This is a genomic window from Caulobacter sp. ALps2 (assembly GCF_058681635.1).
Genome location: NZ_CM178743.1, coordinates 2632505 through 2746505, shown reverse-complemented (window position 1 = coordinate 2746505; position 114001 = coordinate 2632505). Strand labels below are relative to the sequence as shown.

The following is a 114001-nucleotide window of genomic DNA, read 5'->3' as shown; positions in this document are numbered from 1 at the left end:
CCACCGGATCGGCGTAGCCCGGCAGCCGGGCCTGGATGGCGGCGGCGCGCAGCGGCTTGTCCTGCGGGCCGCGCAGGTCGAAATACTGGGTCTTGCCCGGCGCGGCTTCCAGCTGGTCGATCTGCACCGACGACAGCATCAGGTCGCTGTCGAACAGCGAGCGGGAGCGCACGACGGGCGTCATCGCCCCGTCTGGCGACTTGTCCAGGATGACCCAGTAGCGGCCGGAATAGACCCGCGTGGCCCGGATGTCGGTCAGGAACGGCGCGCGCAGCTGGCCGCTCTCGACGGTCGAGCCGGCGTAAAGATCGTCGGTCAGCACCGCCAGCGATTGGTCGAACCGGCGGATCGCCGCGTCACGGAACTGGGCGGTCAGGAAGATCCCCGCCACCAGCACGACCAGCAGCGTCCAGCCGCCGGCGATCAGCACCAGCCGTCGGACCAGTGATCGGCGGCGAAGGTCCAGCATCGGGTTAGGCGGTCGCCTCGCCCTCGAGCGGGGTCAGGCGATAGCCCAGGCCGCGGACGGTCTCGATGCGGTCGGCGCCCAGCTTCTTGCGCAGGCGGCCGATGAACACCTCGATGGTGTTGCTGTCGCGGTCGAAGTCCTGGTCGTACAGGTGCTCGACCAGCTCGGTGCGGCCGATCACCCGGCCCTGGTGCATCATCATGTAGTGCAGCAGGCGGTATTCCAGCGAGGTCAGGCGCAGCGGCTCGCCATTGACGCTGGCGCGGGCGGCGCGCGGGTCCAGGCGCAGCGCGCCGCACGACAGCGACGGCGCGGCATGGCCGGCCGAGCGGCGCAGCAGGGCGCGCAGGCGGGCCAGCAGCTCCTCGGTGTGGAACGGCTTGGCCAGATAGTCGTCGGCCCCGGCGTCGAACCCGGCGACCTTGTCGCTCCAGGCGCCGCGCGCGGTCAGGATCAGCACCGGCGTGGCGACATTGCCCCGGCGCCAGCGCTCCAGCACCGAGACGCCGTCCACCTTGGGCAGGCCAAGGTCCAGGATCACCGCGTCATAAGGCTCGTTCTCACCCAGATACTGGGCTTCCTCGCCATCGGGAGCGTGGTCGACGGCATAGCCGGCGTCACCCAGGGTCAGCTTCAGCTGACGCGACAGATCAGGATCGTCCTCGACGAGCAGGATACGCATGGAGACTCCTAAACCGTGTTTAGCCGCCGCTGATGATCTGGCCGGTCTCGGCGTCGACGATGAAGTCGATGCGGCGGCCGTCGGCGGCGGCCCAGCGGACCCGGTAGTTGCGGCCTTCAAGGCCAGCGTCCAGCACTCGGCCGGGCACGCGCGCGGCGATCATCTGGATCACGCGACCCAAAGGCACCAGGCGACCCGACTGCACGCCGCCACGCGCCTGGTCCGACTGCGCGCGCCAGTCGGCGCCCAGCGAGTCGGGACCACGGTCGTGACGCTGCGCCGACGCCGCGCCCGGAAGGGCGGCGACCAGCGCGGCGGCGACGAGAAGGACGCGGATCGTTTTCATGCTTTCGGGTCTAACGGACCTCGGCTGAATGGAGACTGAACGCAGGGGTTATGAACGGGCCGCGACGTTCTGTCACGGATAGACACGCTCGGAACGAACCGACCGGTCCAGTTCCGTCGGCAGCGGTCACAGCGCGATCAGACTCTTCCGCAGAGTCAGCTTCACCGTCCGGCCCAGCGGGTCGAGATAGTCGGGCTGGTAGGCCTGGGGCGTGGCGCCTCTGGCGTCCCTGACGACGGGGCGGCTGTAGAAGAGGTTGTCGGCGGCCAGGGTGACCCGAGCACCGGCCAGCCAGCTGGAGGCGGGGCCGGCCTTCACGTCGCGCGGGACCTCGTAGAAGGCCGACAGGTTCACCGTGGTCTGATCGTCGAAACGCAGGGCGCCCGTGGTGGGGCCCGCGTCGATGACGCTGCCGCCGCGCCAGGCCCCGTTGACGTTGACGCCCACACCCTGGCGGAAGGCGTTGACGCGGAAGTTCAGCTCCTCGCGCGGCTGACCCCGGCGGCTGGTGCTGGCGCCGTTCAACAGGTCCAGCGGCGCCAGGCCCTGGCGCAGGGTGGTCTCGTCGCGCAGGCGCAGGGTGTAATTCACCGACAGCTGCACCTGACCGACCTTCTTGGGATCTGGCTTGGTCCCCTTGGGCGCGCCCTTCTTGGGGCGACCGATGAAGCGGGTCAGGTTGAGGCCGCCGCGCAGCTCCTCGCGGTCGATGGCGTCGAAGTTCAGCGGCCGGCTATCGATGGCCGTCAGCACGCCATCGGCGTTGCGGGTGAACCGCTCGGGGAAGGCCGCTTCCAGCGCCGGGGTGATGACCGGGAAGTTCGAGATCGGATCCTCGATATGGGTGCGGACATAGTTGGCGTTGACCGTCAGGCGGGTGGGACCGCCGTCGCGTCCGACCGGCCGCAGGTTGACCCCGGCCCGCAGCGTGCGGCGGCGATCGTTCTCCAGGCTCTTGTTCCCGCCCTCTGTCCGGCTGACCGTCACGCTCTGGCCGTTGCTGAAGTCGAACACCGTCACGCTGGGGGTCTGCACCACGGGGTCGACGATCTGGTTGGCGTTGGGCGCCGACTGCTCCTCGCTCAGGCTGAGATTGACGCTGACCAACTTGTCCGGCGACCAGTTCAGACCCGCGCCCATCGCCAGACGGTCCTTGAAGGTCTCGACATTGTAGCCGGCGTTGACGCTGGCGGTCAGCTCGCCCAGCACCGGCAGCACATCATGCGAACGGCTGGCCAGGGGCACATCGATGTCGCCGTGCACCGACAGGGTGCGGCGGTCGTAGTTGCTGCGTATCGGCGCGCCGTTGCGCAGGGCGTCGGAGGTCTGCTCGACCCGCTCGCCGCCGACCTTGACGGTCGAGGAGACGCGGCCAGCCGGCATCTCGGCGACGTCGCCGTTCAGGACCAGCTCGGCCTTGGCGGCGCGGGATTTCGACTTGGCGACGTCGCGGGCGTTGATCTTCAGCAGGGCGCGGGAGACCGGACCAAACGGATTGACCTCGGGATCACGGGCCGCGATCGCCGCCTTCCACGGGGCGCTGTCGACGCCCCGGCCCGTCGTCGTCTCGCTGTCATTGCGATCGTAGTTACTGGTCAGCGACCAGCGCCAGTCACCGACATAACCGTTGGCGGCCATGGCCAGCTGGCCCTTGAAATTGTCCTGCGTCCGCAGCTGCGACCACGGGGCGTCCAGGTAACGATAGACCGTGACGTCGCTCGCGAACGGCGAGAAGGGACCGCCGGCCGGCAGCCGCACCGAGGTGGCGGGCAGCCCCAGGAAGCTGGTGCGTTGGGCGTCCTCCAGGACGAGGCTGACCGTGACGCTGACCTTGCGGGCGAGATCTCGGGTGATCGCGGCCTTGAAGTTCCCCAGCCCGAGCGACGGCAAAAGACTACGGTTGGCCGTGACGCCTGACAGCTCCGGATCACCGGCGCCGGCCGCGAAGCTCGCCAGCGAGACGACGCCGTCCCAGGCCGCGTCGGGCGCGCGGGCCACCGTCACGGCTCCCCCGGCCAGGGCCGACAGCGCCGGGTCGATCTCGCGCCCGAACGTGGTCGCCGCCACATTGCCGACCAGGCCGTAGGGCGAGGTCGCGGACGGGGCGCGATAGATGTCGCGCTCGGCCTCGAACAGGGTCGACTCCTGGCGCCAGTCCAGGCCGACCGTGGTGCGCTCGTCGCCGGCCAGACGGAACAGATCCCCGTCGAAGCGCTCCACGGTACGACCGGGAGCCGTCGTGGCGACCTCCTCGACCTCGACGGCGGCCGAGCGGAAGCGCTTGCGGAGGACGAAGTTCACGACCTTCTGGTTGGGCCGGTAGCCGTAGGCGATGGCGGAAGCCGGCGGCAGCACGTCCATGCGCTCGATCGCCTGGCTGGGCAGGCCGCTGATCTCCTGGAACCCCGAGATGCGCCGGCCATTCGCCAGATAGATCGGCGGCGGACTGTCCGGATCGCCCGTGCTGATCTCGGCCGCCAGCAGGTTCACGAGATCCTGCACCGTGCTAGCGCCCGTGGCCTGGATCTCGGAGGCGTCGAGGGTCAGTTCGGGCTGGGCCGGCCCCTCGGCCTTGCCCCGCGTCGCCCGGACCACCAGGCTGTCGAGCAGCCCCGTCTGCTCGCTTTCGGGCGGCGCGGGGGAAACCGGTGTCTCTTGAAGCGGCGCGGCGACCTGCAGAAGCGCCAGTATGCTGACCACAATCATGGAAGCCGACCCGACGCCGTTATCTGAAGCCTATAATTCCCCTAAAACGGGTAGGGCTTGGAGGCAAGACTTGGAAGCGCCCGAGCCCCTACTTCCGCTTGGGCGTGTACGGTTTCTGGTCGCGCCAGGCCTGGGCGAACTTTTCCAGGTCCTCATCGACGGCCTCGGGCAGGGTGACCATCAGCTTGGCCAGGAGGTCGCCGCGCTTGCCCTTGGCGTCGGGCATGCCACGGCCCTTCAGACGCAGGGTCTGGCCGCTGTTGCTGCCCTTGGGCACGTTCAGCATGACATTGCCGTCGGGCGTCGGGGCCTCGACCTTGCCGCCCAGCACCGCGTCCGGGATCGAGACGGCCAAGTCCATGACCAGCGCGTCGCCTTCGCGGCGATAGATCGGGTGCGGCTTGATGGCCAGCTCGATCAGGGCGTCGCCCTGGCCGCCACGACCGGGACCGCCCTGCCCCTTCAGGCGCAGGGTCTGGCCTTCCTGGGCGCCGGCCGGGATGCTGACGTCGATCGTGCGGCCGTCCGAGAAGGCCACGCGCTTCTTGCCGCCCTTGATCGCCTCTTCCAGGTCGATGTCCAGGCGGGCCTTGATGTCGGCGCCCTTGGTCGAGAAGCCCGCGCCGCCGGCGCCGCCGCCGAACGGACCGCGTCCGCCGCCGCCCTGGTTGAACATGCCGCCGAACAGATCGGAGAGATCGATCTCCGGGCCCTCTTCACGGTGGAAGCCGCCGCGACCGAAGCCGCCGGCGTTGAACGGGCCGTTGCCAGGCTGGCCGCCGAAGCCGCGCGAGGTCTCGCGACCGTCGGCGTCGATCTGGCCCAGGTCGAACTTCTTGCGCTTCTCGGCGTCGCCGACGATGTCGAAGGCGGCGCTGACCTGCTTGAATTTCTCCTCGGCCTTCTTGTCCCCCGGATTGGCGTCCGGATGGTGCTGCTTGGCCAGCTTGCGGAACGCCTTGCGGATCTCGTCCGCGGTCGCGGTGCGGGAAACGCCGAGTTCCAGATACGGGTCGCGGGCCAAGGAGTGTCCTTCAAAGAAGCGGGCAAGTGGGTACCGCCTTCCATCTAGAACGTCCTGAGCGCCGCGCAAGAGCCTATGTGGCTCATTTACAACAGACCTGATGTCGCAACGTCGCCCCAACCGTACAGAGCGCCGCCCTGAACGACCTCGATCCGAGCCGCGGCCGAGGGCGTATCGGCCGCGCGCATCGCGGCTGTGTAGGTGAAGGTCGGCGTCTCGACCACCGCCTCCCGCAACACCATCGCGCCGTCCAGCACACGGATGCGATAGCGCTCCGAACCTTCGCCCAGGGGGACCTCGCCCTCCCAGACATCGCCGCCGACCCGGGCGCGGCGGATCCAGGTCAGGCGCAGGTCGCCGGCGGTCAGGCGCTGGCGCAGATGGGCCGGCGCCAGTGGGCGCAGGGCGCGGCCGGTCCAGACAGCGGAGACCTCGGTCATGGCCGACCCCGCCGGGGGTCCGCCGGCCGGCGCGGCGCGGACCATCAGCGGCGTCCCACGCTCGAAGGCGGCCACCTCCATCGGCGCCACGGCTTCGTCCAGCAGCACCACGGGCGCGCCCGCCGGGATCACGACTTCGGTCGCCGCGCCATCACGCTGGCCGCGCAGCAGGCCCGACAGCGTCCAGGTATCGGGCGCGACCAGCTCGGCGGTCTGGAAGGCGATGACCTCCCAGTCGCCGGACGCCGCTCGGACCGCCAGGGCGTTGTCGCCGGCCAGCACGGCGGCCAGGAGCGCGGAGGAGAGGGCCTTGCCCTCCATCCGCACGGTCAGACGGCCGCGGTCCAGGCGATGCGGCGAGGCCGGCCGCAGATCGGTCAGGGTCTGGCCCAGGGTCGCGGGCTCGGCCAGGCGAGCGCGGACCTTCAAGGTCTCGACGCCGGCGCCGGCGTGGACGTCCAGCGGCCGCCATGGCTCGCAGGCGGCGGCGACCAGGGGCCGGGCGTCGTCCGACAGCGCGCCATCGGAAGCCAGGTCCAGCACGTGCAGCACCGGCGGGGCGGCCGGATCGCGGGGCGGGGCCGGGGTCCAGTCGACGCCGCCCGGCACGCCGACGCCCTTCAGCACCGGAACCAGGGTGGCGCGCGGCCGCTCGTCGAGGTCAAGGCGTTGCACCCGCCAGGTTTCACCCTCGACGGACAGGCGGTCGCCGGCCTCCAGGCGCAGGGCGGCCGAGGGCGACAGGCGCACGATGCGAGCCCGGCGGGCGGCTTCATCGGCGGCCAGCATGCGTTGGGCCACGGCCTGGGCCTCGGCGGCCGCCAGCACGATCGGGGCGTCGGCGTCTCGGGTCCCCTGCCCCGCCTCGCGCCGCACGACCAGCGCCCCGACCTGGTAGTCGCGGGCCGCATCGATGAAGCGCAGGCGCAGGGCCCCGGCGGCGGGGTCGAGCACGCGGCTGTGGGTCTCTGACGGGCCGTCGTCGGGCAGGGCCAGGTCGTCGACGTCGAGCGTAGCGATCGCACGGCCCGCGCGGGCCAGCATCTTCACGTGGTCGCCGCGCTCGACCGGATCCAGGGCGAAAGCCTCGGTCAGGGGCGCCAGGGCGTCGCGCAGGCGCATCGGCCGGTCGACGACATAACCGCCCACCGCCCCGCCCGCCTCGCCGGGATCGATGGTGACCCCGACCCGCGCGCCCAGGGCCTGGATCAGTTCCGGCAGCGGCGCGACGCCGGCCCGGCCGGTCAGCCAGTGACCCAGCACCCAGTTGCCGCCGTCGCTCCAGACGTCCGACCGGGCCGGGAAGTCCGGGAACGGCCGCGCGTCCCAGCACCAGGCGCTGGCGGCCTCGATCATCGACCCGCCATAGACCGGCGAGGCCGGATTGGCGGCCGGTTCCTCCAGCCAGGCCAGCACGGCTTCCAGATAGCGCCGCTGGCCGAAATCGTCGCGCTCGCCGGTCGAATAGGGCGGCAGGAAACTCTCGGAACTCTTGGGGTCGATGAAGAGATTCGGCGAATTGGCGCCCTTGTCGACGGCCGGGCAGCCGAACTCGGTCAGGCGGATGGGCTTGGACTTCGGGATCCAGGCCGTGGGGGTCGTCGAACGGACACCACCCGGCCGGTCGTGGTGCGGGTTGCTCCACCAGGCCTTCAGGTCCTTGGCCCGCCAGATCCACGGCTCGCCATAAGCGCCGTCGGTGATCGGGCCGCGGGTCTGGGCGTCGCGGGCGGCCTGGCTGGCGTAAAACCAGTCGAACGCCTCGCCGCCCGAGAGGCCGGCGCGCAGATAGTCCGGATCGTGCGGACCGCCAAAGCCGGCGACGGCGTCCAGGTGGGTCTCGCCCTCGCGCCAGTCGGTGACCGGCGGGTACCAGTCGACACCGACGAAATCGATGTTCGGATCGGCCCACAGCGGGTCCAGGTGGAAGACGGCGTGGCCGCCGCCGGGCTGGTGGCCGAAATATTCGCTCCAGTCGGCCGCGTAGCCCAGCTTGGTCGTCGGACCGATCACCGCGCGCGCCTCGGCGGCCAGGCTCTTCAGCTTGGCGACCGCCGGATAGGTCCCGCCCGCGCCGCGCGCCGTGGTCACGCCGCGCAGCTCCGAGCCGATGACGAAGCCGTCCACGCCGCCGGCCTGGACCGCCAGGCTGGCCTGGTGCAGCACCATGCGGCGCAGGCCCCAGGTCCCGTCGAAGAAGGCGTTCACCTGGGCCGTCGCGGACGCCGTACCGTCGGTCCCGGCCTCGCAGGTGATCCGGCCGCGCCACGGGTAGCTCGGCGTGTCCATCAGGATGAACGGGTACAGCGTCACCTTCAGCCCGCGCCGCTTCAGCTCGGCGATGGCCTGCAGCACCACCGCGTCGGCCGGCGTGCCGCCATAGGCCGGGGCGCCGTCCTTCAGCGAGATCAGGTGGGCGCCCGCGCGGTCGACGCCCGCGACGCTCCAGGTGATCGGCAGGGTGTCCTTGGTCGCGCCCTCGACACCCGGCTTGATCTGGCACTGGCCGCAACGCGGGTCGGTCCCGAACCAGCTGACCACCAGGGTGACGTGGTCGACGTTCGGCAGCTGGGCTTGAAGCTGATCCAGCGCCACGACGATGTCGGGCCGGCCCTCGGCGTTGTGCACGCTCTCCGAGGCCGTGCGGGTCAGGCCCTCGCGGCGCAGGACCGCTTCGGTGGCGTAGACGAACTCGCCCGCGCCGGGGATCAGGCACACGCCCTTCAGGCGTTCTTCCAGGCCCAGGGTCCCGGGCGCGCGCGGGCGGCGGAAGACCTCGAACGACAGCTGCGGCGGGCGGGCGCCGTAAGGCTCGAGCGGCAGATCCTCGAACACCACATAGGCCACGCCGCGATAGGCCGGGGCCGCGCCCTCGATCGCCGTGATCAGCGGGTCGGGCGCTTGGTCTTCGGTCCCGCGATGCACGCGCATGGTCACGGCGGTCATGTCCATGGCCTTGCCGTCGGCCCAGACCCGGCCGACGCCATCGATGGGACCTTCCGCCACCGCCACCGCGAATGACAGGCTGTAGGCGTAGCTGGCCGTCTTCTGGCCCTTGGAGCCGCCGACCCGCCCTTCGATGCGCTTCTCGCGAAAGCGCGCGGCCCAGATCACCTGGCCGCCGACGCGGGCGCGACCGAACACGCAAGGCAGGGCCGCCCCCTCGGCGGCGCCGGTCAGGCGCAGCTCGGGAATGCGCGGACCGACCTGGCGCGCCGGGGTCAGGGCGCTGATCGCCGCCTGGTCGACCAGGCCGCCCAGCACCGCGCCGGCCACGCCCCCGATCGGCCCGCCGATCGCCGCGCCAACGCTGGAGAGGATCATCTGGGCCATGCGGGCTCCTGGTTCGGGGGAAAGCGGAAGGCGGCGACCAGGCGCTCGCGCCACCAGCGCCCCAGCACGCTCTCGACGCACGCCCGGCCCCAATAGGCGTGGATCATGCGCTCGGGGCCGGACTGGATCGCGCAGTGCTTGGCGACCGCGCCAGGGGCCATGCGGAAGACGAGGACGTCGCCGGGTTGGGGGTCTTGGACGGGGATCAGCCAGCGGGACAAGGCTTCGAGCAGCAGCTCGCGCCCGCCGGTCTCGGCCCAGTCGGGGCGGTAGGGCGGCGGCGGTTCGGGCTCGGCGCCGTGCAGGGCGCGGTACACGCCGCGGATCAGACCCAGGCAGTCGCAGCCGGCATGCAGGGTGGAGGCCTGGTGGCGGTAGGGGGTGCCGAGCCAGAGGCGGGTGCGCCTAATAATCTCCTCCCCCGCTGGGGGAGGTGGCCCGGAGGGCCGGAGGGGGCAGCTCGGGGTAGACCGGCGATGCCCCCTCGGTCGCTCCGCGACAGCTCCCCCAGCGGGGGAGCGGAGATCGGAGGCGCTCAAGGCGCTCACCGCCTTCCCCCGTCGTTCCGCTCGCCCTCGACCGGGTACAGCGTCAGGAAATCCTCCCCCGGCGCCGTCGGGAAACCCCGGAAGTTCACCCCATTCCCGAACGTCCCCACACACGTCGCCCAGCGCTTGTCGCACACCGCGCCGGGGGCCGCCGCGATCCCGCACCGGGCGTCGCCAAGCCGCGCGTCGCACAGCCGCGTGAACGTCCGCCCCGCCACCCGCTCCAGCTCGGCCAACGGCCCGGCGAGCGTCGCCGTGAACGCTTCCCCCTCCCGCGACACCGCCGCGATCGTCGCCGTCCACAGCCGCACCAGCCGGCTCGGCGCGCTCCAGTCGACGCGCAGCGCCGCGACCCTGGCGCCGTCATAGAGCCCGGCCGCCAGATCCGCTTCGGTGACACCGTCGTCGTCCAGCACGCCCAAGGCCGCGCCCTGCCCTGGCGCATAACCAGCGGCGGTCTCGGTCGCGCCGGGGCTCCAGCCGCCGCCGGCGCGGCACATCACGCCGTCGACCACCAGGTCGCGGTCGTGGTCGGTGAAGCCCAGCTTCACACCATCCACCCGCGTGACGATCCAGGCCTGGCACAGCCGGCCAACGTCCAGGCCTTCGGGAAGCGCGCGCATCAGACCCGCACCTCGACCAGCGCGCAGGCGCTCACCCGCGCGGCGGCGAAACCCTCCAGGGTCACGTCCAGCCGGTCCAGATCGAAGCGCACCGGCGTATCGAACTCGAACCCCGCCGTCACCGCCGCCCCGATGGCCGGCGCGGCGTTCAGGGTCACAAGGCCCGTGGTCGTATCCACGCTGAACGGCGCGACGACACCCGCCACGGCGACCTTCACGGTGCCGACCACCGGCTTGGCGATGATCCGGGTCGACTTCACCAGCTGGAACGTCTTCCGCGTCCCGTCGCCGGTCCCGATCGCCTGGTCGCCCATCGCCGGCAGCGCCGAAGGGACACACGACTTGAAGTCCGTCGGATCGCGGAAGCGGAACCCCGCCAACCGCCCGCCCCGCGCCTCGAAGAACGCCATCAGCTCGGCCACCTCGTCCAGCGGCCGGGCGCTGGTGGCGATCAGGTAGCGGCGACGGCCGAACGACCACGGACTGGTGCGCCGCTCGAAGCCGGACGCCAGGGCGACGATGTCGGTGCGCCGCTCGATCCCGCCCGTGCAGCCGAACGCCAGGCGCGCGGGCAGGCGCGCCTCATGGAACTCGCTCATCGCGATCCCTCATTCTCGGAAAAGGTTTGCAGAAAAATCGGCCGCAAGCGCAGCCGTTCGGGCCAAACGCCATTAAGACTGCGTCATGACCCGCTTTTCACTTCATCAGCGGGTCGTCGGGCTCTACCTATTGAGCCTGAGATTGGAGATCGAAATGGATTGGAAGACCCTGTTCCTCTCGCCGGAAGGCCGCATCGGCCGCCAGGCGTTCTGGATCGGCTGGCTCTGCCTGCTGGGGGCCAGCGCCGTGCTGAACGTCATTCCGGTCATCGGTCACCTGCTGATGCTGGTGGTGATCTATTCCAGCGTCTGCATCCACACCAAGCGCCTGCACGACATGGGTCAGACCGGCTGGTGGCAGGTGCTGCCGTGGGTTCTGGGCCCGGTCCTGGTGTTCGGCGCCATCGCCTCGGTCGGCTTCTCGGCCATCGCCACGGCCTTCGACGGCGGCGAGCCTAGCATGGCCTTGCTGGCCAGCATCGGCGGCCTGTTGATGTCGTTCTTCATCGCCTTCGCCGTCTGGCTGGCCTTCACCCTGTGGGTCGGCTGCAGCACCGGCGCGACCGGTGACAACAAGTACGGCGCGCCGCCGACCGACGCGCACGCCGTGGCGTTGTAAGAAAAGCTCCCTTCCCCCTTGATGGGGGAAGGGTCGGGGATGGGGGTGGCTGCCGAGCCGGCCGCGCCGCACGGCATCGATCGCCCGATCACCCCCACCCTACCCTCCCCCATCAAGGGGGAGGGATTATAGGTTTCGGGCGCCCAGACTCACTGCTCTCGCCAAGGCCTGGGCCAGTTGGGCGTCGGAGCGGACCAGGCCGCTGACCTCCCCGCCCTGGACATTGACCGTCACCGAGACCCCTCCCCCACCGGCCGGCTCGATGCTTCCGGCGGAGGTCGGGCGAAACACCTCTGGCCCGCGCTCGCCGACCAGATAGGCGCCGCCGGGCAGCACCGGGCCGCCGTCGGCCCTCGCCCCTGAGAAATTGGCGCCGGAGAAGCTCTTCGAGAGCGCCTCGGTCAGGCCGCCCTTCAGCGCCGTTCCCGCCGCGCCCAGCACCGCCCGCGCCAGTTCGCCCAGCGACACCTGACCGTCGGCCGCCGCCCTCGCGAGGGAGCGGGCCAGGGACGCGCCGGCCCGCGTGAAGGCGTCGTCGATCGAGCGCGCCGCCCGTTCGGCGGGGGCCTTCAGGGTCTCGAGCGCCGCCGCGGCCTGGGCGGCTTTCGCGGGAATGGCGGACAAACCATCATCTTCGAAGCTCATCGGATCTCCTCGTCGGGATAGCGGGCGATCAGGGCGGAGAGGTCATTGCGGGAGATCACCGGCGTCGGCGGGGCCTCGGTCAGCGCCCGCCACTCCGTCAGCGACAGCCGCCAGAAGGCCTCGGGCGCGACGCCCAACGACACCGCCAGCCGCAGCGGCGCGGCCCAGTTCACGCGCAAGCCGCTAGAGCGGCGGCAAGCGCGCTGGCGGCTTCCGGCACCGTGGCGCGGTCGGCGACCTCTGGCGCTTCGCCGCCGCCGTCCAGCAGGGCCGCCAGCACGACGGAGAGATCCCTGGCCGACAGCGTGGCGATACGGTCCGGCAACTGAGACCAGTCCGACAGCCCCAGCGCCGCCTCGATCCGCGCCAGGGCGCCCAGGGTCAGGCACAGGCGACGCGGCGCGCCGGCGATGGTGACGACCACCTCCCCGCGCGCGGGATTGGGCGACAGCATCAGATCGCCGTGAACGTCACGACGCCGGCCGAGGCCAGGCTGAGCGCGAACGCCGCCTCGCCATCGTGCTCGCCGGCATAGTCCAGGGCCGCGACCAGGAACGCCCCCTCCAGCTGGCCGAAGTCGGGTATCACCAGCCGCCAGACGCGGGCCGACTGGTCGAAGAAGCTCGTCCGCACCTGGGCGTCGGAAGCGGCGTCGCGGAAAATCCCCGAGCCCGACACGGCCACCGACTTGACGCCGGCCCCGGCCAGCAGCTCGCGCCAGCGGCCGGTGCTGTCGCTGTCGGTGGCGTCGATGGTCTTGGCGTTCAGGCTGATGGTCCGGGCGCGCAGGCCCGCGACGGTGTGGAAGGTCGGGGTGGCGGCCCCGTCGCTGATCTTCAGCAGCATGTCCTTGCCGGCTTGGGCGGCCATGGGAAGCTCCTCGGTCTAGGGGTTTTCGGTCACCGCCCGCACGCGGACGACGCCCAGGGTGGTCTCGCGGTCGGCGCCGGCGAAGACGTCGGCATAAGGGACGCGCAGGTTCACCAGCCGGCGGCCGGTGAGCGTCGGACGGGCGTCGTGCAGCGCCGCCCGCACGGCCGCCACCAGGGCGCGAGCCTCTTCGGGTCCGCCGAAACGGCTGGCGCAGGTGACGGTCAGCAGGTGCTCGATGGCGTCGTTCTCGCCGACCGGTCGGGCTTCGCTCCGCGTGACGACGACGCAGGGATAGGTCGGCAGGCGCGGGGCGGTCCCGTGGATCCGCTGGGCCGCGATGGCGGTGACGGCGGGCGCGGCCTTCAGGGTCGCGACCAGGGCGTCGATCAGGGGCTTGTCGCTCACAGCCGGGCCTTTCGATAGGGCGTCAGCCACGGCTCGACGAGGGCCAGCGAGGGCTCGCCCGCATCACGGTGTTCGTAGGCGTGGGCGACGAGGGTGAGGACGGCCAGCCGCAGCGGCGCGGGGCTGGTGGGGCTCAGGGTGACGGACGCGGCGCTGGCGATACGGGCCTCGGCGGCGTCGATCAGGATCGTGAGGACGGCGTCCTCCGAGGCGTCCGGCACGCGCAGGAACGCCCTGGCCTCGGCCAGGGTGAGGGATTGGGGCATCTTGGGGGTTTCCTGGAGAAAGGGCGGCGCTGCCCCCTCAGTCGCTTCGCGACAGCTCCCCAGGAGGGGAGCAGATTCACTGACGCGTCTCCTCCCCCTCTGGGGGAGGTGGCCCAGAGGGCCGGAGGGGGCGGCGCCGCGTTGGCCGACCTAGCTCGCCGCGAACTTCAGCAGCTTCACGGCGTCGAAGTTCTGCACCCCGCCGCCGACGCGCTTGGTGGTGTAGAACAGCACGTGCGGCTTGGCCGAGTACGGGTCGCGCAGCACCCGCACGCCGGCGCGGTCGACGATCAGGTAACCCTTCTCGAAATCGCCGAAGGCCACCGCCAGGCTATTGGCGGCCACGTCCGGCATGGCCTCGATCTCGGTGACCGGGAAACCCAGCAAGGACGCCGACTGGCCCGGCTGCAGGGCCGCGTTCCAGATGTAGTTGCCCTGCGCGTCCTTGAACTTGCGCACGGCGCTGACCGTGCGGCGGTTCATCACGAAGCGGCCGTTCTGGCGGTACTGGGTCTTGGCCGCGTAGATCAGGTCGATCAGCTTGTCGGTCGGGTTCGACGCCGCCCAGCCGCCCGCCACGCCGGTGGCCAGGTAGCCGACCTGGCCCCACGCGTAGCTGGCGTCCGGCGCGGCGGTGTAGCTCAGCAGGCCCTTGGGCTTGTTGACGCCGTCACCGGTCACGAAGGCCGTGGTCTCCTGGGCCGCGAAGGCGTCCTGCACTTCCTCGGCCAACCACTCGTCGATGCTGACATAGGCGTCGTCCAGCAGGGCCTGGGTCGCGGCCGGGCTGGCGTAGAGTTCACCGGCCGGGAAGTCGATGACGTCCAGCGTGGGCGCCGTGGTCTCGGGCCGCGCGGCGGTCTCGGCCACCCAGGCGGCGGCCAGGCCCGTCGGCGACACCGGCTTGCGGAAGCTGCCCGAGCCAATGGTGCGGACCTGGCAGATCTCGCGCATCGGCGAGGTGGCCGCCAGGCGACGCAGGATCAGCCGCTCCAGCTCCGGCGGGGCGACATAGCCGCCGGCGGTGGCCACGCTTTCGGACAGGCCCTTGGCTTCCAGAAGCGCGGCGGGCGTCTCGCCGGTCTTCACATAACGATCGAAGGCGGCCTTGCGCTCGTCGACATGCGCCAGCGGCGCATCAGCCGAAAGAGACGGCCTGCGCAGGTCGGCCATGATGCGATCAAGGCGGTCCTGCGCGCGGCTCATGGCCTCGTCGATACGGCCGACCTTCTCTTCCAGCAGCACGTCGGCCCGCTTGGTCTCGATGGCCGACAGCCGCTGGTCGTTGGCGGCCTTGAAGCTCTCGAACGCCGACAAGACGTCAGCCAGCGCCGCGCGGGCCTCGGGCGAGGCCGCGTGTTTGGTTTCCTTCATGGGGATCTCCAAAGAAGCCCCTCCCCCTCGATGGGGGAGGGGTTGGGGTGGGGGTGAACCGCCGGTTCAGCCCGATGAGACGGATGGAGGTGCGCGCGGAAGCGCCGCATCACCCCCATCCCTGCCCTTCCCCCATCGAGGGGGAAGGGTTCAAACCGTTGTCAGCCGCGCCAAGTTCAGGCGGGCTTGGAGCAGCATCGGGAAGGTCACGATCGACACCTCCCACAGCTCGACGCGGGACAAGACGCGCAGGCGGCCCTGGGTGCGGGCCTTGACCTGGCGAAAGCCGATGGAGAGGCCGTCCAGCGCGCCGGCCTCGACGAGCGCGGCGACCAGGCGACCCCGGGGCGTGGCGCGCAGGATGCGGCCGCGCACGAACAGGCCCTTGGCGTCCTCGGCGACCTCGTCCCAGACACCGACCGGCTCGGTCTCGTCGTGCTGGTGCAGCATGACGACCGGCGCGCCCTGCGCCAGGGTCTCGGCGAAGGCGCCGGCGGCGGTGACGTCGTCATTGAGGTCGCGGGTCCAGAACAGCGACGCGTAGCCTTCGATCTTCAGCGCGTCGGTCATCGGCCCCGCTCCAGCTTGGCCTCGATGCGGTCCAGCGACTGACGGGTCGCGGTCGCCTGTTCCTCCAGCCGGGCCAGGCGCTCGGCGACCGGGGCCTGGGCGTCCAGGCGGCGCTGCATGTCGTCGATCCGGGCCGAGGCGCGCCCGGCCCACATCAGGGCGGCGGCGGCCTGCAGAAAGACGGTGACGCACAGGCCCAGCGACACCTGGCGGTCGAACCGCCAGCGGGTGGCCGAGGCGCTCAATGCTCCAGCCCCGCCAGGCGCCTGCGCTCGGCGTCGGTGAGGAAGGAGGCGGCCTGGAGCCGGCTCCACAGGGCGTCGCGTTCGGTCGACAGGGCCGGCACGGCGTCCAGGTCGGGGGCGATCCGCGCGCCGGGGAACTTCGCGCCCAGCCAGCCGGTCAGGGCCCGCGCCGCCCGCTCGGCCAACGGCGCGACGGCGCCGCGCCAGAAGGCGGCGTTGGCCTCGCGATAGTTGGCGTAGGTGTTGTCGCCGGGGATGCCCAGCAGCTGCGGCGGCACCCCGAACGCCAGGGCGATCTCGCGGGCGGCGGCGTGCTTGCCTTCGGTGAAGTCCATCTCGGCCGGGGTCAGCGACATGGCCCGCCAGTCCAGGCCGCCTTCCAGCAGCAGCGGCCGGCCGGCGTTGGCGGTCCCGGAATGGGCGGCGGAGAGCTCGGTCTTCAGGCGGTCGAACTGCTCGTCGGTCAGGCGGTCGCCGGCGTCCTTAGACGAATAGACCAGCGCCCCCGACGGCCGGGCCGAGTTGTCCAGCAGGGCCTTGTTCCAGGCGCTGGAGGCGTTGTGCACGTCGATCGCGAAGGCGGCGGCCTCCAGCGGCGAGAAGCCGTAGTGGTCGTTGGTCGGGTTGAACAGCTTCAGGTGCAGCACCGGCAGCCAGCCGTCGGCGTCGCGGGCGATCCGGACGGCGCGGCCGGCGGCCTGGTAGTCATAGGCCAGCGGCCAGCCGCGCGGGCCGGGGACGAGGGTCATGCGGTCGGGGCGCAGGGCGTAGAGTTCGGTGGGCGTTTGGTCTCCCGCCGCCTCGAGGTAGGCGTTGCCGGCGACTTGGAGGCTTCCGAAGAACTGCTCCATCAGGTCGGGGCCGCCCTGTTCGGGATTGGGGCGGTCGAGGAGCTTCCTGAGCGGATGATCGTCGGCGCGGCGACCGTCGACGAAGACGGCGAGCGGCGTGGACGCCGCGGCCTCGGCGATCAGGCGCACGCAGCGATAGGCGACGGGGTTCTTGGCGAAGCCCTCCGAAGCGAGGGCGCCGTAGTCGCGAGGCGTCCACTGAGGCCGGCCGCCGGTGGTGAGGGCGATCAGGCGCGCCGCGCGGGAGTCTTTTCGCTCTTGGGGGCCATTGGGCGGGCGGGGTTTGAAGAGGGGCATGGAGGTGGGCTCCGATTTCGGAGTTGAGAACAAATAGAGAACATGTAGAGTAATAGCGAAGGTCCAAAACCTCTCTCCTCCCCCCTTTTGGGGGAGGTGGCCCAGAGGGCCGGAGGGGGCCGCGCCGGAGCGCTCTATGAAGGCTCGACTAGAGCGGCGGTTGACCGCCCAAAGGCTTCGTCGGGAACTGACCCTGCCAGAAATCCTGCTGTGGCAGAGATTGAAAGGCCGTCGGCTTGGCGGACTTCATTTCCGCAGACAGCATCCGATTGGCCCTTACATTCTCGACTTCTATTGCGAGGCCTTGAAGTTGGCCGTCGAGGTCGACGGCGAGATGCATGTTTTCGACGATCGTCCCGAGCGTGACGCGCGACGAGATGCCTGGTTGGCGGAACGCGGCGTGAAGACCTTGCGCCTCGTGGCGCGTGAGCTGCTAGCTGCTCCCGACGACGCGGCTCGGGGTATTCTGGAGCTTGCCCGCGCAACCCCCTCCGGCCCTCCGGGCCACCTCCCCCAGCGGGGGAGGAGACGCGCCAGTGAATCTGCTCCCCCGATGGGGGAGCTGTCGCGTAGCGACTGAGGGGGCAGCGCCGACTTCTACAAGGCGCGCAGCCTCGGCGTCCGGCCAATACCCAGCATCAACTCGCTCACCGCCCAGACCAGCGCATCCGCCCTGTCCGGACTGTGTTCCAGATCCCCCGAGCCCAGCGCCATCAACTCCTCCTCCAGCGCCACGAAGGCCCCGCAGTGGAGCACCCGGCCCTGCTCGTACAAGGCCGCCACCGGCTCGGCCCGCGCGCGTTTGCCGATGCTGGCCTTGACCAGTTTCACGCGGCACGGCGGGTCGGCTTGCGCCAGCACCGAGCGGACCATGTCGCCGCCCTGGTTGGCCTCGGCCACGAGGGCGTCGGCGTTGAATTTACGAGCGGCGCTGACCGCCCTCTTGGCCCAGCCGGCGGGGGACAGACCGCGCGCGGTGTCATCGGCGAGCACGAAGGCGCGGTCGTCGCGCCGTCCGACCACCACGATCCCGCAGGCGTCGCCGCCGGCGGTCGCGGGCGGGTCGACGGCCACGACGACGCGGTCCAGCCGCGCCGGCCGCGCCGCTCGGCACCGCCCCAGGTCTTCCGAGCGGAACAGGCCGCCGTCGGTCTCGACGATGACGCCGTCCAGCTCCTGGGCGGCCAGCCGGGTGCCGCCATAGAGGGTCTCCAGCGTCCGCAGGAACGCCGGCGCCAGATTGCCGGCGTTGGCGCTGGTCCCGGCGCGGGTCATCGCCACGCCAGGCTCGGCGATGAGAGTCTTCAGCGCCCGGATCGGCCGGGGCGTCGAGGTCACCACCAGGCGCGGATCCTCGCCCAGCCGCAGCCCGAAACGCAGCATGGCCAGGGTCTCGGCGGGTTTGGGCCAGGCGCAGAACTCATCGGCCCAGGCGGCGTGGAACTGCGGACCGCGCAGGCTGTCGGGGTCCTCGGCCGAGAAGGCGTAAGCCGTCGCGCCATTGGGCCAGACCAGCCGCCGGCGGGAGGCTTCCCATCGGGGGCGGAACAACGGCCCTCCCATGGTCTTCAGTCCGGACGGTCCCTCGATCATCACCTCGCGCACGTCGTGCAGGGTGGGACCGACTAGGGCCAGGGTCGGATGGACCAGGGCCTGCAGCGTAACCCAGCGCGCCCCGGCGAAAGTCTTGCCCGCGCCACGCCCGCCCAGCATCAGCCAGGTCGTCCAGGCCTTATGGTCAGGGCTCTGCTGGTGCCCCAAGGGCCGGGCCATCATCGCGCTGAACACCCGCTGGCGCGCCAGCTTCTCCGCCTCCGTCCAGCGCCTCGCGTCGCTTGCGTTCGATGAGATCGGCCACGTGAGCGAAGCGCTCGGCCAGAGCGGCGTGAAGCTCTTCTGGGTCGTCGGGTATACCGTCATGCATGGGGGCCTCGTCGTCATCGGTCGCCGCGCTGGCGACCGGCTTGGCTTTCGGCTCTGGGACCATGGTCTCCACCGCCTTCACGGTGCGGGCGACGGTCATGTAAGCCTTCGTGATTTTCTCGACCTCGGCGACTTCGGCCAGGTCGGTGGTGTGTTTCAGGCGTTCGATCTGGATGTCGACCAGACCCTTGAGCGTGTGCTGGTGCGTCTCGCCCCAGCCCTGCGCCTCTTCGCTTCTTCCGGCCATGACACAAAGATACGGGACAAGCGGGCGCGGATGATTGGGAACCGCGTAAAAGTGACAAGTCGTTGATTTCGCCAGATTCTATCTCGCGAATTCAGAGCATTCAGGCGCCTCAATCCCCGTACTTTGAGCGCTCCGGCGTCGGGGTCAGCGCCGGTACAGCCACGTCCCCGGCAACCCCATCCGCACGCTGGCCTCCCACGGCGGCGCGCCGGGGATCGGCGTCCGGTCCGCCAGCCTCGCCGCCGCGCGGATCACCGGCAGCTCCAGCGGTCTCGGCGACCACTCCGGCCCAAGCCCCAGCACCCCCCTCACCGGCGGCGGCACAAGCCCCACCGCCGCCCGGATCAGCGGATGCTGCAGCCGACTGAACGGCCCGGCCACCTTCACGGCCCTCATCAGCGCGAGAAACTCCAGCACGATCTCCGAGCGCTCCAGCCTGGGCGACATGGTCGCCAACAGCGCCTCCCAGGCCGCCTCGGACCTCGGCGCCCCTAACGCCCCGTACAGGCGCGCGGCGGGGGCGGCCTCGGCATGGAAGCGGTCGCGATCCGCCGCCGACAGCGGCTCGACCAGGCTGTGATAGGCGCCCATGAAACCAAAGCTGGCCGTGGCCTGAGCCCAGTCCAGCAGCTCGACATCCGAGGCCTGGTAGGCCTGCCCGCCCGGCGTCGTCCCGCCCACCCGCGCGTGCTGGCGGCCCACTCCCGCGATCATCGCCTCGGCGACCGACCGCGCGCCGTACACCGTGACCATGGCGGCCAGGCCGGTGCGCTTCAGCCGGGTCAAGGGATCGGTCTTGAACGAGGAGTGCTCCCACACGCCCGTCCGCACGCGCGGCTCGGCCAGCTCGAGGATCACCGCCGTCACCCCGCCGACGAACAAGGCGACCGGGTTCTTGAACACCCGCCACGACACCGAGTCCGGCGCCGCCAGGGCCGCCTCGCCCGGCGGGGCGATAAAATCCACGCGCGGACCGCCCGGAAGCGTCGTGAACTCCTGGACGGCGCGGGTCAGGATTTGCATGAAGACGACCTTCCTGTGGACGATACGCAGCCTACAACGCACCGATCCGGCAATCGCATTGGACTTGTCATGGTACCGCGCCCATATGGCCGACGAGACCTGAACTTAAGGACGACGAACGTGCATCTGACGGGCGAGCTTCTGATCGGCGGCGAGAGCCGCAAGGGCGGCAATGGCGAAATCCGGGGCGTGAACCCCGCGACGGGCGAGATCCTGGAGCCCGCGTTCGGCGGCGCGACCAAGGCCGATGTCGAGGCCGCCGCCGCCCTGGCGCATGAGGCCTTCGCCAGCTATCGCGCCCTGTCCTACGAGACCCGCGCTACCTTCCTGGAAGCCATCGCCGAGCACATCGAGGCGATCGGCGATGATTTGATCGTCCGGGTCATGGCCGAGACCGGCCTGCCCCGTCCGCGCCTGGAGGGCGAACGCGCTCGCACCACCGGCCAGCTGCGCCTGTTCGCCAGCGTGCTGCGCGACGGCGGCTTCCTGGAGACCCGCATCGACCCGGCGATGCCGGACCGCAAGCCCCTGCCGCGTCCGGACCTGCGCCTGCGCAACGTGCCGCTGGGCCCCGTGGCGGTGTTTGGCGCCAGCAACTTCCCGCTGGCCTTCTCGGTGGCCGGCGGCGACACCGCCTCGGCCCTGGCGGCCGGCTGCCCGGTCATCGTCAAGGCGCATCCCGCGCACCCTGGCGCGTCGGAACTGGTCGGCCGCGCCATCCAGGCGGCCGTGGCCTCGGTCGGTCTGCATCCGGGCGTGTTCGCGATGATCCACGACAGCGGCTACGAGGTCAGCCAGGCGCTGGTCGCCGATCCGCGCGTCAAGGCCGCCGGCTTCACCGGCTCGCGCCGTGGCGGCCTGGCCCTGCTGGCCATCGCCCAGGGCCGCCCCGAGCCGATCCCGTTCTATGCCGAGATGAGCAGCATCAATCCGGTGATCCTGCTGCCGGGCGCCCTGAACGCCCGCGCCGACAAGATCGCTCCGGACTTCGTGGCCGCCCTGACCCTGGGCGCGGGCCAGTTCTGCACCAATCCCGGCCTGATCCTGGCCATCGACGGTCCCGAGCTGGACGCCTTCGTCGCGGCCGCCGCCACGGCGGTCGAGGCCGCCCCGGCCGCCGTCATGCTGACGCCGGGCATCTGCAAGGCCTTCGCGCACGGCGTCGCGGCCCTGTCCGAAGCCAAGGAGGTCACCACCGTGGCGCGCGGCCTGCCGGGTCCGGACGGCAGCCACACCGGCCGCGCGGGCCTGTTCAGCGTCGCGGCCCAGGACTTCCTGGCCAATCCGCACCTGCATGAGGAAGTGTTCGGCGCCGCCTCGGTCGTGGTGCGCTGCGCCGATGAGGCCGAGTTGGCCAAGGTGATCGACGCCCTGGAAGGCCAGCTGACCATCGCCATCCACCTGGAAGAGGCCGACCACGCCCTGACCGCCGCCCTGCTGCCGGCCCTGGAACTGAAGGCCGGCCGCATCCTGGTCAACGGCTTCGGCACCGGCGTGGAAGTGGCCTCGGCCATGGTCCACGGCGGGCCGTTCCCTTCCACCTCGGACGGCCGCTCGACCTCGGTCGGGACGCTGGCCATCGCGCGGTTCCTGCGCCCGGTCAGCTATCAGAACCTGCCGGAAGCGCTGCTGCCGGCCGAGCTGAAGACCGACAACCCGCTGGGCATCGCCCGCCGGGTCGATGGCAAGGTGAAGCTGGCTTAAGGCGACGATATCCTTCCGCCCCCTCCGGGGGCGGACGACCGCGCGGCGCGCGGTCAGGTGGGGGCAAGCGAGGCGACCGATCTCAGAACTTGCCCCCTCCGCGCCTGCGGCGCTCCTCCCCCGGAGGGGGAAGAAGGCGGGTTTTCGCCCAAATACTTAAGCAATCACTTGACTATTTGCCCACATCTCGATACTTAACCCCATGCCTAACCAACAGCCGTCGCTCGATCTCATGTTCCAGGCCCTCGCGGATCCCGCGCGGCGGAGCATGGTCGAGCGGCTCTCCCGGGGTCCCGCCTCGGTGAGCGAACTGGCCGCGCCGCTGACCATGTCGCTTCCGGCGGTCATGCAGCACCTGGCCATGCTGGAGGCGGGCGGGATCGTGGCGTCGGAGAAGATCGGCCGGGTGCGCACCTGCCGGATGAACCCCGACGTCCTCGGTCTCGCCGAACAATGGATCAACCAGAGGCGCACCCAGTGGGAGCGACGCCTCGACCGCCTCGGAGATTTTCTGGCGGCCGAAGACGAGGACACCCCCAAATGACCGAACGCCCAAAGGCCGACCGAAACGCCATCCACGCCACCTTCACCGTCGAGCGGGTCTATGCCGCCTCGCCCGCCCGGGCGTTCGCCGCCTTCGCCGATCCGGAAAAGAAGAAGAAGTGGTTCAAGGGTCCCGACGAATGGGGCGTCCCCGACCAGAAGTACGACTTCCGCGTCGGCGGCGAGGAGCACAGCATCGGCGGCCCGCCGGGAGAGCCGCCGCATCGGTTCTACAACCGCTATCTGGAGATCATCCCGAACGAGCGGATCGTCTACACCTACTGGATGCACCATGGGGAACCGCTGGCCTCGGCGTCGGTGGCGACGCTGGAGTTCCGGGCCGAGGGCGACAAGACCCGCGTGGTGGTGACCGAGGTGGGGGTGTTCCTGGATGGCTACTACTCGGCCGAGGGGCGCGAGCACGGCATCCGCTGGCAGCTGGACGCGATCGCGCCGATCGTGGAGGGGGCGGACTGAAATCTCTCCTCCCCCGCTGGGGGAGGTGGCCCAGAGGGCCGGAGGGGGCAGCTCGGCCTAGGCCGGTGAAGCCCCCTTCAGTCGCTCCGCGACAGCTCCCCCAGAGGGGGAGCAGATCATGAAGCCGGCTTCTTCGTCTCAGTGCGACGCGGCCGGCGGCGGCTTGGCGATCTTGGCGACATCCGCCTCCGTCACCGGCTTGGCATAGGCATTGCCGAAGTGGGTCCGCACATAGGTCACCACCTCGGCCATCTGGGCGTTGGAAAGCGTGCCAGAGAACCCCGGCATCCCGCCCTTGCCGCCGGCCACCACCATGATCGGATAGGCCGCGCCGGCCAGCTTCGGATTGCTCGCCAGAGCGGGAATGGTCCCCGCCCCGGTCGCGCCTTTCGCGTCCGCCATGTGGCAGGCCTGACAGACCGCGCCATAGACTTGCTCGCCCGTCACGGGCTTCACCGCCCGCACGATGCCGCCGCCGGTGTCGCCGCCCCCTGAAGAGTTTGGGATCGGCGTCTGGGCCATGGCGGGAAAGGCCGCCAGGGCGGCGGCCATCAGAACGATCTTCTTCATGACCTCAAGCCTCCAGGGCGCGCTTGTGCAGACGGGTGATGGCGTCGATGGACGAGAGCAGCGCCCCCTCCATCCAGCAGCCGATATAGCTGGCGTGCTCGCCGGCCAGGACGATGCGGCGGTCCATGGCCACCAGGGTCTGGTAGTGCTCCTTGCGGGTCTCTTCGTTCCAGCGGGCGCAGCAGCCCAGGGTCCACGGCACCCGACTCCAGGCCACCGAGGCGCCGCTGGCGAACTCCTTGCGATAGCTTTCCGGATGGATCACCGAGCCCTGTTGCAGGGCGACCTCGATCCGCTGCTCGGGCGTCATGCCGGCCAGGCGATAAGCCCCCATCTCGCGGGCGAAGGCCCCCAGCAGCACCGCCGGCCCGTTCCCGAACATGTTGTTGTTCGGATACGAGATCAGCGCGATCTCCTGGTCGGTGAAGCTGTGGCCGCCATAGATGAAGTCGTCCTCCTCCCAGAAGCGACGCTTCATCTCCAGGCCGATCTTGACCTGGCCGGAGTACGGGACAGCCTTGATGGCGGCCATCATCTCGTCGGTGACCTGTAGGTCCATCTGGCCCAGGATGCCCAGCGGGATGGTGCAGACGCAGTAGTCGGCCTTGGCGTCGGCGGTCTTGCCGGTGACGGTGTCGGTCCAGCTGACCACCACGCCCTTGTCGTCCTGGGCGATCTTGCCGACCTTGGCGTTGTAGGTCACCAGGCCCTCGACCTGCTTGGCGAAGGCCTTGCCGATCATGTCCATGCCGCCCACCGGCTGGAACATGGTGGTCTGCATCTCGTGGTTCATGAAGAAGCCCATCGAGGTCCAGACCTGCGGGTCCAGCACGTCGTGCAGGCCGTGCAGGTCCCTGGATGGGATCGGCGCGCCGTCCACCCCGCCGCCGCCCGGCCGCTCGAAGCCCCGGTGCGAGGAGGCCCGCAGGGACGCCGAGTACTTGTAGTCCTTGTCCAGCATGCCCCAGCCCTTCAGGGCCTCCAGCAGCTTGTCGCGGTCTTCCTGGGTGACCGTGTCGTCCAGGGCCTTGGCGTTGACCGACTTGGCCAGCAGCTCGGCGATATTGCCCTCGAAGTCGGCGGCGGCGGTGTTGAAGCGCACCGGCTTGCCGCCGAAGGCCTGGGACGAGTGGACCCAGCCCGAATGGTTGAACTGGATGAACGGCTCCAGGGCCACGCCGAACTGCTTGCAATAGTGCAGCAGGGTGCGGTGGTGATGGGGGATCCGCCAGGGACCGGGGTTCAGGTAGTTGCCCTGCGAGAAGGCCACCTTCTGGGTCGCGCCGCCCAGCTCGGTATAGGTGTCGCCGCCCCGCAGCGACCAGTTGCGGCCGCCGGCGCGGTTCTGGAACTCCAGGATCTGAACCGCGTAGCCGGCCTTGCGCAGTTCGAACGCCGCCAGCATGCCGGCCAGGCCCGCGCCCAGCACGATCACCTTGGCCCCCGGCCGCGCGCCCTGCAGGCTAGGCGGGCCGTGGAACTGCGTCTCGGCCGCGTGGCCCAGCGTGGTCATCGCCTGATACAGCGCCGCCGTGCCGCCGACCTTGGCGATGGCGGAAAGCAGCTGACGCCTGGTCGGCGCCCCTGAACGCGAGTCCATTAGAAAGCCCATCCCCTACTGAACCGCCCGAGACTCGAGAGAGAGTCCGACGGTGCGGTGTTAAGGGCTAACAGCAGGGCGGGCGGGGGCGAGGGCTTAGGCCACGGCGCCGCGAAGGTGGTCTCGAACGCCTCGAATTATCGGCGCCGCGACGGTCGGGATGCGCGCGAAGTGTGCAGCGGGCCCTACCGCACCACCCGCAGCGCCGGCCGCTCGGCGCTGGCCTGGGTCAGGGGCACGGTGAAGTGGAAGCTGGACCCCAGTCCCAGCGCGCTGTGCACGCCGATCGTGCCGCCCATCAGCTCGACCAGTTCGCGGCAGATCGACAGGCCCAGGCCCGCCCCGTCGTGAGCGCGGGTCAGCGAACTGTCGACCTGGGAGAAGGTCTTGAAGAGCTCGGTCTGGTGTTCCAGCGCCACGCCCATGCCGGTGTCCTCGACCTCGAAGCGCAGGCCGCCCTTGGTGGCCGGACGGACGCGGACGGTGACCCCGCCCTCGTCCGTGAACTTGACCGCGTTGGCCACCAGGTTGCCCAGCACCTGGCGCAGCCGCATCGGGTCGCCCGTCCAGCGGCCGCGCAGGTCCGGGGCGATGTCGACGGAGAGCGCCAGCCCCTTGGCCGCCGCCGCGCCCGAGAAGGCCGCGCACGAGGCCTCGATCAGGGGCGCCAGGTCGAAGATCTCGGCCCTCAGACGCACGGCGCCGGTCTCCAGGCGGGCGATGTCGAGAATGTCGTTCAACAGGGCCAGCAGCGCCTGGCCCGACTCGGTCAGGATCCGCAGGCGCTTGGCCTGGGGCTCGCTCAGGGTGTCGGCGGCCATCACCTGGGCCATGCCAAGCACGCCGTTCAGCGGGGTGCGGACCTCGTGGCTCATATTGGCCAGGAAGCGGGTCTTGGCCTGGTTGGCGGCCTCGGCCTGCTCCTTGGCGGCGATCAGGGCCAGGCGGCCGGACTCCAGCGTGCGCAGGGCCTCGGCCACGCGATGCAGCAGCACGGCGCCGGCGCCGGCCAGGACCAGGAAGCCGACCAGCAGCCAAGGCGCGACGCTCATCAACAGGTGCAGGCCGGGATTGGCGGCGTCCCAGGCCAGGGCCCCAACCGGCTCGCCGTTGATGTCCTTGAGCAGGACGCGCGGCGTCCGGGCGTTGGGCGGATAGCCGTAGGCCAGAGCGTCCAGCCCCAGGTCGTCGGCCAGGCGCTTGACGAAGGGGGCGTCCAGGCGGCGCGCGCTGATCACCACGGCCGGCGGGCCGTCATAGCTTTTGGCGCCCGCCAGGGTTTCCGGCGTGACCGAGGCGAAGGCGACCAGATAGGTGGTGTCGTCCACGCGCATGAGGCCCGTGCGCGTCACCTCGGCGGCCGAGCTGACCCGTCCGGCCTGGCGCGCGGCGCGGGCGTCGGCCGAGATCTCGGCCGCGATCGGGACCGACTTGGCCGGAAAGGCGCCCAGCGTCGAGGACGTGGTCCGCACACCGCCCACGGAAGCGTAGAGCACTTGGCCCGAGCGCATGACGAAGGTCAGGTCGTGGGAAAACTGGTCGCGATAGTAGGTGGCGAAGTTCGAGTCGGCCCACGCGTCGTCGACCTTATGGCCGATGGCGGCATAGGCCGCGTCCCAGACCGTGGCCGAGGTCACCTCGCGCTCCATCCGCTCCAGGGACCGGGCCATGGTGCGCTGGGTGATCTCGATCTCGTCGACCGCTTCCATGCGGTCCAGTTGGCGGGCCGCCAGGACCATCAGCGCCAGGCCGCCCAGGATCGAGACGATCACGAGCACCGCCGCCGCGCCGACGATCCCGTGGATCAGTCGCATCGGCCGCGCGTCCGTGTCGGTGGAGGGAGGGGAAAGCCACGCCATAGCCATGGCAAGATGACGGCGCGAACGGCGCGGCGGAAGGCGACCTGTAGCCGCGGCTCACGGCTAACGAGGTCTTACCCCGTCCAGCACCAGGGCGGTCAGGGCCGCGCGAGTCTCGTCCATGAAACTTTTGTCCGCCAAGGACTTACCGGCCAGGGCCCGCACCTGGACGGCGAAATCGGCATAGTGCTGGGTCAGGGCCCAGATCGAGAAGATCAGGTGCGACGGATCGACCCGTCCCAGCTTGCCGGCGTCGATCCAGGCCTGAATCACCGCGACCTTGGCGTCGAACACCGCCTTCAGCGGGCCGGCCAGCACGGGCTTGAGCAGCGGCGCGCCGCGCAGCATTTCCAGGGCGAACAGGCGCGAGACCTCGGGGTGGTCGCGGCTGAGCACCAGCTTGGCGCCGATCAGGGCGGCGATGGCGTCGGCGGGGTCGTCGGCCTCGGTGAAGCGGGCCAGCGGCGCCAGCCACAGCGACAGTCCCTGCTCCAGCACCGCCACGTACAGGGCCTCCTTGGACGGGTGGTAATAGAGCAGATTGGCCTTCGAGATCCCCGCCGCCTGGGCGATGGCCTCGACGCTGGCCCCGTCCAGGCCCTGGCGCGCGAACACGGCCAGGGCGGCTTTCAGGATCGCGGCCTTGCGGGCTTCACCCGCTTGCGCCCGGCGGCCTTTCGGGAAGTTATCCACAGGCCTGTCGTCGCCTACCGTTTGAGCGGCCCTGACCAGCACACGGGCGCCGGACGCCGGTTTCGGCGCGGCCCGGCGCGGCGGCTTGACGATCTTCGCTCCAGGGCCGGTCATCACATCTCGAACTTGGACCATTTGGTCAAACATGGACCGAATGGTTCGGATTGCAACGTTCTTCCGGATGGTATTCCATGCCCCCTGGAATTCACAAGGAGCCGCGTCGATGAGCTCTCGGATCACCCCGCTCTCCCCGGACGCCGTGATGCTGCCCGCGCGGCCCGAGCCGATCCCGGTGGACCCGAAGACCACCGCCGTGATCGTCATCGACATGCAGAACGCCTACGCCTCCAAGGGCGGCTATCTGGACCTGGCCGGCTTCGACATCTCGGGGGCCGAGAAGGTTATCCAGGAGATCAAGACCGTGCTGCCCGTGGCCCGCGCGGCTGGCATGCAGGTGATCTATTTCCAGAACGGCTGGGACGACCAGTATGTCGAGGCCGGCGGTCCCGGTTCGCCCAACTGGTGGAAGTCCAACGCCCTGAAGACCATGCGCGCCAAGCCCGAACTGCAAGGCAAGCTGTTGGCGCGCGGCCAATGGGACTACGAGCTGGTCGACGACCTCAAGCCCGAGCCGGGCGACATCCAGCTACACAAAACCCGCTATTCCGGCTTCTTCAACAGCCAGCTGGACAGCGTGCTGCGGGCGCGCGGGATCCGCCATCTGGTGTTCGTCGGCATCGCCACCAATGTCTGCGTGGAGTCGACGCTGAGGGACGGCTTCTTCCTCGAATATTTCGGGACCGTGCTGGAGGACGCCACCCACCAGGCGGGTCCCGACTACGTCCAGAAGGCGGCCCTGTTCAACATCGAGACCTTCTTCGGCTGGGTCTCGACGACGGCGGATTTCAAGGGGGCGTTCGGGCAGCTGGCGCCGCGAACTCAGGGAGAAAAGTAGATGCCCAAGACCGTCATCACCCCGCCCGGCACGGGCACGCCCATCGCCCCGTTCTCGCCCGGCACGCTGGCCGACGGGATCGTCTACGTCTCAGGCACCCTGGCCTTCGACAAGGACAACAATGTCGCCTTCCCCGACGACGCCGAGGCCCAGACCCGCCAGGTGCTGGAGACCATCAAGTCGGTGATCGAGACCGCCGGCGGGACCATGGAAGACGTGACCATGAACCACATCTTCCTGACCGACTGGTCGCACTACGCGCCGATGAACAAGGTCTATGCGGAGTACTTCCCCGGCGACAAACCGGCCCGCTACTGCATCCAGTGCGGCCTGGTGAAGCCCGGCTTCGTGGTCGAGATCGCCTCCGTGGCGCATATCGGGAAGAAGTAATGACCTCGGGCGTCGTCGACGGCCTGTTCTACGAGCTGCACGGCGGTCCCGTCGCCGGCCGCGAGGTCGTGCTGCTGTCATCGGGCCTGGGGGGTTCGGGGGCGTTTTGGGCGCCGCAGATGGCGGCGCTGACCGAGCGCTGGCCGGTGGTGCTGTACGACCATCGGGGCACGGGACGAAGCACGCGGGAGCTGCCTTCGCCCTACAGCGTCCAAGACATGGCCGACGACATGGTCAAGGTCATGGACGCGCTGGGCCTGGCGAAGGCCCACGTCGTCGGCCACGCGGCCGGGGGCAACGCCGGCCTGGCCCTGGCCCTCTCCCACCCCGACCGCCTCGGCAAGCTGGTCGTCGTCAACGGCTGGTCGCGGCCCGATCCGCACATCCGCCGCTGCTTCGACACCCGCATCCATCTGCTGAACGACACGGGCCCGCGGGCCTATGTCCACGCCCAGCCGATCTTCCTCTATCCGGCCGACTGGATCTCGCGGAACCACACCCGCCTGCAGGCCGAGGAGGCCCACCACGTGGCCGGCTTCCCGCCGCGCGAGGTGATGCTGGCGCGGATCAACGCCCTGCTGGCCTTCGACATCGACGCACGGTTGGACGAGATCACCCACCGCGTGCTGATCAGCGCCAGCGCCGACGACATGCTGGTGCCGCCGCTCTGCTCGCGGCGTCTGGCCGGGCGGCTGCCCAACGCCGAGTTCCAGCAGTTCGCCTGGGGCGGCCATGGCTTCACCGTCACCGATCCCGAGACCTTCAACGAAGGCCTGGTGAAGTTCTTGGAGGGCGTCTGATTTCTCCTCCCCCGCTGGGGGAGGTGGCCCAGAGGGCCGGAGGGGGCAGCTCGGCCTAGGCCGCATTGGCCCCCTCAGTCGCTCCGCGACAGCTCCCCCGGAAGGGGAGCGGATTCCATTTTCAAAGGACCAACACCAATGCAGGTCGGCGTCTTCATCCCCATCGGCAACAACGGCTGGCTGATCTCGGAGAACTCTCCGCAGTACATGCCCAGCTTCGAGCTGAACAAAGAGATCACCCAGAAGGCCGAGAAGTACGGCTTCGACTTCGCGCTCTCGATGATCAAGCTGCGCGGGTTCGGGGGGAAAACGCAGTTCTGGGAGCACAATCTCGAGAGCTTCACCCTGATGTCGGGCCTGGCGGCCGTGACCAGCAAGATCAAGATCTTCGCCACCGTCGCCACCCTGACCATCCCGCCGGCCATCGTGGCCCGCATGGCCTCGACCATCGACTCGATCGCCCCGGGCCGCTTCGGCATCAACCTGGTCACCGGCTGGCAGAAGGCCGAGTACAGCCAGATGGGTCTATGGCCGGGCGAGGAGCACTATACCGACCGCTACAACTACCTGGCCGAATACACGACCGTGCTGAAGGACCTGCTGGAGACCGGCGTCTCGGACTTCAAGGGCAAGTACTTCACCATGGACGACTGCCGGGTCAGTCCGCGCCCGAAGGAGACCAAGCTGATCTGCGCCGGCTCGTCCGACGAGGGCCTGGCCTTCACGGCGCGATACGCGGACTACAGCTTCGCCCTGGGCAAGGGGACCAACACCCCGACGGCCTTCGCCAGCGTCAACAAGCGGCTGGAAGAGGCGGCCGAGAAGACCGGCCGCGACGTCCAGTCGTTCATCCTGTTCATGATCATCGCCGACGAGACCGACGAGAAGGCCATGGCCAAGTGGCAATCCTACCGCGAGGGCGCTGACCAGGAGGCGCTGGCCTGGCTGACCAACCAGGCGGCCCCCAACGCCAAGGCGGGGGCGACGACCAATACGACCCAGCTGGCCGCGCCGGAATCAGCGGTGAACCTGAACATGGGGACCTTGGTGGGGAGCTATGAGAGCATCGCCCGGATGATGGACGAGATCGCCGCGGTGCCGGGGACGGCGGGGGTGCTCTTGACGTTCGACGACTTCGTGAAGGGGGTCGAGGACTTCGGGGAGAAGATCCAGCCGTTGATGAAGAGCCGGCGGAAGTAGAACTCTCCTCCCCCTTTGGGGGAGGTGGCCCAGAGGGCCGGAGGGGGCAGCGCGGCTTAGGCCCAGCTGCCCCCTCAGTCGCTCCGCGACAGCTCCCCCAGAGGGGGAGCAGATTCTGCGCCGCCCCTTAATCGACCGCCAGCATCCCGATCAGCTGCAGCCGGAACACCAGCACGCTATCGGGCGGGATCTCACCCATGTCGCGGCCGCCGTAGGCCAGCTCCGACGGCACATACAGCGTCCACTCGTCGCCGACCTTCATCAGCGGCAGCGCCTGCAGCCAGCCCTCGATCAGGCCGTCGGCCGGCATGATCGCCGCCTTGCCGCGCGCGAAGCTGCTATCGAAGACCGTGCCGTCCAGCAGCTTGCCCTCGTAGTGGACCTTGATGATGTCGCCCAACTTCGGCGACGGGCCGGTCTTGGGGCCGCTGGTGGTGACCTTGTACTGCAGGCCCGACGGCAGGACGACGACGCCCGGCGCCTTGGCGTTCTTCTCCAGGAAGGCCTTGCCGGCGATCGCGCCCGGCGAGGGCGCGGCGTTCAGCTGCGGCGGCGCGGTCGGCGTGACCTGGGCGTGAGCCGCGCCGGCGGCGGCGAGAGCGGCCGTGGCGGCCAGGGTGGCGAGAAGGCGCATGGGGTCTCGTGACTCAAGAAAACGGTGAGGCGCACCGTAGCCGTCCTTGAGCTGAACTTCGCGGCGAAATTTCGCTCACACCAGCCCCCGCTTGGCCGCCTCCAGCGCCGCCTCCGCCCGCGAGCAGATATTGAGCTTGCGGTAGATCGCCTTCACGTACCCCGCCACGGTCAGCTCGGTGACCCCCATGACCTTGGCCGCCTCGCCCGAGCGCAGGCCCCGGCCAATAAGCCGCAGCACCTCGGTCTCGCGTGGGGTCAGGGCGGCCTCGGGCTCGATGGTCTCGACCAGCACCGGCCTGGCGCGGAAGTAGTCCAGCATCCGCCGCGCCACGGCGGGCGACAGCGGGGTCTCGCCCGCCTCCAGCCGCCGCAGATAACGCACCAGCTCATCGCGGCCCATGTCCTTGAGCAGGTAACCGCCCGCCCCCGCCGCGATGGCGTCGAACAGGTGGTGGTCGTCGGCATAGATGGTCACCACCACCGACCGCGTCGCCCCGCCCGAGCGCTCGTTCAGATCGCGCAGGAAGTCGACGCCGCGCCCGTCCGGCAGGGCCAGGTCGACCAGGGCCAGGTCCGGCGCGCCATCGCACAGGAACGACCGCGCCTCGGCCAGGTCCGCCGCCCCGCGCGCCACCACGCCGGGGAAGGCCTCCGAAAGGGCCGCCAGCAGGTGCTCGCGGGTCTCGGCCTGGTCTTCGAGGACCAATGCGGTGCCTGGGGCGGTTTGGGGCGGGTTCATGCGGTGGCGCTCGCGTCGAGTGGCGCGGACAGGCGGATCACCGTGCCCCTGGTCGTGTCCGGAATATCCACCACGCCGCCGATCTCGCCGAGACGGCGCTCAAGATTGGCCAGGCCGCCGCGGCGCCCGCCGGGTTCGCGTGGCAGGCCCACGCCGTCGTCGCTGATCGTCAGCTCCAGGCGCCCGCCGTCCTCGTGCACCGTGACCGCCACCGACGTCGCCCCGGCGTGGCGGATGGCGTTGGACACCACCTCGCGCACCGCCGAGGTCAGATTCTTGTAGACCCGGTAGGGCGCGGCGGCGTCGGGGGCGGCCAGCTCGACCGGCGGCCAGTCCAGGGCGATGCCCGCCGCCTCCAGCCGCTCGGCGGTCTCGTGGCGCAGGTCGGCCAGCACCGCTTCCAGCGGCAGGTCGTGACCCGACAGGCCCGAGACGATGGCCCGCAGATCCCCGATCGCGCCCCGCATCGCCTCGCGGGTCTGGCTAAGGTCCTGGCGGTGCAGGCCCGACAGCAGCCGCGCGCCGACGTCGTCATGCAGGTCGCGGGCGATGCGCAGCCGCTCCTCGACCACGCCGCGGGCATAGGCGTCGCGGCCTTCCTCGATCTGGCTCAAGAGCCCCACCAACTGGTCGGCCAGCTGGGCCTGAGCCGTGCCGAACAGGCCACGGCCCCGGAACGGAAACCGCAGGGTCAGCGCCCCGCCCCCCGCGGCGGCGGGCAGGCCCAGCGCGACGCCCTCCTCCAGGATCTCGGCCTTGACCCGCGAGGGCGAGCCCGCCGTGACTTCCAGGGGCTCATAGACTCGTCCCAGCAAGGCCTTCCAGGCGAAGATGCGCGCCTCGACGTCGTGGATCAGGGCCACCTGGGCCACGAAGGCGAACATCTCGTGGTCCTTCATGGTCCGGCGGCCGATCGTGCGCCGCCACAGCACGTCGCGGAACGGCAGGTAGGCGAAGGCGACGACCAGCAGCGAGACGCCCAGGGCCGTGCTGGGGGCCGCGCCCAGGGCGGTGATCAACAGGCCGTCCAGCGCCAGCATGGCCGCGCCGGCGCCGAGGTAGAACAGGATCCGGAACGCCCACTGGTCCAGCTCGAACAGCCTGTGGCGGCGCAGGCCCACGGCCATGCCGACATAGATGATCACGAAGAAACCCAGCGAATAGCGGGGATCCAGGAACGGGCTCATCCCGAAGGCGATGGGCACGGCGACATTGCCGATGAAGGCCCCCGCGCCGACGATCACCGACAGGCCCAGCCACCGGGTGGCGGCCATGGCGGCCGGGTCCTTGCGGCTGGCGAAGGCCTGGACGGCGATGGCGACGATGATCAGGGCCATCTCGATCGAGGTGATCGCCTGGCCCGTGCTCTCGACCGAGGGGTTGCCCGGCAGCAGCGGCGTCAGCGCCCAGGCCAGCACCCACAGCGGAACCAGCAGCATGACCGGCAGCCTGGTGACCCGCTTCGGATAGGCCAGGAAGAAGGCGATCATCGCCCCGCCAAAGGCCACCGCGCCCGTCATGTTCAACAGGCCCGCGACCCGGTCCAGGCTGGCGGCGCTGACCAGCTCGACGCTGGAATTGACCGCCCAGCCGAAGGTGAAGGCCAGCATGGACAGACCCGTCAGGCCAAACAGCTGGGTGGCCAGGTCGCGCGGCCGCAGCGCCCAGACCCAGCCGACGATCACGGCCGCGATCAGGCCGAACGCCAGGTTGGCCCAGAATTCGGGGTTCAGGCTGGTCAGCGGCCGGGCGCGGCCATCCAGGGCGACGGCGCGCTGGACGCCGTCCGGTCCCGCCAGGCGCAAGACCAGCGGCCGGGCTTCCAGGGCCTGGGCGAAGGCGCCCTCCAGGCGGTGCTGCGCGCTGGCGGCGGACTGGGTGGCGGGCGTGTCCAGGCCGCCGATCTCGGCCGCGCGCAAGGCCGGGGCCGTCGGATCGGCGCCAGCTTGTATCCCCAAGCCCGCCAACCGATCTCCCACCTTGGCCCCGGCCCGCGCCAGCGGTCCTTCGGGGACCAGGCGGGTAATGACCACGGCCCCGTCGGGCCGCGCCGTGAACTCTGCCCCCAGCCAGGCGGGACTCAGCGCCATCCACACGCCGGCCAAGGCGGTCGCCACGCACAGCAGGACCACGCCGAGCAACAGGGTAGTGGGTGACGATGTACGCATCAGGGACCGGAGCTTGGGGCAGGACAAGCACGGCCGCAACTCTCACGGAACGCCGTTACGGGGACACCCCCAGGATTGGGGGTTGCGCGGCCCTCAGGTGACGCCGCCGCTCCAGCAGAATTCGGCGGCCCCGACCTGGCACCACTGGTCGACGCCTTCGACCTCCTCGCCAGTCACGATGGCCTGACAGACCAGGCTGGTCCTGGGCGCCACCTTGCGGATCGGCGGCTGGCCGCGGTCGGGCGTCGGGCGGATCTGCAGCCAGACCGAGGTGGTGATCGGGCCGACCTTCACCGCGCCAGAACCGACGGCCGCCGGCGCGCTGCTGTTCTGCTGGAACACCCGCACCACGTCCTTGAGCAAATGGGTGTAGGAGCGGTTGCTGGCCGAAAGCCCCATCTGGGGATCCTGCCGGCGCGCCGGATCCAGCACCGAGTGGCCGACGACATGCCGCGCCGGGTCCAGGCCGTGATAGTCGCACAGCGCCGCCAGCACCCAGACATAACGGGCATAGGCCGCGTCGGCGTCGATGCCGCCGCCATAGCAGTACTCGACCCCGATCGCCGCATCGTTGGCGTCGTAGCCGAACATCCGGTTGTCGTTCGGGACGGAATACAGGACGTGCAGGGCCTGCTCGGCATTGGCGAAGGCCGGGATCGTCTCGATGATGCCCTTGTCGTCCACGAACAGGTGGGCCGAGCTGACGATCTTGGGGTTGGGATCATTGCGGTACCACTGGGCGTGGCCGGCGGCGGTGGCCCCCGGATTACCGCTGTCGTGAGCGACCAGGAACTTGACGCTGGGCGTCACCCGCCGGCCGGACCGGCGCTTCGAAATCGGGGCGTGAATCTCGGTGACCGGATAGAGCGCGGTGAAGGCCATGGATCACCCGTAGGTATGGGGTTCGGTGGTCGTGGCGGTCGTGGTGGTCCCGCCAGCCTCGGGCGAGGACTCTGGTGTCAGCTTGTCGCGTTCGCCGAAGAAGGTGTCGGCCCGTTTCGACAGCCACAGCGCCACGCGGTCAGAGAACATGCCCGCCAGCACGCCGACGGCGCAGAAGGTCATGAAGTTGGCCTTGCTCTCGTCGAAGGCGATGTTGCCGCCCAGCAGGGCCGTGCCGCCGCCGAGCACGATATAGACCCCGGTCGAGATCAGCCCGCCCAGGAAGATCCGTGACAGGATCTTTCCTCCGGCCGAAGCCGAGATCGAGTTGTTCGGATAGACGATCAGCACCAGCGTCACCAGCAAGGCGCCGAACAGGCCGGAGACAAAGGCCATCACGATTTGGAGGATCGCCGGCGGGATCTTGGCGACGAAGGGGCTCAGCGGGAAGGTATCCTTGAGCGCCGTGACATCGCTGAAGATCATCCCAAGCGGCTCGGCGGCCTTCAGAACATTTTGCAACTCCGAGAGATCCCGCCCCGTCGCCTCCAAGGTTTCAACCGCCGTTTGATGGCCAGAGGAAGCCTTCCTCTGTGTAACAAGCGATTCCTGATACGTATAATAGTTATCAGTTTGCCGAACGACCTCTTCAGCCAATACAGGATTTGTATCACCACACTGCTTTGCTCGCTGCCAACGCGCTTCCGAGCTGATCATCAATAGGATGGAATTCGTACCAGCCTTACTACAAACCTTCTGCGCCTTGTCGAACAGAGGCGTAAGTTTTGCTGAAAGAGCCTTCGACTTATCCCGAGCCTCATCATATTCTTTCTTCGCAACACGTACGTAGCGTCGCTGATCCGCGTATTTTTGTTTTATTGTATCAATCTTCTTTCCGGCCTCGACCGCCGCCTCCAGGCGCACACGTCCGGAACTGTAGTCAAACCGCTCCCGCGCCGGCGCGACCTCGGATTTCGCGGCTTCCGTCGCCGGATCCGCCTCCTCGATCTCGCTCTCATCGGCGCCCTCGTCCCGAGCCGGCTGTACAACCTGCGTCGGTGGGGGCGTGTTGTTGAACGCCTCCAGTCGCGTGATCACGCGCTGCTGAGCCGCCGCGGTCACCAAGACCAGAAGAAAGCCGTAGGTTACCGCCAAAGCGCCAAGGGCATGGCCTAAGAACGTCGCGAAAACGCGCGAGAACCTCCAGATGGCTCCGTAATCAATTTTTGGCATCGCCGCCTCCCCCCGAAGGACTTATGGCGACCTGCAGCTACGCCGCACTGATGCTCGCGAGCTCGCCCACGGCAAAGGCTAACACAGCCCTGGCAAGATAAAAGCGCGGACACACCCAAGGCGAGCACATAAATTCAAGCGCCCGTTATCTGGGCGCCTCCAGGTACCTAGCCGCGAAGTCCAGGAAGAACGGCCAGTTCGGCCCCGGCGTGTGGCCGCCCTCGTGCTGGCGGAAGGCCAGGTCGCCGTCGGCGATCAGGGTCAGGGGCTTGGGGAAGGCCGTCGCGCCCAGGTCCTTCTTGCCCAACAGGCGGTAGACCGGCCCCGCCGCCACGGTGGCCATGAACATTCCGCGCGGATCCGTCCAGGCGTCGGCCTCGTCGTTGCCGACGCTGATGAACAGCGGACGCGGCGCGACCAGGGCGATCAGCTCGTGGGCGTCGACCGGCAGGTCGTCGGCGGTCAGCGGGCCGGCGTATTTCAGGAAGTTGCCGGCCATCCAGTGATGCTCGCCCTCGGCGGCCAGGTTCTCGACCTGCTCGCCGCGCTTGCGGCGATGCAACTTGGCGCCGCCCTCGCCGGACGAGGCGATCAGGCCCACCGCCAGGCGCGGCTCGTAGGCCATGGCCACCAGCGCGCCCTTGCCGTAGCGCGACAGGCCCTCGATACCGACCCGCTTGGCGTCGATCGCCGGGTCGGTCTCGAAATAGTCGATAGCCCGGCTGACGCCCCAGCCCCAGGCGCGCAGGGCGCCCCAGTCGTCGGGCTTGCGCGGCTGGCCGCGGTTGGCCAGGCCGATGATGCCTTGGCTCAGCTTGCCCGGATCGTCGGCCTGGACGCTGGTCGGGTCGAGGATGGCGTAGCCCCAGCCGCGCGCCAGGACCAGATCCCGCCAATCTTGGTAAGAGGGGCCAGGACCGGGCGGCGGCGGGCGGTTGCGGGCCCACGGCGGACCGTCGGGGAAGCCCAGCTCCAGGATCAGCGGGACGCCGGTCTTGCCCTCTGGCGTCACGACCAACAGGTCGAGGCTGACATTGATCGACGGCGCGCGGCGGTTGTCGGCGACCCCGGCGAGCCGCTTCTCGACGACGGAGACGCCGGCCCGGACCGTCTTGGTTTCCTTGACGACCGTCCAGGTGATCTTCGGGGCGTTCCTCGGGATCCGCCCGTGCTCCTCGCGCTCGAACAGTTCGACCAGCTGGGGACGGCGGATCTTCCACCAGGCGTCGGCGTCGGGGACCGGGCGGCCGTCCGGGAAGGTCAGCGGGTCGGGCAGCAGGCTGAACGGCCCGGCCTTGGCCTCGTCGTAGTTCACGGCGTTGGGCGCGGCCTTGTTGTAGCCGTCGACGCCGGGGCGCGGGGGCTTGGTGATGCCCAGGCTTTTCAGCATCCGCGCGTGCTCGGCCTGGCCGGCGGCGACGTCGCGTTGCGGGAACTGGGCGAGCGCCAAAGACGGGGCGAGGGTAGCGGTCACAAAGCCCGCCAGCACGACCACTTTGAGCATTGATCTTACAAGTGCCATGACGTCATCTGACCTTTGCCATGCGAAACATTCTTACGATCTTGGGCGCCGCCCTGACCCTGGGCCTCACCGTTCCCACGCACGCCGAAGAGCCGCCTCGCATCGCCCGCCAGGACGGCGCGCACCGGCTGCTGGTCGGCGGCAAGCCGTTCCTGATCCTGGGCGGAGAGCTGGGCAATTCCTCGAGCTCGGACCTCAAGGACCTGTCCGGCCACTGGGCGGTGCTGAAGGCGGCGAACCTGAACACGGTGCTCGCGCCCGTGACCTGGGAACAGCTGGAGCCGGTCGAGGGCAAGTTCGACTTCACGGTGCTGGACGGCATGATCCAGCAGGCCCGCGCGAACGACATGCGGCTCGTCCTGCTGTGGTTCGGGGCGTGGAAGAACAGCATGTCGACCTACACGCCGGCCTGGGTGAAGCGTGATCCGGTCCGCTTCCCGCTGGCCCGTACGGCCCCCGGACCAGATGGGGGCAAGGCGGTCGAGATCCTCAGCGCCTCGTACCCGGCCACTCGTGACGCCGACGCCAAGGCCTATGCCGCGATGATGGCCCACCTGAAGGCGGTCGACGGCGACATAAACACCGGGAAGGGGCGGACCGTCCTGATGGTCCAGGTCGAGAACGAGATCGGCATGCTGCCTCAGGCCCGCGACCACAGCAAAGCGGCGGAGGACGACTTCAAGAAGCCCGTGCCGGCGGCGGTGCTGAAGGCGACGGGCGCCAAGAAGTCCGGAACCTGGGAAGAAGTGTTCGGCGCCTCGGCGGCGACCGACGAGCTGTGGCAGGCCTGGACCTTCGGGCGTTATGTCGAGGCGGTGACGGCGGCGGGCAAGAAGGCCTATCCGCTGCCGATGTACGTCAACGCCGCCCTGCCCCGGCCGGGCGCCGTACCCGGCGGCTATCCCAGCGCCGGGCCGCTGCCGCACCTGATCGACCTGTGGCGGGCGGCGGCGCCGTCGCTGGACATGCTGAGCCCCGACATCTACTTCGCCGACTTCACCAGGTGGATGCCGCCCTACGACCGGGCCGACCAGCCGTTGTTCATCCCCGAGGCCGACCAGGCCGGCAAGACGCCCGCCCCCGGCAACGCTTTCTGGGCGATCGGCGAGCACGACGCGATCGGCTTCTCGCCCTTCTCGATCGAGCACCTGCCGGCGGAAGGGGTGAAGACCCTGGGCGCGGCCTACAAGCTGCTGGACCAGCTGACGCCGCTGATCACGACGCATGACGGCGGCAAGACCATGCGCGGCTTCCGCGCGCCGGTGGCCTATGACGGGACCGTGGATCTGACGCCGCGCAAGGCCAGCTTCGGCGCTTGGGACTTCACGGTGACGGTGGTCGATCCGTGGACGCCGAAGGACGCCCAGGACTATGCCAGCCATGGCGGGTTGGTGATCCAGACGGGGCCGGACGAGTTCCTGGTGGCGGGTCGGGGGATCACGATCACCTTCGCCACCGAGGGCGCCAGCGTCGGGCTGGAGAGCGTGCGGGAGGTCAGCTTCGAAGGCGGCCAGTGGGTCGATGGGCGCTGGCTGAATGGGGACCAGACCCACCAGGGCCGGCATGTGCGGCTGCCGCCGACCGAGTTCGGCGCGCAGCGGGTGAAGCTCTATAAGTACCGATAGCCCCCTTCCCCCTTGATGGGGGAAGGGTTGGGGATGGGGGTGACCACGGCGCCTCAACATCCCCAAAGCCGCAGTATGGGCTGCCGCAGTAGACACCCCCATCCCTGCCCTTCCCCCATCAAGGGGGAAGGGTTCTTACTGCCCCGCGCCATGCGCGTAGACGCCCAGCATGGTCCCCACGAATCCGCCCGCCACCTTGGTGCTGAGCGTGGTCCCGTCGGCGTCGGCCTTCAGGGTCTCCCACTGACCCGGCGTCGTGCCGTAGGCGAAGTCCAGCGCCCCGCCGCGCGCGACGATCTTCAAATTCAGTCCTTGGCCATTAACGAGGGAAACCGGCTTTTCCGCCACAACGACGCCGTCGACCGGATCGCCCTTCCCGGCCCGCTTCTCGACCCGCACCAGCGTCTTGCCGCCGTCCCGCACCAGCCCCACGAACCAGTAGAAGTCGTCGTTCTGCACCGCCACCAGCCCGGCCTTGTCGCCGTCGGCCTTGGGCGTGAAGCGCACCGTCGTCGAGACCGTGGCGTTCATGTGCTGCTGGCGCCGCGCCCAGACGGACGGCTGGTCGTTGTCGCCGATCCTGGCCGCGCGGGCCTCGACGTTCAACAGCCCGCCCTTCACCGACCACCAGCGCGAGGTCGGGATGCGCATGGTCATCCAGCCTTTGGGCAGCTCTGGCCCGGCGAAGGTCTCGGCGACGCGGAACGGGCCCGAGGTCGGCCGGACCTTCAACGCCGGCAGCTTGGGCGCGGTCTTCACATACGGAATGGTCTGGCCGTTCGGCAGGATCACCGGCCAGCCATCCTTCCATTCCACCGGCAGCAGGAAGGTCTCGCGGCCGGTGTTGTAGGTGTCGTCGCCATAGGGCCGCACCGCCAGGAAGGTCGCCCACCACGAGCCGTCGGGCGCGTCGACGATGTCGGCATGGCCGGCCGAGGTGATCGGCAGCGGGCGGTCCTTGGGCAGGCCGCGCTGGGTCAGGATCGGATTGTCCTTATACGGAACATATGGGCCGGTCGCCGCCTTCGACCGCAGCACCACCTGGCTGTGCCCCTCGGCCGTGCCCCCCTCGGCGGCGACCAGATAGTACCAGCCGTCCTTCTTCAGGATGTGGGGCCCCTCGGGCCAGATCGGCTTGGTCGAGGGATCCACGCCCTTGTCCAGCAGCACCGAGCGCGGGCCGATCGTCTTCTGGGTCTTGGGGTCATACTCCTGGATCCAGATGGCCCGGTGGCCCTGGTATTCGGCCGGTCCCGGCGGATTGTCGTTGTTGACGATCCAGGCGCGGCCATCATCGTCGAAGAACAGCGAGGCGTCGATGCCGCCCACCTCCGGCAGCCACACCGGATCCGACCACGGCCCCTTGGGATCCTTGGCGGTGATCAGGAAGTTGCCGCCGCAGTCGACGCAGGTGTTGAGGATGTAGAACAGGCCGTCGTGATGGGTGATGGCCGGCGCGAACACCGCCCGCGACAGGCCCAGCCGCTTGAAGTCCAGCATGCCGGGACGGTCCAGCGCGTTGCCGATCTGCTCCCAGTGGACGAGGTCGGTCGAGTGGTGCACCGGCAGGCCCGGGAACCAGGCGAAGGTCGAGTTGACCAGGTAATAGTCCTTGCCGACGCGGGTCACCGACGGGTCGGGATAGAAGCCTTGCAGGATCGGGTTGCGGTATTGGTCGGGGGCGGCCTTGACCGCGTCCGACGGGTCGGAGCCGCTGTAGACGAAATTCGAGAACTGGGCGGTGTTGGGGGCGGCCCAAACCGCGGTGGGCGCGGCTCCCGAAAGCAGAGCCAGAGCCAAAGCACTCGTCGCGGCGCGCATCATCAACATCACTCCCCTACTCCGTCTTCCCGGCGAAAGCCGGGATCCAGGTTCAGCCCGAGCCTTGGCCAGCCGGACACTCACAACCCTATGATCTGGGCCCCGGCTTTCGCCGGGGAAACGGGATTCTAAATTGATCTAGAAGCCTACCGCGCCGGCGCCGCCCGGAACGCCGCCGCCACCGCTTCCCGCAACGGCTTGGGCTTGTAGTCGTCGTCATACAGCGTCGGCCGCTTGGGCTTCTTGTCTTCGCGCAGCCACTGGTTCTGCAGCCACGAATATTTGTCGACCATGCCCCAGGCCAGGACCTCCTTGGTCTGCCTGTAGCTGAGCATCTGGTCCAGGAACGCCTTGGCATAGGCCGCGACCTCGGCGTCGCGCGGGCCGAACGCGGCGGGCAGGCCCTTGTCGTGGACGTCGAACTCGGTGACCAGCAGGTCGTAGCCCATGCCGGTGACGTCGTTCAGGAAGGCCGTCCATTCCTTGGTCTGCGGCTTGCCGAAGCCGGTGAAGCTGTCGGCGTTCTCGGCCCCGATATGGCTCTGGATGCCCAGGGCGTCGACGGGAGTCCCGCGTTTCTTGAAGCCTTCCAGCAGCTTGAGCACACCATGTCGGTGCTGCTCGTTGCCAACTTCCTGGCTCATATAGTCATTGTAGACCAGGCGGGCCTTGGGCGCGGCCTGGCGGGCGACGTGGAAGGCCAGGTCCAGCACAGCTTCCTTGCCCATCGCGTCGGAGAGGAAGGTCGAGCGGATCGAGCCGTCCTTGGGGTCGACGGTCTCGTTGACCACGTCCCACGAGATCATCCGCGGATACCGGCCGCACAGGGCCTGGATGTGCTGGGTGACCATCTTGGCGGCGGCCTCGGCGGGACGCGACCCGAAGTCGTAGGTCTTGGTCCAGTCGGGGAACCACTGCGGGTGGTGCCACAGCAGGGTGTGGCCGCGCAGGGCCTGGCCGTTCCGCTCGGCGAACTCGGCGATGCGGTCGGCGCGCTCGAAGTCGAAGGCCTCGGGCCCGCGAGCCCGGATCACGTACCACTTCAGCTCGTTCTCGGGCACCAGCACGCCGCACTCGCGGGCCAGGATCTGGCGGTACTGGGGATCCTCGAACGAACTCGTGATCGAACCCTTGGGACCCGCGCCCACGGCGCTGCCGAACCAAACGCCCTTGGCCTTGGCCAGGTCGCGCAGCGGGGTCTCGTCGGCCCAGGCCGAACCGGCGAAGGCGGCGGCGGTTCCGGCCGCGCCCATGGCGAGAAGGTCTCGGCGAGAGAGGCTCATTCGTCAGGCTCCCAAGAAAAAGGCGCGCACCGTCTTGGAGGAACGATGCGCGCCAAAACAAAGACAGTTGGCAGGAGTAACCAAGCTCGTCCGGCCTGTTTTCGAAACGAGGATCGAAAGCCGGAAAAGCCCATCCATCCGTATCCGCCGGCCCGAAGGGGGAGCCCCTCAGGGCCGGCGTCCACGAACCCTAGAAGCTGGCGCGCATGACCAGCGTGTAGCGGCGGTCGGCCATGAACCACGAACGACCGGTCTTCAGCAGATCGCTGTTGAGGATCTGCGTGGTGCGGGTCGTCTCGTTGGTCAGGTTCACGCCCTGGATCCCGATCTTCATCTTCGGGGTGACGTTGTAGAAGATCGAGCCGTCCAGCTGGCCGGTCGCCTCGTTCATGATCGGGGCATAAGGCACGATCACGTCGCGGACCGTCAGCAGGAAGTCCGAACGCCAGTTATAGGCCAGGCGCGCCGAGATCTTGCTGGTCTCATAGACCACCGCGAAGTTGGCGTTGTGCTTGGACAGGCCCTGCAGCGGCAGCTTGCTGGTGTCGACCGTGGTGATGCGGCCGGCGGCCACGTCGGGGTCGGTCGCCGACAGCGTGCTTTGCGGCACGCCCGAGCTGTCGATGTAGCTGTAGTTGGCGTTGATCCCCAGCTTGTCGAACGGCTTGGGCAGGAAGTCGTAGAACTGCTGGTAGCCGACTTCGAAGCCCTTGACCGTCGACTTCTTGGTCGAGTTGCCAGGCGTCGTCACCAGCACGTCGAACGTGGCGCCGTTGTTGGTGAACGGCACGCGGGCGGTCGAGTTGAAGTTGACGTCCGTCAGCTCTTTCCAGAAGGCCGCGACCGTCAGCGAGCCAACCGGCGCGAAGTACCACTCGACCGAGGCGTCGATGTTCTTCGATTGGGTGGGCTTCAGGTACGGGTTGCCGACCGTCACGTTGCCCGAGGGCAGGCCGTTGGCGATGCCGTCGGCGTTCGTGTTCAGAGCCAGGCCGAAGTAGTTGCGGGTCAGGCCGATATCGGGCGGCGTGATCGTCTTCGACAGGCCGAAGCGATACTGCAGACCGTGCGGGGCCACGACCTTCACGTTCAGGCTGGGCAGCCAGTACTCGAACGAGGTCTTGACCGTGGACGGCGTCAGAGCGCCGTTCGACCAGGCCCGCGCGGCGGCGCGGACTTGCGGCGACAGACCGCAGAACGACGACGGCACGAAGGCCGGCTTCGGGCTGGGCAGGGCCTGCCACGCCGCCAACGCGTCGGAGCAAGCCGTGTCGGTCGCGAGGCTGTTGGCGAACGGATACGACAGGTAGCCGGAAGCCTGACGATTGGTCTTGGTATAGCGCAGACCGATGTTGCCGCTGACCCGGTACTCGCCGACGTCGCCCTTGAAGCGCGTCATCAGATAGGCCGACTGGGTTTTCTCGTTGACCGGATTGATTTCACCCGGACGGAACGGCGTGCCGGCGACGACGCCGCAGCGTTGCGCCAATGGCACCCAGTTCTGCGGGCACGACCGGCCGCTGGCGGCGTCGATGGCGTTGCGGTCACGCCACTCGTCGCCGACCGACAGCAGGAACTTCGAGAGGTCGGCGTAATTGTCGACCGTGTTGTTCGTATAGAACAGACGCGGCTGGCCGGCCGTCGGCGAGGCCATCTTGCCACGCAGGAAGTTGTCGAACGCGTAGGTCTCGACCTGCGAGGTGCTGTTGAAACCGCCGGCCGTGGTGGGGTTGCCGTTGATCGGATCGTCCATCCAGACCGGACCGCCGCTGCCCCAGATTTCCGAGACCACGCCCCAGTTGTAGGCCGAGAAACGGGTGGTCTGGTCGCGTTCCGACCAGCGCACGCCGGCCTTCACCGAGTCGAACCAGGTGTCGTCGTTGAACTTGTATTCGACGTCCAGCTTGACCGCGTCTTCGGTGCCTTCCGACTGCTCGATGTGGTCCATCGCCGAGCGCCAGAAGTTGTTGTACGGGTCGCTGAAGGTCGCGTGCGCGCCGCGCATGTACGACGGGCAGGTGTTGTTGAACGGCGCGCAGTTCGAGATCGTCGTGCCATTCGAGGGCGGCAGGAAGCTGATCTCCGGCAGGCTGTTGCCGTTCAGCTTGATCGAGGCGTTCTGGAAGGTCGAACCCCAGATGCCCATGCTGATGGCGTCGACCGTCGAGTCGACGTGCTGGGCGTCGAACAGGATCCCCCAGTGCTCGTTCGGGGTCCATTTGAAGTTGAAGCCGTAGTCCGACGTGATCGTCGTCTGCTTCTCGTCGCGACGGACGTTGTTCGACTGCAGGCCGTCGATCGGCGTGCGCGGATCAGCGCCGTTCTGGTCGGCGCGCCAGCCGGTGGTGCCGGTGATCACGCCGCTGGTGAAGACGCCTTCGTCATCGAAGGTGAACGTCGTGCCGGCCACGGGACGCGAGTCACCGTTGCTGGTGACGTTGTCGGTGGCGATTTCGATCGCGTGCTCGGTCCACTCGCTGACGGCCTTGGACCGCAGGTACTGGAACGAAGCGGCCATCGTGCCGTCGGTGCTCTTCCACTGGGCGGCGAAGGCGCGGCCTTCGCGCTTGCGGTCGGTGTCGGTCGAGCGGAACGCGGCGCCGCGCGGGAACCAGAGGCCCTTCGTGCCATTGCCGCAATCCGACACGGCTTGGCCAAGGTTCGTGCGGCAGCCGAAGTTCGACACCTGGATGGCGTTGCTGCGGCTGGCCAGGCGCGAGTTCACGTAGGAGACCAGCAGGCCGACTTCACCGATGCTGGTGTCCCAGCGGTTGCTGTACAGGCCGGTGATCGACGGGCGGTACTTCTTGATCATGTCGCCGTAGGTGACTTCACCCGACAGAGACAGCACCTCGCCCTTGGCGTCGAACGGCAGACGGGTGCGCAGGTTGACGGTGCCCGAGATGCCGCCTTCGATCAGGTCGGCCGAGGGGCTCTTGAACACGTCCACGCCGCCCATCAGTTCCGAGGGAACGTCGGCGAAGCTGAGGATACGGCCGTTGTTGGCCGTGAAGGTGTCGCGGCCGTTCAGTTCCGAACGCACGAAGTTCAGACCGCGGACGACCACGCCCGAGCCTTCGACCGAGAAGTGGTCGGGGTCGACGCCAGCGGCGAAACGGTTGATGGAGACGCCCGGGACGCGCGACAGCGCTTCGGTGACCGAGCGGTCCGGCAGGGCGCCGATGTCTTCGGCGGTGATCGAGTCGCCGATGATGTCGGACGACTGCTTCAGTTGCTGGCTGCTCTTCAGGCTCTGACGGATGCTGGTGACGACGACTTCGTCGACCGTGTCAGCATCCTTCTTGTCCTGCGCCAGGGCCGGCGCGCCGATCATCAGAGCGCCCAGCACCAGGACCGAGGCGCCGTATTTCAGATTGTTGGTGATTGAATCGCGTCCGCGCTGCGCGGACGGCCTGTTGGCCGTTCCCATTAGTCCACCTCCCCTTTTGTCATTTGGCAGCAAGGTAGCGCTACCATTCGGTCATGTTACCGTGACCATTGTTGTCAGATCACATGATAGACCACTGCTCGTCAAGCCGTTGTCACACTGGCCCGGTTCGAGTAGCCGTAAGGAATGGGAACGTTACCATTTGGGGTAGAGGCCTCGCGGTTTCCGCGGTCCTGCAGCCTCTTCTCCCGACTTGGTCACCTCCCCATTCGTGGTCTGGCCACGACGAACCGGATCTAGACGTCCAGCTTAAAACAAGGATGACAACGCAAGACAGCGTTGTCAATTTGAGACTCGTCCGCAGGTGATCTGACGACACCTGAACGGGGATAAGGTATCGGGGGAGACATTGGCATGACGGGCGAAAACGTCCGCGCGGGGGTCGCAACAGACCCCAAGATGGGTAGGGTTCACGCATGACCCCAGCTCCCATCCGCAAGATCGTCATCGTCGGCGGCGGCACGGCCGGCTGGATGACCGCCGCAGGCCTGGCCGCGATGCTCAAGGGCCTGCCCATCGAGATCGCCCTGGTCGAGTCGGCCGAGATCGGCACCGTCGGGGTCGGCGAGGCCACGGTCCCGCAGATCCGCAACTATAATGCGCGCCTGGGCCTCGACGAGGCCGACTTCATGAAGAAGACCCAGGCGACCTACAAGCTGGGCATCGAGTTCCGCGACTGGGGCAAGAAGGGCGAGCGGTACGTCCATCCGTTCGGGGCGTTCGGCCATCCGATCGGCGGCGTGCCGTTCCACCAGCACTGGCTGCGGGCCCACGCGCGGGGCGAGGCCGACGCCATCACCGCCTACAGCCTGCCGATCATGGCCGGCTTCGCCAGCAAGTTCGTGCCGCCCTCCCCCGACCCGCGCTCGCTGGGCTCGACCTTCAACTACGCCTACCAGTTCGATGCGGCGCTCTATGCGCTGTACCTGCGGGCCTATTCGGAAGCGCGCGGCGTCACCCGCACCGAGGGCAAGATCGCCAGCGTCCAGCAGCGTCCCGAGGACGGGTTCGTCACCGGCGTGACGCTGGAGAGCGGCCAGGCGATCGAGGGCGACCTGTTCATCGACTGCTCCGGCTTCCGGGGCCTGCTGATCGAGCAGACCCTGAAGGCCGGCTATGAAGACTGGACCCCGTGGCTGCCCTGCGACCGCGCCGCCGCCGTGCCGTGCGCCTCGGTCGAGCCCGCCACGCCCCTGACCCGCGCCACCTCCGACCAGGCCGGCTGGCGCTGGCGCATCCCGCTGCAGCACCGCGTGGGCAACGGCTATGTCTACTGCTCCAGCTACATCAGCGACGACGAGGCCGCTCGCGTGCTGCTCGAGAAGCTGGACGGCGAGGCCCAGGCCGATCCGCGCTTCCTGCGGTTCGTCACCGGCCGGCGCAAGAGGCAGTGGTTCAAGAACGTCGTGGCCATCGGCCTGTCGTCGGGTTTCCTGGAGCCGCTGGAAAGCACCAGCATCCACCTAATCCAGGTGGCGATCAGCACCCTGCTGGAGCTCTTTCCGCACCGGGGTTTCGATTCCGCCGACCAGGACGAGTACAACCGGGTCATGGACCTGGAGTTCGAGCGGATCCGCGATTTCCTGACCCTGCACTACCACGCCAACCAGAGGGACGATTCCGACTTCTGGCGCGACCGCGCCGCCGCGCCGATCCCCCACAGCCTGGCCGAAAAGATCGCCCTGTGGCGCGAGCGCGGCGTGGTGGCGGCCTACAAGGACGGCTTCTTCAAGGAGCCCTCGTGGCTGGCGGTCTATCTGGGTCAGAACATCACGCCCGATGGCTATGACCCGATGGTCGAGGCCATCCCCGCCGCCGAGTCGGCCCGTGTGTTGGCCGCGCTGAAGGCCGCCGTGGCCCGGACGGTCGAGGCGATGCCGCGGCATGAGGCCTATCTGCGCTCGGTGGCCGACGCGAGGATCTCCGCATGAGGATCCTGATCGTCGGAAGCGGTGTCGACGCCTGGATGACCGCCGCCGTGCTGGCGACGGCGGCCCGGGGGACGGCCGAGGTCTCGGTGGTTGAAACCGCTGCGCCGGCGGCAGGCCAACTGGTCGCCCTACCGGCGTTGCGTGGCCTGCACACAAGACTAGGCATCGAGGTCGGGACGCCGCTGCTGGGTCTGCACCACGGCGCGAGCGTCGAGCCGTTTGGCGACACGGGCGCCATGCTGGAAGGCTTGGCCTTCCATCACTACTGGCTGCGCGCGAAGGCCGATGGCGAGGGCGCGACGCTGGAGGCCTGGAGCCTGACCGCCCAGGCCGCCGCGCGGGGTCGTTTCGCGCCGAGGAGCGCCGATCCGCGCTCGCCGCTCTCGACCCTGGATCATGGCCTGCTGCTGGACGCCGTCGAGTATGCGGAGACATTGAAGGCCGTGGCCCTCAAGGCCGGCGCCAAACAGGTCGACGGCCGCCCCAATGCGGACCTCGTGGTCGACGCCTCGGGCGAGGCCGGCGATGGGATCGACTGGAGCGCCTGGCTGCCGACGGGCGCGCGGCTGACCGACGTCGAGGGCAGGGTCGCGACCTTCGCCCACGACGCGCCGCTGAAGGCCGGCCGGCGGGCCCAGGCCGTGACGGGAAACGTCGTGGCGGTCGGCGGGGCGCTGGCCTCGATCGGCGCGGCCGACGGCGGCGACCTGCACCTGCTGCAGACCACCGCCTCGCGCCTGGTCGCGCTGTTGCCGACCACCCCCGCGGCGGCGGCGGAGTTCAACCGCCTGACCGCCCTGGCCGTCGAACGGGCGCGGGACATGGCGATCCTGCGCTGGGGGGATCTTTCGAACCCGCCGGAAGAACTCGCCTGGAAGATCGCCCAGTTCGAAAGCCGGGGCCGGGTGGTGAGCTACGACGAGGAGACCTGGCCGGAGCAGGCTTGGGTGCATGCGATGCTGGCGCGGGGGATCACGCCGAAGCGCTGGGATCCGTTGGTGGAACGTGTTCCGCTAGGCCAGATGCGGGAGATGCTGGGGCGGATGCGAACCGTGATCGAACGGACTGCCGAGGGGATGCCGCGTGCGTGAACTGAATATGCTCCCCCAGCGGGGAAGCTGTCGCGGAGCGACCGAGGGGGCGTCGCCGGCCTATGCGGAGCTGCCCCCTCCGGCCCTCCGGGCCACCTCCCCCAACGGGGGAGGAGAAGCGCGATGACCAACCCCATCCGCAAGGTCCTGATCGTCGGCGGCGGCACCGCCGGCTGGATGACGGCGGCCGCGCTGTCCAAGGTGCTCGACACCAAGGGCGTCGAAATCACCCTCGTCGAGTCCGACGCCATCGCCACGGTCGGCGTGGGCGAGGCGACGATCCCGCCGATCACCACTTTCAACCAGATCCTCGGCATCGACGAAGCCGAGTTCATGCGGGCCACGAAGGGCAGCTTCAAGCTGGCCATCGAGTTCGTCGACTGGAAGCACAAGGGCCACCGCTACCAGCACCCGTTCGGCAATTTCGGCCTGGATATCGAGGCGCTGAAGTTCCACCAGTTCTGGCTGCGCGGCCTGCACGAGGGCTGGGCCCAGCCGATCGACGACTACAATCTGCCGGCCACGGCGGTGAACCTGGGCCGCTTCGCCCTGCCGTCCAAGGATCCGGGCCAGGTAATGTCGGCGCTGAAGTACGCCTTCCACTTCGACGCCGGCCTCTACGCCAAGTACCTGCGCGGCTATGCCGAGAAGCGCGGCGTCACCCGCGTCGAGGGCAAGGTCGGCAGCGTCGAGCAGCATGGCGAGACCGGCTTCGTCACCGGCGTCACCCTGGAGGACGGCCGGGTGCTGGAAGCGGACCTGTTCGTGGACTGCACCGGCTTCCGCGCGCTCTTGATCGAGCAGACCCTGAAGACCGGCTTCGAGGACTGGGGCCACTGGCTGGCCAATGACCGCGCCGTGGCCCTGCCCTGCGCGACCGGCGGCGACGGCCTCACCCCCTATACCCGCGCCACGGCCGACACGGCCGGCTGGCGCTGGCGCATCCCGCTGCAGCACCGCACCGGCAACGGCTACGTCTATTCCAGCCGGCATATCAGCGACGAGGACGCGCTGGCCCGCCTGCGCGCCACCTTGGACGGCGAGGCGCTGGCCGAACCGAATTTCATCCGGTTCCGCCCCGGCCGGCGCAAGCAGATCTGGAACAAGAACGTCGTGGCCATAGGCCTGTCGTCGGGTTTCCTGGAACCGCTGGAGAGCACCAGCATCCACCTAATCCAGGCCGGGATCACCAAGCTCTTGGCCCTCTTCCCCGACCGCGGCTTCGACCCGGTCGAGATCGCCGAGTACAACCGCCTGACCATCCAGCAGGTCGAGCTGATCCGCGATTTCATCATCCTGCACTTCCACGCCAATCAGCGCGACGAGCCGTACTGGAAGCAGCTGCGCGAGATGGAGATCCCGGCCGACCTCAAGCGCAAGATCGAGCTGTTCCGCGGCTCCGGACGCCTGTTCCAGTCGGACTACGACCTGTTCGCCGAGGCCAGCTGGATCGCCGTGCTGCTGGGCCAGGGCGTGACGCCGCGGCGCCACGACCCGCTGGTCGACCAGTATGACGAGGCCTTCGTCCGGGCGCAGATGGAGCGGCTGGCCGGCCTGATCCGCCGCACGGCCGAGTCCATGCCCACCCACGAAGCCTTCATCGCCCGCTACTGCGCCGCTCCGGAATTCGCGAAATGACCCAGAACCACCGCCTGCGCCGCGTCGTCATCGTCGGCGGCGGCACCGCCGGCTGGATGACCGCCGCCGCCCTGGGGCGCTTCCTGAAGGACGGCTACACGAAGGTCACCCTGGTCGAGTCCGAGGCCATCGGCACGGTGGGCGTCGGCGAGTCGACGATCCCCCAGATCAACATCTTCAACCGTATGCTGGGCCTGGACGAGAACGAGTTCGTCAGGAAGACCAAGGCGACGTTCAAGCTGGGCATCGACTTCGTCGACTGGAAGGAAATCGGCCACGGCTACCACCACCCGTTCGGCCCCTACGGCGTCGACATGGAGGGGGTGTCGTTCCACGCCTATTGGCTGAAGGCCCACGCCTTGGGCATCGCGCCGGACCTCGGCGACTACAGCCTGCAGACGGTGGCCTCGCGCCAGTCGAAGTTCATGCGCCCCAACGGCCAGGCCAACTCACCGCTGGGCCAGATCGCCTACGCCTTCCAGTTCGACGCCGGGCTCTACGCCAGGTTCCTGCGCGAGTACGCCGAGGCGCGCGGCGTCGCGCGCCAGGAGGGCAAGATCGCCTCGGTGCGGCAGGACGGTACGAGCGGCTTCGTCACCTCGGTCACCCTGGAGAGCGGCCAGGTCGTCGAGGGCGACCTGTTCATCGACTGCTCGGGCTTCCGCGCCTTGCTGATCGAGCAGACCCTGAAGGCCGGCTACGAGGACTGGTCGCATTGGCTGCTGAACGATCGCGCCGTGGCCATGCCGTGTACGCTGGGCGGCTCGCTGGCCCCGGTGACGCGGGCGACGGCCCGGCCGCACGGCTGGCAGTGGCGCATCCCGCTGCAGCACCGGCTGGGCAACGGCTACGCCTATTCCAGCGCCCATGTCAGCGACGACGAGGCCCTGGCCGATCTGCTGGGGAACCTCGACGGCGAACCCCTGGCCGATCCGAACTTCCTGCGTTTCACCGCCGGCCGCCGCAAGAAAAGCTGGGACAAGAACGTGGTCGCCATCGGCCTGTCGGCGGGCTTCATGGAGCCGCTGGAGAGCCAGTCGATCCACCTGATCCAGGTCGGCATCTCGCGCCTGATGGCCCACTTCCCCGACCGCCGGTTCTTCCAGGCCGACATCGACCGCTACAACCGCACCATGACCTTCGAGTACGAGAAGATCCGGGATTTTCTCATTCTTCACTTCAAGGCCACGACCCGAAACGACACACCGTACTGGGACTATCTGCGCGAGATGCCGATCCCGGACTATCTGGCCGACAAGATCGAACTTTTCCGGGGTTCAGGCCGGGTGTTCCGCGAGAACGAGGAGCTGTTCAATGACACCTCGTGGTTCGCGGTGTTCATCGGCCAGGGCGTCATGCCCGAGAGCTGGGACCCGATGGCCGATCCCATGGACGAGGGACTGTTCCGGGCGCGGATGGCCGAGATCAAGTCGGTGATCGCCAAGTCGGCGGAGGTGATGCCCGGGCATATGGCGTTCATCCGGGAGAACTGCGACGCGATGGCGGGCTGAAGGGCGCCCGCCGATGGATCGGCGCCATCCCGGAAACGCCGCGGGCGATATCCGGGATGACACGGTTGGCTAGATGCCCGGCGCGTAGGGGAACTGCATCGCCTCGTAGTCTTCCAGCGACTTCGGCGGCGCCTTCTCGCCCGCCGGCAGGGGACGCTTGGCGAAGCTGCCGAACCAGGCCACCGAGGCGTCCCGCCACCATTGGGCTTCGTCGCGCTGGATCTTGAGATAGTCGGTGACCTCGGCGTGGCGTTGCGGGTCGACGTACGGCGCCAGGCCCGCCCAGGTCGTCTCCATGCCGTCCACGTATTTCACGCCCCGGCCGTAGTGCTTCACCAGGCCATCCCACAGCGTGTCGCCCGACTTCAGGCGGTAATCCCAGGGCAGGTGGTGGAACCACAGCAGGTCCTTCTCGTCGACGCACTTCAGGTCGGCGAAACAGGCGCCCACCGCCGGCGCGTACTGGGCCGTGGCGTTGCTGCCGCTCGGCGTGCGGTCGAAGCCCAGGCCGTCCGGCCCGGCCTTGGCGTAGTAGACGCTGGTCCAATCGGCGCGTTCGCCGCCGGCCACCCAGGGGCCGGGACCGTAGTGATGGCTGCGGCCCATCTGGTGGTGCAGGCCCAACGGGGTCATGTAGTCCACCGCCGCCTCGCGCGAGCCCATCATCATGTCCACGACCGGCTTCACGAAGCGCGGGTCATTGCTGAAGGTCATCTTCGCCCAGTCGGTCGCGATGTCGCGCGTCGAGGCCTCCGGATCCCAGGCCAGGCGGCCGAAGACGTACCAGTTGGCCTGGTCGAACTGCGAGCCCGACCAATTGCGATCGCTGCCGATATTGGCCACGCCCGCCATCACCGTCAGCTCGCGGCCGTCCAGCTGGCCGTCGATCACCTTGGCGACCGTCGAGCCCTTGCCCTTGGCCATCGTGTCGGCGCGCAGGGTCTCCTCGTACATCGGGCCCAGGTAGACGAGGTGCGTGGAGAACCCGAGATATTCCTTGGTGATCTGGAACTCCATGCCGAGGTTCGACTTCGGCATGGCCCCGAACAGCGGGTGGAACGGCTCGCGCGGCTGGAAGTCGATCGCGCCGTTCTTGACCTGGATGACCACGTTGTCGCGGAACTGGCCGTCGAACGGCTTGAACTCGTTGTAGCCCTGCTTGGCGCGGTCGTCGGGCTGCTCGTGCGAATAGACGAAGGCGCGCCAGATCACGACGCCGCGGTTACCCACCGCGTCGGCCAGCATGTTGGCCCCGTCGACATGGGTGCGGCCATAGTCCTGCGGGCCGGGCTGGCCTTCGGAATTGGCCTTCACCAGGAAGCCGCCGAAGTCGGGAATGGCCTTGTAGATCTCGTCCGCTTTCGCCTTCCAGAAGGCGGCGACGGCCGGGTCCAGCGGGTCGGCGGTCTTGAGGCCGCCCAGCTCGACCGGGGCCGACCAGCGGGCCGACAGATAGACCCGGATGCCGTAGGGCCGGAACGTGTCGGCCAGGGCGGCGGCCTTGGCGATATAGGCCGGCGTCAGGCTGTCGGCCTTGGCGTTGACGTTGTTCAGCACCGTCCCGTTGATGCCGATCGAGGCGTTGGCGCGGGCGTAGTCGACCATGCGCGGATCGACATGGCCGGGCAGCCGCCACCAGTCGAAGATCGACTGGCCCGAATAACCGCGCTCGACCGTGCGGTTCAGGTTGTCCCAGTGGTTCAGCATGCGCAGCTTGATCTTGGGCGAGCTGGCGATGTCGAGGCTTTCGACGCTCTGGCGGGTCTGGAGCAGTTCCAGGTAACGGAACACGCCGTACAGCACGCCGATGTCCTTGGACGCGGCGATGACCGTGGTCGTCTTGCCGTTCACCGCCGTGGTGCGGATGCGGTAGCCCTCGTCGCCCAGGTCCTTCTGCGGCGAGACCGTCAGCTGGATGACCCCGTCGCGGGACCCGGCGGCGGCGCTGGCGGGCTTGCCGACCAGGCCGGTGAGGCCACGCTCCAACTCGGCGCGGGCGACCTTCAGCGTCGGGGTGTCGGAGACGGGCGCGATGGCGGCGGCCCGAGCGGCGTAGGACGCCTTCGCGCTGGCCTCGACCGGCTTGTAGCGCAGCCACAGGTCATAGCCGTCCTCGGCTCGCGCGGCGGGGGCCGCGATGAACAGCAACACGGCGGCGAGGGCCAACAGACGCATCTTCACTCCCTAACCCAACTCCGTTTCCCCGGCGAAAGCCGGGGCCCAGATCCAGCCTGAGCTTGAGCCATCCTGGCGCTTCACAGCCTTACGATCTGGGTCCCGGCTTTCGCCGGGAAGACGGATAATTATGCTTATGGTCCCCGATCTCAAAGGTCGGGTCACCCTTCTGTAGTGGTCAGACCACTGGGTTGACAAGCCTTATGGTAGCGGTAAACCGATAAGCAGGGAGGAAGATGGACGTCGCGCGCCCTCGGCTTTGGCGCGTCCTCGGTCTTTCGACCCGCCCGCAGGTTACAAGCCCAGAACCGCCAGCAAAGCGTCCCTAATGCCCAAGATCATCGCCGCCAAGACCATCGTCACGTGTCCGGGGCGTAACTTCGTCACCCTGAAGATCGTGACCGACGAGGGGGTGTACGGCATCGGCGACGCCACGCTGAACGGCCGCGAGCTGGCGGTCGAGGCCTATCTGACCCAGCACGTCATCCCCTGCCTGATCGGCCGCGACGCCCACCAGATCGAGGACATCTGGCAGTTCCTGTATCGCGGGGCCTATTGGCGCCGGGGTCCGGTGACCATGGCCGCCATCGCCGCGGTCGACATGGCGCTGTGGGACATCAAGGGCAAGATCGCCGGCCTGCCCGTGTATCAACTCCTGGGCGGCGCCTGCCGCACGGGGGTGATGGTCTACGGCCACGCCAACGGCGAGACGATCGAGGAGACGATCGAGAACGCCAAGCACTATGCCGGCCAGGGCTACAAGGCCATCCGTCTGCAGACGGGCGTCCCCGGGATGAAGGGCGCTTACGGCGTCTCCAAGGACCGTTTCTTCTACGAGCCGGCCGACAGCGACCTGCCCAAGGAGACCGTCTGGTCCACGGAGCGCTACCTGCGCAGCGCCCCGGCCCTGTTCGAGGCGGCCCGCGCGGCCCTGGGCGACGACCTGCACCTGCTGCACGACGTCCACCACCGCCTGACCCCGATCGAGGCCGCGCGCCTGGGCAAGGACCTGGAGCCCTACCGGCTGTTCTGGATGGAGGACGCCACCCCGGCCGAGAACCAGGCCAGCTTCCGCATCATCCGCCAGCACACCACGACGCCACTGGCCGTGGGCGAGATCTTCAACTCGGTCTGGGACTGCAAGCAGCTGATCGAGGAACAGCTGATCGACTATATCCGCGCCACCGTCGTGCACGCCGGCGGGATCACCCACCTGAAGAAACTGGCCAGCTTCGCCGACCTCTATCACGTGCGCACCGGCTGCCATGGGGCCACCGACCTGTCGCCGGTCTGCATGGGCGCGGCCCTGCATTTCGACCTGTCGATCCCCAATTTCGGCATCCAGGAATATATGCGCCACACGCCCGAGACCGACGCGGTGTTCCCGCATGCCTACGGCTTCAAGGACGGCATGCTGCACCCGGGCGAGGCGCCGGGCCTGGGCGTCGACATCGACGAGGACCTGGCCGCCAAATATCCCTACCAACGCGCCTATTTGCCGGTCGCCCGTCGCCTGGACGGCTCGATGCACGACTGGTGATCTGACCCTTCGTCAGGAAGCGCGAGAAAGTAGGACAAATCGGGCCGGTCTCCGTGATAGTGAATCACGGATTCCGACGACGGCCCCTGTGGGCCCCACGCGTCTCTTGAGCTCCCGCCGACCATGTCAGACAACGTCAAGCTCTACCGCAAGATCGCCGACACCGTGGCCGACGCCATCGAGTCGGGGCAGTACAAGCTGGGCGACCGCCTGCCGACCGAGCGCGAACTGGCCGAACAGTTCGGGGTCTCGCGTCCGACCCTGCGCGAGGCGATGATCGCCCTGGAAATGCTGGGCATGATCGAGGCCCGCCACGGCCTGGGCATCTATGTCACCGGCAATGTCCGCCCCGCCGCGCCCAGCGCCGACATCGACTTCGAGATCGGCGCCTTCGAGCTGATCGAGGCCCGCCGCCTGTTCGAGGGCGAGGCCGCCGCCCTGGCCGCCACCTCGATCAGCGACGAGCAGATCGCCGAGCTGGAAGGCCTGCTGCTGCGGATGCACCAGGAGGAGGAGATCCGGGGCGAGGACGCCGACCGCGACTTCCACATGATCATCGCCCGCGCCACCGGCAACGGCGCGATCATCGCCACGATCGAGAACCTCTGGGACTGGCGCAACCGCTCGCCCCTGGCGCGGAACATCCTGACCCGCGCGCGCGGCATGGGACTGGAGCCGCGGATCGTCGAGCACCGCCGGGTGGTGGACGCGCTGAAGGCCCGCGATCCGGCCGCGGCGCGGCAGGCGATGCGCGACCACCTGGAGCGGGTGATCGACCACCTGCTGCACGCGACCGAGACCGAGGCGGTCCAGCGGGCGCAGCAGGAGACCAAGGCGCGGCGCAGCGCCATCGCCAAGCGGGTGGCGATTTAAAGTTTCCCCCTCTCCCGCAAGGGGAGAGGGATGACAGCGGTTTAACTGGCGCGATGCTTTCGGCGCACTACGTTCGCCCAATGCACCCGCCCCTCCGGCACACCCTCGCCCCAGACGCCATCCCCCGCCACCTGCACGCCGCGCCCTACGCGGCCGTGGTGCTCGATGGCGGTTACGAGGAGGCCGGCGAACGCGGCCGCTATCGCGTCGAGGCCGGAGACGTTCTGGTCCACGCCGCCTTCAGCGCCCACTGGAATCCGGCGCCGGGTCGTCGCGCCGTCGTGCTGAACCTGCCGTTGGCCACCACGCCCACCTTCGCTATCGCCCACCTCGCCGATCCCGACACCCTGGTCCGCCTGGCCGAGCGCGATCCGCTCGCCGCCACGGCGCTCCTGACCGACACTTGGACCCCCGGCCGCGCGGCCCTGGACGACGCGCCGGACCTGATGGCCGCCGCCTTGTCCGACTTGCCCGACCTTGGCGTCGAGGCCTGGGCCCGCGAGCACGGCGTGACCCGCGAGACCGCCTTCCGCTGGTTCCGCCAGGCCTATGGCGTAGCGCCCTCGCGCTACCGGGTCGAGGCCCGGGCGCGGCGGGCCTGGGGCCTGATCACCGGGACGACCGACGCCCTGGCGGCCATCGCGACGGACGTCGGCTTCAGCGACCAGGCCCACATGACCCGGGACGTCAAAGCGCTGACCGGCCGCGCGCCGGGCGCGTGGCGAACCGCGGCCTGAAGACGGTGACGTGTACGGCGCAACGTGGCACAGCTTGCCCATGCGCCTGCCCCCGCTGAAGCCCGACTCCGACCAGATGCTGCACCTGGACGCCCTGCGGATCGTCGGAGCCGTGATGATCGTGGTGTTCCACTTCAACCGGTTCATCAATCTGGACGGCCGCTGGCAGCTGGCCGACGACACGATCAAGAGCTTCAGCCTGATCGTGGACCTGTTCTTCCTGATCTCCGGCTATGTGATGGCGGCGATCTATACCGGCCGGCTGACGACCTTCGCCAAGTACCGCGACTTCCTGCAGAAGCGCGTGGCGCGGCTGGGGCCACTGCACTGGGCGACGATGCTGGTGTTCGTCGTCATCGCCGCGCTCGGTTGGGCCGGCGTGCTGAACGAGCGCGATCCCTCGCGCTATGACGTGGGCTGCATCCCACGGAACGTGCTGTTCATCCACGCCTGGGGGACGTGCAAGGCCCAGACCTGGAACTTCGTCAGCTGGGCGATCAGCGCCGAGATGGGACTCTACATCGCCCTGCCCCTGCTCTTCTGGATCACCGCCAGGGGCGCGTGGGCCACCGCCGCCACGGCGATCGGCAGCCTCGCCCTGCTCCTCTGGATCTCACGCACCGGCGAGACCTTCTCGCAGTGGACCTACGACTTCGGCGTCGCGCGCGCCGTGCCGGGCTTCATGCTGGGCATGCTGGCCTTCCAGCTGCGCGACCAGCTCGGGAAGCTGCCGTACGCCCGCTTCGTGATGTGGGGCCTGCTGGCGGTGTTCGTCGTCGCCTCTGGGATGGGGGCCTCACGGACGAGCCTGCTGCTGGTGATCTACGCCCTCGGCCTGGCCGGCGTCGCGGCCGACGCGGCCGGCGTGCAAGGCGGGGTCAGCAGGGCCATGGCCCCGTGGGCGCAGCTGTCCTTCAGCCTCTACCTGCTGCACCCGATCGCGCTGAAGATCGCGCTGAACTGGGTGGGGTTCGGGATGTGGGGGCTGAACGGCGACGCCATGCGCCTGTGGTGCCTGGTGTGGATCATGGCCCTGTTCCCGATCGCGTATCTGTCGCTGATCGGCTTCGAGCGCCCGGCGCGGGATTGGGTGGCGAAGCTGGGCAAGCGCTAGCCCTTCAGACCGTCCACCCACGCCGGCAGCTCGCTGATGCTCCCCAGCTCGACATACCGCTCATGCCCCACCGGCGCCTCGGCGGCCTCGTGCGACCAGACCAGCGGGTACGGGATCAGGGCGCTCCAGCAGCCGGCCTCCAGCGCCGGCAGGATGTCCGAGCGCATCGAGTTGCCAGCCATCACCGCCTGCTCGGCCCCCGTGCCATAGCGGTCGAAGACCCGGCGGTAGGTGTCGGCGTCCTTCTCGGACACGATCTCGACGGCCACGAAGAAGTCGCCCAGCCCCGACGAGGCCAGCTTCTGTTCCTGGTGCAGCAGGTCGCCCTTGGTGATCAGGATCAGTCGGTAGCGGTCCGACAGGTCCGACAGCGCCTTCTCGACACCGGGCAGCGGCTCGATCGGCTCGGTCAGCATCTCGCGGCCCACGGCCAGGATCTCGCGGATCACGCGGGTGTCGACCGCGCCGTCGGTGACCTCCAGCGCCGTCTCGATCATCGACAGGGTGAAGCCCTTGGCCCCGTAGCCATAGACCCGCAGGTTCCGCTTCTCGACGGCCAGCAGCTGGCTCTCGATCTTCTCGGGATCGCCGTGGTCGGACAGCAGGTCCAGGAATCGCGCGTGCGAAAGACGGAACTTGCTCTCGCAGTGCCAGAGGGTGTCGTCGGCGTCGACGCCGACGGTGGTGATTGAAGTCATTGGTCTTTTTTGTCTTCTCGCCACGCCGCCCGAGCCACGGATCCAGGCGAGTCGCCTGAACTGGCCCTCGGGTCGAGCGCTTACAATTCATCGACATCGAAGATAGCAGGCCAGCCGTGCCGTCGCGAGAGCGGGGGCGCCCCCTCAGCGCGCCATCGCCTGGGATTGATCGACCGGCACGATCGGCAGCCAGACCCGACTGGGCGTGGCGCCGCCGCGCTCCAGCGTGATGGTCGCGACCTTGTAGTCGGCCTTCTCGGCGAAGAAGATGTTGGGGACATAGGTCTGTGGATTGCGATCATAGACCGGGAAAAGGCTGGACTGCACCTGCACCATGATCCGGTGCCCCGGCTGGAAGACGTGGTTCACGGTCGGCAGCCGGAACTTGTAGCGCTGCACCTGGCCCGCCGGGATCGGTGACGGCTTTTCGAAACTGTCGCGATAACGGCCTCGGAAGATGTCGAGGCTGATCGCCAGCTGGTAGCCGCCCATGGCGGGTTCGGTGGCGTTTTCCGGCGGGAAGACGTCGATGACCTTGACGACGAAGTCGCCGTCGGAGCCCGTGGTGCGGGCGAAGAGATCGGCGATCGGCGCGCCCGACACCCGCACCGCCTCGGTCAGCACCTCGGTCTGGTAGGTCATCACGTCGGGCCGTCCGTCCGAGGCCCGCTGGTCGCTCAGCAGCCAGTTGGCCCACGGCGCCTTGAACTCGTCCATGTCGATCGGGCGGGGCAGGAACGGCACGGGCTTGTTGGGATCGGACACATAGCTGTCCCCGCCTTTGGCGACGGGCGAGAAGCTCAAGGCGCCGCCGGCGCTCAGATGGATCGGGGTCAGGGTCGCGGCGCAGCCCGTCTCGCAGGCCAACGGCCAGTCGGCCAGCCTGTCCCAGCGGTCCTCGCCGGTGTTGTAGACGGCCGCCGCCGGCAGATTGGCCGGCGGGCCATCCTTCAGGTGCTGGTTGAACAGCGGCATCACCATCTTCCGGCGGTACTCGACGACCGTGTCGCCGTCCCACTTGAAGACGCCCGTCTCGCGCCCCGTCCGGTTCACCTGGCTGTGCCGCCAGGGACCCAGGACCAGATGGTTGTTGCCCATCTTGCCGGCCGCCTTCAGCAGCTCCCAGCTGATCACCGCGCCATAGATGTCCTCCTGGTCCCAGAGACCCTGCTCCCACAGGGTCGGGATGTCGGACGGATTGGCGGCGATCAACCGGTCCAACGCCATGCCCCGCCAGACCGCGTCATAGGTCGGGTGCTCGGACAGGCGCTTCCAGAACGGCAGCTGGTCGATGCCGGTCCGCCTGGCCCAGGCGCCGGCCGAGCCGGCGTCGCGGAAATTGTCGTAGTCGTCATAGCCGCCGTGCGGCGGGTTGCCCGCGATGGTCTTCGAGCCGGTCTGCTGGGTGATGTAGTCCATCATCACCTGGCGGAAGGCCCCATGGTGGAACCAGTCGTCGCCCATCCAGCCGTCGATCAGCGGACTCTCGGGCGCCGCCACCTTGAGGGCGGGATGCGGATGCAGAAGGGCCATCACCGTGGTCGTGCCCTCGTACGACGATCCGATCATGCCCACCCGGCCGTTGGACCGCGACAGGTTGGCCTTGTTCACCAACCACTCGATCGTGTCGTAGGCGTCGGTTCCATGATCGACATTGGTCGTGTTCAGAGGTCCGATCATCGGTCGGGTGACGACGTATTCGCCCTCCGAGCCGTACTTGCCGCGGACGTCCTGCCAGACCCGGATATAGCCGGCCTTGACGAAGTCCTCGTCCTCCAGGGCCATGGCCTGGACCATCGAGACGCTGGGCGTTCTCCGCGACCGCGCGGCGGCGTTGTAGGGCGTGCGTGTCAGGACGATCGGCGCGTTCGCCGCCCCCTTGGGGATCATGATGACGGTGTAGAGCTTCACGCCATCACGCATCGGGATCATCACCTCCCGACGCTCGAAGTCGGCGCCCGCCATCGGCGGCGTGAAGACCTTCACGACGTCGCCGCCCGGCTTGACCACCGGGTCGACCGACTGGGCCAGGGCCGGCGACAGGGTCAGGCAGAACGACAGCGCGACGAGCGAGGTCTTGATCATGATCGGCTTCCTTCAGGCGTGAGGATCGGAGCTCTCAGTCGCGGTCCAGCAATCCAGCCGCCAGGCAGTCGCCGATCGCCTCGCCGATGATCTCGACGCCCAGCTCGAGGTCTTCCGGCGAGATCGTCAGCGGCGGCGCCATGCGCATCACCCCGCCCATGCCGGGCAATTGAACGATGTTGACGCACAGCCCGAGCTCGAAGCACCGCCGCGAGACGGCCGCGCCGAAACGGGGCGCCGGCGCCTTGGTCACCCGATCCCTCACGAACTCGATCCCGGCCAGCAGGCCCCTGCCCCGCACGTCGCCAATGCACGCGTGGCGCTGTTGGAGGTCGAGCAGCGCGCGATTGAGCCTGACGCCCATCGCCCCGGCGTGCGCGGTCAGCTGGTCGCGGAGGATGATCTCGATGGCCTTCAACCCGATGCGCGCCGGAAAGGGATCGGACACGTGGGTCGTGTAGAAAAGAAAGCCGCGCTCGTGGCAGCGCTGCTCGATCTCGGCCGAAGTGACCGTCGCCGCCAACGGCAGGCCCGCGCCCAGGGTCTTGGACAGGGTGATGATATCGGGCGTGACGCCGTGATGCTCGCAGGCGAACATCGCGCCGGTGCGGCCAAGGCCCGTCTGGGCCTCGTCGACGATCAGCAGCATCTCGCGCTCGCGGCACTTCTCGTGCAGCCGTCGCAGATAGCCCGGCGGCGGTTCGATCAGGCCGCCCGAACTGAGGATCGGCTCGACGATCACCGCCGCCAGCGAGCCGACGCTCTGGCGGTCGATCAAGCCGAACGCGTAGTCCAGCATGTCGAGCTCGAACCCATCTCCCGCCCAGTCGGGACGCCGATAGACGTAGGGCGTCGGCAGGGCCATGACACCGGGCATGGATGGCCCATAGCCGCGCCGACTGGCCGAGAATGTGGTCGGGAAGGTCGCGCCGGTCATGCCGTGCCAGGCCAGGTCGAAGGCGACGATCTCGTGCTTGCCCGTGTAGAGCTTGGCCAGGCGCAGCGCGGCCTCGTTCGACTCCGCGCCGGTGCTGAGCAGGATCGACTTGGTCAATTGGGGGCCGAGCAGGTCGGCCAGAACCTCGGACAGCTTGACGACCGGCGACGACAGGAAACCCGAGAACAGGTGGACCGGCTCGTCGGCCGCCGCCTTCATGGCGGCGACGATCTCCGGATGGGCGTGGCCCAGGATGGCGCTCATCTGGCCCGAGGTGAAATCCAGCAGAGCCCTGCCGTTCTGATCATGGACGTATGATCCCGCCGCCCGCTCGATCAGGCACGGCAGGAAAGCGCCGCCATAACGGATGAGGTTGCCGGCCAGATCGTCCATCGTCAGCGCTGAAGCCGCAGACAAACTATTGCTACTTGCGGAACGCGGCTTATCGATGGTCTGCATGGCTCACCCGGCTACGGCGTCTGAGTTGATAAGGCCGAAGGCGGTCTTGTGGCGCAAATGACTAATCCGAAGCCTGAGGCTTAGAAATTCTGGTGCAACGCGATCTGCCGAACCTGGACTGGCTGCGGGTCTTCGCGGCGACGGCGGCGACCGAGAGCTTCGCCCTGGCCGCGACGCGCCTGGGGGTGACGCCGGGCGCGGTCAGCCAGCGGATCAAGGGGCTCGAGGCCTACCTCGGTGTCGACCTGTTCCAGCGCTATCCGCGGGGCGTGAAATTGACCGAAGCCGGCCGCCGGTACGCCCAACGGGTACGCCCGGCCTTGGAGCAGATCGCGGTCGCCACGCGGGAACTGACCACGCCCGGCAGCGCGCGCTCGGTGCGGGTCACGATCCTTCCGGCGTTGGCGCAGCTGTGGCTTGGGCCGCGCATGGAGGATTTCCACGCCCTGCACACCAATACCTCGGTCGAGATCTGGGCGGACGCCGCCGTGGTCGATCTGCGCACCTCGAACTTCGATCTCGCCATCCGCTACGGCAAGCCGCCGTTTCCGGGTTGCGAGCATCGGGCGCTGCTGTTCGACCAGCTGGTTCCGGTCGCGGCCCCGTCGCTGATCGAGACGTCGACTCTGGACGAGCACGGCCTGCCAGTGGGCGCCCCCCTGATCCTGGATACGTACTGGGAACACGACTTTGGCGATTGGCTAGGCCTTACCGGACGGACCAGGCCCGCCAGCATGATCACCCAGACCTTTTCACTGTATTCGATGGCCGTCGAAGCGACCCTGCAAGGGCGCGGCTTCATGATCGGGCACACCTCGCTGATCGACGGACTTCTGCGACGCGGCGACTTGCGTTTGCTCTCTGAAGAACGGGTCGCTTCCAGAAATCAGTTCTATGTGCTGACCAAGGCCGCCGTCCCGCTTTCGGAAGCGGCGGACACCTTTATGTCGTGGCTCGTGGCGCAAGCCGAACAAAGCGCTGGCGTCTAGGGTCGGCCAGCGCGGGCTCGCAACGCCTTGGCCACGATCGGCGCCAGGGCCTCGCCGATCCTCTTGGCCCCGCCGGCGTTGGGATGGACGCCATCCCGCTGCATCAGGGCTGGCGCGCCGCCGACCCCGGCCAGGATGTTGGCGTAGAGCGGTACGGAGAACTCGCGCGCCAGGCCGGGATAGATCGCGTTGAACTCGCGGGCGTAGGACGCTCCGATGGTGGGCGGCGCGCCGACGCCCACCAGCACCGCCCCGATGCCGCGCGCCTTCAGCTTCTGGAGGACGCCACGCAGGTTGGCCCGGGTCTGGGCCGGCTCGATCCCTTGCAGCAGGTCGTTGCCGCCCAGCGCCACCACGCACACCCGGGTGTCGGCAGCGACGCTGAAACCGACCCGCGCCAGCCCGCCGCCACTGGTGTCGCCCGAGACGCCCGCCGCCCGGACCACGGCCGAGACGCCAAGCTTGCCCAGCGCCGCCTGAAGTTGGGCCGGCATGGCGTCGCGCGCCGGCAGGCCCAGGCCGGCCGTGATCGAATCGCCCAAGACGGTGACGATCTGGGGCTTGGGCGCCGCGGCGATCTGGGTCAGCAGGCCCAGGCCCAGCAAAATTCGGCGACGACTGGGAAAACGCTGTGCGGTCTGGCTCATGCCTTCCTATGTAGTCAGGCTGCCGGCCGAACAAGGACCGGCCTCGCGGGAAACACCATGATCGACGACGCCTCGCCCCTGGTTCTAGACGCCGTCGCCCTGACCCTGCCCTCCTCCGCCGGACCCGTGAACATCCTGCGCGGCGTCGACCTGGTCGTGAACGCCGGCGAGCGGGTGGCCGTGGTCGGGCCGTCGGGCTCGGGCAAGTCGTCACTGATCGCGGTGGGGGCGGGACTGGAAGAGCCGACCGCCGGGAGCGTGCGCCTGTTCGGCCAGGACCTGTCCAGGCTGAACGAGGACGGCCGGGCGCGCCTGCGACGCGGCCGGGCGGCGCTGGTGTTCCAGTCCTTCCACCTGCTGCCCAACATGACCGCCGAGGAGAACGTCGCCACGCCGCTGGAGATCGCGGCGACCCGCGACGCCCTGCCCACCGCCCGCGACTGGCTGGGCCGGGTGGGCCTCTCCGCGCGCCTGACCCACTATCCGCACCAGCTGTCGGGCGGGGAGCAGCAGCGCGTCGCCCTGGCCCGGGCCCTCGCCGCGCGGCCGGCCCTGCTGTTCGCCGACGAGCCGACCGGCAATCTCGATGGCGCGACCGCCGCGTCGGTGGCGGACCTGATGTTCAACCTCGTCGCCGAGGTCGGGGCCGCCCTGGTCATGGTCACTCACGACCCCAGCCTGGCCACGCGCGCCGACCGCATCGTGCGGATGGCCGACGGGCGCATCGCCTCGTGAGCACTCCGCGCGTTTCCTGGCCCCTCGCCTTCCGCCTGGCCGCCCGCGAGCTGCGCTCGGGCGTGCGCGGCTTTCGCATCTTCCTGGCCTGCCTGGCCCTGGGCGTCGCCGCCATCGCCGCCGCCGGCTCGACGGCCGAGGCTTTCCGCCAGGGCCTGGCCAGCCAGGCGCGTGAGATCCTGGGCGGAGACCTGTCGTTCTCGGTCGAGAACCGCGACTTCACCGACAAGGAGCGCGCCGCCTTCGACAAGCTGGGCGTCACCACCTACGCCGCCGTGGCGCGCGCGATGGCTCAAGCCCCCAGCGGCGACCGCCGCCTGGTCAGTCTGCGCGGCGTCGACGCGCGCTTCCCCCTGGCCGGGACGGTGACGCTGGAAGGCGCGCCGAACCTCGCCGCCGCCCTCGCCGATCGCGATGGCCTGCCCGGCGCGGCGGTCGAGCCGGCGCTGCTGGATCGCCTGCACCTGAAGATCGGCGACCGGTTCGAGGCCGGGCCCATGACCCTGGTCGTGCGCGCGCGCCTGATCAGCGAGCCCGACGGCCTGTCGCGCGGCTTCTCGATGGCCCCGCGTGTCCTGGTCCGCCGCGAGGTGCTGGAGCGTTCGGGCCTTCTCGCCCCTGGCGGTTTGTCCGGTCGGGCCGTGCGCGTGGCGCTGGCGCCCAGCCAGGACCCTCGCGCCATCGGCAAGGCCGTGCAGGCGGCGCTGCCGGAGTCCCACCTGCGGGTCCGCGACCGCCTGGACAGCGCCCCCGGCGCGCGGCGGCTGATCGACCAGCTGGAATACTTCCTGGGCTTCATCGGCCTGGCGTCGCTGGTGGCCGGCGGCCTGGGCGTCGCGGGCGCCGTCTCGGCCTATCTGTCGACGCGTGAGCCCGCCATCGCCGTGCTCAAGGCCCTGGGCGCCCAGAGCGGCCTGATCCGCGACCTGCACCTGATCCAGATCGGGGTCCTGGCCCTGCTCGGCGTCACGATCGGCCTGAGCGTGGGGGCCGTCGCGCCCCTGATCCTGGGCCAGCTGGCCGGCTCCAGCCTGCCGATCCCGGCGCTGTTCAAGGTCTATCCGTGGCCCCTGGCCAAGGCCGGGCTGTTCGGGATCCTGGCGGCGGCCGCCTTCTCGCTCGCGCCGCTGGCCCGGGCCCGGGCCACGCCGCCGTCGGCCCTGTTTCGACGCGCGCCCAAGGCCCGCCCGCCCCTGGGCCTGGAGACCATCGGCGCGGTCGTCGCCGGCGCCGGCCTGGCCGCCCTGGCCGTGGCCACCGCCCCGACCCCATTGGCCGCGGCCATCATGATCGCCGGTGTCGCCGTCGCCTTCGGCCTGCTCACCGTCCTGGGCCGCTCGGCCGCTTGGCTGGCGGGCAAGGCGCGCGGTCTGACGCGCGGCCCGGCAAAGCTGGGCCTGGCCAATCTGGCGGGTCCCGGCTCGGCGGCGCGGACCGCCAGCCCGGCCATCGGCCTTGGTGTCGCGCTGCTGGCCTGCGTGGTGCTGATCCAGTCGGCGCTGCTGGCCCAGGTCAGCGACGTGGCCCCGCGCACCGCCCCGGCCATGGTCTTCACCGAGATCCCCGGCGACCGCGCCAGCGCCTTCGACGCCACGGTGGCCGGCGTCATCGGCCCGCCGCGCGAGGACGCCTACCTGCGCATGCCGTTCGCGACGGGCCGGATCATCGCCTTGAAAGGCAAGCCGATCGACACCAAGGCCATCAAGGCGTCGGAGCGCTGGGCGTTCGACAACGACCTGAGCCTGTCGCTGCTGGCCAAGGAACCGAAGGCCGCCGGCGTGGTCTCCGGCCGCTGGTGGCGCGCCGACGACACGGGCCCGCCCAAGGTGGCGCTGAGCGCCGAGATCGCCCAGGCGGCGGACCTGAAGGTCGGCGACACCATCACCGTCCTGGTGCTGGGCCGCGAGATCGAGGCCAGGATCGCCGTGCTGCGCAAGATCGACTTCGGCGGCTTTGGTCCCAACTTCAACCTGATCTTCAACCCCGCCACCCTCGAGGACGCCGAACTGCGCAGCGTCGCCATCGCCCGCCTCGGACGTCCCCAGGAAGCGGCCCTGACCCGCGAGCTTGGCGAGACCTTTCCGGGGGTCAACGTGATCAGCGTCCGCGAGCAGCTGGACGCGGCGGCGGCGCTGTTCGACCGCCTGGCCCTGGCCGTGCGTGGCGCGGCGGCCGTCGCCGGCCTGGCGGGCCTGCTGGTGCTGGCCGGCGCCATCGCCGCGGGGGCCAGGGCCAGGGCGCGCGAGGCCGCGACGCTCAAGGTGCTGGGCGCCACCCGGTCCCAGATCCTGGTCGCCTATGTCATCGAGTATGGCGCCGTGGGCCTGATCGCCGGCGCGGCCGGCGTCGCGTTCGGCTTCGCCGCCGCCTGGCCGGTGGTGGTCAAGGTGTTCGAGGCCAGCTGGAGCGTCGACTGGAGCGGCGTGCTGGCGCTGCTGGCGGGCGCGACCGGACTGGCGACGCTGGGCGGACTGATCGCCGCCGGCCTCGCCTTGTCACAACGGCCAGCGCCGGTGTTGCGAGGCGACTAGGCGTCGGCGACGATCACGTCCAGCTCCAGCCCCGTCACCCAGAGGCCGGGGTCCGCCTCGGAGGCGCTCATTTTGGCCAATCGGCCAGCACCGTTCCCTGGGCGTCCTCGAAGGCGACGCGATCGATATCGACGGCGAAGAGACAGGTTGGCCGATGCTCGGCCGACTCACTCCAGCAATGGATCGCCGCGCCGTCGCCGAAGCCGGAGATCCTGCCCTCGAGAACCAGGACGAACGTGCGCCCCTGGGCGACGGCGTCGGCCTGCAGCTTCATGACATGCTCGTAGGCGCGCAGGCCACGCCGCTCGACACGCGAGGCTTCGGCGACATGGAACATGGCCAGGCCCAGGCTCGGCGCTTCGACCGGCGTGGGCGTCGCGGGCGGGGCGACCTGGCGACGCGCGGGGCAGGCGTCGCCCGTCAGCCACGGTCGCGGGATCCAGAAACCCTCGACGGACTCGGCGCCGGCCGGCGCGGGAACGGCCCGCACCAGCGGAAGGTCCGTCCAGATGGCCGGCCGGGCCGCCAGGCGCAGGGCCGACGCCGCCGGATCGAACTGATAATAGGCCTGGGCCGGTCCGGGATCGGCGACGGGACCGCCGCAGCCGAACGCCAGCCGCAGCGCGAAGCGCCGGCCGACCAGATCCTTGCCGCCATCGGCCGCGCCGGCGGCGAAGGCGTCGGCGGCCTTGCCCGCCGCCCGGACGAGATCGGCCCGCGAGACCACCGTGGGGGCGGGCGTCGCGGCGGCCGGCGGCGCGGGCGGAGCCGCGACCACCGGCGGCGGGGTCGCCGGCGGCGGCGCCTCTTGCGGCCGCGTCAGCAGCAGGACGAGCACCACCAGAGCCGCCAAGCCGATGACGACGGGCGCGATCAGGGCGAACTTGCGGTCCGGGGACCTCTGTCTATTGTCGCTCATGGCTTCAGCCTAGCAGAAGACAAGGTCCAGATTGCAACCGCCTTCGCCCCGGTCCGCGCGCCGCACCGTCCCTCGCGGCCGCGCGCACCGGTCATGACGCCCGCCCAGATCATCGCCCTGGCCGTTCTCGTGGCGGTCGTCGCCGCCCTGATTCACGGCAGGCTGCGCTCGGACGTGGTGGCCCTGGCGGGCGCCGCGTTGCTGCTGGGCACGCGCACGGTGCGGCCGGTCGAGGTTCAGGGGGCCTTCGCCAGCCCGGCGATCCTGGCCTTGGCGTCACTGTTCGTGATCGCCTACGCGATGGAGCTTTCGGGCCTGCTGGGCCTGCTGATCCGCGGCGCGACGAGGCTTTGCGCGCGGCTGGGATCGGCGGGCCTGTGGCTCGTCATCGTACTCTGCGGCCTCGCCTCCGCCTTTCTGAACAACACGCCGATCGTCGTGCTCGGCGCTCCGGTCGTGCGGGACGTCGCCGGATCCCTGGGCCTGTCGCCCAAGCGTTTCCTGATCCCGCTTTCCTACGCCACGATCCTGGGCGGGGCCTGCACCCTGATCGGCACCTCGACCAACCTCCTGGTCAACGACATGGCCCGTAACGCCGGTCAGCCGGCCTTCAGCCTGTTCGAGGCCACCCCGGTGGCGCTGATCATCGCCGCGGTTGGCGGGCTCTATCTGGTCCTGGTCGGCCCGCGCCTGTTGGCCGGAGCGCCACCGGCGGACACCGAGACCGCCCCCTCCCCGCCCGACCCGGCCAGAAGCCCGCCGGCCGGCGAGGACCCCGCGCTTTATCCGGTGGATGCGCCTTTCGATCCGCTGCGCGCGGGCGCGGCCTTGGCCGTGTTCGTGATGGTCGTCGGCGTCGCGGCCCTTGGCCTACTGCCGATCGCCGCGGCCGCCTTCGCCGGGGCGGTGCTGCTGGTGGTCACCGGGGTCATCAGCGTCGAGAACGCCTATAAGGGTCTTCGGCCCGACATCCTGCTGCTGATCGCCGGCATGGTCGTGGTTGGCCTGTCGATGGAGGTGACCGGCCTGGCGGCCCTGGCCACCAACGCCCTGGTCGGCATGCTGCGGCAGCTGGGTCCGCTGTACGCCCTGGCCTTGATCTACGGCGCGACCTTGCTGCTGACCGAGTTGCTGTCGAACGCGGCCGTGGCGGTGCTGCTCACGCCCATGGCCGTCGCCCTGGCCGAAAGCCTGGGCGTCAGCCCGCGTCCCTTCCTGGTGGCGGTGATGATGGCCGCCAGCGCCGCCTTCGCCACGCCGTTCGGCTACCAGACCAACGTGCTCGTCTACCAGATGGGCGGCTATCGTTATCTCGACTTCGTGCGGATCGGCGCGCCACTGAACCTGATCACCTGGGCGACGGGACTGGCGGTCATCCCGCTGTTCTTCCCCTTCTAGCGCCCCGGCTTCACGATTTCGTCAGGCCGAAGTGTCCGAGCGCGACAACAGATCGTGATACGATATTTCCGGGCCGGCGCTTCGGCCCGGAAAAGCGGGGCTCCCATGACGGATCACGACAAGGAAACCATCCTGCTGGTCTGCGACGACGAAGCCAACGCCGCCGCGATCATGACCACCCTCTACGACGCCGACATCCGCGTCGTCGGTCCGATCCAGACGGCGCGCATGGCCCTGGCCATGGCCGCCCAGACCGGCCCCACCTTGGCTCTGCTGGCCGGCCAGCCCACGGGCGAGCGCAAGGGGCCGGAGCTGGCCAGGGCTCTGATGTCCACCTGGGGCGTGCGCACGATGCTGCTCGATCCGGCGGACCATGACGCCCACCAGGCGTTCGACTGGCGCGCGCCCGACCATCAGGTCGCTCGGGTTCGCGGCGCTCTGGCTCAAGGCCAGATTCCGGCCTGAGGCGGGCCTCGCGCCCCTTCCGATCTCGCCGCCCAGCGGCGTCCCGCACAGCAAAAGGAGCTCGCGCCGATGACGGCAAGCGAACGCATTCTGGCGGGCCTGAAGGCCCTGATCGCCCATTTCGCGGGTATGAGTCCCCTGGCCTGGACGATCAACCTGGCGCTGACTTTCGGCGTCACGTTCCTGGCCGTGGCCGCGGGTCGCACGGCCAGACGCCTGGCGCGGCTGGGCGCGCATCATCTCCCCGGCCCGCCCGACGCCGAGAAGACCGTGCGCAGCAACCGGCTCGCGCGCCTGGCGGGCCGGATCGTCCAGGCGCTCGCGGCGGTCGCCGCCGTGCTCGTCATCGCCGAGATCTGGAGCTTCAACCTCCTGGGCTGGACCGCCACCCCGCTGGGCGCACGGATCCTCGGCGGCGCGATGCGACTTGGCCTGCTCCTGATCGGCGGGGTCGTGGCCTTCGAGCTGACGGGCGTGGCGATCGGCCGGGCCATGGACGGCTTCGCCGACCACGCGGCCGAACCGCGCCGGCGCGCGCAACTGGCCACGCTGAGCCCGCTGCTGCGCGGTCTGGCCCAGAGCGCCATCGTCATCGTCGGCGCGCTGATGGCCTTGAGCGAGCTGGGGGTGAAGATCGGACCGCTGCTGGCCGGCGCCGGCGTGATCGGCGTCGCGCTGGGTTTTGGCGCCCAGACCCTGGTCAAGGACTTCCTGACCGGCATTTTCCTGATCGTCGAGGACATCGTCTCGGTCGGCGACATTGTCCGCATCGCCGACAGCGGCGGTCTCGTCGAGCAGATGACGCTGCGCACCATCCGCCTGCGCGACTTCGACGGCACGGTGCACGTCTTTCCCTACAGCGAAGCCCAGGTGCTGCATAACCTGACCAAGAGCTTCTCCTATTACGTCTTCGACCTGCAGGTCTCCTACGGCTCGGACCTGGACGCGGCCCTGGCGATCATGCGCCGCGTGGGCGCCCGCCTGAAGGCCGATCCCGATTTCGCCGACAAGATCCTCGAGCCGATCGAAGTGGTCGGCGTCGACAATCTGGCCGACAGCGGCGTGGTGCTGAAGGCCAGGATCAAGACCCTGCCGCTGCAGCAATGGAACGTCGGGCGCGAGTACAACCGGCGGATCAAGCTGGCCTTCGACGAGGCCGGGATCGAAATCCCCTTCCCTCACCTCAAGATCGTCATGCCCGAACGGCAGGTGGCGGAACTGGCCGGACCGCACGGCGCGCCCAACTAGCGCCGGCTTGGCTTGAACGGGACGGGCGGCCCGGCCAGGCTCGACCTCCACGAGTCTCGGGAGGGGGCCGCCTTGCACGATCTCCCGGCGTTCGACGCCGCCGGACCTGGGCCCTCAATTACATCGCATAGCGATCTTTTTTGCTCGATGTTAAGACCCGCTTTACCGCATCGGCCGTGAGATCGGTCCCTTCCACTCGCCACTCGCAGGGACCGTCCCCAGACGGATCGCCCACGTTCATGCCGCCTATTTCCACGCCCCCAACCCAGCGCCTGACCAAGCGCTCGCGCGCGTTCGCGGTCCTGGCGATCTGGCTTGGCTTCTGCCTGGTTCAGGCCGCGCCGGCCATGGCCGCCAGCGTCCGGCAAGAACGGTTCGCCGCGATCGTCATCGACGCCGAGACCGGCGAGACGCTTTATGCCCGCCATGCGGACGCGCGGCGCTACCCCGCGTCACTGACCAAGGTCATGACCCTGTATCTGGCGTTCGACGCCCTGGACGCGGGCCGCCTCAAGCCCAGCGATCCGGTGACCATCTCGCGGCGGGCGGCCGCGCGTCCGCCCTCGCGAATGGGCCTGCCGGTGGGCGCGCGCCTGACCGTGCGCGAAGCCATGGACCTGCTGGTGGTCAAGTCGGCGAACGACATCGCCACGGCCTTGGCCGAACGGCTCGGCGGCAGTGAAGAGGCCTTCGCGCGCGCCATGAACGCCAAGGCCAAGGCGCTGGGTCTGTCGCACACGCGCTTCCGGAACGCCTCGGGCTTGCCGGACGCCAGTCACGTCAGCACGGCGCGGGATCTGGCGCTGCTCGGCCGGGCCTTCCTTCGAGACCATCCGGACGACTACGCCATTTTCGACCAGGAGCGGACGCTGTTTCGGGGACGGGTGATCCGTGGGCACAACGCCCTGCTGGCCCGACCAGGCATCGATGGGTTCAAGACCGGCTTCGTCAACGCCTCGGGTTACAATCTGCTGACCTCGGGCGTGCGCGATGGCCGCAGGATCATCGCCGTGGTGCTGGGGGGCCGCTCGGCGCGCTCACGCGACGCGTACATGGACCGTCTGGTCCAGGCCAGCTTCTCGACCCTGACGGTGCGTTCGGCGGGATTCGAAGTCGCGGTCGCCGATCTGCTCGGCGAGCCCAACCGCGCCGGTGTCACGACGCAACCGGCTCCCGCCGCGACCGCGCCCTCGATCCTGGCCGCCGCGGCCCCCGCCGATCCGGTCGCGCGGGGCGACGCCTCGCTCGATCGGCGACAGGGTCGTTGGTGGGTCCAGGTCGGGGCCTACCGCTCCAAGGAAAGCAGCCAGGCGCGATTGACCCGGATCGCCGAGCGGCATCGCAATCGTTTTGGACATCGGATGCGGGACGTCGCCAGGATCGGAACGCTGTTCGCCGCGCGATTTTCGGCGCGCACGGAACAAGGCGCCGCCGCCGCTTGCGCCCTGCTGACCGCCGAGGGCGAGGATTGCCTTGTCCTGACGGAATAGCGCGCCGGCGGATCATTCCGCGTGCGCCGCCCCACGCTCGCCGAGGATCGTGGCGCTTTATATCGCTTCACGATCTTTTTGGGTCACCATTTGGCGCCGCCCGGCTGACCCGGGACTTGGCCACGCGCAGGATCGCCATGCCCGCGAGCGCGGAGGCCAGGGATCCGGCCAGCACGCCGATCTTGGTCTCGTCGACCAGATGCGGATCCCTGAACGCCAGGGCGCCGATGAACAGGCTCATGGTGAAGCCGATGCCGCACAGCAGCGCCACGCCGTAGAGCTGGCCGAAGCTGGCCTCGCGCGGCAGGCGCGCCCAGCCCAGCTTGATGAGGCCGAAGGCGACTCCGAACACGCCCAACTGCTTGCCGAAGAACAGGCCCAGGGCCACGCCCAGCGGCACGGGGTCAAGCATGGCCGCGAGGCCTATGCCCGCGAATGACAGCCCGGCGTTGGCGAAGCCGAAGATCGGCGTGACGACGAAGGCGACCGGCTCGTGCAGGGCGTGCTCCAGCCGGTGCAGCGGCGAATGGTCGCCCGGGCGCAGCGGGATGGTCAGGGCCAGGGCGACGCCGGCCAGGGTGGCGTGGATCCCCGACTTCAGCACCAGGAACCACAACACCGCGCCCAGCAGCAGATAGGGCCACAGGGTCAGGACCTTCAGCCGGTTCAGGGCGATCAGGACCAGCAGCACGGCGCCCGCCCCGGCCAGATAAAGCAGGTGCAGCTGGGCGGTGTAGAACAGGGCGATGATCACGATGGCCGCCAGGTCGTCCATGATGGCGATGGCGGTCAGGAAGATTTTCAGCGAGGTCGGCACGCGCGGCCCCAGCAGGGCCAGCACTCCCAGCGCGAAGGCGATGTCGGTGGCCGACGGGATGGCCCAGCCGGCGACGCCGCCGGGGTGTCCCGCGTTGAAGGCCAGATAGATCACCGCCGGCAGCGCCACGCCGCCCAGGGCCGCGGCGCCGGGCAGGATGACGTCGGCGGGACGCGACAGCTGTCCGTCCAGGACCTCGCGCTTGATCTCCAGCCCGACCAGCAGGAAAAACAGGGCCATCAGCCCGTCATTGATCCAGTGGTGGACGCTCATCGGGCCGAGGTCGGCGTGCAGGGCGTGGAAATAGGTTTCGGCCAGCGGCGAGTTGGCCACGACGAGGGCCAGGGCCGCGGCCGCCATCAGCACATAACCGCCAGCCGCCTCGTGCGTGATGAAGTCGCGAAAGCCGCGAAGCGACCGGACCGCCAATGTCTTGATCATGGATGAGCCTTGAGCAGCCTGGCGGAGCGCACGCGAAGACCCGAGGTCTCCGTTGCGTCCGCGGAAGCGGTTGACGAACGCGGCGTCCGGTTATCGACGGACGCCTGACTGGGTTCGCCGAAGAGCGCCAGCCCGGTCGCGAGCGCGACCCGATCTCTAAGGGGGACAATAGCGGCCCAGATCGGCCTATCAAGCCTGGCCACGTCGGCGAACCGAAGATCGCGCCACGGCACGGATTAATATATCGCTTCACGATATTTTTATGGCGATAGGGGTCGTCGCGCCTTGATCGCGCCAGACCGCGATTTAACTAATCGCCCGTCGAATTCGTCGACGGTCGAGCCTCGGAGCGCCCTGCTCCGCGCCGCCTTGGCCTCTGGACCCAGCTTTTCGAACCTCTCGATTGAAAATGGCGAACCCAAAGTTTTCCAAGTCCCTGCTCGCCCCGGTGTTGGCGGCCCTGCTTTTGTCCCCCGCGCTCGCCGCGACGCGCCCGGCCCCGCCCTCGGCGTCTCAGGCCGTCCCGCCCGACGCACCGGCCTCCGGCAGCTTCGCCGACACCATCGCGCGCGTCGCCCCAGCCGTGGTGTCGATCGACGTGACGCGACCGGCGCCGCCCCGCGCCGATTTCTCTCGGATCTTCCCCGGCTTGCCCTTTCCGTTCCGCTTTGGGTCCCCCGACGACGAAACCCCGTCCAAGCGACCGGACGCGCGGATTTCCGGTTCCGGCTTCTTCATCTCCGACACCGGTTACATCGTCACCAACAACCACGTCGTGGAGAACGCCTCGAAGGTCCGGGTTCGGTTGAACGACGGCCGGGATCTCATCGCCGAGATCGTCGGCCGTGACGCCCTGACCGACCTGGCCGTGCTGAAGGTGGACGGCGCGGGCTTCGCCCACGTCAATTTCGAAACCAAGGCCCGGCCGCGGGTGGGCGACTGGGTCATCGCCATGGGCAATCCGTTCGGCCTGGGCGGCACGGCGACCTCGGGCATCGTCTCGGCCTATGGCCGCGACATCGGCGAAGCCTATGTCGACTACCTGCAGATCGACGCGCCGATCAATCACGGCAATTCCGGCGGCCCGACGTTCGACATCTGGGGGCGGGTGATCGGCGTGAACGCGGCGATCTATTCGCCTTCGGGCGGCTCGGTGGGCATCGGCTTCGCCATCCCCGCCGACGTGGCCGACCGCATCACCAAGCAGCTGATCGCGACCGGCTCGGTCACGCGCGGCTTTATCGGGGCGACGATCCAGAACCTGACGCCCGACATCGCCGACAGCCTGGGGATTCCCGGCCGCAAGGGCGCCCTGGCCGCGGAAGTCACGCCCGCCGGGCCGGCCGACAAGGCGGGCGTCAGGCCCGGCGACGCCCTCCTGGCCTTGAATGGTCAGGCCCTGACCTCCAGCGCCGATCTCACGCGCCGCGTGGGCCAGGCGCGCCCCGGCGAGCGCCTCCGCCTCGATGTCTTGCGCAACGGGCGCCGGCTGCAACTGGATCTGGTGGCCGGCGAACGACCGAGCCAGGATTCGCCAGCTCAAGCCGTCGATGGCGGCGGCGATGTGCTGGGCCTGAGCGTGGCCCCACTCGACGAGGCCTCACGTCGCCGAACCGGTCTTCCCGCGTCCGAGAGCGGCGTCCTGGTCGAGCGGGTCGCGCCACGGAGCGACGCGGCGAGCAAGGGTCTCCGCGCGGGCGACATCGTCACCCAGGCGTCAAATCAGCCGGTGACCAGCGGTGACGACCTGAGGCGAGCGGTCCAGACGGCGCGCGAGCTGGGGCGCAACGCCGTGCTCCTGCGCGTATGGCGCGCTGGCCGCCCCCTGTATGTGCCCGTGGCTGTCTCGCCCTGACGATCCGGGCCGGACCCTGGCCCGCGAACGCTGGCTGGCCGCCGCCGAGGCGGCCCCTCGACCTCAGAAGGTCAGGGCCACGAAGACCACGATGCTGACCGGGACGGCCGCCGACAGGGCCAGGTTCAACACGGTCTCGCCGACGCCGAGGGCGAACTTGGCGGACATCGCGGCGAACTTCGCGGCGGTCGGGTCGAGGTGGGTCATGGCGGCTCCTTGCGGATAGGACCATGCGCCGCCGCTGGTTAACGCCCAGATTCCGCCACGGTCACGGAACCGCGACAGATTGTCCTTGTCGGCCCTTGGCGCACCCGAAAAAAGGACGGCGCGCCTTCGGTGGAAGGCACGCCGCGAAGGCCGCGCACGGGGGGAGGTAGACTAGGATCCCGCGCGCGAATTGGGAGAAAAGAACCCCGCCGACCAGGGAACGCGGCCGGCGGGGAGAGGGAACAGAGGTTGAGGTGGTGAAGCCCTAGAACTTGCCCCGGATGCCCACCAGGATCTGGCGGCCCGGCTGGTACTGGGTGAACATGGCGTTGTCCCAGTAGAAGTTGCTGCGCTGCTCTTCCTTGGTGATGTTGATGACATCCAGGGTGATGCGCGGCTGGGTCGGCAGGTTCTTGAACTGGTAGCTGGCCGAGAAGTCGAACTGACCGCGGGCCTCGGTGTTCAGGGTCGCGAACGGGATGCCGTTCTGGTTATTGCCCGACGAAACCTGGGCGTCGTTCCAGACATACGACAGACGGACCGTCGCGCCGTGGTCCTCGTAGTAGCCGGTGATGTTGTAGGTCCACGGCGAGATGCCGACGGCCTGGGCCGGGGCGCCTTGGCCGCGCGGGTTCTGCTCGACGTGGGTGGCGTTGGCGGTGAAGCCCGCCCCCTTCAGCACGAAGTCCAGCGGCTGCACCCAGGTGACTTCCTGGCCCAGGATGGTCAGCACGCCGTCGGCGTTGACCTGCTGGCTGACCGTGACCGTCGCGGCGTTGGGGCCGCCGCGGTTGGTGATCGCCTGCTGCTGCAGGTTCGTCAGCTGGTCATAGGGCACGCCCAGCTGCAGGAAGGGGATGGTGCTGTTGCCGTTGATGGTGAAGCCGGTCAGCTCCTTGCGGAACAAGGCGACGCCCACATAGCCGGCGCCGCCGGTGTACCACTCGCCGCCCAGGTCGAAGTTGTTCGAGAAGTAGGGCTGCAGGTTCGGATTGCCCTGGGTGGCCTGCTGGGCCGAGGGATCCGAGAACACCGTGCCCGGCAGCATGGCCGACGGGTTGGGACGGGTCATCGAGCGCGAGGCGCTGGCCCGCAGCACGATGCTGTCGCTCAGGTCGAAGGCGGCGTTGAACGAGGGCAGCATGCCGTCGTACTTGGTCGTGCGCTGCAGGAACGACAGCACGCCGTTGACGGTCTGCGGGCCTTCGATCGTCTGCTCGGTGTCGTAGTAGCGGACGCCCGCGTTGAAGCGCAGGTCGCGGTCCAGGATCTGGGCGACGCCGTTCATCTCGATATAGGCGCCGGTGGTCTTCTCGCGGATGTAGCCCGAGGCCGCGCCCGTGGCGGCCGAGGACGAGAACGGCGCCGCCGCGTTGAACGCGTCGTACTGGGTGGCCCCGAAGAACTTGTCCTTGTCCAGCGTCACGAAGCCGATCGGCCCGGCCTTGATGTAGCTGGCCAGGGTGGCCGAGGTGACGGCCGAGCCGGCGCGGCCGTCGCAGGCGGGAACCGGGGCGGGCGCGGGGCTCTGCGGGGTGACGCCGCCGCCGCCGCAGGTGAAGGTCTGCCAGCGGGCGGAGTTGTCGATGGCCGTGATGCGGCGACCGACGTCGTCATAGGCCGCGCCGACCTTGAAGTTGATGTTCTTGTCTTCGCCGAACGTGACGTCGAAGTGGGCGCCCTTGGTGAAGGTGACGCGCTTTTCGTTCTGCACGTTCACGCGGCCGCCGGCCCAGGTCCAACCCAGGTTCGGGTCGTTCAGGCTCTTGGACGCGACGATCGAGGGCTTCTCGCCATCGTTCTTGTAGGTGACGTTCAGGCCGGTGTTCAGCGGGCTGTTGAACAGGACCGTGGGCGCTTCGCGGAAGAAGACCGAGCGGCTCCAGTTCACCTGGCCGTCGACCTTGATCCAGTCGTTGGCCTTCCAGCTGAAGCCCGGGTTCACGTTCAGGACCTCGACGTCTTCCTTGTACGGGCGGTACTCGAGGAAGAACTGCGAGTTGAGGAAGGTGCCTTCGGTGACGACATTGTTGCTGTCGACCTTCACGCCCACAGGGACCATGAAGTTCGAGTTCCGCACCGACCAGTTCATGTCGATGCGCTCGAACTCGCGATGGGCCTCCGAGAACATCGTGTCGAGGTAGATATCGAGGCTGTCGTTCGGGCGGTACTGCAGCGAGGCGATGTAGCTGTTGCGGTTGCGCTCGCCCGAGCTCCAGGAGTCGCGGCCCAGGCGCGGCAGTTGCGCGTCGGACAGCTGGGCCAGGGTCGTGCCCGGGTTCAGCGCCGCCAGCAGGGCGTTGTCGACCGTCTGGCCCGGCGTCAGGCCGTTGCCGCTCACGCCGGCCGGAACCGTCGAGGCCCAGTTGAAGCCGTTGCCGCCCGTCACGTTGCAGCCCGTGCAGGTCATGTTGGCGTTGGTCCAGCCGATCGTCTCGAAGCCGGTGGTGGTGGACTTGTTACGGGCCCAGGCGCCGCCGACCAGGATGCCGAACTCGCCGGCGGCGGTCTCGAACGTCTTGCTGCCCAGCAGCGAGCCGCGCGGCGAGAAGCCGTCGTCTTCCGAGTTCTTGCCGCCCTGGATCGAATAGACCAGCTGCTGGCCGACCTTGTAGTCGAACGGACGGGCGCTGCGCATGTTGACGACGCCGGCGACGCCGCCCTCGACCTGACCGGCGGTCGGGGTCTTGGAGACGTCCAGGCGGGTGAACAGCTCGGTCGGATAGAGGTCGAGGTCGACTTCGCGGTTCTGGTTCTGGCCATCGGTGCGACCCGACGAGGCGACGGCGGCCTGCGCGCCGTTCAGCAGGATCTTGGTGAAGTTGGTGCCCAGGCCCCGAATGGCGACGTTCAGGCCGTCGCCGTTGATCTCGCGGGTCAGCTGCACGCCGGGGATCCGGTTCAGCGACTCGGCGATGTTGAGGTCGGGGAACTTGCCGATGTCTTCGGCGAAAACGGTGTCGCTGAAGCCGATGGCCTCACGCTTGGCGTTGGTCGAGTCGGCCAGCGACTTGCGGAAACCGGTGACGACCACTTCCTCGACGGTGTCGGAGGCGGCGGCCGGGGCGGTTTGGGCATGGGCGGCTCCCCCCAACAGAACGGGCGCCATGGTGATGGTGGTCAGACACGTCGCGCCGATCAAGGCAAGGCGACGGACGGAAGCGTGGTGTCGGATGGACGGCATGTTTCTCCCCTAAGAGACGGTGCTCTGCGCACTTGTTCGTTGCCGCCGTGGGGTCCGCCGGCCTTCCCGTGCCGGCGCTCACGCCCCACACGGCGGTGGTAGCGGTCACAATGGACAGCGTTACGAGGTAAGTCCTCCCAGGTCAAGGTGGTCAGACCTTATCGGCGGTCAACCGTCGGACCTTTGACACGCACCCGCGGCGCCGGCGCCACGCCGGGCGGGGCGGTGCGAGGATGTCTTGGGATGAAATCGGATTTTTCCGCGAATGTTCGCGCGAACATTGAAGATCACTCGGACGAGGCCCGAGAGCGCTGCCGGCTAGACCACCGGGATGAGAGCGCGTGGCCGGGCGCCGAGGCCGGCCCTTCACAGAAATTACTTAGATGAGAACGTCAGACCAATGGCGACGTTGGCATGGCGCTAAGCCAAAACCCTAAGCCCAGCCCGCCGGCCGCTCATCCTCTCGCCGAGGCACGCTGTACCGGTGACCCCGGTTCACCCGCCGCAGCGAGGCCGGGTACCGGTGCAGCTGGCTCTCCGGCCGGATCGGCCGCGCCACCAGGCCGCCGCCGCAATCCGGGCACGCTCCGTCGAACCGCATGTCGGCGCAGTCGGCGCAGAAGGTGTGTTCAAAGGTGCAGATTCGGGCCGCGTGGCTGTCGGGCGGCAGGTTGGCGTCACAGCACTCGCAATTGGGGCGCAGTTCGAGCATGGGTCCGTCCTCCCGTGTTCGCCTGGTCGTGGCTGAGTTCTGTTCGCCTGGAAGCCTTCTACCATAAGGGCTTTTCAGCCCCTCGCGCGAGGGTGCGCGTTCGCATATCACGGGAATGTTGGGCCAAGCGAAATCCGCGTGATCAGCGGGGGTTGACCCCTCCCCCTATACCCCCTAGACACCCCGCCGTTTGCGCGGCGGGCAGGGGTTACTCCTGGCCCGCCTTTTTGCGAAAATGACCGGCCCATCTCCGGGTCCAGCCGCGTTCAGGAGCGCTCCACAGAATGTCCCAAGACCTTCTCCCCGGCGTCACCGGCGTTCTGGCCCTGGCCGACGGCACGATCCTGCAAGGCGTGGGCTGCGGCGCGATCGGCGACGCGGTCGGCGAGGTGTGCTTCAACACCGCCATGACGGGCTATCAGGAGATCCTGACCGACCCCTCCTACATGGCCCAGATCGTCGCCTTCACCTTCCCGCACATCGGCAATGTCGGCACGAACGTCGAGGACGTCGAGCAGATTACCGGCGTGGCCGAGACGGCCGCCCGCGGCGCGTTGTTCCGCGAGGTCCCGACCGAGCAGGCCAACTGGCGCGCCAACAGCGACTTCGACGCCTGGATGAAGACCCGCGGCGTCATTGGCCTGGCCGGGATCGACACCCGCGCCCTGACCCGCAAGATCCGCGAGACCGGCATGCCGCACGGCGTCATCGCCCACTCGCCCGATGGCGAGTTCGACCTGCCCGCCCTGGTCGCCAAGGCCAAGGCCTGGGCCGGCCTGGAAGGCCTGGACCTGGCCAAGGACGCCTCGACCACCCAGACCTTCACCTGGGACGAGGGCCTGTGGTCGTGGCCGGAAGGCTACGCCAAGCTGGACAAGCCCAAGTACGAAGTGGTCGTCATCGACTACGGCGTGAAGCGCAACATCCTGCGGGCTCTGGCCCATGTCGGCGCCCGCGCCACGGTGGTGCCGGCCGACACCAAGGCCGAGGATATCCTGGCCCGCGATCCGGACGGCGTGCTGCTCAGCAACGGCCCCGGCGACCCGGCCGCGACCGGCGAATACGCCGTGCCCGAGATCCAGAAGCTGGTGCAGAGCGGCAAGCCGGTGTTCGGCATCTGCCTGGGCCACCAGATGCTGGCCCTGGCGCTGGGCGCCAAGACCGTGAAGATGGAACAGGGCCACCACGGCGCCAACCACCCGGTGAAAGACCTGACCACCGGCAAGGTCGAGATCGTGTCGATGAACCACGGCTTCACCGTGGACAGCGAGAGCCTCCCCGCCCCGGTCCAGGAGACCCACGTCTCGCTGTTCGACGGCACCAATGCCGGCATCCAGTTGGCCGACAAGCCGGTGTTCAGCGTCCAGCACCACCCGGAAGCCTCGCCCGGCCCGACGGACAGCCTGTACCTGTTCGAGCGCTTCGCCGGCCTGATGGATAAGGCGAAGTAAGCATCCCTCTCCCCTTGCGGGAGAGGGTGGCCCGCGCAGCGGGTCGGGTGAGGGGTCGAAGACAGCATCCGCCGCGATTGGCTTCACCGCCGGTCGCGGCGGTTTTCGTTTGTGCGACCCCTCATCCGTCGGCTGCGCCGACACCTTCTCCCGCGAGGGGAGAAGGGGGAACGGCAACGGCGTCGAGGATCGTGCCGAGGACGTAGTCAGGGGCGTTCAGCTGTTCGTTCTTGAAACGTAGGACGCGGAAGCCTTGCGAGACCAGACAGGTATCACGTTGGGTGTCCCGGCGTTCATCGTGATGCGGCCCGTCCAACTCCACGATCAGTCGATGCCGCAGGCATGCGAAGTCAGCGACGTATCGACCGACCGGCAGCTGGCGACGGAACTTCAGCCCTTCCAGTCGACGGTCGCGCAGCAGTCGCCAGAGCACTTGCTCCATCGCGGGCGCTTCCCGCCGTAACCGCCTAGCAAAGGCGACCTGTCTCGAGGGCTCCACCATAACAAGAACAATACATGAACATCCATAACCCGCAACCCCTCTCCCCTTGCGGGAGAGGGTGGCCGCCGAAGGCGGTCGGGTGAGGGGTCGAAGACAGCATCCGCCGCGACGGCGGCTGACGAGGGCAGAAAGCCGACAAGCCTATCAACCCCTCATCCGGCCGCTTCGCGGCCACCTTCTCCCGCAAGGGGAGAAGGAAAACTAGGTGGGGGCCGCCTCCCGCAAGACTAGGGGGCAAAGCGGGAGGCGGCTGCCGAACGCCCTCTGCAAGGGGGGCGCGCTTTGGGCGTCCGGCCGCTAGAGCCCATCCGCTGCGGCGCAAAGCCGCCTCGGCTGACCGGGCTCTAACTTCGGGGGAGCGTGGCGGACCACGTTCAAAGAGGACTTGAGGAGCGGCTCAGACCTTGAGGTTGAGCAGGGCTCCGGTCATTTCGTCGGCCGTGCGGATCACCGCCGCGTTGGCCTTGAAGTCGGTGGCGGCGCCGATCTGCTGGACCCGCTCGTTGACGTAGTCGACGTCTCCGAGGGTCTGGGCGCGCTCGGCCGAGGCGTCCGCCGACGCCACGCGCTGGGCGGAAGCGTGGAGACGGTCGGCGGCGGCCATCATGCCGGAGGCTGCGATCGAGATTGCCTGCATGGGAAAATCCCCCAGAAGGACGTTGCGGCGGGAATTGCCGTTTTCTTGACGTTGGTTATCGCGCCGGTTGGGTTAAGCGGACGCAACCAAAAATGGTAAAATTCACACCTTGGTCATAATTTTTTACGCGAATTAACCACGTTTTCCGGGGCCTCCCCGGACCGGTGAACAGGGTGAATCTGCCGCTAACCGAACCGCTCGGGGCCGTTGCTGGCCTTGGCTTCGCCCGCCGCGCGAGCGCCGTTGCGAGAACACTGTTCTCGGCGGGAAATCCTTCCCAACATTACAAAACGTTCAGGCGCGGCCGTCTCGACAAGCTGTCACGGCGCCGACATGGTTCGCCCCCTATGCGGGCCGGGGGCGGCTCGCCAACTCTAACGTTGGTCGGGTGACGGCCGCCGAAACCGCCCACACTTTCGGCTGTCACCCTCCTGAGAAGGCTCTCCATACATGTCGTTTACGCGCCGCGCCGCGCTCGCCAGCGCCGCCCTGCTCATGGTCGCTCAACCGGTCCTCGCCGCCACGCCCGCCAAGCCGGCGCCCGCCGCCGCCCAAAAGCAAGTTGGCAAGAAGGCCGCTGCCCCGGCTTCTGACTTCGTCCCCTCGCCCGAGGCCATCAAGGCCCACATGACCTTCCTGGCCGACGACGCCATGGAAGGCCGCGAGGCCGGCACGCGCGGCTACGACATCGCCGCCAACTATGTCGCCGCCCAATACGCCCTGCTGGGCGTCAAGCCGGCCGGCGACAAGACGACCACCGGGGTCAGCTACCTGCAGCACGTGCCGCTGCTGGCCCACCGCCCGGCCACCGACGGCGCGATCAGCATCATCGGCGCCGATGGGACGAGCGTCGCCCTGAAGTACGGCGAGGACTATCTGCCGGGCTCGCAGGCCCAGGCCGCCGACATCAATGTCGAGGCCCCGCTGGTGTTCGCGGGCTTTGGCGTGGTCGATCCCTCGCGCGGTCGCGACGACTACGCGGGCCTGGACGTGAAGGGCAAGATCGTCGTCATCCTGACCGGCGCCCCGACCTCGATCCAGACCGAGGAACGCGCCCACTTCAGCAACCCCAACACCAAGCGCGTCGAGGCCGCCAAGCGCGGCGCGATCGGCGTGCTGATCATCCCGACCACCAGCAGCGAGAAGCGCCGTCCGTTCGCGCGCGGCCTGGCGGGCATGAAGGAGTGGCGGGTGATCTGGCGCAACGCCCAGGACGTCGGCGCCATCCGCGCGCCGTCGGCCCCGTCGCTGGCCTCGATCAGCCTGGCCGGCGCCGAGAAGCTGTTCGCCGGCTCGGCGACGCCGCTGGCGACCGTCCTGGAACAGGCCGAGACCCCGGCCGGCGCGATCAAGGGCTTCGCCCTGCCCGGCAAGGCCAAGGTCTCGCTGAAGACCGAGATCGAGAAGCGCGAGAGCAGCAACGTCGTCGGCGTCATCGAGGGCTCCGACCCGACGCTGAAGGCCCAGACCATCATCCTGTCGGCGCACCTGGACCACATCGGCGTCAAGGACAACGCCAAGCCCGGCGAGGACCGCATCAATAACGGCGCCCTGGACAACGCCTCGGGCATCGCCACGCTGCTGGAGGTCGCGCGCGGCTTCAAGAACACCAAGATGCGCCCCAAGCGCTCGATCATCCTGCTGGCCGTCACCGGCGAGGAGAAGGGCCTGGTCGGCTCGGACTACTTCGCCAACAACCCGACCGTGCCGAAGGCCAACATCGCCGCCGATGTGAACCTGGACATGCCGGTGCTGCTGTATCCGTTCACCGACGTGATCGCGTTCGGCGCCGACCGCTCGACCGTCGGCGAGGCCGTCAAGCACGCCGCCGGCCGCGTGGGCGTGGCGCTGTCGGGCGACCCGATGCCGGACGAAGGCCTGTTCACCCGCTCGGACCACTACCGCTTCGTCGAGCAGGGCGTGCCGTCGGTGTTCCTGATGACCGGCTTCCAGAATGGCGGCGAGAAGGCCTTCACCGCCTTCCTGAAGACCAACTACCACCACCCGGGCGACGACCTGAACCAGCCGATCGACTACCAGGCGGCCGCCAAGTTCGCGCTGGTCAACTACGAGATCGCCCGCGAGCTGGCCAACCAGCCGGCGCGCCCGGTCTGGAAGAAGGGCGACTTCTTCGGCGGCACGTTCGCGCCGGCGGGGCATCCGTCGACGGCGAAGTAATTCCCGCTCCCCCAAAGCGTCATCCCGCGCTTTATGCGCGGGACCCATGGTTCAGCGTCCACGTGAGAGCAGTCCTTGCTCCTCACTCACGGCGGACAAATGGGTCCCGCGAACAAGTCGCGGGATGACGGCGTTGGTGCATTGACCCCTCCCCCGCGAGGAGCGATTTTCAGGTCTCGATCCAACCAAGGCTTATGCGTTGACCGTCCGCACCGGCGCCTTCCTGAAGATCGGCGTGATCGCGCCGGCCATCATGGTGGCCGACGTGTGGCTGGCCCAGCGGCTGTTCCCCGGCTTCGACGCCGGCGCCCAGTTCATCAGCGAGCTGGGCGGCCCCAAGGCCCCCCTGCCCGAGGTCTTCAACATCGGCATGGTCATCGCGGGCATCGCGGGCCTGCTGGCCGGGGCCGGCTTCGCCCACGCGCTGGAAGAGGCCGGCGGCCGGCGGCGGGTCTCGGCCTTCGCCGGACTGTTCGTGGCCCTGACCGGCCTGGGCGCGGTGTTCGCCGGCATCTTCCACTGGCCAGACCCGATGCACCGCGCCTGCGGCGTGGGCCTGGCCATCCAGTTCGCGCCGCTGTTCACCGCCTGGGCCCTGTGGGGCCGACCAGGCTATCGCCGGCTGGCCCAGTTCTCGCTGGGATGGTTCCTGGGCCTGCTGCTGGTCTTCGCCCTGCTGACCGGGGTGTGGAACGTGCGCACCGGCTATGACGTCGGCTACTGGCAGCGGGGCCACGCCTTCCTGGGGCTGCTGTGGCTGGCCATCGCCGCCTGGACCCTGGAGAAGGGCTGGAAGGCGAGCGTGGTGGCGGGCGAACCGGCGACCGTCTAACGTCGTTCTCAACGACAAAGGAACGCCATGACTTACCGCCTCGCGACCGTGATCGCCGCCGCCTTCGTCCTGACCGCCTGTTCTCAACAGAAGACCGAAGACCAGCCCGCCGCGCCGCCCGCGCCGGACGAGGTGCGCACCCCGGCCATATCCGCGACCCAGCCCGCGCCGACGGCGGCCGCGCCCAATGACGGCCCCACCGTCAGCCCCACGGTGGGCGGCGACGGCTCGCCGATCACGCTGTCGGGCCTGACCCGCCCCGACTTCGAGGCCAACGACCTGAAGGGCGAGCTGAGCTGCGGCTTCAACAGCGGCGCCGATCAACTGCTCTATGCCGTGGGCTTCGTCGCCTCCAAGGACGCCGCCCAGGGCCTGGTCAAGGTCGGGACCTATGTCGAGCGCATCGTCACGCCCGGCGGCTACGACGCCATGGTCAACGGCGCGACCTTCAGCGGCCAGGGCAAGACCATCAAGATCGCCATCACCGGCAAGGCGACGGGCGGCGGGGAATCCCCCGCCTACCCCGCCACCCTGAGCTACAACCGCGCCGACGGCGCCAAGCGGGTCATCGAGGGGACCTGGACCTGCGGTCCGTAGCCCCTACCGCGTCGCCTACTGGGTTTCTGGCGCCTCGTAGGTCGCCACCAGCAGGCCGTCGGCCAGCGTGTCGCCCTTCAGGGCGCTGACCAGGGTCTCCAGCGGCACGTTGGGGCCGAAGGTCAGGCGCTCGGCCAGGGCGAAGATCTGGAAGTGATAGCGGTGCAGGCCGTGCCCCGGCGGCGGGCGCGGCCCGAACCACCCGACCTTGCCCGCGCCGTTGACGCCCTGGACGGCGCCGCCGATCGCGCCCAGGCTGACGTCGTTCGGCAGGCCCTCGGGCAGGCTGGTCGCCTCGCCCGGGATGTTCCAGATCAGCCAGTGCACGAACGGATGCTCGCGCGGCGCATCCGGATCCTCGACCACGATGGCGTAGGCGGCCACGGTCTCCACCGGCGTCCAGACCAGCGGCGGCGAGCGGTTCTCGTGATAGGCCGAGTGGCGGTCGTCCAGCCGCCCGTCGGGGTCCAGCGACGGCGTGGTCAGGACGATATCGCCCTGGCCGAAGGGCTGGACCTTCTGGATGATCAGGGCGTCGCCGGAATGTTCGGGGTCTGGGCCATGGCGGATCTCCTTCGACGGGAGAACCCATGGCCCACCGGCCAAGTTTCGAGATCAGCGCCAGGCGTAGTTGAAGCTGATGCTGATGCGCTGCTCGTCGGCCTGGTTGGGCGTCACCTCGTGGCGCAACCAGCTTTCCCATAGCAGCACCGTCCCGGGCGCCGGCTGGACGTACACGAACGGCCTCAGGCCCTCCGGCGCGTCCTCGTCGCGGGTGGGCGCGGCCATCATCATCGGCAGGCGCGGATCCTCGAACTTCAGGGCCGAGGCGCCCGGCGGGATGGTCACATAGACCGTGCCGGAGATGACGCTGTGGGGGTGGATGTGGCCGCTGTGCTGGCCGCCCGGCTCCAGGATGTTGATCCAGAAGCTGTCCATCACCAGCTTGCCCGCGCCCAGGTCGAAATGCAGGGCCTTGGCGAAGGCGGCCGCGTGCTTGTCGAGCTTCTTCTTCAGGTCCGAAAACAGGCTGTCGCGCCGCGGCAGGTCGTTCAGCGAGGCGTAGGAGGTGTAGCCCAGATAACCCTTGTTATAGGCCCAGGCCTGGCCGGCCTCGTCGTCCTCGGCGATGGCGATACAGGCGTCGTGCAGCTCGTCGACGAAGGTCTCGAAGTCCTTCTCGCCGGCGAGGCTGGCTTCATAGAGCGGCGTGACGAAGAGCGGGCGCGTGGTCATGGGAGGCGTCATAGCGCCCCTCGCGATTGACGACAAACGGCGGATGGAACATCATGAGAACATGGCCGATGATGGATTGACCGTTAAAATCGACGAGGCGCTCGCCGAGCGTTTCCGCGCCCGCGCGAAGGCGGCGGGGCAGACCGTTGAGGCGTATTTGATCGAGATGCTTCGACGCGTCGTCGAGGAGCCCGGCTTCGAAGAAAAAGAGGCCCCATGGAATGAGACGCCGGTTCACGCCCCGCCCGAACGCGACGCCGCGTATTGGCGGGAACTCGAGGCGATCTGCGATGAGGCCGATCGAACCGGCGGCGTCCCCTGGGAACAGGTCGAGGCTCGGCTGCTGAACTTCGGACAAAAGCGCTGATCGGTGCGACGGATCGTCATCGCCGGCCCCGTCTGGACTGATCTCGAACGTCTACAAGCCTGGCTGGCCGATCGCGACGCACCTTACGCGGAAGCCCTCGGCGTCACGCTTCGAACCGCTATCAATGGTTTGCGCGACTTTCCCGAGCGCGGTCGGTCGTCGAAGGTTAGCGCGATGCGCGAATTCGTTGTTCCCTTCCGGACCTGGACCTACGTCATCAGCTACCGCGTTCGTCCAGACCGCGTGACCATCGCGCGCATTCACCACGCCCTGGAAGATCGCTGAACGTCCGGGACTCGCCTATATCTCCCTCCGTGACCGACACCACCGCCGACACTCCCTCCTCCCCCCGCCTCTCCGGCGCCGCCCTGATCAAGGACGAGGTCTCGCGCCTGCCCGATGCGCCCGGCGTGTACCGGATGATCGGCGACGCCGACGAGGTGCTCTATGTCGGCAAGGCCAAGAGCCTGAAAAAGCGCGTCATCCAGTACGCGCAAGGCCGCTTCCACACCAACCGCATCGCCAACATGGTCGACGCCACGCGGTCGATGGAGTTCATCACCACCCGCACCGAAGCCGACGCCCTGCTGCTCGAGATCAACCTGATCAAGCAGCTGAAGCCGCGCTTCAACGTGCTGCTGCGCGACGACAAGAGCTTCCCCGAGATCGTCATCCGCCGCGACCACGACGCGCCCCAGCTGCGCAAGCATCGCGGCGCCCACACCCTCAAGGGCGACTATTTCGGGCCGTTCGCCAGCGCCTGGGCGGTGAACCGCACGCTGAACACCCTGCAGAAGGCCTTCCTGCTGCGTTCGTGCAGCGACAGCGTCTATGACAGCCGCGACCGGCCCTGCATGCTGCACCAGATCAAGCGTTGCGCCGCCCCCTGCACCGGCCTGATCGGCAAGGACGACTACCAGGCCCTGGTCGACCAGGCCGAGGCCTTCTTGAGAGGCAAGTCCCGCGCGGTCATGGCGACCATGGCCAAGGAGATGGAAGCCGCCGCCGAGGACCTGGAGTTCGAGCGCGCCGCCCGCCTGCGCGACCGCATCCGCGCTCTCTCCAGCGTCGCCCAGGAGACCCAGATCAACCCCGAGACCGTGGACGAGGCCGACGTCGTGGCCCTGCACGTCGAGGGCGGCCAGGCCTGCGTGCAGGTGTTCTTCTTCCGGGCCGGCCAGAACTGGGGCAACCGCGCCTATTTCCCCCGGGTGGCCGGTTCGGCGGATGAGTCCGAGGACGAGGCCACGACCGAGGAGCAGCGGATCATCACCGCCTTCCTGGGCCAGTTCTATGACGACAAGCCGATCCCGCGGCTGATCCTGGCCAATGTCCAGCCGGCCGAGGCCGAGCTCCTGTCCGAGGCCTTCGCCCTGAAGACCGGCCGCAAGGTCGAGATCGCCGTCCCCAAGCGCGGCGAGAAGGCCGATCTGGTCCAGCACGCCCTGACCAACGCCCGTGAAGCGCTCGGGCGAAAAATGGCCGAAGGCTCGGCCCAGACCAAGCTGCTGGCCGGCGTCTGCGAGGCCTTCAAGCTGGAGGCCCCGCCCGAGCGGATCGAGGTCTACGACAACAGCCACATCCAGGGCACCAACGCCGTGGGCGGCATGATCGTGGCCGGGCCGGAAGGCTTCATGAAGGGCCAGTACCGCAAGTTCAACATCAAGAGCACCGAGCTCACCCCCGGCGACGACTACGGCATGATGAAGGAGGTGCTGCGCCGCCGCTTCGCCCGCCTGGTCAAGGAGGAGGAGGAAGGCGACAGCGACAACCGCCCCGACCTGGTGCTGGTCGACGGCGGCAAGGGCCAGCTGGACGCCGCCCTCGAGATCATGGCCGACCTGGGCGTCGACGACATCGCCGTCGTCGGGGTGGCCAAGGGTCCTGACCGCGACGCCGGCCTGGAGCGCTTCTTCATCCCCGGCCAGACCCCGTTCATGCTCGAGCCCAAGTCGCCGGTGCTCTACTACCTGCAACGCCTGCGCGACGAAGCCCACCGCTTCGCCATCGGCGCCCACCGCACGCGGCGGTCCATGGACCTGAAGAAGAACCCGCTCGACGAGATCGAGGGCGTCGGCCCGGGGCGCAAGAAGGCGCTGCTCCACGCGTTCGGGTCGGCCAAGGGGGTTGGCCGGGCGAGCGTGGAGGACCTGGTCAAGGTCGAGGGGGTCAGCCAGGCGCTGGCCGAGCGGATCCATGGGTTTTTCAGGAAGGGGTGACGCTCCCCTCTCCCCTTGCGGGAGAGGGTGGCCCGTCAGGGCCGGGTGAGGGGTCGCGCCGACCTGGCCGAGAACCCCTCATCCGACCTGCTTCGCAGGCCACCTTCTCCCGCGAGGGGAGAAGGAGACGCTCGCCAAGCGCCGCCCAAGCCGTCTAAGTTGAGGCGATTGCCGGGGGCCTGCTTAACGATATGACAGTCGACGAGTTCATCGCGCGCTGGACGGCGCGTGAAGGCGGCGCGGAACGCGCCAACTATCAGATGTTCCTGTCCGAGCTGTGCGACGTGCTGGGCGTCTCGCGGCCTGATCCGTCCGGCGCCGAGCGCGACCGCAACGACTATGTGTTCGAGCGCGCCGTGCGCTCCACCACCCTGGACGGCGCCAGCGCCAAGCGCATCGACCTCTACAAGAAGGCCCACTTCCTGCTGGAGGCCAAGCAGTCGCACGCCAAGGGCGGCGACAAGGCCGCGCCCGAGCAACTGGCCCTGGGCCTGGCCGCCGCGCCCGAGGCCGTCCAGCCCGAGCAGCTGGGTCGCCGCGCCGCCGTGCGGAATTTCGACGTCCTGATGCGCAAGGCCTTCAACCAGGCGCTGGACTATGTCCACCTGTTGCCCGCCGATCACCCGGCGCCGCCGTTCCTGATCGTCGCCGACGTCGGCCACTGCCTGGAGATCTACGCCGACTTCTCGGGCACCGGGCGGGGCTACGCCTATTTCCCCGACCGCAAGGGCTATCGCATCTATCTGGACGAGCTTCGCGACCCCAAGGTCCGCGAACGCCTGTTGAAAATCTGGAGCGACCCGCACAGCCTGGACCCGGCCCGCGAGGCCGCCCGCGTCACCCGCGAGATCGCCGAGCGCCTGGCCGAGGTGTCCAAGGCGCTGGAGGCCAAGGGCGCCCGCGCCGCCGACGTCGCCCACTTCCTGATGCGCTGCATCTTCACGATGTTCGCAGAGGACGTGGAGCTGCTGCCCAAGGACAGCTTCCGAGGCCTGCTGCGCAAGTCGCTGGACAGCCCCGAGCGCTTTCCCCAGCGGGTCAAGGAGCTGTGGACGGCGATGGACAAGGGCGGCGAGTCCATGGCCATCGACGCCACGGTCCTGCGCTTCAACGGGGGCCTCTTCAAGGACACCACCGCCTTCGAGCTGGGCCGCGAGGAGATCGGCGAACTGCTGGCCGCCGCAGAGCGCGACTGGCGCCAGGTCGAGCCGGCCATCTTCGGCACCCTGGTCGAACAGGCCCTGGACCCCGACGAGCGCCGCCGTCTGGGCGCCCACTACACCCCGCGCGCCTATGTCGAGCGGCTGGTCAATGTCACGGTCATGGAGCCCCTGCGCGACGACTGGCGCGCGGCCCGCACCAAGGCCGAGGCGCTGTCCGACCAAGGCGACCTCGTGGGCGCCCGCGCGGCGGTCAAGGCGTTCCACCACCAGCTTTGCACTACGCGGGTGCTGGACCCGGCCTGCGGCACCGCCAACTTCCTCTATGTGTCGCTGGAGCTGATGAAGGTGCTGGAGGCCGAGGTCCTGGAGACCCTGGCCCAGCTGGGCGAGTCCGAGGGCCTGGGGTTCGAGACCGTCGATCCGCACCAGTTCTTAGGGATAGAGCTGAACCCCCGCGCCGCCGCCATCGCCGAGCTCGTTTTGTGGCTGGGCTATCTGCAACAGCACTATCGCAGCCGCGACGGCCACCCGTCCGAGCCGATCCTCAAGGCGTTCAAGAACATCGAGAACCGCGACGCGGTGCTGACCTGGGACGGCTATCCGGTTCCGGGGGTGGTCGAGCAGGACGGAAAACGGGTCGAGGCCTATCCCAACGCCCGGCGGCCGGAGTGGCCGGAGGCGGAATTCATCGTGGGGAACCCGCCGTTTATTGGCGGCAAGGACCTCCGCGCGCGCCTGGGCGACGGCTATGTCGAGGCCCTGTGGGGCGTCCACAAGGCCATGAACGACAGCGCCGACTTCGTCATGTACTGGTGGGACCGCGCCGCCGAGATCCTGACCCGGAAGAAGACGATCCTGCGCCGCTTCGGCTTCGTCACCACCAACTCGATCACCCAGGTCTTCCAGCGGCGGGTCATGGAGCGCCACCTGAACGGCAAGCCGCCGATCAGCCTGATCTTCGCCATCGACGACCATCCCTGGACAAAAGCCGGCCGCGAAAGCGCGGCGGTGCGGATCGCGATGACCGCCGCCGCGCGCGGCAAGCTGGACGGCGTGGCCTGGGAGGTCGCGACCGAGACTGGTCTCGATACCGACGAGCCATTTCTGACCTTCACCGAGAAACGGGGGAAGGTGAATCCGGACCTCACGGTGGGTGTAGATGTGACACTTACGCGCGCTTTGATGGCCAATGAAGGCATCTGTTCGCCGGGCGTAAAACTGCACGGATCGGGCTTTATCGTCGCGCCTGCCGATGCCGAGCACATGGGGCTAGGGAAGCGGCCGGGCCTGGAGAAGTACATCCGGCGATACCGCAACGGCCGCGATCTAACCGCAAGGCCCAGGGAAGTAATGGTCATAGACCTCTTCGGACTGTCGGCCGAGGCTGTGAGGCGCGAATACCCGGAGGTCTATCAGCACCTACTTGCAACGGTTAAGCCTGAAAGAGATCAAAATAATCGCGCGGTCTACCGGGACAACTGGTGGATATTCGGCGAACCCCGGCGCGAGCTTCGGCCGGCGCTGAGCGGCATCGAGCGCTACATCGCCACCGTCGAAACAGCCAAGCATCGCGTATTTCAGTTTCTGGAAGCCGAGATCGCTCCCGATAATAAATTGGTTGTAGTTTCGGCCGCTGAGGCGGCGGTCCTGGCCATTCTTTCGTCTCGCATCCACGCCCACTGGGCGATCTCAACGGGCGGCTTGCTCGAAGACCGGCCGGTCTATGTCAAAGGTGCCTGCTTCGACCCCTTCCCCTTCCCCGACCCGTCGGAGGAGATCAAAGCCCGCCTGCGCGCGCTCGGTGAGGAGCTGGACGCCACGCGCAAGACGGTGCTGGCCGAGAACGTCGACCTGACCCTGACCGGGCTCTATAACCTGCTGGAAAAGGTCCGCGCCGGGACCGCGCTGACGCCGATCGAGCAGGACCAGAAGACGCGCGGCCGGGTGCTGATCCTCAAGGAGCTGCACGACCAGATCGACGCGGCCACGGCCGACGCCTATGGCTGGCCGCGCGACCTGACCGACGAGCAGATCCTGGAGCGGCTGGTGGCCCTGAACGCCGAGCGGGCGCGCGAGGAGGCGGCCGGCCATGTGCGCTGGCTGCGGCCCGACTACCAGATCCCCCGCTTCGCCAAGGGCGCGACCGCCAAGAGCGGCGAGCTGGATTTGGGCGAGGCGCCGGTCGACGCCGGCGAGGACCTGCCCGACTTCCCCAAGGACGCCGCCGACCGCCCGCCGGCCGTACTGGCCGCACTGGAAGCCGCCGGCGAGCCGCTGGACGTCACCGGTCTGACCAAGCGCTTCAAGAAGGGCGGCAAGCGCATCGAGCAGGCGGTCATCAAGGCCCTGGCCAGCCTGGTCCGCTGGGGCCACGTCACCGCCCTTCCCGACGGCCGCTACGCCGGCCGCTCGCAACGTAAGGACGCCGCATGAGCCCTCCCACCGTCCCGCCCCATGACGCCGACATGTGGCCGATCGTCGAGGGCGTCCGGGTCGCGAGCGCGTGACCGTCGACGCCGCGGCCCTGTCGGCCATCTGACGGCCCGTCGCGGCGGCGGCGTCGCGGCCGGTCTTGCGATCATCCTATTTGTCGGACAATAAAGCTTCACGCCGACCAGGGCGTGGCTGGCGAGGGGCCTTGCATGTCGATCCGATCCATCCAGGCCGCCGTCCCCTCCCGCCGGACGATGCTGGCCGGCGCCGGGGCGCTCGCGACCACGCCCTTGATCGGGGGCGGTCCGGCGCTCGCCAAGCCCGCCGCCGCGCCCGTCCCGTCGAACCCGCTGGTGCGCCAGCGGGCCGACGCCCAGGTCTTCCGGCATCACGACGGCCTCTACTACATGACCGCCTCGGTCCCGGAGTACGACCGCCTGGCCATCCGCCGCGCGCCGACCCTGGCGGGCCTGGCCACGGCCCAGGAGGCGGTGATCTGGCGGCGCCCCTCGAGCGGCAAGCTGGGCGGCTACATCTGGGCGCCCGAGCTGCACGAGATCGACGGCCGCTGGCACATGTACTTCGCGGCCGGCGACGCGGGGGCGCCGTTCCACATCCGCGCCTATGTGCTGCGCTGCCTGGACAAGGACCCGATGACCGGCCGCTGGGAGGCCCTCGGACAATTGATCACGCCGTGGGATACGTTCACGCTGGACTCGACGGTCTTCAGCCACAAGGGCGTGCGCTACCTGCTGTGGGCCCAGGCCGAGCCGGGCGTCAAGACCAACAGCAACCTCTACCTGGCCCCGATGGCGACCCCGACCACCCTGGCCCGGCCGCCGGTCCGCCTGACCGTGCCGACGCTGGACTGGGAGGTCCGGGGCTTCAAGGTCGCCGAGGGCCCCGCGCCGCTGCGCCGCAACGGCAAGCTGTTCATCAGCTACTCGGCCAGCGCCACCGACGACCGCTACTGCCTGGGCCTGCTAAGCGCCGACGAGGACGCCGACCTGATGTCGCCGGACGTCTGGAGCAAGTCGCCCGAGCCGGTGTTCAAGAGCTGCGAGGAGACGGGCGTCTGGGGGCCGGGCCACAATTCCTTCACGGTCGACGAGCAGGGCCGCGACGTCCTGGTCTATCACGGCAGAGACTACAGGGAGATCAAGGGCGACCCCCTGTTCGATCCCAACCGCCACACACGCGTACAGCGCCTGTACTACAAGCCGGATGGCGCGCCGGACTTCGGCGTGCCGGTGGGGGCCGGCGAGGTCCCGGACAGGTTCGCGCCGCTGGATCGGCCGGGGAGCTTCCTGCGTCACGACGGCGATCGGCTGGTGGTGGGCGCGGGTCCGCCGCCGACGACCCAGTTCCGGCTGAAGCCGGGGCTGGCCGGGGCCGGGACGGTGTCGCTGGAGCCGATCCTCAAGCCCGGACATGTGCTGGCCGTCGGGGCGAACGGCGCGGTCGAGATCGTCAAGGCCGGCGGCGATCCCAAGCGGGCCAGCTTCCGGCGGATCCCCGGCCTGGCCGGCGAGGGCGTGTCGTTCGCGGCGCTGGGCGGCGGGCGTCTGCGGCATCGGGACGGGGTGGTGGTCGTCGGCGCGGGCGATGCGGGGGCGGCGACGTTTGTCGTGACCTAGCCGCCACGAGGCTCGGTCGCCTCAAAGACTTAACAAGTACTTACAAGATATTAATTCTACCGAACCTGAAACTTCCGACGCACTCGCACATTCCATTGCTCAGGAGAATGAGCATGGAACAGACTTCGGTGCTGCCGGTCGAAAACAACGCCGCCTCGCGGGCTCCAGGCCGTCGGTCGGGTTCTGGGCGGCCGTGTTCAGGGCGGCCGTGTTCAGGGCGGCCGCGCGCTGGAGGCCCGTCCATGAGCGATCTGGTCGTCCTGGTCGTCGAGGACGAGCCGCTGGTCCGGCTGGTCGCCGCCGAGGCCCTGCGCGACGAGGGCTACACCGTCTACGAGGCCGCCGACGCCGGCGAGGCCCTGGACCTGTTCGAGGACCACCAGGAGGTCGGCGTCGTCTTCACCGACATCGACATGCCCGGCATGAGCGGCCTGGAGCTGGCCGACGAGATCCACCGCCGCCGTCCGGCCGTGCGCTGCCTGCTGACCTCGGGCCGCCCGCGCCGCCTGCCGGCCGGCGATCCGTTCCTGCCCAAGCCCTACAGCCCCGGCCGGCTGGGCGCGGCGATCCGTGGGCGCGCGGCCTAAACGTTCACTTGACCGGCCGCGCCGGGCGGAGGAGAGATTCTCAACCTTAGATCGCGGAGCGACCATGCGCGCCTTGTTGCTCGCGGCCCTGGCCTTCCTGACGCCCGCCGTGGCGATGGCGGACATCGCGCCGCCGCCCGGCGCTTCCATCGCGCCAGCCCAGCTGATCGCCTTCGCCCCGCCGCCGGCCCGGATCGCCTGCGGCCAGGGCTCGGCCCAGCTGATCGAGGGCGCGGCCCCGCCGCCCCGGCTCTGGCAGCCCTATGTCCCGCCGCCCCTCCCAGTTGGCGCCCCAGGTGGCGCCCCAGTCGGCGCCCAATCCTATGTCCCGCCGCCGCTGGCGAGCAGCGAGGCCTATACGTTCTCGGTCGACACCGACGGCCACGTCATCGATCTGAAGCGCACGCCCTCCAGCAATGTCACCATCCCGTGGGCCATCGACGACCAGACCGCGATCATCGCCAGCTGGCGGTTCGCACCGGGCGCGGCGGCCAAGGATTGCGCCATCGACCTGACGCCGACCGCCATGCCGCTGGACCAGGCGTCGCCCGCCCGCCTGTTCGAAACCATGGCCGCCGCGCCGCGCTCGCCCTGGCCGGCGATCCGCGAGGTCCTGGCCGGCGGCGGTGACTGCGACACTCGCCGGCGCCCCCGGATGATCGTCTATCCCGACCTTCGCGCCTTCGACGACAAGTCGGTCGACCCGGCCTGGGCGGGCCTGCGCTACGACATCGACGCGAACGGCGCGGTGCGCGACGTCAAGGTCGCCGCCCAGCACGGCGAGGCCGCCTTCGCCGACACGGCCGCCAGCGCCGTGGCCGAGGCCCGCTATTTCCCAGGCCCGGCGCGCACGGGCTGCCTGGTCATCTTCAAGGCCACGCCCAAGGCCACGCCGGCCCCGGCGCGTCCGTCCGCGGAGTCGTTCGAGCGCCCCCAGGACGCCTGCGAGGTGACCCAGGCGCAGCTGAACATTCCGCAGGCCAAGCTCTATCCGCCCGCCTTCGGCAAGCGCCGCGTGTCCGGCTGGGCGATCCTGCGTTTCGACGTCGCCCCGTGGGGCCAGGTGGGCGCGATCGAGGTGCTGGCGGCCCAGCCCAGCGAGGTCTTCGGCAACTATGCCCGCAACCTGCTGCAGGGCGCCCGGCCCACGCCGCCGCCCACCGGCTATCGCGGCTGCGTCGTGCCGATCGTCTACGCCATCCCGCCCATTCCCGAAGACGATTACTGAAGACTCGAAACGGGGATTCATTTCAGACCCCGCTGGAACCTAAGCCCTCCGGTCCCGTTTGATAGCTTGAGTGTTTTTATCCCGACCGGGGGCCGTCATGGACCATCAAGACCAGAAGACCTTCGAACGCGATCTGATCGCCCTGATCCCGCACCTGCGCGCGTTCGCCCGCTCGCTGTGCGGCGACGCCACGGCGGCCGACGATCTGGCGCAGGACGCCGTCGCCAAGGCCTGGGCCAGCCGCAACAGCTTCACCATGGGCACCAACATGAAGGCCTGGACCTTCATGATCCTGCGCAACCAGTTCTACTCCGACAAGCGCCGCAGCTGGCGCTCGGTGGGCCTGGACCAGGAGACCGCCGAGCGGACCCTGGTGGCCAACACCAATTTCGACAGCGCCATCGCCCTGGACGACCTGCGCCAGGCGATGCTGATGCTGCCCGAGAACCAGCGCGAGGCGCTGATCCTGATCGGCGCCGGCGGCTTCTCCTACGAGGAAGCGGCCGAGGTCATTGGCGTCGCCGTCGGCACGGTCAAGAGCCGTGTCAGCCGCGCCCGCGCCGACCTGCTGCAAATCTTCGAAACCGGCAGCTACGAACGCGATGGCCTGCCGGTCCACGAGGCGATGGGCAGCATGCTGAAGGCTCTGGAGCGTCTGGCGGCTTAAACCGTCAGCGCCGCGCACGCCGCGCGAAACGCCGCGAGATCGGCCTCGTCGTGATAGACGGAGAGGCCGATCCGCAGGACGTCGTCGCGGACGTCCACGACCACGCCTTTCTCGGCCAGCGCCTGTTTCCAGGCGCTGGCTTTTTCATGCCGTAGCGCTAGGAACCGCGCCTGGGGGCCTTCGCCGGGCGGGTTCAGAACCACCGCGTCCTTCAGCGGTTCGGCCGCCAGCAGGCTCCGCATCAGCCCGCCCACATGCGCCGCGATCGCCGCCGTGGTCAGGCCTTCCGCCTCCAGCATCCGCCCGGCCGCCACGAAGCGGTAGAGGCCCGAGGGATCGAAGGTCGCGCCCATGAACCGCTGGGCGTCGGCGGTGTAGCCGACCCCGCCCGGCGGTCCCTCCAGATCGCCGAACTCGGCGTACCAGCCGGTCAGCACCGGCCGCGGACCAAAGCCCGGCGGCGCGTGCAGGAAGGCCGCGCCCTCCCCGGCCATGGCGTATTTATAGCCGCCGGCCAGGTAGAATACCCGATCCGCCACCGCCGAGAGGTCGGTCGGCACGGCCCGGAAGCCGTGATAGCCGTCGACCACCAGCCACGGCCCCTCGGGCCTGGACAGAGCCGCCAGCTCCCACACCCGGTCGAACACGAAGCCGGTCTTGAAGAACACGTGGCTGACGAAGATCAGGTCGTAGGCGCCCGTGCGCGCGGCGTTGATGAACCGCTCGGCGAAGCCCCCTTTTTCGTCATTTGGGCGCTCGCTCTCCACCAGGGTCAGCTCGATCTCGCCCGCCTCGACCCATCGCTGGGCCTGGCGGCGGAACGAGTGGAACTCGCCGTCGGTCGACAGGACTCGCACGGGCTTGCGATCCACGGCCGACTTCAGCCCCGCCAGCAGGGTGTGGGTGTTGGGCGCGAAGACCACGGTGTCGGAGGAAGGAAGATTGAGCTCCCGGGCCACCAGGCCCTGCGCGGCCGGATAGACCTCGCCCAGCGCCTTGTCCCACTTGTGGTCGGCCAGGAGGGCGGCGTCCTCCCAGGCCTGGACCTGGGCGGCCAGGGTCGCGTCGGGCCACAGGTGGTGGCTGTGGGCGGCCATGTGCAGCCGGCCCGGCACTGAAAGCGCCTTGGAGAACAGATCCTTGCGCGCGGCCATCACAGCTTGCCCCGCAGCGTCCACAGCTCCGGGAAGGCCCGCCGGCGCAGGGTCGAGGCCAGGTAGCCGATGCCGTCGGTGCCGCCCGTCCCCGGCCGGCCGCCGATGATCCGCTCGACCGTCAGCACATGCTTGTGCCGCCAGGTGACCAGGGCGTCGTCCAGATCCACGAGCTTCTCGGCCAGCTGGTACAGCTCCCAATAGCGCCGCGGGTCGCGATAGACCTCCAGCCAGGCGGCCTCGACCGCCTCGGACGGGACATAGGCCTGGGTGAAGTCGCGATGCAGCGCCGCGTCCGGCACGGTCAGCCCGTGGCGCGGGAGTTGGGCGATGGCGATGTCGTACAGGCTGGGCGCGGCCAGCGCCGCCTCCAGCAGGGCCAGGCCGTCCGAGCCCTCCTCCTGGAACTTCAGGAAGCTCTGGTCCTTCAGGCCCAACATGTATTCCAGGGTGCGGAACTGGGCCGACTGGAAGCCCGAGCTGGTCCCCAGCGAACCCCGGAAACTCAGGTAATCGGCCGGCGTCATGGTGGCCAGGATGTCCCACGACAGGGTCATCACCGTCTGGATCCGCGACACCCGCGCCAGGGCCTTGTAGGCCGGCTCGACATCGCCCGCCGCGATCAGCCGCATGGCCAGGCCGACCTCGTGGATGATCTCCTTGAGCCACAGCTCCTTGGTCTGGTGGATGACGATGAACAGCAGTTCGTCGTGCCGGTCGCTCCGCGGCTGTTGCGCCGCCAGCAGGGTGTCGAGCGCGAGATACCGCGCGTAGGTCATGTTTGGGGTCATGTCTTGCGCCATGGAAGGACCCTATGCCGATCGCGACGGCACATTGTCCTCGTTTGCGCCGCCGATGGCGAGCAGGCTAGAACGCTGTCCCGATAAAGCCACCAAAGGCAGGACGAATGTCCATTCTCAGCCGCATCGACCTGTCGATTCTCCGCATCCTGGAGGCCGACGCCCGCATCTCGTTCGCGGCCCTGGCCGAGCGGGTGGGCCTCTCCAAATCCCCCTGCTGGTCGCGCGTCCAGGCGCTGGAGAAGCAGGGCGTCATCACCGGCTACCGCGCCCGCATCGACGCCAAGGCGGTCGGCAAGGGCCTGACCGTCTACGCCCTGGCCACCGTCGACTTCGCCCGCGCCGAACCCTTCGAAGCCGCCGTCCTGCGCCACCCCTCGATCATCGAGTGCCACTCGACGGCCGGCGCCGGCGACTACCTGCTGAGGATCGTCGCCGCCGACGTCGCCGACCTGGACACCCTGCTGAGGAAGGAGCTGAGCCAACTGCCGGGCGTGCAGAGGTACACCACGACGGTGTGCATGAAGGCGATCAAGGAGGATGGGTTGTTGATGGCGGGGGGCTAGAGCTTTTATCTGACGCCCTCGCCCAAGGGCGTTCGCAAAGTGGAGTTGCGCGCGTGCTGCATTGTATCCTTGCGGTGCTGACCAGCCTGGCCATGAGCGAACCGGCACCCCCGGCGCCAAAACCGCCCCTGAAGGTCCTGTCAGGGCGAGACCTGCGGACGATGTTTCACGGCGTCGTGGTCATTGACGTCGACGGCCCCGCCGCCACGGCCGAGCGCTTCTACGCCGACGGCCGCTACAGCAAACGGACGCGTGGCCTGCGCCAAGGCCACTACCGCTTCCAGGGCGACGAGCTGTGTGTCAGCCTCACCCCGGAGAACACCACCAGCTGCCGTCGCTACGCCCGCGATGCGCGCGGCGAGCTCTACCTCGTCGCCTTCCGCGACGGTGCCGCCACGCCATGGACCGGAGCGTCCCGCGTCCGCGTCCAGCCACTGACGTCCCGTCCCGGGTAGCGCTCCAAAGCGATCGGCAAGCCGTCGACGCCCTGGCCAGCCGCCGTCCTGCGCTACCCGTCGATCATCGAGCGCCAACCGACGGCCGGCGCGGGGGACTACCTACTGAGGATCGTCGCCGCCGGCATCGCCGACCTGGACACCCTACGCAAGGAACTGAGCCAGTTGCTGGGGGTGCAGCGCTACACCACGACGGTGTGCATGAAGGCGATCAAGGAGGATGGGTTGTTGATGGCGGGGTAGGGAGTGACGTGACCCCCTGAAACTCCTCCAGAAATAACTAGAGTCCGCCCCAGGAAAGGGACGGACGAATGAAGCGATCACGGTTCACGGAAGAACAGATCATCGGAATCCTGCGCGAGCAGGAGGCGGGCGTGCCGGTGGCGGACCTGTGCCGCAAGCATGGGCTCAGCTCGCCGACCTTCTACAAGTGGAAGGCCAAGTATGGCGGGCTGGACGTGTCGGAGGCGCGGCGGCTCAAGGCGCTGGAAGACGAGAACGCCAAGCTCAAGCGGATGCTGGCCGAGGCGATGCTCGACAACGTCGCGCTGAAGGATCTGCTGGGAAAAAAGTGGTGACGCCCGCCGCGCATCGGGAGGCCGCCGCCTATCTGGGGTCGGCCTACGAGATGAGCGAGCGGCGGGCGTGCCGGGTTCTGGGCGTGGATCGGACGAGCGTGCGCTACGCGGCCACGCGGACCGACGACGGCGTGCTGCGCGAGCGGCTGAAGGCCCTGGCCCAGGAACGCCGCCGGTTCGGCTATCGCCGGCTGCACGTGCTGCTCAAACGCGAGGGCCATGTCGTCAACAAGAAGCGGATCCAGCGGCTCTATCGCGAGGAGAAGCTGACCGTGCGCCGGCGCGGCGGGCGCAAGCGGGCGATCGGCACGCGGCGGCCTCTGGAGGTCCCGCTGACGCCCAACCAGCGCTGGAGCCTGGACTTCGTCTCCGACCAGATGACCGACGGCCGCCGCTTCCGGATCCTGACGGTGATCGACAACTGCACGCGCGAGTGTCTGGCCCTGGTGGCCGACACCTCGCTGTCAGGCCGGCGAGTGGCGCGCGAGCTCGATGCCATCATCGCCCAGCGCGGGCGGCGGCCCGACACAATCGTCAGCGATAATGGGACCGAATACACCTCCAACGCCATCCTGGCCTGGACCGACGACAGCGGCGTGGGCTGGCATTACATCGCACCGGGCAAGCCCCAGCAGAACGGCTACAACGAAAGCTTCAACGGCCGGCTACGCGACGAACTGCTGAACGAGACCCTGTTCCGGTCCTTGCCGCACGCCCGCGCCGTACTGGAGACCTGGCGGCGCGACTACAACGAGCGCCGGCCGCACTCCAAGCTCGGCTGGATGACGCCCAGGGAGTACGCCAGCGCCTTCTGCGGAGAGACCGGCCGGCACGCTGCGCAGGCTGATAGCTCCGCGCGCCGGCCTCTTGCCACCCACCAACACCAAGGCTCAAATCAACCCAGGACTCTCGTTATGGCTGGATGAGAAATGGGGGTCACGTCAGGAGGGGATCGGCCGATAGAGGCTCTTCTCGGATGTTGGGAGCGTGCGCTTCTTGGCGACGGCCAAGGTGCCGGAGACGCAATCTAGATGATCGGCCGTGTCTCACTCTTTCCTGGCGTTCGCAGGCCCACGCCCTGGCGACGAAGTTGTCTAACCGTTCCCGACCAACTTCTTATTCGAACTCGCGATGGAGATTGCTGACGATGCGTAGTCTCCATCATCAGTAACAAGTACCAGATTATTACTCTTGCAAATCGCCGCTAGCATTACGTCATTAAAATCGATCGATGCAGCCGCAGAATGCTTAAAACAAGTTTCGAGATCTAACTCCGAGAAACGATCATCTAACAACTTGCAAGCGCTAACGATATGAAAGACCTCATCCGAGATATCGTTCATCCACCGACCATAGTCGGCGTGACCGTGTATCTTACGCGGGCGCTCTTTGGATACACTTTTAGTGTATTGATGAAGAGATTGTCGAACAAACTCTCCCAAAACGATTTGCGGAAGAAATATCTGCGCCTCAGCCTTCAGTGCCGCGCCATACAATGCCGAGTACACCCGATGTCTAGGATCACGATTATCGATAAATGGACCGTTGATAAATAGCCAGACGTTTGTATCGAAAACCATAGGGCTTTTGAGAAGCTCCTCAGGTATTTCACCTGGAGCTAGCCTGTAGCGCTCAATCATCGTCGTTTAATAGCGCGCGATGACGGTCAGGATCGGCGAAGAAGCGTTTCGCGTTCTCCACGACCTTCACCAAAAGACGCAGTTGCTCCTGCGTGGCTTCGACGGGCGGAAGTAGCTTGCCTTGCAGCCGCTCCTCTCCCAAGTCGTCATAGAGCTGGCCCACCGCAGCATTGAGGAATGCCGTGGTCAAGCGCGTGACGCCCTTGAACGAAATTTGTACTCGCTGCCCGCGCTCTAAGGCCGACGTGATGATCTCGTGGACCCGAGCACCATCCTCAATCGACACGCAGAACGGGCTCCCGATCGTACGAACGAGAGAGATGCTTTGCAGTTGCAGTTCATTCATCGGAAAATCACGCTTGGGTCGATTTCGTCGCTCATCACATACTCCGCATCATCGGATGTATCGACCTCAATGGTTACTGCAGTCCCAGGAAAGGGGTTTGCAAGGGTGCGCTGAGCTACACCGCGCGCTCCTTCAGCCCAGTAGCCGTCCCATGAGGCTATAACGAGTCTTCCGCGATTTCGGCGAATGAAGTCGCGGAGAAGCTTGAGACCCAAACCGCCAGGCACATCTCCCATCCGCGTGGTGTTCGATCCGGTCATCGCCCAGTCGATGGCTGCGGCCCCCGACATCCTGCCTCCGGTGTGCGCACGAACGACACGCGGAATACCCAGGCCAAGGTCGACCATCGAGAAATCTAATCGATGCTTCCTAGGAAACAACTGACCGCTGGCGAAGACACCGAGCACGCTTTTCGAATGAATCGCACAGTTTTGAAACAGCTCGTCGATACCCTCGTAAAAGCGCTGTGTTACTCGGTCGGACATCACGGGCAGTTGCTTGTCTGAGAAATGGCCCTGAGTGTACGCTGCGAACTCCTTGCCTCCTGCTAGCTCGAAGCGCTGAAGCGGAATGATGTTTGCATTTCGGCGGGGTCGCTGGGTGGGCAAAAATCCTACTGCTGTGAGCGCTTGCCCAGTCGATTCCGGCACATTTAAGAAATGAGTGATCTTTCCTTGTTCGACTCTTAGTTTATGCCGGATCGCCTGTAGCGCCGCTGCAAGATTTGCGTCGCACCACGTCATATTTGAACAATCTACCTGGATCGAAAGCTCGGTGCTCATTGCGGCCTTACGATAGAGATCCGCAAGCTCTTCGAATCCGGCAGGGTCCGTTCTGGCTCTGCTAAGAGTTAGGGCGGGCAATAACTTCCTCCAACCGTTGCGCTCCCGGGAAAACTCTCGTTCTCATCTGGCGCTCTACGTGGCTAAAAGCAGCGCTGCAACTGTACCTGAATTCGTACCCGATCAACGGAACCGCGTCACGATGTCCGCCAGGGTGGTAGTGAGCGTGCCGATGATCATCATCGACGAATGTCCGGAGGCTGGAGCGGTCCCAACGTCGGCATCTGGCGCACATTCCCCCTCACAACCTCCCCCGGCCCCCGCCCTTCAGCCGCCCCAGCTTGCGCGGCGGCGCCGCCGTCAGCCCGCTGACCACCTCCCCCACCATCGCCACCGCCTCGATCTCGGCGGCCAGGGCCTCCTCCTCGCCCACCGGTAGCGCGGCTTTTCCACCCCGCCCCGCCGACAAACCCGCCACCTTCCGCACGCACGCCGCCAGATCCCCGCAGACTCTGGCCCTATCCCGCGCCTTGCGGATCTCGGCCGGGTCCTGGCTGGTCTCGATCGTGCGCCAAGCGGCGTCGAGCGCGGCCATCAGCTTGAGTTGGGTGGCGTCGCGCCAGCGGGCGACCTGTTCGGCATGGGTCGGGTGGGTCATGGCGTTGAGTGTGCGGGCGGTTCGGAGACCGGGGACAGGAAACGCGCGTTTTCCCGTAGGGCCTTGAATTCGTTGGGGTGGGACGCGGATTCTGCGGGGATTGAGGCCCCTCCGCCGTCGTTCGGCGGTCCCCCACCCCCAGGGGGAGGAGAGCGAGCCCCGGCGCCGCCACCCTGACGCCCGCCCTGTGGATAACTTCGCTCCGCGCGTCCGCCCCCTCCCCCTCCGCGCGCAACCCCGCTAAACCACCTCCATGGTTCAGTCTCCCGCGTCCCCCGCCGCGCCCCTTCCCGCCGCCGCCACGCGCACCCGCGTTGGCAAGCGCCTGTCGATCGTCGCCCCCTGCTTCAACGAGCAGGAGGTGCTGGACCTGTTCTTCGAGCGGATCGAGGCCGAGCTGGCGGCGCTGGGGGTCGATTACGAGATCGTCTGCGTCAATGACGGCAGCCGCGACCACACCCTGGCGGTGCTCATTCGCCATCACCAGCGCAACCCCAAGATCAAGGTCATCAACCTGGCCCGCAACTTCGGCAAGGAGACCGCGATGTCGGCCGGGCTGGACGCGGCGAGCGGCGACATGGTGGTGCCGATCGACGTTGATTTGCAGGATCCGCCGGAGCTGATCGGCCAGTTCATCGCGGCCTGGGAGAACGGGGCCGACGTGGCCTATGGCGTGCGGGTCGACCGCAGCGCCGACAGCTTCCTCAAACGCATGACGGCCCAGGGCTTCTACCGCGCCTTCAACCGCATGTCGGACGTGGACCTGCCCTACAACGCCGGCGACTACCGGCTGATGGACCGGCGGGTAGTCGAGGTGCTGCGCCAGCTGCCCGAGCGCAACCGCTTCATGAAGGGCCTGTTCGCCTGGGTCGGCTTCCGGCAGGAGGCCATTCCCTACGCCCGCCCCGAGCGCGCGGCGGGGACCAGCTCGTTCCGCTACTGGAAGCTGTGGAACTTCGCCCTGGACGGCATCACCTCGTTCAGCACCGCGCCGATCCGGGTGTGGAGCTATGTGGGCCTGATCGCCGGCGTGCTGGCCGTGGGCGTGGCGGGGATGATCGTGATCCGCACCCTGCTGTTCGGCCGCGACGTGCCCGGCTATCCGTCGCTGATGGTGGTGATCCTGATGAGCTTTGGCCTGCAGATGCTGGCCATCGGCTCGCTGGGCGAATATGTCGCCCGCATCTATCAGGAGGTGAAGGGCCGGCCGCTGTACGTGGTCATGGACCGCTACGGGTTCGATCCGCGGTGAGCCTCGCGACGCTGCTGACCCCCGAGCGGCGGGCGTTCCTGGTCTCGGCGCTGCGCTACGGCGTGGCGGGGGTGTTCAACACCCTGGTCGGGTTCTCGATCATCCTGGCCCTGGACCTGGGCCTGCACCTGGATCCGCACCTGGCCAACGCCATCGGCTACGCGGTCGGGATCTGCGTCAGCTTCGCGCTGTCCAAGCTGTTCGTGTTCAAGGCCCGCCGCACCACGCGCTCGGCCCCGCTGCGCTATGTCGTGGCGGTGGCCGTCGCCTTCGGCCTGAACCAGGGCGTGCTGACCCTGGCCAAGCTGATCCTGCCGCATGGCGCGCCGTGGAGCGTGGCGGCCCAAGGCTCGGCGGCGGTGACCTACACCGCCGCCCTGTTCCTGATGAGCCACTTCTGGGTCTTCGCCCATCAGGAAGACTAGCGCAGCGTCGGCCCCTCGGTGATGCGCATGGCCTCCAGGCCCGCGCCCAGCAGGCGCGTGTCGGCGCCGAGACCCAGGTCGTTGGGGCGCTGGGCGTTGGGGCTGTCGAACACCACCGTCAGGGTCCGAGCCTTCAGCATCTCCGGCGTCAGGGTCAGGATGTACTTGTGCTGGATGACGCCCTTCAGGTCGAACTGGACGGTCTCGGACGGGCCGCCGGCCACCGAGACGGTGACGGTCCGCTTGGGCGACTCCGGCGGCAGGAAGGCGAAGCCCGCCACTTCCAGGGTCGGCGCCTTCAGCGCGCGCTGCCAGTCGGCGATCGGCAGCTGGACGACCGAACGCTTGCCGTCCGACCACACGCCGCCCGGCTCGGGCGTCGACCAGCCTTCGCGCAGGTAGGGCACGCCGATGCCGCCCTGCTTGAAGCGGTACGAGGGCGGCTCCAGGCAGGGGCCGGCGACCACGACCACCAGGCCGATCGGCGCGCCCGAGCGGCAGCCGGGCTTGTCATAGGCGTCGCCGGCCAGGGTGACGATGAAGGGCGCGTCGCCGGCGCGGTCGGGACGGCCGTCGGCCATCAGGCTCAGCACATTGGCGCCGTGGGCCGACTGCAGCATGGCGATCGTGCCCATGTAGTTGGTGATCGGCGGCATGTCGGCGGCCGAGAACATGGCCTGGTCGCCGTGCAGGCCGCGGGTGACGCGAACCTGGCGGATGTCCTCCATCACGGCGTTGACGCGCGGCACGTCGAAGACGCTGGGGCGCAGGAACAGGCACAGCATCACCGCCGTCTGGGCGACCAGCGCCGCGCCGACGCCGATCTGCCAGCGACGGCCTTGCGCGCCCTCCTCGGCCGCCTGGCCGCGCAGGCCCAGCACCGTCAGGCCCCACAGCGGGACGACGAAGGCCAGCATGCCGAACACGCCGAACGCGTGCTTCATCACCGCGTAGTGCGAGCCGTCTCCGGTCAGCTTGAAGACGCCGTACTGGGCCAGCATGGCCGCGCCGCAGGCCGCGCCCAGGCCTGCCAGCATCAGGGCCGCGCGGTCGCTCTCGGCGACCTCGGGATCGTCGGCCGGACGCAGCAGCTCGGCCAGCAGCACCCAGGCCGACAAGGCCACCAGCAGGGCCGAGAAGGCCGCCAGGACCTCCATGGTCACCGGCGCGGCCAGGTTCAGGCTGCCGTTGTTGCCGGCGATGAAGCGCATCTTGGCGAAGAAAGGGTTCAGCACGATCGCGGCGGGAATGGCGGCCAGGCCAACCAGGCCGATCAGCTCGCGCAGGCCGAACTTGCGCTCACGGATGATGTCGCGCAGCCAGACCACGCCCAGCACGGCCATCAGGGCCCCGGCCAACTGCAGGGTCGGCACCAGGTGGAAGCAGCCGCAGAAGCCGACGGCGGCGGTCGCGAAGATCACAAAGGCCAGGCGCGAGCGCGGCAGGATGGCCATGGCGATCACCAGGGCCAGCAGGTTGACGCCCTCGCCGACGATCTGCGGGAAGAAGAAGTTGTCGATCAGCTCGCCGCCGAACGCGCCGCGGGTGACGAAGATGTTCACGACCGTCAGGCCGAACGCCAGGCCCAGATAGGTGAACGAGATGCGCCGCGCCTGTTCGAACAGGCAGGCCCAGGCCACGGCCGCCGACACGACGCCGGCCATCAGCAGGGCGTTCAGGTGCTGCCAGCCCAGGGTGGCGAACAGGCCCGCGAACCGGTGGCTGAGCTTGGGATAGTAGGCCATCTCGGCCATCCACTCGTGGCCTTGCGGCGGGATGATGAACGCGTGGCGGACCACCTCCATCACCTGCAGGTGGTACGAACTGTCGACCGACAGCGACAGCATACGATCGTCCGCCAGCACGCCCGCCAGCAGGAAGCACCAGAGCGCCGCGCCGGCGCCCCAGATCCACGTCTTCTTGGTTCCGCCCATCGTTCCTGATTCCGTCGCGCCCACCGCAGGGGCCGATTACTACCAGTAAAGCTCGCAGGCGGAACCCCGCCCGGAGGTTGAACCGGTCATGGCGCGGCGGCCAGCTCGCCCGGCTTGACCGCGCGCAGCCCCTTCAGACCGGCCAGATCACGGCCGCAGGTTTTTGTCCGAGCGCCGAACAATTACGATTGTAATTAGTTTAGATTTGTAATCTCCTGACTCCGACACGGACGGCGGGAGGTGGGGTCATGGCGGTGCGGGACTACGGAACGCGCAAGACGCGGCGCTCGTGGGTCGCCCTGGCGATTTCGGCGGTCGCCGTGGTCGGCACGCTGTGGGCGATGATGTTCACCGGCTTCGACTTCGCCCGGTTCGAGCGCGACAACGCCCGCCTGCCCCCGCCCTCCGCCGAACAGCTCGCCCGTTACCGGCCGCTGGCCCAGGCCCAGTGGCGCATCGTCCACGCCAATCTGGAAACCCGCCTCGACCAGGCCAGCCCGCTGGAGCTGGGCGCGGTGTGGGCCACTCGCAAGGGCCAGATCTGCGGCATCGTCAACGGCCGCGGCAGCTTCGGCGGCCTGTCCAGCATGGTGCGGTTCTACACCGTCGACCAGCGCCCGGTGTTCCACCAGGACGTCGACCACATCCCCTTCCAGCACGCCTGGTTCCAGTGCCGCCGCGACCCGTACGTGATGCTGCACGCGGGGACCACGGAGCCGGGGTTCTGTGGCAGCGAGCTGGGCCGGCGGCGGTGCTTCAAGACGAAGAACGGGGTCCAGCAATAAGGCGACGGCCGTCGCACTTGTTTCACACAAACCGCGCCACGCAGCGGCTAGAAGCGGCCCCAATCGAAACGAGTTCGCTTGGGAAACGCCTATGCTCAAAGGTCTTCTGGTCGCCGCCTCGCTGCTGTCGCTGACGCTCGCCTCCCCGGCCCTGGCGCAGACCCCGCGCAAGGCAAAGAACGTCATCGTCTTCCTGGCGGACGCCGGCGGCGTGCCGTCGGTCAATGCCGCCAGTCTCCTGGGCTACGGCCAGCCCCTTAAGCTGCACGTCCAGCAGTGGCCCAACCTGGGTCTCAGCGACACCACGCCGGTCGACCAGTTCGTGTCGGACTCGGCCAACGGCATGTCGGCGATCATGACCGGCGTGAAGACCCACAACGGCGTGATCAGCCAGGGTCCTGACGGCGTGCGTGGGAAGACCGACGGGGCGCCGACCAAGACCCTGCTGGAATATGCCGAGGAGCGCGGCCTGCGCACCGGCGTCGTCACCTCCCAACCGATCACCGACGCCACGCCGGCGGCGACCTACGCCCACGCCAACGATCGCGGCAAGTGGGGCGAGATCTTCCAGCAGGCCTTCAGTCCCCGCTTCGGCGACGGGGTCGATGTGCTGTTCGGGACCGGCCGCGCGAAGATCGGCCAGCAGCTGGCGACGGCCGGGACCGGCTTCGACCAGCTGGCCAAGGCGCACAGCCGTCCGATCTACGCCAAGCTGGAGGACGCGCCGGCGACGAACACCCGCCCCATCGTCGTGACCGAGAACGATCAGATCGACACCCGCGCCGCGACGCTCCGCGCGCTGGACCTGCTCGAGAAGTCGCCCAAGGGCTACCTGCTGGTCGTCGAGTGGGACGCCCACACCGACGACCCGCGCGAAGGCCTGCGGCACATCGTCGACTTCGACAAGCTGATCGCCGAGATCGAGACGCGCGTCGATCTGAAGGACACCCTGCTGCTGTTCACCGCCGACCACTCGTTCGGCCTGCAGGTCGACGGCGGCAAGCGCGGCGAGCCGCTGCTGGAGGGCTACGACGCCTGGAAGGCCAGCGGGAAAGACGAGGACCTCATCCGGCTCAAGAACGTCATGGTCAACCGCACCCACACCGGCGAGGAAGTCGTCGCGCTGGCCACCGGAGCCGGGGCCGAACGGGTGCGAGGGTACTTCCCCAACACGCACCTGTTCGACGTGGCGATGGATGCGTGGGGCTGGAAGAAATAGCACCTGGCGGCCGGCCGAACTCTCTTTATAGTTGCTAAACATCAGCAACTCTCCGAATTCGATGAACTGGGAAATCCGGCAGACTTCCGCCTTCGAGGACTGGCTGACGGGCCTGAAGGATGCCGTATCCCGCGCGATCGTCATTCGGCGCATCGAACGCGTTGCAGCCGGGAACCTGGGTGACGTTCGGCCAGTAGGCGACGGCGTCAGTGAACTGCGGATCGACTATGGCCCGGGCTTCCGCGTCTATTTCGTCAGGCGCGGCGAGACCCTGATCGTGCTACTCTGCGGTGGCGACAAGGCCTCGCAGCCGCGCGACATTGCTCGCGCCAAGGCCATGGCGCAGGAGGTTTGAGCTTGGAAACGCGGCCTTTCGACCCCGCCGAATACCTCGATAGCGAAGAGGCGATCGCCGCCTACTTGGCGGATGCTCGCGCCGGCGACGCCGAGGAGATCGCCCACGCCGCCAATGTCGCTGACCGCGCGCGGGCCCTGATTGACGCTCGTCGGAGCAACATACCGAAACGGGCCTGAGGCTCGCACAAACGAAAACCGCCGCGACGGCTGTGACGCTGTCGCGGCGGTTCTGTTCTTCGGCTCTCCTGTAGGGGAGAGCGCCTAGCCCTACTCCGCCGCGTAGCTCTGCAGCGGACGTACTTCCAGGGCCTCGTCCGGGGCGCCGGCGATGGCTTGAGCGGCAGCCAGCGCGCCAGCGCTGGTCGTGTAGTACGGCACCTTCATCATCAGCGCGGTGCGGCGGATCTCGAAGCTGTCTTCAAGCGCCTGCTTGCCCTCGGTGGTGTTGAACACCAGCTGGACGCCGCCGTTCTTCATCACGTCGACGATGTGCGGACGGCCTTCCAGGACCTTCTTCACGTGCTCGACCGCGATGCCTTGGCTGGCCAGATAGGCTTGGGTGCCTTCGGTCGACAGCACCTTGAAGCCGGCGGCCTGCAGCAGGCGGACCGGCTCGACGATCCAGGGCTTGTCGCTTTCCTTGACCGAGACGAACGCCGTGCCCGAGCGCGGCAGCTTCACGCCGCCGCCCAGCTGGCTCTTGGCGAAGGCGCGGGCGAAGGCGGGCGCCATGTCGGCCTCGCCGTCGCGCTTCCAGTCCAGGCCCATGACCTCGCCGGTCGAGCGCATTTCCGGGCCCAGCACCGTGTCGACGCCGGCGAAGCGGGCGAACGGGAAGACCGCTTCCTTGACCGCGATGTGGTCGTACGGAATGTCCTTCAGGCCGAAGCTGGCCAGGGGCTCGCCGGCCATGACCTTGGCGGCGATGGCGGCGACCGGCTGGCCGATGGTCTTGGCCACGAACGGCACGGTGCGCGAGGCGCGTGGGTTCACTTCCAGCACGTAGATGCGCGGATTCTCGCCGTGCGGCTCCTCGATGGCGAACTGCACGTTCATCAAGCCACGGACGTTCAGCGCGAGCGCCATCTGCACCGTCTGGCGCTTCAGCTCCTCGATGGTCTCGGCCTTCAGCGAGAAGGGCGGCATCGAGCAGGCGCTGTCGCCCGAGTGGACGCCGGCTTCCTCGATGTGCTCCAGCACGCCGGCCACGAACACGTCCTTGCCGTCGCACAGGGCGTCGACGTCCACTTCCGTGGCGCGGCTCAGATAGTGGTCCAGCAGGATCGGGTGCTCGAACGAGATCTCGCCGGTGTTGGCGATGTAGCGTTCCAGGTGCTCGTGGTCGCGGATGATCTCCATCCCCCGCCCGCCCAGCACGTAGGACGGACGCATCACGAACGGGAAGCCGATCTCCTCGCCGGCGGCGCGGGCCTCTTCCCAGGTGCGGGCGATGGCGTTTTCCGGCTGGGCGATGTTCAGGCCGTTCAGCAGTTGCTGGAAGCGCTCGCGGTCCTCGGCCAGGTCGATGGCGTCGGGGCTGGTGCCCAGGATCGGGACGCCGGCCTCTTCCAGGGCGTGGGCCAGCTTCAGCGGGGTCTGGCCGCCGAACTGGACGATGACGCCGGCCAGCTCGCCCTTGCTCATCTCGACATGCAGCAGCTCCAGCACGTCCTCGGCCGTCAGCGGCTCGAAGTACAGGCGGTCGGAGGTGTCGTAGTCGGTCGAGACGGTCTCGGGGTTGCAGTTGACCATGATCGACTCGACGCCGATCTGGTCGAGCGCGAAGGCCGCGTGGCAGCAGCAGTAGTCGAACTCGATGCCCTGGCCGATCCGGTTGGGACCACCGCCCAGGATGACGGCCTTCTTGCGGCTCGAAGGCTCGCTCTCGCACTCGGGGATCTGGCCCAGCGCGCCCGTCTCGTAGGTCGAGTACATGTAGGGCGTCGAGGCCAGGAACTCGCCGGCGCAGCTGTCGATGCGCTTGAAGACCGGACGGACGCTGAGCTCCTGACGCAGGGCGCGCACGGCGCCTTCGTTGGAGCCGGTCAGCTTGGCCAGGCGCGCGTCGGAGAAGCCTTGCGCCTTCAGGGCGCGGAAGCCGGCGGCGTCCTTGGGCAGGCCACCGGCGCGGACCCAGCCTTCCTGGCGGATCAGCTCGGCGATCTGGCGCAGGAACCAGGGCTCGTACGAACAGGCGGCGTTGACCTCTTCCACGGTCAGGCCGTGGCGGAAGGCCTGGGCGATGACGCGCAGGCGGTCGGGGGTCGGCGTGCCCAGGGCGCGGATCACCGCGGCCTTGCCGGTGTCGGGATCGTCGGCGCCGTGGATCTCGACTTCGTCGAAGCCGGCGAGACCGGTCTCCAGACCGCGCAGGGCCTTTTGGACGCTTTCCTTGAAGGTGCGGCCGATGGCCATCACTTCGCCGACCGACTTCATGGCCGTGGTCAGCAGGGGCTCCGAACCCGGATACTTCTCGAAGGCGAAGCGCGGGATCTTGGTGACGACGTAGTCGATCGAGGGTTCGAACGAGGCCGGGGTCGCGCCGCCGGTGATGTCGTTCTTCAGCTCATCCAGGGTATAGCCGACGGCCAGGCGCGCGGCGACCTTGGCGATCGGGAAGCCGGTGGCCTTCG

General features: G+C 68.6%; 98 protein-coding genes and 7 pseudogenes (2 of these 105 cut by a window edge). 49 read left to right on the top strand and 56 right to left on the bottom strand.

Annotation, left to right across the window (positions count from 1 at the left end):
- The 9 genes from ACW173_RS13080 to ACW173_RS13040 all read right to left on the bottom strand — a co-directional run.
- On the bottom strand, positions 1-469 hold the beginning of the coding sequence (locus ACW173_RS13080) for an ATP-binding protein (RefSeq protein ID WP_492080443.1). It extends 923 nt beyond the left edge of the window; only the first 469 of its 1392 coding nucleotides appear in the window; it begins with the start codon at positions 467-469; the stop codon falls past the left edge of the window.
- A gap of 4 nt (positions 470-473) precedes the next feature.
- Positions 474-1151, bottom strand: a complete 678-nt coding sequence (locus ACW173_RS13075) for a response regulator transcription factor (protein ID WP_454714518.1) — start codon at positions 1149-1151, stop codon at positions 474-476.
- A gap of 19 nt (positions 1152-1170) precedes the next feature.
- The gene (locus ACW173_RS13070; RefSeq protein WP_492080442.1) at positions 1171-1497 is read right to left on the bottom strand and encodes a PepSY domain-containing protein; all 327 of its coding nucleotides are present in this window, start codon (positions 1495-1497) and stop codon (positions 1171-1173) included.
- Between the two features lie 126 nt (positions 1498-1623).
- Positions 1624-4203, bottom strand: a complete 2580-nt coding sequence (locus tag ACW173_RS13065; protein WP_492080441.1) for a porin family protein — start codon at positions 4201-4203, stop codon at positions 1624-1626.
- A gap of 88 nt (positions 4204-4291) precedes the next feature.
- Positions 4292-5227, bottom strand: coding sequence for a DnaJ C-terminal domain-containing protein (locus tag ACW173_RS13060; RefSeq protein WP_492080440.1), 936 nt, complete (start codon positions 5225-5227; stop codon positions 4292-4294).
- An 86-nt stretch (positions 5228-5313) separates the two neighbouring features.
- Positions 5314-9000 (bottom strand): baseplate multidomain protein megatron, encoded by a 3687-nt coding sequence (locus ACW173_RS13055; RefSeq protein ID WP_492080439.1) that lies wholly within the window; start codon positions 8998-9000, stop codon positions 5314-5316.
- Positions 8988-9548, bottom strand: a complete 561-nt coding sequence (locus ACW173_RS13050) for an NlpC/P60 family protein (RefSeq protein WP_492080438.1) — start codon at positions 9546-9548, stop codon at positions 8988-8990. The genes ACW173_RS13055 and ACW173_RS13050 overlap by 13 nt, the downstream gene beginning before the upstream one ends.
- Complete coding sequence (locus tag ACW173_RS13045; RefSeq protein ID WP_492080437.1) at positions 9545-10171, bottom strand: phage/gene transfer agent baseplate hub protein; 627 nt, start codon at positions 10169-10171, stop codon at positions 9545-9547. The genes ACW173_RS13050 and ACW173_RS13045 overlap by 4 nt, the downstream gene beginning before the upstream one ends.
- Positions 10171-10770 carry a phage distal tail protein, Rcc01695 family gene (locus tag ACW173_RS13040; protein ID WP_492080436.1) on the bottom strand — a complete coding sequence of 200 codons (600 nt, stop codon included), beginning with the start codon at positions 10768-10770 and terminating at the stop codon, positions 10171-10173. Before ACW173_RS13040 ends, ACW173_RS13045 begins: the two co-directional genes overlap by 1 nt.
- A 154-nt stretch (positions 10771-10924) precedes the next feature.
- On the opposite strand from ACW173_RS13040, the gene ACW173_RS13035 reads away from it, so the two are divergent.
- Positions 10925-11389 (top strand): DUF805 domain-containing protein, encoded by a 465-nt coding sequence (locus tag ACW173_RS13035; RefSeq protein WP_492080435.1) that lies wholly within the window; start codon positions 10925-10927, stop codon positions 11387-11389.
- Between the two features lie 126 nt (positions 11390-11515).
- Here ACW173_RS13035 and ACW173_RS13030 read toward each other — a convergent pair whose 3' ends face one another.
- The 10 genes and pseudogenes from ACW173_RS13030 to ACW173_RS12985 form a co-directional block, all read right to left on the bottom strand.
- On the bottom strand, positions 11516-12034 hold the full coding sequence (locus tag ACW173_RS13030; RefSeq protein ID WP_492080434.1) for a phage tail tape measure protein: 519 nt from the start codon (positions 12032-12034) through the stop codon (positions 11516-11518).
- On the bottom strand, positions 12031-12207 hold the full coding sequence (locus tag ACW173_RS13025; RefSeq protein WP_492080433.1) for a phage tail assembly chaperone: 177 nt from the start codon (positions 12205-12207) through the stop codon (positions 12031-12033). Before ACW173_RS13025 ends, ACW173_RS13030 begins: the two co-directional genes overlap by 4 nt.
- On the bottom strand, positions 12204-12488 hold the full coding sequence (locus ACW173_RS13020) for a GTA-gp10 family protein (protein ID WP_492080432.1): 285 nt from the start codon (positions 12486-12488) through the stop codon (positions 12204-12206). The genes ACW173_RS13025 and ACW173_RS13020 overlap by 4 nt, the downstream gene beginning before the upstream one ends.
- The gene (locus ACW173_RS13015) at positions 12488-12904 is read right to left on the bottom strand and encodes a phage major tail protein, TP901-1 family (RefSeq protein WP_492080431.1); all 417 of its coding nucleotides are present in this window, start codon (positions 12902-12904) and stop codon (positions 12488-12490) included. The genes ACW173_RS13020 and ACW173_RS13015 overlap by 1 nt, the downstream gene beginning before the upstream one ends.
- 15 nt (positions 12905-12919) lie before the next feature.
- Positions 12920-13312, bottom strand: coding sequence for a DUF3168 domain-containing protein (locus ACW173_RS13010; RefSeq protein ID WP_492080430.1), 393 nt, complete (start codon positions 13310-13312; stop codon positions 12920-12922).
- Complete coding sequence (locus ACW173_RS13005) at positions 13309-13578, bottom strand: head-tail connector protein (RefSeq protein WP_492080429.1); 270 nt, start codon at positions 13576-13578, stop codon at positions 13309-13311. The genes ACW173_RS13010 and ACW173_RS13005 overlap by 4 nt, the downstream gene beginning before the upstream one ends.
- Before the next feature lie 150 nt (positions 13579-13728).
- Entirely contained in the window at positions 13729-14952 is a 1224-nt protein-coding gene (locus ACW173_RS13000; RefSeq protein ID WP_492080428.1) for a phage major capsid protein, read from the bottom strand.
- Positions 14953-15102: 150 nt separating this feature from the next.
- Positions 15103-15522, bottom strand: coding sequence for an HK97 family phage prohead protease (locus tag ACW173_RS12995; protein WP_492080427.1), 420 nt, complete (start codon positions 15520-15522; stop codon positions 15103-15105).
- Positions 15519-15767 carry a hypothetical protein gene (locus tag ACW173_RS12990; protein ID WP_492080426.1) on the bottom strand — a complete coding sequence of 83 codons (249 nt, stop codon included), beginning with the start codon at positions 15765-15767 and terminating at the stop codon, positions 15519-15521. The genes ACW173_RS12995 and ACW173_RS12990 overlap by 4 nt, the downstream gene beginning before the upstream one ends.
- Positions 15764-16982, bottom strand: a pseudogene (locus ACW173_RS12985) (phage portal protein). Before ACW173_RS12985 ends, ACW173_RS12990 begins: the two are co-directional and overlap by 4 nt.
- A gap of 93 nt (positions 16983-17075) precedes the next feature.
- Between ACW173_RS12985 and ACW173_RS12980 the strand changes: the two are divergent.
- Complete coding sequence (locus ACW173_RS12980; protein ID WP_492080425.1) at positions 17076-17495, top strand: endonuclease domain-containing protein; 420 nt, start codon at positions 17076-17078, stop codon at positions 17493-17495.
- A 17-nt stretch (positions 17496-17512) separates the two neighbouring features.
- Here ACW173_RS12980 and ACW173_RS12975 read toward each other — a convergent pair.
- Together ACW173_RS12975 and ACW173_RS12970 are read right to left on the bottom strand one after the other, a co-directional pair.
- Positions 17513-19198, bottom strand: a pseudogene (locus tag ACW173_RS12975) (DNA-packaging protein).
- Between the two features lie 31 nt (positions 19199-19229).
- Positions 19230-20108: an oxygenase MpaB family protein gene (locus ACW173_RS12970; protein WP_492080424.1), complete on the bottom strand. Its 879-nt coding sequence runs from the start codon at positions 20106-20108 to the stop codon at positions 19230-19232.
- A 120-nt stretch (positions 20109-20228) separates the two neighbouring features.
- On the opposite strand from ACW173_RS12970, the gene ACW173_RS12965 reads away from it, so the two are divergent.
- The 3 genes from ACW173_RS12965 (at position 20229) to ACW173_RS12955 (ending at position 22832) form a co-directional block, all read left to right on the top strand.
- On the top strand, positions 20229-21812 hold the full coding sequence (locus ACW173_RS12965; protein WP_492080423.1) for an aldehyde dehydrogenase (NADP(+)): 1584 nt from the start codon (positions 20229-20231) through the stop codon (positions 21810-21812).
- A 202-nt stretch (positions 21813-22014) separates the two neighbouring features.
- Positions 22015-22356 carry an ArsR/SmtB family transcription factor gene (locus ACW173_RS12960; protein WP_492080422.1) on the top strand — a complete coding sequence of 114 codons (342 nt, stop codon included), beginning with the start codon at positions 22015-22017 and terminating at the stop codon, positions 22354-22356.
- Positions 22353-22832, top strand: a complete 480-nt coding sequence (locus tag ACW173_RS12955; protein WP_492080421.1) for an SRPBCC family protein — start codon at positions 22353-22355, stop codon at positions 22830-22832. The genes ACW173_RS12960 and ACW173_RS12955 overlap by 4 nt, the downstream gene beginning before the upstream one ends.
- Positions 22833-22970: 138 nt before the next feature.
- Here ACW173_RS12955 and ACW173_RS12950 read toward each other — a convergent pair whose 3' ends face one another.
- From ACW173_RS12950 to rutR, 4 genes are all read right to left on the bottom strand, one after another.
- A complete protein-coding gene (locus tag ACW173_RS12950) occupies positions 22971-23402 on the bottom strand; it encodes a c-type cytochrome (RefSeq protein ID WP_492080420.1) in 432 nt (143 codons plus the stop codon).
- Positions 23403-23406: 4 nt separating this feature from the next.
- On the bottom strand, positions 23407-25014 hold the full coding sequence (locus tag ACW173_RS12945) for a flavin monoamine oxidase family protein (protein WP_492080419.1): 1608 nt from the start codon (positions 25012-25014) through the stop codon (positions 23407-23409).
- 173 nt (positions 25015-25187) lie between these two features.
- Positions 25188-26816 carry a sensor histidine kinase gene (locus tag ACW173_RS12940; RefSeq protein WP_492080418.1) on the bottom strand — a complete coding sequence of 543 codons (1629 nt, stop codon included), beginning with the start codon at positions 26814-26816 and terminating at the stop codon, positions 25188-25190.
- A gap of 108 nt (positions 26817-26924) precedes the next feature.
- Complete coding sequence (gene rutR, locus ACW173_RS12935) at positions 26925-27668, bottom strand: HTH-type transcriptional regulator RutR (RefSeq protein ID WP_492080417.1); 744 nt, start codon at positions 27666-27668, stop codon at positions 26925-26927.
- Positions 27669-27777: 109 nt separating this feature from the next.
- Between rutR and rutB the strand changes: the two genes are divergently transcribed.
- The 4 genes from rutB to rutA all read left to right on the top strand — a co-directional run bounded on the left by rutB (position 27778) and on the right by rutA (position 30899).
- Positions 27778-28509, top strand: coding sequence for a pyrimidine utilization protein B (rutB, locus tag ACW173_RS12930; RefSeq protein ID WP_492080416.1), 732 nt, complete (start codon positions 27778-27780; stop codon positions 28507-28509).
- Positions 28510-28899 (top strand): pyrimidine utilization protein C, encoded by a 390-nt coding sequence (gene rutC / locus ACW173_RS12925; RefSeq protein ID WP_492080415.1) that lies wholly within the window; start codon positions 28510-28512, stop codon positions 28897-28899.
- Positions 28899-29699: a pyrimidine utilization protein D gene (rutD, locus tag ACW173_RS12920; RefSeq protein WP_492080414.1), complete on the top strand. Its 801-nt coding sequence runs from the start codon at positions 28899-28901 to the stop codon at positions 29697-29699. Before rutC ends, rutD begins: the two co-directional genes overlap by 1 nt.
- Positions 29700-29837: 138 nt before the next feature.
- Positions 29838-30899 carry a pyrimidine utilization protein A gene (rutA, locus tag ACW173_RS12915; protein WP_492080413.1) on the top strand — a complete coding sequence of 354 codons (1062 nt, stop codon included), beginning with the start codon at positions 29838-29840 and terminating at the stop codon, positions 30897-30899.
- Positions 30900-31026: 127 nt separating this feature from the next.
- On the opposite strand, the gene ACW173_RS12910 is transcribed toward rutA, so the two are convergent.
- The 6 genes from ACW173_RS12910 to ACW173_RS12885 form a co-directional block, all read right to left on the bottom strand.
- Positions 31027-31533, bottom strand: a complete 507-nt coding sequence (locus ACW173_RS12910; RefSeq protein ID WP_492080412.1) for an FKBP-type peptidyl-prolyl cis-trans isomerase — start codon at positions 31531-31533, stop codon at positions 31027-31029.
- Positions 31534-31608: 75 nt separating this feature from the next.
- Positions 31609-32274, bottom strand: coding sequence for a response regulator (locus ACW173_RS12905; protein ID WP_492080411.1), 666 nt, complete (start codon positions 32272-32274; stop codon positions 31609-31611).
- Positions 32271-34442 (bottom strand): sensor histidine kinase, encoded by a 2172-nt coding sequence (locus ACW173_RS12900; protein ID WP_492080410.1) that lies wholly within the window; start codon positions 34440-34442, stop codon positions 32271-32273. The genes ACW173_RS12905 and ACW173_RS12900 overlap by 4 nt, the downstream gene beginning before the upstream one ends.
- A 93-nt stretch (positions 34443-34535) precedes the next feature.
- On the bottom strand, positions 34536-35324 hold the full coding sequence (locus tag ACW173_RS12895; RefSeq protein ID WP_492080409.1) for a peptidoglycan recognition protein family protein: 789 nt from the start codon (positions 35322-35324) through the stop codon (positions 34536-34538).
- 3 nt (positions 35325-35327) lie between these two features.
- A complete protein-coding gene (locus ACW173_RS12890) occupies positions 35328-36557 on the bottom strand; it encodes a hypothetical protein (protein WP_492080408.1) in 1230 nt (409 codons plus the stop codon).
- Positions 36558-36702: 145 nt separating this feature from the next.
- The gene (locus ACW173_RS12885) at positions 36703-38031 is read right to left on the bottom strand and encodes an alpha/beta hydrolase family protein (protein WP_492080407.1); all 1329 of its coding nucleotides are present in this window, start codon (positions 38029-38031) and stop codon (positions 36703-36705) included.
- Between the two features lie 46 nt (positions 38032-38077).
- Here ACW173_RS12885 and ACW173_RS12880 point away from each other — a divergent pair.
- A pseudogene (locus ACW173_RS12880) lies at positions 38078-39704 on the top strand (GH35 family beta-galactosidase).
- Positions 39705-39839: 135 nt separating this feature from the next.
- On the opposite strand, the gene ACW173_RS12875 reads toward ACW173_RS12880, so the two are convergent.
- The 3 genes and pseudogenes from ACW173_RS12875 to ACW173_RS12865 form a co-directional block, all read right to left on the bottom strand.
- Complete coding sequence (locus ACW173_RS12875; RefSeq protein WP_492085989.1) at positions 39840-41528, bottom strand: glycoside hydrolase family 43 protein; 1689 nt, start codon at positions 41526-41528, stop codon at positions 39840-39842.
- Between the two features lie 143 nt (positions 41529-41671).
- Positions 41672-42869: pseudogene (locus ACW173_RS12870) on the bottom strand (glycoside hydrolase family 10 protein).
- A gap of 129 nt (positions 42870-42998) precedes the next feature.
- Positions 42999-46238 carry a TonB-dependent receptor gene (locus tag ACW173_RS12865; protein ID WP_492080406.1) on the bottom strand — a complete coding sequence of 1080 codons (3240 nt, stop codon included), beginning with the start codon at positions 46236-46238 and terminating at the stop codon, positions 42999-43001.
- A 434-nt stretch (positions 46239-46672) separates the two neighbouring features.
- Between ACW173_RS12865 and ACW173_RS12860 the strand changes: the two genes are divergently transcribed.
- The 4 genes from ACW173_RS12860 (at position 46673) to ACW173_RS12845 (ending at position 52427) form a co-directional block, all read left to right on the top strand.
- Positions 46673-48187 carry a tryptophan halogenase family protein gene (locus ACW173_RS12860; protein ID WP_492080405.1) on the top strand — a complete coding sequence of 505 codons (1515 nt, stop codon included), beginning with the start codon at positions 46673-46675 and terminating at the stop codon, positions 48185-48187.
- Positions 48184-49278, top strand: a complete 1095-nt coding sequence (locus ACW173_RS12855; protein WP_492080404.1) for a tryptophan 7-halogenase — start codon at positions 48184-48186, stop codon at positions 49276-49278. The genes ACW173_RS12860 and ACW173_RS12855 overlap by 4 nt, the downstream gene beginning before the upstream one ends.
- Positions 49279-49401: 123 nt before the next feature.
- The gene (locus tag ACW173_RS12850; RefSeq protein WP_492080403.1) at positions 49402-50916 is read left to right on the top strand and encodes a tryptophan halogenase family protein; all 1515 of its coding nucleotides are present in this window, start codon (positions 49402-49404) and stop codon (positions 50914-50916) included.
- A complete protein-coding gene (locus ACW173_RS12845) occupies positions 50913-52427 on the top strand; it encodes a tryptophan halogenase family protein (RefSeq protein WP_492080402.1) in 1515 nt (504 codons plus the stop codon). Before ACW173_RS12850 ends, ACW173_RS12845 begins: the two co-directional genes overlap by 4 nt.
- 69 nt (positions 52428-52496) lie before the next feature.
- On the opposite strand, the gene ACW173_RS12840 is transcribed toward ACW173_RS12845, so the two are convergent.
- Complete coding sequence (locus tag ACW173_RS12840; protein ID WP_492080401.1) at positions 52497-54602, bottom strand: alpha-glucuronidase family glycosyl hydrolase; 2106 nt, start codon at positions 54600-54602, stop codon at positions 52497-52499.
- A 328-nt stretch (positions 54603-54930) separates the two neighbouring features.
- On the opposite strand from ACW173_RS12840, the gene manD reads away from it, so the two are divergent.
- From manD to ACW173_RS12820, 4 genes are all read left to right on the top strand, one after another.
- Positions 54931-56142 (top strand): D-mannonate dehydratase ManD, encoded by a 1212-nt coding sequence (manD, locus tag ACW173_RS12835; protein WP_492080400.1) that lies wholly within the window; start codon positions 54931-54933, stop codon positions 56140-56142.
- Between the two features lie 123 nt (positions 56143-56265).
- Positions 56266-57015, top strand: coding sequence for a FadR/GntR family transcriptional regulator (locus ACW173_RS12830; RefSeq protein WP_492080399.1), 750 nt, complete (start codon positions 56266-56268; stop codon positions 57013-57015).
- A gap of 80 nt (positions 57016-57095) precedes the next feature.
- A complete protein-coding gene (locus tag ACW173_RS12825; protein ID WP_492080398.1) occupies positions 57096-57752 on the top strand; it encodes a helix-turn-helix domain-containing protein in 657 nt (218 codons plus the stop codon).
- 40 nt (positions 57753-57792) lie between these two features.
- Positions 57793-58866 carry an acyltransferase family protein gene (locus tag ACW173_RS12820; protein ID WP_492085988.1) on the top strand — a complete coding sequence of 358 codons (1074 nt, stop codon included), beginning with the start codon at positions 57793-57795 and terminating at the stop codon, positions 58864-58866.
- Here ACW173_RS12820 and ACW173_RS12815 read toward each other — a convergent pair.
- From ACW173_RS12815 to ACW173_RS12805, 3 genes are all read right to left on the bottom strand, one after another.
- On the bottom strand, positions 58863-59564 hold the full coding sequence (locus tag ACW173_RS12815) for an HAD family hydrolase (RefSeq protein WP_492080397.1): 702 nt from the start codon (positions 59562-59564) through the stop codon (positions 58863-58865). The genes ACW173_RS12820 and ACW173_RS12815 overlap by 4 nt on opposite strands.
- A 144-nt stretch (positions 59565-59708) precedes the next feature.
- On the bottom strand, positions 59709-61649 hold the full coding sequence (locus ACW173_RS12810; RefSeq protein ID WP_492080396.1) for a CocE/NonD family hydrolase: 1941 nt from the start codon (positions 61647-61649) through the stop codon (positions 59709-59711).
- A gap of 34 nt (positions 61650-61683) precedes the next feature.
- Complete coding sequence (locus tag ACW173_RS12805; protein ID WP_492080395.1) at positions 61684-62979, bottom strand: aspartate aminotransferase family protein; 1296 nt, start codon at positions 62977-62979, stop codon at positions 61684-61686.
- 158 nt (positions 62980-63137) lie between these two features.
- On the opposite strand from ACW173_RS12805, the gene ACW173_RS12800 reads away from it, so the two are divergent.
- On the top strand, positions 63138-64034 hold the full coding sequence (locus tag ACW173_RS12800; RefSeq protein ID WP_492080394.1) for a LysR substrate-binding domain-containing protein: 897 nt from the start codon (positions 63138-63140) through the stop codon (positions 64032-64034).
- On the opposite strand, the gene ACW173_RS12795 is transcribed toward ACW173_RS12800, so the two are convergent.
- On the bottom strand, positions 64031-64681 hold the full coding sequence (locus ACW173_RS12795; protein WP_492080393.1) for an arylesterase: 651 nt from the start codon (positions 64679-64681) through the stop codon (positions 64031-64033). The genes ACW173_RS12800 and ACW173_RS12795 overlap by 4 nt on opposite strands.
- Before the next feature lie 57 nt (positions 64682-64738).
- On the opposite strand from ACW173_RS12795, the gene ACW173_RS12790 reads away from it, so the two are divergent.
- Positions 64739-65416: an ABC transporter ATP-binding protein gene (locus ACW173_RS12790; protein ID WP_492080392.1), complete on the top strand. Its 678-nt coding sequence runs from the start codon at positions 64739-64741 to the stop codon at positions 65414-65416.
- A complete protein-coding gene (locus ACW173_RS12785) occupies positions 65413-67947 on the top strand; it encodes an ABC transporter permease (protein WP_492080391.1) in 2535 nt (844 codons plus the stop codon). The genes ACW173_RS12790 and ACW173_RS12785 overlap by 4 nt, the downstream gene beginning before the upstream one ends.
- A gap of 67 nt (positions 67948-68014) precedes the next feature.
- On the opposite strand, the gene ACW173_RS12780 is transcribed toward ACW173_RS12785, so the two are convergent.
- Positions 68015-68866 carry a hypothetical protein gene (locus ACW173_RS12780; protein ID WP_492080390.1) on the bottom strand — a complete coding sequence of 284 codons (852 nt, stop codon included), beginning with the start codon at positions 68864-68866 and terminating at the stop codon, positions 68015-68017.
- Between the two features lie 93 nt (positions 68867-68959).
- Between ACW173_RS12780 and ACW173_RS12775 the strand changes: the two genes are divergently transcribed.
- The 4 genes from ACW173_RS12775 (at position 68960) to ACW173_RS12760 (ending at position 73467) form a co-directional block, all read left to right on the top strand.
- On the top strand, positions 68960-70264 hold the full coding sequence (locus ACW173_RS12775; RefSeq protein WP_492080389.1) for an SLC13 family permease: 1305 nt from the start codon (positions 68960-68962) through the stop codon (positions 70262-70264).
- Positions 70265-70369: 105 nt separating this feature from the next.
- Positions 70370-70729: a hypothetical protein gene (locus ACW173_RS12770; protein WP_492080388.1), complete on the top strand. Its 360-nt coding sequence runs from the start codon at positions 70370-70372 to the stop codon at positions 70727-70729.
- Between the two features lie 69 nt (positions 70730-70798).
- Positions 70799-71977 (top strand): mechanosensitive ion channel family protein, encoded by a 1179-nt coding sequence (locus ACW173_RS12765; RefSeq protein ID WP_492080387.1) that lies wholly within the window; start codon positions 70799-70801, stop codon positions 71975-71977.
- Between the two features lie 239 nt (positions 71978-72216).
- On the top strand, positions 72217-73467 hold the full coding sequence (locus tag ACW173_RS12760) for a D-alanyl-D-alanine carboxypeptidase family protein (RefSeq protein WP_492080386.1): 1251 nt from the start codon (positions 72217-72219) through the stop codon (positions 73465-73467).
- Between the two features lie 67 nt (positions 73468-73534).
- Here ACW173_RS12760 and nhaA read toward each other — a convergent pair whose 3' ends face one another.
- Entirely contained in the window at positions 73535-74725 is a 1191-nt protein-coding gene (nhaA, locus tag ACW173_RS12755) for a Na+/H+ antiporter NhaA (RefSeq protein WP_492080385.1), read from the bottom strand.
- 409 nt (positions 74726-75134) lie between these two features.
- Here nhaA and ACW173_RS12750 point away from each other — a divergent pair, with 409 nt between their 5' ends.
- On the top strand, positions 75135-76580 hold the full coding sequence (locus tag ACW173_RS12750) for a Do family serine endopeptidase (protein WP_492080384.1): 1446 nt from the start codon (positions 75135-75137) through the stop codon (positions 76578-76580).
- Between the two features lie 63 nt (positions 76581-76643).
- Here the strand turns inward: ACW173_RS12750 and ACW173_RS12745 are convergent, their stop codons facing one another.
- The 3 genes from ACW173_RS12745 to ACW173_RS12735 all read right to left on the bottom strand — a co-directional run bounded on the left by ACW173_RS12745 (position 76644) and on the right by ACW173_RS12735 (position 80683).
- Positions 76644-76787, bottom strand: coding sequence for a hypothetical protein (locus tag ACW173_RS12745; RefSeq protein WP_492080383.1), 144 nt, complete (start codon positions 76785-76787; stop codon positions 76644-76646).
- Between the two features lie 265 nt (positions 76788-77052).
- Positions 77053-79971, bottom strand: a complete 2919-nt coding sequence (locus ACW173_RS12740; RefSeq protein WP_492080382.1) for a TonB-dependent receptor — start codon at positions 79969-79971, stop codon at positions 77053-77055.
- Between the two features lie 433 nt (positions 79972-80404).
- The gene (locus tag ACW173_RS12735; RefSeq protein WP_492080381.1) at positions 80405-80683 is read right to left on the bottom strand and encodes a DUF1272 domain-containing protein; all 279 of its coding nucleotides are present in this window, start codon (positions 80681-80683) and stop codon (positions 80405-80407) included.
- Positions 80684-80967: 284 nt separating this feature from the next.
- On the opposite strand from ACW173_RS12735, the gene carA reads away from it, so the two are divergent.
- Positions 80968-82134: a glutamine-hydrolyzing carbamoyl-phosphate synthase small subunit gene (carA, locus tag ACW173_RS12730; protein ID WP_492080380.1), complete on the top strand. Its 1167-nt coding sequence runs from the start codon at positions 80968-80970 to the stop codon at positions 82132-82134.
- A gap of 121 nt (positions 82135-82255) precedes the next feature.
- Here the strand turns inward: carA and ACW173_RS12725 are convergent.
- Positions 82256-82657, bottom strand: a pseudogene (locus tag ACW173_RS12725) (DUF559 domain-containing protein); the annotation flags it as partial.
- Positions 82658-83033: 376 nt separating this feature from the next.
- Positions 83034-83273 (bottom strand): flagellar basal body rod C-terminal domain-containing protein, encoded by a 240-nt coding sequence (locus ACW173_RS12720; protein ID WP_492080379.1) that lies wholly within the window; start codon positions 83271-83273, stop codon positions 83034-83036.
- 450 nt (positions 83274-83723) lie between these two features.
- On the opposite strand from ACW173_RS12720, the gene ACW173_RS12715 reads away from it, so the two are divergent.
- From ACW173_RS12715 to ACW173_RS12705, 3 genes are all read left to right on the top strand, one after another.
- Positions 83724-85451 carry a M28 family peptidase gene (locus ACW173_RS12715; protein WP_492080378.1) on the top strand — a complete coding sequence of 576 codons (1728 nt, stop codon included), beginning with the start codon at positions 83724-83726 and terminating at the stop codon, positions 85449-85451.
- A 199-nt stretch (positions 85452-85650) separates the two neighbouring features.
- A complete protein-coding gene (locus ACW173_RS12710; protein ID WP_492080377.1) occupies positions 85651-86283 on the top strand; it encodes a DUF998 domain-containing protein in 633 nt (210 codons plus the stop codon).
- 27 nt (positions 86284-86310) lie between these two features.
- A complete protein-coding gene (locus tag ACW173_RS12705; protein WP_492080376.1) occupies positions 86311-86880 on the top strand; it encodes a hypothetical protein in 570 nt (189 codons plus the stop codon).
- Positions 86881-86895: 15 nt separating this feature from the next.
- Here ACW173_RS12705 and ACW173_RS12700 read toward each other — a convergent pair whose 3' ends face one another.
- On the bottom strand, positions 86896-87486 hold the full coding sequence (locus ACW173_RS12700; protein WP_492080375.1) for a YbhB/YbcL family Raf kinase inhibitor-like protein: 591 nt from the start codon (positions 87484-87486) through the stop codon (positions 86896-86898).
- Between the two features lie 9 nt (positions 87487-87495).
- Positions 87496-88116: a TIGR02466 family protein gene (locus tag ACW173_RS12695; RefSeq protein ID WP_492080374.1), complete on the bottom strand. Its 621-nt coding sequence runs from the start codon at positions 88114-88116 to the stop codon at positions 87496-87498.
- 61 nt (positions 88117-88177) lie between these two features.
- Between ACW173_RS12695 and ACW173_RS12690 the strand changes: the two genes are divergently transcribed.
- The 8 genes from ACW173_RS12690 (at position 88178) to ACW173_RS12655 (ending at position 98417) form a co-directional block, all read left to right on the top strand.
- A complete protein-coding gene (locus tag ACW173_RS12690; protein ID WP_492080373.1) occupies positions 88178-88483 on the top strand; it encodes a hypothetical protein in 306 nt (101 codons plus the stop codon).
- Between the two features lie 3 nt (positions 88484-88486).
- Positions 88487-88768: a type II toxin-antitoxin system RelE/ParE family toxin gene (locus ACW173_RS12685; protein WP_492080372.1), complete on the top strand. Its 282-nt coding sequence runs from the start codon at positions 88487-88489 to the stop codon at positions 88766-88768.
- Between the two features lie 17 nt (positions 88769-88785).
- Positions 88786-90702, top strand: a complete 1917-nt coding sequence (gene uvrC, locus ACW173_RS12680; protein ID WP_492085987.1) for an excinuclease ABC subunit UvrC — start codon at positions 88786-88788, stop codon at positions 90700-90702.
- Between the two features lie 191 nt (positions 90703-90893).
- Entirely contained in the window at positions 90894-94298 is a 3405-nt protein-coding gene (locus ACW173_RS12675; RefSeq protein WP_492080371.1) for a class I SAM-dependent DNA methyltransferase, read from the top strand.
- Positions 94299-94507: 209 nt separating this feature from the next.
- Positions 94508-95935 (top strand): family 43 glycosylhydrolase, encoded by a 1428-nt coding sequence (locus ACW173_RS12670; protein WP_492080370.1) that lies wholly within the window; start codon positions 94508-94510, stop codon positions 95933-95935.
- Between the two features lie 242 nt (positions 95936-96177).
- Positions 96178-96522 carry a response regulator gene (locus ACW173_RS12665; RefSeq protein ID WP_492080369.1) on the top strand — a complete coding sequence of 115 codons (345 nt, stop codon included), beginning with the start codon at positions 96178-96180 and terminating at the stop codon, positions 96520-96522.
- A gap of 64 nt (positions 96523-96586) precedes the next feature.
- A complete protein-coding gene (locus ACW173_RS12660) occupies positions 96587-97750 on the top strand; it encodes an energy transducer TonB (protein ID WP_492080368.1) in 1164 nt (387 codons plus the stop codon).
- Positions 97751-97847: 97 nt separating this feature from the next.
- Entirely contained in the window at positions 97848-98417 is a 570-nt protein-coding gene (locus ACW173_RS12655; protein ID WP_492080367.1) for a sigma-70 family RNA polymerase sigma factor, read from the top strand.
- On the opposite strand, the gene ACW173_RS12650 is transcribed toward ACW173_RS12655, so the two are convergent.
- Both ACW173_RS12650 and ACW173_RS12645 read right to left on the bottom strand, forming a co-directional pair.
- Positions 98414-99595, bottom strand: coding sequence for a kynureninase/PvdN C-terminal domain-containing protein (locus ACW173_RS12650; RefSeq protein ID WP_492085837.1), 1182 nt, complete (start codon positions 99593-99595; stop codon positions 98414-98416). The genes ACW173_RS12655 and ACW173_RS12650 overlap by 4 nt on opposite strands.
- The gene (locus ACW173_RS12645; protein ID WP_492085986.1) at positions 99571-100362 is read right to left on the bottom strand and encodes a tryptophan 2,3-dioxygenase; all 792 of its coding nucleotides are present in this window, start codon (positions 100360-100362) and stop codon (positions 99571-99573) included. Before ACW173_RS12645 ends, ACW173_RS12650 begins: the two co-directional genes overlap by 25 nt.
- 116 nt (positions 100363-100478) lie before the next feature.
- Here ACW173_RS12645 and ACW173_RS12640 point away from each other — a divergent pair, with 116 nt between their 5' ends.
- The 5 genes and pseudogenes from ACW173_RS12640 to ACW173_RS12620 all read left to right on the top strand — a co-directional run bounded on the left by ACW173_RS12640 (position 100479) and on the right by ACW173_RS12620 (position 102896).
- On the top strand, positions 100479-100937 hold the full coding sequence (locus ACW173_RS12640) for an Lrp/AsnC family transcriptional regulator (RefSeq protein ID WP_492085835.1): 459 nt from the start codon (positions 100479-100481) through the stop codon (positions 100935-100937).
- A gap of 53 nt (positions 100938-100990) precedes the next feature.
- On the top strand, positions 100991-101392 hold the full coding sequence (locus ACW173_RS12635; protein WP_492085833.1) for a hypothetical protein: 402 nt from the start codon (positions 100991-100993) through the stop codon (positions 101390-101392).
- 39 nt (positions 101393-101431) lie between these two features.
- A pseudogene (locus ACW173_RS12630) lies at positions 101432-101635 on the top strand (Lrp/AsnC ligand binding domain-containing protein); the annotation flags it as partial.
- 68 nt (positions 101636-101703) lie between these two features.
- Positions 101704-101856, top strand: a pseudogene (locus ACW173_RS12625) (transposase); the annotation flags it as partial.
- Entirely contained in the window at positions 101784-102896 is a 1113-nt protein-coding gene (locus tag ACW173_RS12620) for an IS3 family transposase (RefSeq protein ID WP_492083691.1), read from the top strand. The pseudogene ACW173_RS12625 and the gene ACW173_RS12620, both read left to right, overlap by 73 nt.
- A 168-nt stretch (positions 102897-103064) precedes the next feature.
- Here the strand turns inward: ACW173_RS12620 and ACW173_RS12615 are convergent, their stop codons facing one another.
- From ACW173_RS12615 to ACW173_RS12600, 4 genes are all read right to left on the bottom strand, one after another.
- On the bottom strand, positions 103065-103610 hold the full coding sequence (locus tag ACW173_RS12615; RefSeq protein WP_492085832.1) for a type II toxin-antitoxin system VapC family toxin: 546 nt from the start codon (positions 103608-103610) through the stop codon (positions 103065-103067).
- Entirely contained in the window at positions 103603-103956 is a 354-nt protein-coding gene (locus tag ACW173_RS12610) for an STAS-like domain-containing protein (RefSeq protein WP_492085831.1), read from the bottom strand. The genes ACW173_RS12615 and ACW173_RS12610 overlap by 8 nt, the downstream gene beginning before the upstream one ends.
- Positions 103953-104738, bottom strand: coding sequence for a hypothetical protein (locus ACW173_RS12605; protein WP_492085829.1), 786 nt, complete (start codon positions 104736-104738; stop codon positions 103953-103955). Before ACW173_RS12605 ends, ACW173_RS12610 begins: the two co-directional genes overlap by 4 nt.
- A gap of 301 nt (positions 104739-105039) precedes the next feature.
- Positions 105040-105396 (bottom strand): hypothetical protein, encoded by a 357-nt coding sequence (locus tag ACW173_RS12600; RefSeq protein ID WP_492085828.1) that lies wholly within the window; start codon positions 105394-105396, stop codon positions 105040-105042.
- 253 nt (positions 105397-105649) lie between these two features.
- Here ACW173_RS12600 and ACW173_RS12595 point away from each other — a divergent pair, with 253 nt between their 5' ends.
- Together ACW173_RS12595 and ACW173_RS12590 are read left to right on the top strand one after the other, a co-directional pair.
- Complete coding sequence (locus ACW173_RS12595; RefSeq protein WP_492085826.1) at positions 105650-106648, top strand: glycosyltransferase family 2 protein; 999 nt, start codon at positions 105650-105652, stop codon at positions 106646-106648.
- On the top strand, positions 106645-107073 hold the full coding sequence (locus ACW173_RS12590) for a GtrA family protein (protein WP_492085825.1): 429 nt from the start codon (positions 106645-106647) through the stop codon (positions 107071-107073). Before ACW173_RS12595 ends, ACW173_RS12590 begins: the two co-directional genes overlap by 4 nt.
- Here ACW173_RS12590 and ACW173_RS12585 read toward each other — a convergent pair.
- A complete protein-coding gene (locus ACW173_RS12585; RefSeq protein WP_492085824.1) occupies positions 107070-109007 on the bottom strand; it encodes a hypothetical protein in 1938 nt (645 codons plus the stop codon). The two genes, ACW173_RS12590 and ACW173_RS12585, sit on opposite strands and share 4 nt — an antisense overlap.
- A 248-nt stretch (positions 109008-109255) precedes the next feature.
- Between ACW173_RS12585 and ACW173_RS12580 the strand changes: the two genes are divergently transcribed.
- The 4 genes from ACW173_RS12580 to ACW173_RS12565 all read left to right on the top strand — a co-directional run bounded on the left by ACW173_RS12580 (position 109256) and on the right by ACW173_RS12565 (position 111545).
- Complete coding sequence (locus ACW173_RS12580) at positions 109256-109792, top strand: hypothetical protein (protein WP_492085823.1); 537 nt, start codon at positions 109256-109258, stop codon at positions 109790-109792.
- A 91-nt stretch (positions 109793-109883) separates the two neighbouring features.
- Positions 109884-111011 carry an alkaline phosphatase gene (locus ACW173_RS12575; protein ID WP_492085821.1) on the top strand — a complete coding sequence of 376 codons (1128 nt, stop codon included), beginning with the start codon at positions 109884-109886 and terminating at the stop codon, positions 111009-111011.
- 61 nt (positions 111012-111072) lie between these two features.
- Positions 111073-111366 (top strand): type II toxin-antitoxin system RelE/ParE family toxin, encoded by a 294-nt coding sequence (locus ACW173_RS12570; RefSeq protein WP_492085819.1) that lies wholly within the window; start codon positions 111073-111075, stop codon positions 111364-111366.
- Positions 111367-111368: 2 nt separating this feature from the next.
- Positions 111369-111545: a helix-turn-helix domain-containing protein gene (locus ACW173_RS12565; RefSeq protein ID WP_492085817.1), complete on the top strand. Its 177-nt coding sequence runs from the start codon at positions 111369-111371 to the stop codon at positions 111543-111545.
- Positions 111546-111635: 90 nt separating this feature from the next.
- Here the strand turns inward: ACW173_RS12565 and carB are convergent, their stop codons facing one another.
- Positions 111636-114001, bottom strand: partial view of a carbamoyl-phosphate synthase large subunit gene (carB, locus tag ACW173_RS12560; protein ID WP_492085815.1) — the 3' portion only. 934 nt of this gene lie beyond the right edge of the window; 2366 of the gene's 3300 nt are visible here — the last part of the coding sequence; its start codon lies beyond the right edge, outside the window; its stop codon occupies positions 111636-111638.

Bases quoted from the DNA above. Each gene is read 5' to 3' on its own strand.
- ACW173_RS12610 (WP_492085831.1), bottom strand. From the start codon at position 103,956: ATGAATGAACTGCAACTGCAAAGCATCTCTCTCGTTCGTACGATCGGG.
- ACW173_RS12770 (WP_492080388.1), top strand. From the start codon at position 70,370: ATGACGGATCACGACAAGGAAACCATCCTGCTGGTCTGCGACGACGAA.
- ACW173_RS12750 (WP_492080384.1), top strand. From the start codon at position 75,135: ATGGCGAACCCAAAGTTTTCCAAGTCCCTGCTCGCCCCGGTGTTGGCG.
- ACW173_RS13000 (WP_492080428.1), bottom strand. From the start codon at position 14,952: ATGAAGGAAACCAAACACGCGGCCTCGCCCGAGGCCCGCGCGGCGCTG.
- ACW173_RS12875 (WP_492085989.1), bottom strand. From the start codon at position 41,528: ATGATGCGCGCCGCGACGAGTGCTTTGGCTCTGGCTCTGCTTTCGGGA.
- ACW173_RS12720 (WP_492080379.1), bottom strand. From the start codon at position 83,273: ATGCAGGCAATCTCGATCGCAGCCTCCGGCATGATGGCCGCCGCCGAC.
- ACW173_RS12580 (WP_492085823.1), top strand. From the start codon at position 109,256: ATGGCGGTGCGGGACTACGGAACGCGCAAGACGCGGCGCTCGTGGGTC.
- ACW173_RS12575 (WP_492085821.1), top strand. From the start codon at position 109,884: ATGCTCAAAGGTCTTCTGGTCGCCGCCTCGCTGCTGTCGCTGACGCTC.
- ACW173_RS13075 (WP_454714518.1), bottom strand. From the start codon at position 1,151: ATGCGTATCCTGCTCGTCGAGGACGATCCTGATCTGTCGCGTCAGCTG.
- rutD (WP_492080414.1), top strand. From the start codon at position 28,899: ATGACCTCGGGCGTCGTCGACGGCCTGTTCTACGAGCTGCACGGCGGT.
- ACW173_RS12775 (WP_492080389.1), top strand. From the start codon at position 68,960: ATGACGCCCGCCCAGATCATCGCCCTGGCCGTTCTCGTGGCGGTCGTC.
- ACW173_RS12605 (WP_492085829.1), bottom strand. From the start codon at position 104,738: ATGAGCACCGAGCTTTCGATCCAGGTAGATTGTTCAAATATGACGTGG.
- ACW173_RS12860 (WP_492080405.1), top strand. From the start codon at position 46,673: ATGACCCCAGCTCCCATCCGCAAGATCGTCATCGTCGGCGGCGGCACG.
- ACW173_RS12570 (WP_492085819.1), top strand. From the start codon at position 111,073: ATGAACTGGGAAATCCGGCAGACTTCCGCCTTCGAGGACTGGCTGACG.
- ACW173_RS12715 (WP_492080378.1), top strand. From the start codon at position 83,724: ATGTCGTTTACGCGCCGCGCCGCGCTCGCCAGCGCCGCCCTGCTCATG.
- ACW173_RS12645 (WP_492085986.1), bottom strand. From the start codon at position 100,362: ATGACCCCAAACATGACCTACGCGCGGTATCTCGCGCTCGACACCCTG.
- ACW173_RS13070 (WP_492080442.1), bottom strand. From the start codon at position 1,497: ATGAAAACGATCCGCGTCCTTCTCGTCGCCGCCGCGCTGGTCGCCGCC.
- ACW173_RS12940 (WP_492080418.1), bottom strand. From the start codon at position 26,816: ATGCGACTGATCCACGGGATCGTCGGCGCGGCGGCGGTGCTCGTGATC.
- ACW173_RS13045 (WP_492080437.1), bottom strand. From the start codon at position 10,171: ATGCGCGCGCTTCCCGAAGGCCTGGACGTTGGCCGGCTGTGCCAGGCC.
- ACW173_RS12995 (WP_492080427.1), bottom strand. From the start codon at position 15,522: ATGACCGACGCGCTGAAGATCGAAGGCTACGCGTCGCTGTTCTGGACC.
- ACW173_RS12815 (WP_492080397.1), bottom strand. From the start codon at position 59,564: ATGACTTCAATCACCACCGTCGGCGTCGACGCCGACGACACCCTCTGG.
- ACW173_RS12690 (WP_492080373.1), top strand. From the start codon at position 88,178: ATGGCCGATGATGGATTGACCGTTAAAATCGACGAGGCGCTCGCCGAG.
- carA (WP_492080380.1), top strand. From the start codon at position 80,968: ATGTCCCAAGACCTTCTCCCCGGCGTCACCGGCGTTCTGGCCCTGGCC.
- ACW173_RS13020 (WP_492080432.1), bottom strand. From the start codon at position 12,488: ATGCTGTCGCCCAATCCCGCGCGCGGGGAGGTGGTCGTCACCATCGCC.
- ACW173_RS12665 (WP_492080369.1), top strand. From the start codon at position 96,178: ATGAGCGATCTGGTCGTCCTGGTCGTCGAGGACGAGCCGCTGGTCCGG.
- ACW173_RS12845 (WP_492080402.1), top strand. From the start codon at position 50,913: ATGACCCAGAACCACCGCCTGCGCCGCGTCGTCATCGTCGGCGGCGGC.
- ACW173_RS12895 (WP_492080409.1), bottom strand. From the start codon at position 35,324: ATGGCCTTCACCGCGCTCTATCCGGTCACCGAGATTCACGCCCCGATT.
- ACW173_RS12600 (WP_492085828.1), bottom strand. From the start codon at position 105,396: ATGACCCACCCGACCCATGCCGAACAGGTCGCCCGCTGGCGCGACGCC.
- ACW173_RS12640 (WP_492085835.1), top strand. From the start codon at position 100,479: ATGTCCATTCTCAGCCGCATCGACCTGTCGATTCTCCGCATCCTGGAG.
- ACW173_RS13030 (WP_492080434.1), bottom strand. From the start codon at position 12,034: ATGAGCTTCGAAGATGATGGTTTGTCCGCCATTCCCGCGAAAGCCGCC.
- ACW173_RS12820 (WP_492085988.1), top strand. From the start codon at position 57,793: ATGCGCCTGCCCCCGCTGAAGCCCGACTCCGACCAGATGCTGCACCTG.
- ACW173_RS12855 (WP_492080404.1), top strand. From the start codon at position 48,184: ATGAGGATCCTGATCGTCGGAAGCGGTGTCGACGCCTGGATGACCGCC.
- ACW173_RS12790 (WP_492080392.1), top strand. From the start codon at position 64,739: ATGATCGACGACGCCTCGCCCCTGGTTCTAGACGCCGTCGCCCTGACC.
- ACW173_RS12810 (WP_492080396.1), bottom strand. From the start codon at position 61,649: ATGATCAAGACCTCGCTCGTCGCGCTGTCGTTCTGCCTGACCCTGTCG.
- ACW173_RS13040 (WP_492080436.1), bottom strand. From the start codon at position 10,770: ATGAGCGAGTTCCATGAGGCGCGCCTGCCCGCGCGCCTGGCGTTCGGC.
- ACW173_RS12945 (WP_492080419.1), bottom strand. From the start codon at position 25,014: ATGGGCTTTCTAATGGACTCGCGTTCAGGGGCGCCGACCAGGCGTCAG.
- ACW173_RS12840 (WP_492080401.1), bottom strand. From the start codon at position 54,602: ATGCGTCTGTTGGCCCTCGCCGCCGTGTTGCTGTTCATCGCGGCCCCC.
- ACW173_RS12585 (WP_492085824.1), bottom strand. From the start codon at position 109,007: ATGGGCGGAACCAAGAAGACGTGGATCTGGGGCGCCGGCGCGGCGCTC.
- ACW173_RS12655 (WP_492080367.1), top strand. From the start codon at position 97,848: ATGGACCATCAAGACCAGAAGACCTTCGAACGCGATCTGATCGCCCTG.
- ACW173_RS12595 (WP_492085826.1), top strand. From the start codon at position 105,650: ATGGTTCAGTCTCCCGCGTCCCCCGCCGCGCCCCTTCCCGCCGCCGCC.
- ACW173_RS12970 (WP_492080424.1), bottom strand. From the start codon at position 20,108: ATGCAAATCCTGACCCGCGCCGTCCAGGAGTTCACGACGCTTCCGGGC.
- ACW173_RS12805 (WP_492080395.1), bottom strand. From the start codon at position 62,979: ATGGACGATCTGGCCGGCAACCTCATCCGTTATGGCGGCGCTTTCCTG.
- ACW173_RS12955 (WP_492080421.1), top strand. From the start codon at position 22,353: ATGACCGAACGCCCAAAGGCCGACCGAAACGCCATCCACGCCACCTTC.
- ACW173_RS12890 (WP_492080408.1), bottom strand. From the start codon at position 36,557: ATGCCAAAAATTGATTACGGAGCCATCTGGAGGTTCTCGCGCGTTTTC.
- ACW173_RS12705 (WP_492080376.1), top strand. From the start codon at position 86,311: ATGACTTACCGCCTCGCGACCGTGATCGCCGCCGCCTTCGTCCTGACC.
- ACW173_RS12760 (WP_492080386.1), top strand. From the start codon at position 72,217: ATGCCGCCTATTTCCACGCCCCCAACCCAGCGCCTGACCAAGCGCTCG.
- ACW173_RS12910 (WP_492080412.1), bottom strand. From the start codon at position 31,533: ATGCGCCTTCTCGCCACCCTGGCCGCCACGGCCGCTCTCGCCGCCGCC.
- ACW173_RS12960 (WP_492080422.1), top strand. From the start codon at position 22,015: ATGCCTAACCAACAGCCGTCGCTCGATCTCATGTTCCAGGCCCTCGCG.
- ACW173_RS12780 (WP_492080390.1), bottom strand. From the start codon at position 68,866: ATGAGCGACAATAGACAGAGGTCCCCGGACCGCAAGTTCGCCCTGATC.
- ACW173_RS13035 (WP_492080435.1), top strand. From the start codon at position 10,925: ATGGATTGGAAGACCCTGTTCCTCTCGCCGGAAGGCCGCATCGGCCGC.
- ACW173_RS12695 (WP_492080374.1), bottom strand. From the start codon at position 88,116: ATGACCACGCGCCCGCTCTTCGTCACGCCGCTCTATGAAGCCAGCCTC.
- ACW173_RS12740 (WP_492080382.1), bottom strand. From the start codon at position 79,971: ATGCCGTCCATCCGACACCACGCTTCCGTCCGTCGCCTTGCCTTGATC.
- ACW173_RS12905 (WP_492080411.1), bottom strand. From the start codon at position 32,274: ATGAACCCGCCCCAAACCGCCCCAGGCACCGCATTGGTCCTCGAAGAC.
- ACW173_RS12825 (WP_492080398.1), top strand. From the start codon at position 57,096: ATGCACCCGCCCCTCCGGCACACCCTCGCCCCAGACGCCATCCCCCGC.
- rutR (WP_492080417.1), bottom strand. From the start codon at position 27,668: ATGACCGGCCCTGGAGCGAAGATCGTCAAGCCGCCGCGCCGGGCCGCG.
- ACW173_RS12900 (WP_492080410.1), bottom strand. From the start codon at position 34,442: ATGCGTACATCGTCACCCACTACCCTGTTGCTCGGCGTGGTCCTGCTG.
- ACW173_RS12675 (WP_492080371.1), top strand. From the start codon at position 90,894: ATGACAGTCGACGAGTTCATCGCGCGCTGGACGGCGCGTGAAGGCGGC.
- ACW173_RS12735 (WP_492080381.1), bottom strand. From the start codon at position 80,683: ATGCTCGAACTGCGCCCCAATTGCGAGTGCTGTGACGCCAACCTGCCG.
- ACW173_RS12765 (WP_492080387.1), top strand. From the start codon at position 70,799: ATGACGGCAAGCGAACGCATTCTGGCGGGCCTGAAGGCCCTGATCGCC.
- ACW173_RS12745 (WP_492080383.1), bottom strand. From the start codon at position 76,787: ATGACCCACCTCGACCCGACCGCCGCGAAGTTCGCCGCGATGTCCGCC.
- rutA (WP_492080413.1), top strand. From the start codon at position 29,838: ATGCAGGTCGGCGTCTTCATCCCCATCGGCAACAACGGCTGGCTGATC.
- ACW173_RS12670 (WP_492080370.1), top strand. From the start codon at position 94,508: ATGTCGATCCGATCCATCCAGGCCGCCGTCCCCTCCCGCCGGACGATG.
- ACW173_RS12795 (WP_492080393.1), bottom strand. From the start codon at position 64,681: ATGAGCCAGACCGCACAGCGTTTTCCCAGTCGTCGCCGAATTTTGCTG.
- ACW173_RS13005 (WP_492080429.1), bottom strand. From the start codon at position 13,578: ATGCCCCAATCCCTCACCCTGGCCGAGGCCAGGGCGTTCCTGCGCGTG.
- ACW173_RS12660 (WP_492080368.1), top strand. From the start codon at position 96,587: ATGCGCGCCTTGTTGCTCGCGGCCCTGGCCTTCCTGACGCCCGCCGTG.
- manD (WP_492080400.1), top strand. From the start codon at position 54,931: ATGCCCAAGATCATCGCCGCCAAGACCATCGTCACGTGTCCGGGGCGT.
- ACW173_RS13055 (WP_492080439.1), bottom strand. From the start codon at position 9,000: ATGGCCCAGATGATCCTCTCCAGCGTTGGCGCGGCGATCGGCGGGCCG.
- ACW173_RS13065 (WP_492080441.1), bottom strand. From the start codon at position 4,203: ATGATTGTGGTCAGCATACTGGCGCTTCTGCAGGTCGCCGCGCCGCTT.
- ACW173_RS12950 (WP_492080420.1), bottom strand. From the start codon at position 23,402: ATGAAGAAGATCGTTCTGATGGCCGCCGCCCTGGCGGCCTTTCCCGCC.
- rutB (WP_492080416.1), top strand. From the start codon at position 27,778: ATGAGCTCTCGGATCACCCCGCTCTCCCCGGACGCCGTGATGCTGCCC.
- ACW173_RS12850 (WP_492080403.1), top strand. From the start codon at position 49,402: ATGACCAACCCCATCCGCAAGGTCCTGATCGTCGGCGGCGGCACCGCC.
- rutC (WP_492080415.1), top strand. From the start codon at position 28,510: ATGCCCAAGACCGTCATCACCCCGCCCGGCACGGGCACGCCCATCGCC.
- ACW173_RS12830 (WP_492080399.1), top strand. From the start codon at position 56,266: ATGTCAGACAACGTCAAGCTCTACCGCAAGATCGCCGACACCGTGGCC.
- ACW173_RS12865 (WP_492080406.1), bottom strand. From the start codon at position 46,238: ATGGGAACGGCCAACAGGCCGTCCGCGCAGCGCGGACGCGATTCAATC.
- ACW173_RS12615 (WP_492085832.1), bottom strand. From the start codon at position 103,610: ATGATTGAGCGCTACAGGCTAGCTCCAGGTGAAATACCTGAGGAGCTT.
- nhaA (WP_492080385.1), bottom strand. From the start codon at position 74,725: ATGATCAAGACATTGGCGGTCCGGTCGCTTCGCGGCTTTCGCGACTTC.
- ACW173_RS13015 (WP_492080431.1), bottom strand. From the start codon at position 12,904: ATGGCCGCCCAAGCCGGCAAGGACATGCTGCTGAAGATCAGCGACGGG.